At 63.7% G+C, this 112,063-nt stretch carries 109 protein-coding genes and 1 tRNA gene (2 of these 110 running past the window's edge); 54 read left to right on the forward strand and 56 right to left on the reverse strand.

What is annotated here, in order from left to right; all coding sequences use genetic code 11:
* The 4 genes in view from ACUJ47_RS05270 to ACUJ47_RS05285 are tightly spaced (at most 47 nt apart) and all read right to left on the reverse strand, a layout consistent with a single transcriptional unit that may run on beyond the window.
* Positions 1-1,773, reverse strand: partial view of a type I secretion system permease/ATPase gene (locus ACUJ47_RS05270; RefSeq protein WP_445537376.1) — the 5' portion only. It extends 384 nt beyond the left edge of the window; only the first 1,773 of its 2,157 coding nucleotides appear in the window; the start codon lies at positions 1,771-1,773; its stop codon lies off the left edge, out of view.
* Between the two features lie 28 nt (positions 1,774-1,801).
* Complete coding sequence (locus tag ACUJ47_RS05275; protein WP_445537377.1) at positions 1,802-3,205, reverse strand: TolC family protein; 1,404 nt, start codon at positions 3,203-3,205, stop codon at positions 1,802-1,804.
* Between the two features lie 12 nt (positions 3,206-3,217).
* A complete protein-coding gene (locus tag ACUJ47_RS05280; protein ID WP_445537378.1) occupies positions 3,218-3,913 on the reverse strand; it encodes an OmpA family protein in 696 nt (231 codons plus the stop codon).
* A gap of 47 nt (positions 3,914-3,960) precedes the next feature.
* A complete protein-coding gene (locus tag ACUJ47_RS05285; RefSeq protein ID WP_445537379.1) occupies positions 3,961-13,227 on the reverse strand; it encodes a DUF5801 repeats-in-toxin domain-containing protein in 9,267 nt (3,088 codons plus the stop codon).
* 978 nt (positions 13,228-14,205) lie between these two features.
* Between ACUJ47_RS05285 and ACUJ47_RS05290 the strand changes: the two genes are divergently transcribed.
* From ACUJ47_RS05290 to ACUJ47_RS05365, 16 genes are all read left to right on the forward strand, one after another.
* Entirely contained in the window at positions 14,206-14,397 is a 192-nt protein-coding gene (locus ACUJ47_RS05290) for a Flp family type IVb pilin (RefSeq protein ID WP_445537380.1), read from the forward strand.
* Between the two features lie 105 nt (positions 14,398-14,502).
* Complete coding sequence (gene cpaB / locus ACUJ47_RS05295; RefSeq protein ID WP_445537381.1) at positions 14,503-15,402, forward strand: Flp pilus assembly protein CpaB; 900 nt, start codon at positions 14,503-14,505, stop codon at positions 15,400-15,402.
* 4 nt (positions 15,403-15,406) lie between these two features.
* Entirely contained in the window at positions 15,407-16,858 is a 1,452-nt protein-coding gene (locus tag ACUJ47_RS05300) for a type II and III secretion system protein family protein (protein ID WP_445537382.1), read from the forward strand.
* Positions 16,848-17,132, forward strand: coding sequence for a hypothetical protein (locus tag ACUJ47_RS05305; RefSeq protein WP_445537383.1), 285 nt, complete (start codon positions 16,848-16,850; stop codon positions 17,130-17,132). Before ACUJ47_RS05300 ends, ACUJ47_RS05305 begins: the two co-directional genes overlap by 11 nt.
* 18 nt (positions 17,133-17,150) lie before the next feature.
* Positions 17,151-18,863, forward strand: a complete 1,713-nt coding sequence (locus ACUJ47_RS05310; RefSeq protein WP_445537384.1) for a pilus assembly protein TadG-related protein — start codon at positions 17,151-17,153, stop codon at positions 18,861-18,863.
* Between the two features lie 2 nt (positions 18,864-18,865).
* Positions 18,866-19,372 (forward strand): TadE/TadG family type IV pilus assembly protein, encoded by a 507-nt coding sequence (locus tag ACUJ47_RS05315; RefSeq protein ID WP_445537385.1) that lies wholly within the window; start codon positions 18,866-18,868, stop codon positions 19,370-19,372.
* Positions 19,373-19,374: 2 nt separating this feature from the next.
* Positions 19,375-19,995, forward strand: a complete 621-nt coding sequence (locus ACUJ47_RS05320) for a TadE/TadG family type IV pilus assembly protein (RefSeq protein WP_445537386.1) — start codon at positions 19,375-19,377, stop codon at positions 19,993-19,995.
* A gap of 9 nt (positions 19,996-20,004) precedes the next feature.
* Positions 20,005-21,189: an AAA family ATPase gene (locus ACUJ47_RS05325; protein WP_445537387.1), complete on the forward strand. Its 1,185-nt coding sequence runs from the start codon at positions 20,005-20,007 to the stop codon at positions 21,187-21,189.
* 1 nt (position 21,190) lies between these two features.
* A complete protein-coding gene (locus tag ACUJ47_RS05330; RefSeq protein WP_445537388.1) occupies positions 21,191-22,588 on the forward strand; it encodes a CpaF family protein in 1,398 nt (465 codons plus the stop codon).
* A gap of 3 nt (positions 22,589-22,591) precedes the next feature.
* A complete protein-coding gene (locus ACUJ47_RS05335) occupies positions 22,592-23,593 on the forward strand; it encodes a type II secretion system F family protein (RefSeq protein ID WP_445537389.1) in 1,002 nt (333 codons plus the stop codon).
* Position 23,594: 1 nt separating this feature from the next.
* Positions 23,595-24,557 (forward strand): type II secretion system F family protein, encoded by a 963-nt coding sequence (locus ACUJ47_RS05340; protein WP_445537390.1) that lies wholly within the window; start codon positions 23,595-23,597, stop codon positions 24,555-24,557.
* Between the two features lie 11 nt (positions 24,558-24,568).
* On the forward strand, positions 24,569-25,387 hold the full coding sequence (locus ACUJ47_RS05345) for a tetratricopeptide repeat protein (protein WP_445537391.1): 819 nt from the start codon (positions 24,569-24,571) through the stop codon (positions 25,385-25,387).
* Positions 25,388-25,432: 45 nt separating this feature from the next.
* Positions 25,433-25,873: an A24 family peptidase gene (locus ACUJ47_RS05350; RefSeq protein WP_445537392.1), complete on the forward strand. Its 441-nt coding sequence runs from the start codon at positions 25,433-25,435 to the stop codon at positions 25,871-25,873.
* Between the two features lie 43 nt (positions 25,874-25,916).
* Positions 25,917-26,726: a hypothetical protein gene (locus ACUJ47_RS05355; RefSeq protein WP_445537393.1), complete on the forward strand. Its 810-nt coding sequence runs from the start codon at positions 25,917-25,919 to the stop codon at positions 26,724-26,726.
* A 57-nt stretch (positions 26,727-26,783) separates the two neighbouring features.
* The gene (locus ACUJ47_RS05360) at positions 26,784-27,827 is read left to right on the forward strand and encodes a helix-turn-helix domain-containing protein (protein WP_445537394.1); all 1,044 of its coding nucleotides are present in this window, start codon (positions 26,784-26,786) and stop codon (positions 27,825-27,827) included.
* Positions 27,828-27,940: 113 nt separating this feature from the next.
* A complete protein-coding gene (locus ACUJ47_RS05365; protein ID WP_445537395.1) occupies positions 27,941-28,840 on the forward strand; it encodes a sterol desaturase family protein in 900 nt (299 codons plus the stop codon).
* Between the two features lie 49 nt (positions 28,841-28,889).
* Here the strand turns inward: ACUJ47_RS05365 and ACUJ47_RS05370 are convergent, their stop codons facing one another.
* Positions 28,890-29,678, reverse strand: coding sequence for a LysR family transcriptional regulator (locus tag ACUJ47_RS05370; RefSeq protein WP_445537396.1), 789 nt, complete (start codon positions 29,676-29,678; stop codon positions 28,890-28,892).
* A 64-nt stretch (positions 29,679-29,742) separates the two neighbouring features.
* Entirely contained in the window at positions 29,743-30,141 is a 399-nt protein-coding gene (apaG, locus tag ACUJ47_RS05375) for a Co2+/Mg2+ efflux protein ApaG (protein ID WP_445537397.1), read from the reverse strand.
* A 174-nt stretch (positions 30,142-30,315) separates the two neighbouring features.
* On the opposite strand from apaG, the gene ACUJ47_RS05380 reads away from it, so the two are divergent.
* Complete coding sequence (locus ACUJ47_RS05380; protein WP_445537398.1) at positions 30,316-32,109, forward strand: hypothetical protein; 1,794 nt, start codon at positions 30,316-30,318, stop codon at positions 32,107-32,109.
* Positions 32,110-32,185: 76 nt separating this feature from the next.
* Here ACUJ47_RS05380 and ACUJ47_RS05385 read toward each other — a convergent pair whose 3' ends face one another.
* Entirely contained in the window at positions 32,186-34,192 is a 2,007-nt protein-coding gene (locus tag ACUJ47_RS05385) for an alpha/beta hydrolase family protein (protein ID WP_445537399.1), read from the reverse strand.
* A 79-nt stretch (positions 34,193-34,271) separates the two neighbouring features.
* The gene (locus ACUJ47_RS05390; RefSeq protein ID WP_445537400.1) at positions 34,272-34,877 is read right to left on the reverse strand and encodes a 2-hydroxychromene-2-carboxylate isomerase; all 606 of its coding nucleotides are present in this window, start codon (positions 34,875-34,877) and stop codon (positions 34,272-34,274) included.
* 174 nt (positions 34,878-35,051) lie between these two features.
* On the opposite strand from ACUJ47_RS05390, the gene ACUJ47_RS05395 reads away from it, so the two are divergent.
* The 3 genes from ACUJ47_RS05395 to ACUJ47_RS05405 are packed head-to-tail and all read left to right on the forward strand — an operon-like array spanning position 35,052 to position 37,203.
* Complete coding sequence (locus ACUJ47_RS05395) at positions 35,052-36,311, forward strand: pilus assembly protein TadG-related protein (protein WP_445537401.1); 1,260 nt, start codon at positions 35,052-35,054, stop codon at positions 36,309-36,311.
* 5 nt (positions 36,312-36,316) lie between these two features.
* Positions 36,317-36,802: a TadE/TadG family type IV pilus assembly protein gene (locus tag ACUJ47_RS05400; RefSeq protein ID WP_445537402.1), complete on the forward strand. Its 486-nt coding sequence runs from the start codon at positions 36,317-36,319 to the stop codon at positions 36,800-36,802.
* Positions 36,799-37,203 (forward strand): TadE/TadG family type IV pilus assembly protein, encoded by a 405-nt coding sequence (locus ACUJ47_RS05405; protein ID WP_445537403.1) that lies wholly within the window; start codon positions 36,799-36,801, stop codon positions 37,201-37,203. Before ACUJ47_RS05400 ends, ACUJ47_RS05405 begins: the two co-directional genes overlap by 4 nt.
* A 33-nt stretch (positions 37,204-37,236) precedes the next feature.
* On the opposite strand, the gene ACUJ47_RS05410 is transcribed toward ACUJ47_RS05405, so the two are convergent.
* The gene (locus ACUJ47_RS05410; RefSeq protein ID WP_445537404.1) at positions 37,237-38,442 is read right to left on the reverse strand and encodes a trans-sulfuration enzyme family protein; all 1,206 of its coding nucleotides are present in this window, start codon (positions 38,440-38,442) and stop codon (positions 37,237-37,239) included.
* 92 nt (positions 38,443-38,534) lie between these two features.
* A complete protein-coding gene (locus tag ACUJ47_RS05415) occupies positions 38,535-38,741 on the reverse strand; it encodes a hypothetical protein (protein WP_445537405.1) in 207 nt (68 codons plus the stop codon).
* A gap of 235 nt (positions 38,742-38,976) precedes the next feature.
* Between ACUJ47_RS05415 and ACUJ47_RS05420 the strand changes: the two genes are divergently transcribed.
* Positions 38,977-40,251 (forward strand): phospholipid carrier-dependent glycosyltransferase, encoded by a 1,275-nt coding sequence (locus tag ACUJ47_RS05420; RefSeq protein ID WP_445537406.1) that lies wholly within the window; start codon positions 38,977-38,979, stop codon positions 40,249-40,251.
* A 7-nt stretch (positions 40,252-40,258) separates the two neighbouring features.
* Here the strand turns inward: ACUJ47_RS05420 and ACUJ47_RS05425 are convergent, their stop codons facing one another.
* From ACUJ47_RS05425 to ACUJ47_RS05450, 6 genes are all read right to left on the reverse strand, one after another.
* A complete protein-coding gene (locus ACUJ47_RS05425; protein ID WP_445537407.1) occupies positions 40,259-41,362 on the reverse strand; it encodes a glycosyltransferase family 2 protein in 1,104 nt (367 codons plus the stop codon).
* A 1-nt stretch (position 41,363) separates the two neighbouring features.
* Positions 41,364-42,422: a 3-isopropylmalate dehydrogenase gene (gene leuB, locus ACUJ47_RS05430; protein WP_445537408.1), complete on the reverse strand. Its 1,059-nt coding sequence runs from the start codon at positions 42,420-42,422 to the stop codon at positions 41,364-41,366.
* Positions 42,423-42,432: 10 nt separating this feature from the next.
* Positions 42,433-43,035, reverse strand: coding sequence for a DNA repair protein RecO (gene recO / locus ACUJ47_RS05435; RefSeq protein WP_354144357.1), 603 nt, complete (start codon positions 43,033-43,035; stop codon positions 42,433-42,435).
* Between the two features lie 12 nt (positions 43,036-43,047).
* Positions 43,048-43,299: an accessory factor UbiK family protein gene (locus ACUJ47_RS05440; protein WP_445537409.1), complete on the reverse strand. Its 252-nt coding sequence runs from the start codon at positions 43,297-43,299 to the stop codon at positions 43,048-43,050.
* A 42-nt stretch (positions 43,300-43,341) separates the two neighbouring features.
* A complete protein-coding gene (locus tag ACUJ47_RS05445) occupies positions 43,342-43,890 on the reverse strand; it encodes a TspO/MBR family protein (RefSeq protein ID WP_445537410.1) in 549 nt (182 codons plus the stop codon).
* A gap of 108 nt (positions 43,891-43,998) precedes the next feature.
* On the reverse strand, positions 43,999-44,736 hold the full coding sequence (locus ACUJ47_RS05450) for a TlyA family RNA methyltransferase (RefSeq protein WP_445537411.1): 738 nt from the start codon (positions 44,734-44,736) through the stop codon (positions 43,999-44,001).
* Between the two features lie 51 nt (positions 44,737-44,787).
* Here ACUJ47_RS05450 and ACUJ47_RS05455 point away from each other — a divergent pair, with 51 nt between their 5' ends.
* From ACUJ47_RS05455 to ACUJ47_RS05470, 4 genes are all read left to right on the forward strand, one after another.
* The gene (locus tag ACUJ47_RS05455) at positions 44,788-45,273 is read left to right on the forward strand and encodes a hypothetical protein (protein ID WP_445537412.1); all 486 of its coding nucleotides are present in this window, start codon (positions 44,788-44,790) and stop codon (positions 45,271-45,273) included.
* A gap of 370 nt (positions 45,274-45,643) precedes the next feature.
* Positions 45,644-46,723 carry a branched-chain amino acid aminotransferase gene (locus ACUJ47_RS05460; protein WP_445537413.1) on the forward strand — a complete coding sequence of 360 codons (1,080 nt, stop codon included), beginning with the start codon at positions 45,644-45,646 and terminating at the stop codon, positions 46,721-46,723.
* A 352-nt stretch (positions 46,724-47,075) separates the two neighbouring features.
* Entirely contained in the window at positions 47,076-48,014 is a 939-nt protein-coding gene (trhO, locus tag ACUJ47_RS05465; protein ID WP_445537414.1) for an oxygen-dependent tRNA uridine(34) hydroxylase TrhO, read from the forward strand.
* Entirely contained in the window at positions 48,011-48,643 is a 633-nt protein-coding gene (locus ACUJ47_RS05470) for a glutathione S-transferase (RefSeq protein WP_445537415.1), read from the forward strand. Before trhO ends, ACUJ47_RS05470 begins: the two co-directional genes overlap by 4 nt.
* Here the strand turns inward: ACUJ47_RS05470 and ACUJ47_RS05475 are convergent.
* A complete protein-coding gene (locus tag ACUJ47_RS05475; RefSeq protein ID WP_445537416.1) occupies positions 48,640-49,545 on the reverse strand; it encodes a LysR family transcriptional regulator in 906 nt (301 codons plus the stop codon). The two genes, ACUJ47_RS05470 and ACUJ47_RS05475, sit on opposite strands and share 4 nt — an antisense overlap.
* 104 nt (positions 49,546-49,649) lie before the next feature.
* Here ACUJ47_RS05475 and ACUJ47_RS05480 point away from each other — a divergent pair, with 104 nt between their 5' ends.
* The 3 genes from ACUJ47_RS05480 to ACUJ47_RS05490 all read left to right on the forward strand — a co-directional run bounded on the left by ACUJ47_RS05480 (position 49,650) and on the right by ACUJ47_RS05490 (position 51,479).
* Positions 49,650-50,363 carry a pirin family protein gene (locus ACUJ47_RS05480; RefSeq protein ID WP_445537417.1) on the forward strand — a complete coding sequence of 238 codons (714 nt, stop codon included), beginning with the start codon at positions 49,650-49,652 and terminating at the stop codon, positions 50,361-50,363.
* Positions 50,364-50,448: 85 nt separating this feature from the next.
* Positions 50,449-51,042, forward strand: a complete 594-nt coding sequence (locus tag ACUJ47_RS05485; RefSeq protein ID WP_445537418.1) for an FMN-dependent NADH-azoreductase — start codon at positions 50,449-50,451, stop codon at positions 51,040-51,042.
* Between the two features lie 29 nt (positions 51,043-51,071).
* On the forward strand, positions 51,072-51,479 hold the full coding sequence (locus tag ACUJ47_RS05490) for a DoxX family protein (protein ID WP_445537419.1): 408 nt from the start codon (positions 51,072-51,074) through the stop codon (positions 51,477-51,479).
* Between the two features lie 62 nt (positions 51,480-51,541).
* Here ACUJ47_RS05490 and ACUJ47_RS05495 read toward each other — a convergent pair whose 3' ends face one another.
* The 3 genes from ACUJ47_RS05495 to ACUJ47_RS05505 form a co-directional block, all read right to left on the reverse strand.
* Entirely contained in the window at positions 51,542-52,903 is a 1,362-nt protein-coding gene (locus ACUJ47_RS05495) for an MFS transporter (protein WP_445537420.1), read from the reverse strand.
* A 97-nt stretch (positions 52,904-53,000) separates the two neighbouring features.
* Positions 53,001-53,888: a DMT family transporter gene (locus ACUJ47_RS05500; protein WP_445537421.1), complete on the reverse strand. Its 888-nt coding sequence runs from the start codon at positions 53,886-53,888 to the stop codon at positions 53,001-53,003.
* A gap of 9 nt (positions 53,889-53,897) precedes the next feature.
* On the reverse strand, positions 53,898-56,228 hold the full coding sequence (locus tag ACUJ47_RS05505; RefSeq protein ID WP_445537422.1) for an NAD(+) synthase: 2,331 nt from the start codon (positions 56,226-56,228) through the stop codon (positions 53,898-53,900).
* Positions 56,229-56,384: 156 nt separating this feature from the next.
* On the opposite strand from ACUJ47_RS05505, the gene yghU reads away from it, so the two are divergent.
* The 3 genes from yghU (at position 56,385) to ACUJ47_RS05520 (ending at position 58,809) form a co-directional block, all read left to right on the forward strand.
* Entirely contained in the window at positions 56,385-57,236 is an 852-nt protein-coding gene (gene yghU / locus ACUJ47_RS05510) for a glutathione-dependent disulfide-bond oxidoreductase (protein ID WP_445537423.1), read from the forward strand.
* 72 nt (positions 57,237-57,308) lie between these two features.
* Positions 57,309-58,688 (forward strand): MFS transporter, encoded by a 1,380-nt coding sequence (locus ACUJ47_RS05515; protein ID WP_445537424.1) that lies wholly within the window; start codon positions 57,309-57,311, stop codon positions 58,686-58,688.
* Positions 58,689-58,734: 46 nt separating this feature from the next.
* Positions 58,735-58,809: transfer RNA gene (locus ACUJ47_RS05520), tRNA-Gln, on the forward strand.
* A gap of 20 nt (positions 58,810-58,829) precedes the next feature.
* Here ACUJ47_RS05520 and ACUJ47_RS05525 read toward each other — a convergent pair.
* The 6 genes from ACUJ47_RS05525 to ACUJ47_RS05550 all read right to left on the reverse strand — a co-directional run bounded on the left by ACUJ47_RS05525 (position 58,830) and on the right by ACUJ47_RS05550 (position 67,535).
* A complete protein-coding gene (locus ACUJ47_RS05525; RefSeq protein WP_354144343.1) occupies positions 58,830-59,501 on the reverse strand; it encodes a retropepsin-like aspartic protease family protein in 672 nt (223 codons plus the stop codon).
* Between the two features lie 35 nt (positions 59,502-59,536).
* A complete protein-coding gene (egtD, locus tag ACUJ47_RS05530; protein ID WP_445537425.1) occupies positions 59,537-60,523 on the reverse strand; it encodes an L-histidine N(alpha)-methyltransferase in 987 nt (328 codons plus the stop codon).
* On the reverse strand, positions 60,520-61,764 hold the full coding sequence (gene egtB, locus ACUJ47_RS05535; RefSeq protein ID WP_445538864.1) for an ergothioneine biosynthesis protein EgtB: 1,245 nt from the start codon (positions 61,762-61,764) through the stop codon (positions 60,520-60,522). The genes egtD and egtB overlap by 4 nt, the downstream gene beginning before the upstream one ends.
* A gap of 94 nt (positions 61,765-61,858) precedes the next feature.
* A complete protein-coding gene (locus tag ACUJ47_RS05540; RefSeq protein ID WP_445537426.1) occupies positions 61,859-62,929 on the reverse strand; it encodes a diguanylate cyclase in 1,071 nt (356 codons plus the stop codon).
* Between the two features lie 122 nt (positions 62,930-63,051).
* Entirely contained in the window at positions 63,052-64,425 is a 1,374-nt protein-coding gene (locus tag ACUJ47_RS05545; protein ID WP_445537427.1) for a class II 3-deoxy-7-phosphoheptulonate synthase, read from the reverse strand.
* 119 nt (positions 64,426-64,544) lie between these two features.
* Entirely contained in the window at positions 64,545-67,535 is a 2,991-nt protein-coding gene (locus ACUJ47_RS05550) for a M16 family metallopeptidase (protein ID WP_445537428.1), read from the reverse strand.
* A 96-nt stretch (positions 67,536-67,631) separates the two neighbouring features.
* Here ACUJ47_RS05550 and ACUJ47_RS05555 point away from each other — a divergent pair, with 96 nt between their 5' ends.
* From ACUJ47_RS05555 to ACUJ47_RS05585, 7 genes are all read left to right on the forward strand, one after another.
* Positions 67,632-68,216: a NifU family protein gene (locus ACUJ47_RS05555; RefSeq protein ID WP_445537429.1), complete on the forward strand. Its 585-nt coding sequence runs from the start codon at positions 67,632-67,634 to the stop codon at positions 68,214-68,216.
* A gap of 24 nt (positions 68,217-68,240) precedes the next feature.
* Positions 68,241-68,849, forward strand: coding sequence for a malonic semialdehyde reductase (locus tag ACUJ47_RS05560; RefSeq protein ID WP_445537430.1), 609 nt, complete (start codon positions 68,241-68,243; stop codon positions 68,847-68,849).
* Positions 68,850-68,894: 45 nt separating this feature from the next.
* Complete coding sequence (tsaB, locus tag ACUJ47_RS05565; RefSeq protein WP_445537431.1) at positions 68,895-69,521, forward strand: tRNA (adenosine(37)-N6)-threonylcarbamoyltransferase complex dimerization subunit type 1 TsaB; 627 nt, start codon at positions 68,895-68,897, stop codon at positions 69,519-69,521.
* On the forward strand, positions 69,518-70,006 hold the full coding sequence (locus ACUJ47_RS05570; RefSeq protein WP_445537432.1) for a GNAT family N-acetyltransferase: 489 nt from the start codon (positions 69,518-69,520) through the stop codon (positions 70,004-70,006). The genes tsaB and ACUJ47_RS05570 overlap by 4 nt, the downstream gene beginning before the upstream one ends.
* A gap of 124 nt (positions 70,007-70,130) precedes the next feature.
* A complete protein-coding gene (locus tag ACUJ47_RS05575) occupies positions 70,131-70,571 on the forward strand; it encodes a MucR family transcriptional regulator (protein ID WP_445537433.1) in 441 nt (146 codons plus the stop codon).
* Between the two features lie 89 nt (positions 70,572-70,660).
* Complete coding sequence (locus ACUJ47_RS05580; RefSeq protein WP_445537434.1) at positions 70,661-71,083, forward strand: Fur family transcriptional regulator; 423 nt, start codon at positions 70,661-70,663, stop codon at positions 71,081-71,083.
* Entirely contained in the window at positions 71,055-71,942 is an 888-nt protein-coding gene (locus tag ACUJ47_RS05585; protein WP_445537435.1) for a lysophospholipid acyltransferase family protein, read from the forward strand. The genes ACUJ47_RS05580 and ACUJ47_RS05585 overlap by 29 nt, the downstream gene beginning before the upstream one ends.
* Positions 71,943-71,945: 3 nt before the next feature.
* Here the strand turns inward: ACUJ47_RS05585 and ACUJ47_RS05590 are convergent, their stop codons facing one another.
* The 3 genes from ACUJ47_RS05590 to ybeY form a co-directional block, all read right to left on the reverse strand.
* Positions 71,946-72,830: a LysR substrate-binding domain-containing protein gene (locus ACUJ47_RS05590; RefSeq protein ID WP_445538865.1), complete on the reverse strand. Its 885-nt coding sequence runs from the start codon at positions 72,828-72,830 to the stop codon at positions 71,946-71,948.
* 78 nt (positions 72,831-72,908) lie between these two features.
* The gene (locus ACUJ47_RS05595; RefSeq protein ID WP_445537436.1) at positions 72,909-73,832 is read right to left on the reverse strand and encodes a hemolysin family protein; all 924 of its coding nucleotides are present in this window, start codon (positions 73,830-73,832) and stop codon (positions 72,909-72,911) included.
* Between the two features lie 20 nt (positions 73,833-73,852).
* Positions 73,853-74,341 (reverse strand): rRNA maturation RNase YbeY, encoded by a 489-nt coding sequence (gene ybeY / locus ACUJ47_RS05600; RefSeq protein WP_445537437.1) that lies wholly within the window; start codon positions 74,339-74,341, stop codon positions 73,853-73,855.
* Positions 74,342-74,592: 251 nt separating this feature from the next.
* Between ybeY and ACUJ47_RS05605 the strand changes: the two genes are divergently transcribed.
* Complete coding sequence (locus tag ACUJ47_RS05605) at positions 74,593-74,898, forward strand: hypothetical protein (protein ID WP_445537438.1); 306 nt, start codon at positions 74,593-74,595, stop codon at positions 74,896-74,898.
* A gap of 38 nt (positions 74,899-74,936) precedes the next feature.
* Here ACUJ47_RS05605 and ACUJ47_RS05610 read toward each other — a convergent pair whose 3' ends face one another.
* Positions 74,937-75,881, reverse strand: a complete 945-nt coding sequence (locus tag ACUJ47_RS05610; protein ID WP_354144392.1) for a PhoH family protein — start codon at positions 75,879-75,881, stop codon at positions 74,937-74,939.
* 264 nt (positions 75,882-76,145) lie between these two features.
* Here ACUJ47_RS05610 and ACUJ47_RS05615 point away from each other — a divergent pair, with 264 nt between their 5' ends.
* Positions 76,146-76,718 (forward strand): hypothetical protein, encoded by a 573-nt coding sequence (locus tag ACUJ47_RS05615; protein ID WP_445537439.1) that lies wholly within the window; start codon positions 76,146-76,148, stop codon positions 76,716-76,718.
* Here the strand turns inward: ACUJ47_RS05615 and miaB are convergent.
* Positions 76,707-78,059: a tRNA (N6-isopentenyl adenosine(37)-C2)-methylthiotransferase MiaB gene (gene miaB, locus ACUJ47_RS05620; RefSeq protein WP_445537440.1), complete on the reverse strand. Its 1,353-nt coding sequence runs from the start codon at positions 78,057-78,059 to the stop codon at positions 76,707-76,709. The two genes, ACUJ47_RS05615 and miaB, sit on opposite strands and share 12 nt — an antisense overlap.
* Positions 78,060-78,147: 88 nt before the next feature.
* The gene (locus tag ACUJ47_RS05625) at positions 78,148-78,609 is read right to left on the reverse strand and encodes a peptidylprolyl isomerase (RefSeq protein ID WP_445537441.1); all 462 of its coding nucleotides are present in this window, start codon (positions 78,607-78,609) and stop codon (positions 78,148-78,150) included.
* A 96-nt stretch (positions 78,610-78,705) separates the two neighbouring features.
* Here ACUJ47_RS05625 and mgtE point away from each other — a divergent pair, with 96 nt between their 5' ends.
* Both mgtE and ACUJ47_RS05635 read left to right on the forward strand, forming a co-directional pair.
* Positions 78,706-80,157, forward strand: coding sequence for a magnesium transporter (gene mgtE, locus ACUJ47_RS05630; protein ID WP_445537442.1), 1,452 nt, complete (start codon positions 78,706-78,708; stop codon positions 80,155-80,157).
* Positions 80,158-80,180: 23 nt separating this feature from the next.
* Positions 80,181-80,573, forward strand: coding sequence for a DUF1489 family protein (locus ACUJ47_RS05635; RefSeq protein WP_445538866.1), 393 nt, complete (start codon positions 80,181-80,183; stop codon positions 80,571-80,573).
* A gap of 193 nt (positions 80,574-80,766) precedes the next feature.
* Here ACUJ47_RS05635 and ACUJ47_RS05640 read toward each other — a convergent pair whose 3' ends face one another.
* The 6 genes from ACUJ47_RS05640 to ACUJ47_RS05665 all read right to left on the reverse strand — a co-directional run bounded on the left by ACUJ47_RS05640 (position 80,767) and on the right by ACUJ47_RS05665 (position 86,500).
* Positions 80,767-81,831, reverse strand: a complete 1,065-nt coding sequence (locus ACUJ47_RS05640) for a lysostaphin resistance A-like protein (protein ID WP_445537443.1) — start codon at positions 81,829-81,831, stop codon at positions 80,767-80,769.
* The gene (locus ACUJ47_RS05645) at positions 81,719-82,543 is read right to left on the reverse strand and encodes an AraC family transcriptional regulator (RefSeq protein WP_445537444.1); all 825 of its coding nucleotides are present in this window, start codon (positions 82,541-82,543) and stop codon (positions 81,719-81,721) included. Before ACUJ47_RS05645 ends, ACUJ47_RS05640 begins: the two co-directional genes overlap by 113 nt.
* Before the next feature lie 268 nt (positions 82,544-82,811).
* Positions 82,812-83,627 (reverse strand): SDR family NAD(P)-dependent oxidoreductase, encoded by an 816-nt coding sequence (locus ACUJ47_RS05650; RefSeq protein WP_445537445.1) that lies wholly within the window; start codon positions 83,625-83,627, stop codon positions 82,812-82,814.
* Positions 83,624-84,307 (reverse strand): DsbA family oxidoreductase, encoded by a 684-nt coding sequence (locus ACUJ47_RS05655; RefSeq protein ID WP_445537446.1) that lies wholly within the window; start codon positions 84,305-84,307, stop codon positions 83,624-83,626. The genes ACUJ47_RS05650 and ACUJ47_RS05655 overlap by 4 nt, the downstream gene beginning before the upstream one ends.
* Positions 84,304-85,188: an NAD(+) diphosphatase gene (nudC, locus tag ACUJ47_RS05660; RefSeq protein WP_445537447.1), complete on the reverse strand. Its 885-nt coding sequence runs from the start codon at positions 85,186-85,188 to the stop codon at positions 84,304-84,306. The genes ACUJ47_RS05655 and nudC overlap by 4 nt, the downstream gene beginning before the upstream one ends.
* Positions 85,181-86,500: a serine hydrolase domain-containing protein gene (locus ACUJ47_RS05665; RefSeq protein ID WP_445537448.1), complete on the reverse strand. Its 1,320-nt coding sequence runs from the start codon at positions 86,498-86,500 to the stop codon at positions 85,181-85,183. Before ACUJ47_RS05665 ends, nudC begins: the two co-directional genes overlap by 8 nt.
* Before the next feature lie 104 nt (positions 86,501-86,604).
* Here ACUJ47_RS05665 and ACUJ47_RS05670 point away from each other — a divergent pair, with 104 nt between their 5' ends.
* The gene (locus tag ACUJ47_RS05670) at positions 86,605-86,826 is read left to right on the forward strand and encodes a hypothetical protein (protein WP_445537449.1); all 222 of its coding nucleotides are present in this window, start codon (positions 86,605-86,607) and stop codon (positions 86,824-86,826) included.
* Here the strand turns inward: ACUJ47_RS05670 and ACUJ47_RS05675 are convergent.
* On the reverse strand, positions 86,823-87,866 hold the full coding sequence (locus ACUJ47_RS05675; RefSeq protein WP_445537450.1) for an A/G-specific adenine glycosylase: 1,044 nt from the start codon (positions 87,864-87,866) through the stop codon (positions 86,823-86,825). The two genes, ACUJ47_RS05670 and ACUJ47_RS05675, sit on opposite strands and share 4 nt — an antisense overlap.
* A 29-nt stretch (positions 87,867-87,895) precedes the next feature.
* Here ACUJ47_RS05675 and ACUJ47_RS05680 point away from each other — a divergent pair, with 29 nt between their 5' ends.
* From ACUJ47_RS05680 to ACUJ47_RS05695, 4 genes are all read left to right on the forward strand, one after another.
* The gene (locus tag ACUJ47_RS05680; RefSeq protein WP_445537451.1) at positions 87,896-88,447 is read left to right on the forward strand and encodes a DUF721 domain-containing protein; all 552 of its coding nucleotides are present in this window, start codon (positions 87,896-87,898) and stop codon (positions 88,445-88,447) included.
* Entirely contained in the window at positions 88,444-89,130 is a 687-nt protein-coding gene (locus ACUJ47_RS05685; protein ID WP_445537452.1) for a DsbA family protein, read from the forward strand. The genes ACUJ47_RS05680 and ACUJ47_RS05685 overlap by 4 nt, the downstream gene beginning before the upstream one ends.
* Before the next feature lie 124 nt (positions 89,131-89,254).
* Positions 89,255-90,004, forward strand: a complete 750-nt coding sequence (locus tag ACUJ47_RS05690) for a DsbA family protein (protein WP_445537453.1) — start codon at positions 89,255-89,257, stop codon at positions 90,002-90,004.
* A gap of 30 nt (positions 90,005-90,034) precedes the next feature.
* A complete protein-coding gene (locus ACUJ47_RS05695) occupies positions 90,035-93,457 on the forward strand; it encodes an AAA family ATPase (protein ID WP_445537454.1) in 3,423 nt (1,140 codons plus the stop codon).
* Between the two features lie 14 nt (positions 93,458-93,471).
* Here ACUJ47_RS05695 and ACUJ47_RS05700 read toward each other — a convergent pair whose 3' ends face one another.
* The 5 genes from ACUJ47_RS05700 to rpmF form a co-directional block, all read right to left on the reverse strand.
* On the reverse strand, positions 93,472-93,861 hold the full coding sequence (locus tag ACUJ47_RS05700; RefSeq protein WP_445537455.1) for a MerR family transcriptional regulator: 390 nt from the start codon (positions 93,859-93,861) through the stop codon (positions 93,472-93,474).
* Between the two features lie 4 nt (positions 93,862-93,865).
* Positions 93,866-94,168, reverse strand: coding sequence for an integration host factor subunit alpha (locus ACUJ47_RS05705; protein WP_354144307.1), 303 nt, complete (start codon positions 94,166-94,168; stop codon positions 93,866-93,868).
* 95 nt (positions 94,169-94,263) lie between these two features.
* A complete protein-coding gene (locus ACUJ47_RS05710) occupies positions 94,264-95,232 on the reverse strand; it encodes a beta-ketoacyl-ACP synthase III (RefSeq protein WP_445537456.1) in 969 nt (322 codons plus the stop codon).
* Positions 95,229-96,302 (reverse strand): phosphate acyltransferase PlsX, encoded by a 1,074-nt coding sequence (gene plsX / locus ACUJ47_RS05715; RefSeq protein WP_445537457.1) that lies wholly within the window; start codon positions 96,300-96,302, stop codon positions 95,229-95,231. The genes ACUJ47_RS05710 and plsX overlap by 4 nt, the downstream gene beginning before the upstream one ends.
* A gap of 25 nt (positions 96,303-96,327) precedes the next feature.
* Entirely contained in the window at positions 96,328-96,507 is a 180-nt protein-coding gene (gene rpmF, locus ACUJ47_RS05720; protein WP_165197281.1) for a 50S ribosomal protein L32, read from the reverse strand.
* A 203-nt stretch (positions 96,508-96,710) separates the two neighbouring features.
* On the opposite strand from rpmF, the gene ACUJ47_RS05725 reads away from it, so the two are divergent.
* Positions 96,711-97,103, forward strand: coding sequence for an MAPEG family protein (locus ACUJ47_RS05725; RefSeq protein WP_445538867.1), 393 nt, complete (start codon positions 96,711-96,713; stop codon positions 97,101-97,103).
* 125 nt (positions 97,104-97,228) lie between these two features.
* Here the strand turns inward: ACUJ47_RS05725 and ACUJ47_RS05730 are convergent, their stop codons facing one another.
* The 4 genes from ACUJ47_RS05730 to ACUJ47_RS05745 form a co-directional block, all read right to left on the reverse strand.
* Positions 97,229-97,870, reverse strand: a complete 642-nt coding sequence (locus ACUJ47_RS05730) for an MBL fold metallo-hydrolase (protein ID WP_445538868.1) — start codon at positions 97,868-97,870, stop codon at positions 97,229-97,231.
* Positions 97,871-97,951: 81 nt separating this feature from the next.
* Positions 97,952-98,386, reverse strand: coding sequence for a hypothetical protein (locus tag ACUJ47_RS05735; RefSeq protein ID WP_445537458.1), 435 nt, complete (start codon positions 98,384-98,386; stop codon positions 97,952-97,954).
* Between the two features lie 409 nt (positions 98,387-98,795).
* A complete protein-coding gene (locus ACUJ47_RS05740) occupies positions 98,796-99,056 on the reverse strand; it encodes a hypothetical protein (RefSeq protein ID WP_354144302.1) in 261 nt (86 codons plus the stop codon).
* Positions 99,057-99,202: 146 nt separating this feature from the next.
* Complete coding sequence (locus ACUJ47_RS05745; protein ID WP_445537459.1) at positions 99,203-99,871, reverse strand: S24 family peptidase; 669 nt, start codon at positions 99,869-99,871, stop codon at positions 99,203-99,205.
* Between the two features lie 131 nt (positions 99,872-100,002).
* Here ACUJ47_RS05745 and ACUJ47_RS05750 point away from each other — a divergent pair, with 131 nt between their 5' ends.
* Both ACUJ47_RS05750 and ACUJ47_RS05755 read left to right on the forward strand, forming a co-directional pair.
* Positions 100,003-100,203 (forward strand): hypothetical protein, encoded by a 201-nt coding sequence (locus tag ACUJ47_RS05750; protein ID WP_445537460.1) that lies wholly within the window; start codon positions 100,003-100,005, stop codon positions 100,201-100,203.
* Complete coding sequence (locus ACUJ47_RS05755; RefSeq protein WP_445537461.1) at positions 100,193-100,552, forward strand: hypothetical protein; 360 nt, start codon at positions 100,193-100,195, stop codon at positions 100,550-100,552. The genes ACUJ47_RS05750 and ACUJ47_RS05755 overlap by 11 nt, the downstream gene beginning before the upstream one ends.
* Before the next feature lie 4 nt (positions 100,553-100,556).
* Here ACUJ47_RS05755 and ACUJ47_RS05760 read toward each other — a convergent pair whose 3' ends face one another.
* From ACUJ47_RS05760 to fsa, 6 genes are read right to left on the reverse strand one after another with little or no spacing between them, the layout of a single operon-like run.
* Positions 100,557-101,495 (reverse strand): D-2-hydroxyacid dehydrogenase, encoded by a 939-nt coding sequence (locus tag ACUJ47_RS05760; RefSeq protein WP_445537462.1) that lies wholly within the window; start codon positions 101,493-101,495, stop codon positions 100,557-100,559.
* Positions 101,492-101,950 (reverse strand): RES family NAD+ phosphorylase, encoded by a 459-nt coding sequence (locus tag ACUJ47_RS05765; RefSeq protein ID WP_445537463.1) that lies wholly within the window; start codon positions 101,948-101,950, stop codon positions 101,492-101,494. Before ACUJ47_RS05765 ends, ACUJ47_RS05760 begins: the two co-directional genes overlap by 4 nt.
* Positions 101,950-103,473, reverse strand: a complete 1,524-nt coding sequence (cysS, locus tag ACUJ47_RS05770; protein ID WP_445537464.1) for a cysteine--tRNA ligase — start codon at positions 103,471-103,473, stop codon at positions 101,950-101,952. The genes ACUJ47_RS05765 and cysS overlap by 1 nt, the downstream gene beginning before the upstream one ends.
* 34 nt (positions 103,474-103,507) lie before the next feature.
* Entirely contained in the window at positions 103,508-104,182 is a 675-nt protein-coding gene (locus ACUJ47_RS05775; RefSeq protein ID WP_445537465.1) for a nitroreductase, read from the reverse strand.
* Positions 104,179-106,005 carry a cobaltochelatase subunit CobT gene (gene cobT / locus ACUJ47_RS05780; protein ID WP_445537466.1) on the reverse strand — a complete coding sequence of 609 codons (1,827 nt, stop codon included), beginning with the start codon at positions 106,003-106,005 and terminating at the stop codon, positions 104,179-104,181. The genes ACUJ47_RS05775 and cobT overlap by 4 nt, the downstream gene beginning before the upstream one ends.
* 18 nt (positions 106,006-106,023) lie before the next feature.
* Complete coding sequence (gene fsa, locus ACUJ47_RS05785; RefSeq protein WP_445537467.1) at positions 106,024-106,680, reverse strand: fructose-6-phosphate aldolase; 657 nt, start codon at positions 106,678-106,680, stop codon at positions 106,024-106,026.
* A 54-nt stretch (positions 106,681-106,734) separates the two neighbouring features.
* Here fsa and ACUJ47_RS05790 point away from each other — a divergent pair, with 54 nt between their 5' ends.
* The 3 genes from ACUJ47_RS05790 (at position 106,735) to ACUJ47_RS05800 (ending at position 110,389) form a co-directional block, all read left to right on the forward strand.
* Positions 106,735-107,388, forward strand: coding sequence for a DUF2490 domain-containing protein (locus ACUJ47_RS05790; RefSeq protein WP_445537468.1), 654 nt, complete (start codon positions 106,735-106,737; stop codon positions 107,386-107,388).
* 107 nt (positions 107,389-107,495) lie between these two features.
* On the forward strand, positions 107,496-109,661 hold the full coding sequence (locus ACUJ47_RS05795) for a primosomal protein N' (protein ID WP_445537469.1): 2,166 nt from the start codon (positions 107,496-107,498) through the stop codon (positions 109,659-109,661).
* 98 nt (positions 109,662-109,759) lie between these two features.
* Positions 109,760-110,389 carry a glutathione S-transferase family protein gene (locus tag ACUJ47_RS05800; RefSeq protein ID WP_445537470.1) on the forward strand — a complete coding sequence of 210 codons (630 nt, stop codon included), beginning with the start codon at positions 109,760-109,762 and terminating at the stop codon, positions 110,387-110,389.
* 67 nt (positions 110,390-110,456) lie between these two features.
* Here the strand turns inward: ACUJ47_RS05800 and ACUJ47_RS05805 are convergent, their stop codons facing one another.
* Positions 110,457-111,476: a bifunctional transcriptional activator/DNA repair enzyme AdaA gene (locus tag ACUJ47_RS05805; RefSeq protein WP_445537471.1), complete on the reverse strand. Its 1,020-nt coding sequence runs from the start codon at positions 111,474-111,476 to the stop codon at positions 110,457-110,459.
* Positions 111,476-111,943 (reverse strand): DUF1203 domain-containing protein, encoded by a 468-nt coding sequence (locus ACUJ47_RS05810; protein WP_445537472.1) that lies wholly within the window; start codon positions 111,941-111,943, stop codon positions 111,476-111,478. The genes ACUJ47_RS05805 and ACUJ47_RS05810 overlap by 1 nt, the downstream gene beginning before the upstream one ends.
* 101 nt (positions 111,944-112,044) lie before the next feature.
* On the opposite strand from ACUJ47_RS05810, the gene ACUJ47_RS05815 reads away from it, so the two are divergent.
* On the forward strand, positions 112,045-112,063 hold the beginning of the coding sequence (locus ACUJ47_RS05815) for a S1 family peptidase (RefSeq protein WP_445537473.1). 1,556 nt of this gene lie beyond the right edge of the window; 19 of the gene's 1,575 nt are visible here — the first part of the coding sequence; the start codon lies at positions 112,045-112,047; the stop codon falls past the right edge of the window.

Raw genomic sequence — 112,063 nt, forward strand, 5'->3', positions numbered from 1 at the left:
CATGCGCATGGCGTCGAACAGGCGCTCGTCCTCGACCTCGGGCGCGCCGAGCGAGAGATTGTCCTTGATCGAACCGGTAAACAAGGTGGCGTCCTGCCCAACAAAGCGGAATTGCGAGCGCAAGTCCTGCGGCCGGAATTGGCGCGAGTCGATTCCATTTACCAAGAAAGCGCCGTCTGTGGGCTGATAAAGTCCGCAAATTAACCTTCCGAGCGTGGACTTTCCCGAAGCGACACGCCCGATCAGGCAAATCCTTTCACCATGCTTGATGGTGAGGTTGAGCCGGTCGAGCGCGGGCACCGGAGCCTCAGGGTAGCCGAAGCTCACATCCTCGAGCTTGAGCGTGGCCTTGGTCAGCGTGGCGGGCAGCATCGAAGCGCCCTGCTTGCGCTCGTCTGGCACGTCGAACAGCCGCTCGATCGAAGCCAGCGTCTCGCGTGCCTGGCGCGCGCGGGTAAGCAGGAAAGCAACCTGGCCTGCGGGCGCGAGCGAACGCGAGGCAAGCATCACGATGGCGATGATCGCGCCCATGGTGATCACGCCCGCATCGAACAGGTAATAGCCGCCGACGATCAGCGAGATCGAGGAAACCTGCTGGCAGGTCTGCGCGAGGCCCACCGCGACCGAATTGATCTTCTTGAGCCGCTGCTGCGAAAGGCTGCCGATATCGGCAAGATTGTACCAGCGGCCCATCATGGCGCGCTCGCCGGTCATCGACTTGAGCGTTTCCATGCCCGCGACCGATTCCACCAGCAGCGTCTGCTGCAAGCCATGATCGGCCTGCGCGTCGCGCGCGGCGTCGGTCACCTTGCGTTGCAGGAAGAAGCCCGCGGTCGCCATCAGCGCCATCGCCACCAACGGGACCAGCGCCAGCCAGCCGGCGATATAGGCGATCACCCCCACGAACACGACGAGGAAGGCGATGTCGACGATCAGCACGATCGTGGTCGAGGCGAAGAAATCGCGAACCACGGCATATTCGCTGACGCGCGCGGCAAGCGCCCCGGTGTTGCCCTGGCGCGCCGCAAGCGGCAGGCCGAGCACGCGCCCGAAGATCTTCTGCGACAGCTTGATATCGAGCCGCCGCCCGATCTCGTCGATCACATTGGTGCGCGCGGTGCGCAGCGCGAATTCCATCGCGAAGGCGAGCAACACGCCGATGCCGAGCACCCACAGCGTCGAAACCGCGCGGTTGGGGATCACCCGGTCATAGACGTTCATCGAGAATAGCGGCAGCGACAGCGCCAGCAAATTGATGATCAGCGAAGCGACCAGCACCGAACGGAACGCCTTGCGTTCCTTGCGCAGCTCGCCCCAGAACCAGTGGTGGCGCGCCTTCTGGTGCCACGGCGCTTCCTGCGTCCGCAGGCTGTCCGGATCGCCGTAAACAGTCAGGAAACGGCCGGCATATTCGGCTTCGACTTCCTCGCGCGGTAACCATGTGGCTTCACCGCTTTCGGGCGACCACAGCAGCAATTGGCCGTCGCGCCCTTCCTGGATCACTGCCGCGCCGCCCTCATTGGTGGCAATCAGCGCGGGATAGACCCCGTCACGCGGCGGAAGCTTGCGGAAATCGTGCTGTTCGAAATCGAGCCCGGCCAGCTCGATCGCCGCCGGCGCCTGGTGGAAGGGCAAGCGCCCCTTCGCATCGCGCGCCAGCGAGTTAAACAGTAACGGGGAAAAGGCCACGCCATAACGGCGGGCCAGTTCCCCGATACATTTTATCAGCGGGTCATTCGCCTGCAGCGATTCCAAGTTCCTGTTCTGCAGCACGAAAACCTCGCATTTGTTTCAACCAAGCTCAGTTGGCGTAACGGCGATAATCGGTTTCCGCGTCCTTCGAAGGACCGTAATCGAACCGCTCACGCTCGTTCTTGCCCGCACCCGCGCCCGGCGCGATGTTCATCGCGGTCAGGAAACGGTTGGTGGCCGCCAGAACCTGGTATTGCGCAAAAAGCTGAGAAAAGCGTGAAGTTTCCAGCCGGACTTGCGTGTTGTAGCGCGTGTTCTGCGCATCCAGCACGTCAAGCAGCGAACGCCGCCCCACATTGAACTGGCTGCGATAGCTCAGCAGCAGGTCATCGGTGACTTCGGACTGGCGAGCCAGTGCCTTACCGATGTTCTGCTGGGCTTCGAGCGCGGTCCATGCATTGGCTGCATCTTCCTCTGCCCGGCGGGTCATTTCATGCAGGCGATAGCGCGCCTGCGAAGCACGGTGCACCATTTCCTGGTAATTGCCGCGCTTGCGGCCGCCGTCGAAGATGTTCCAGCGCATGTAGACGCGCGCCTGCACATCGTTGGTTTCGCCAGCGAAGCCATCGATATCCTCACCGATGCGGCCGCGCACGTCCACGCCGACCGTGGGGAAGAATTCGCCCTTGGCCGCCATCACCAGCCCATGCGCCGCATCGACGTCAGCCTGAGCTTCGCGCACCAGCGGGTTGTCGGTGCGGGCCATGCCGATCGCCATTTCGCGCGACGCGGGCATCGAGGTTATCAGGTCAGGCGGAAGGCCCGGCTGGTAGATCGTGATGCCTGCAAGGCGGCGAAGCGAGTTCTGCGCCACTTCGAGCGCTTCCTTGGCTTCTTCCTCGCGCACGATCGACGACTGCAGCCGCTCTTCAGCCTGCTGCAAATCGGCAACCGAGATCGATTCCTGCTCTACGCCCTGCCCCAGGTCGCGCACCAGCGCCTGGTGGAAGGCACGATTGTCTTCGCTCGCCGCGACGATGCGCTGTTGCAGCAGCACGTCGAGATACTGGCGGGCTACCTGCAGCGCGATGAACTCCGAACGTTCGACCACGCGCAGCGACGCGCCATCTACACGCGAAGCCTGTCGCAGCAATTCGCCCCGGCGACGGCCGAAGTCGAACAGCGTCCAGTCGATCGTGCCCTGCGCTTCGAGCGGGTAGAGCTCGTTATCGGCAATGCCCAGATTGCGGCGTGTGTTGTTCTCAAGCCGGCGGATACCGGCCGAGGCTTCCACGTCGATCCGCGGGTAGTACAGCGATTGCGCCTGTTCGCGTTCGAACTGGATCGCTTCGGTGTTGTACTGCGCCTGCATGATTTCCGGGTTGGACATGATGGCGGTTTCGATCGCTTCCTGCATCGAAACCGTGCCATCGCCCGACTGCGCAATGGCGCCCGGCGAAGCGGTGGCCAGCAGAGCGGCGGCGGCGAAGCTAGTGATTGTTGCTTTTTTCATTTCGCCCTCCCCTTAGCGGACCTGGATTTCGACGCGGCGGTTCTGCAGCTCGCGAACGCCGTCCTCGGTCGGCACGCGCGGCTCTTCCTCGCCCTTGAACTCGACCGTCACGGTCGCATTCGGCACGGCCGGGCGCAGCATGTCAGCCACGTTGTTGGCGCGCGCTTCGGACAGGCGCATGTTGTAGGCGTTCGAGCCCGACTTGTCCGCGTGGCCGATCACATTGTAGCTGGTCCAGTTGCAGGCCCCGGCATTGGCGGCGATGAAATCGACCACCTGCTGCGCTTCGGTTGCCGGCGGAACCGCATCGTCCCATTCGAAGAAGATCAGCGCCGGATTGTCGCACACGGCCGGCGCCGGAGGCGGCGGCGGGGGTGGCGGAGGCGGCGGCGGAGCGGGCACGTAGCTCATCATATCGTAAGCGCGCACGCACTTGCCAATCGAAACCGGATCCTTCGTGCCCGACTTGAGATAGCCGAGCGCGATGCCGCACTGCGCCTTGGCTTCGTTAGCCCAGACATGGCGCGCATCGTCAGCGTTGATGATCGCCGGGTTCTTCGTGGCGGCAAGCGCCGCGTCGAACCGCATCTGGATCTCACCGCGCAGGCTGTCCTTGTCCATCGCCATCAGCGCTTCGGCATCGCTGCCTTGCGCCAGCGCGGCCTGGTGAGCGGCCATGGCCACCACCAGCGAAGCCGCTGTCGCCATCACCCTAGTCAAACGCATAGTATTCCCCCTGGTCAAAGGATCTCATTTCAAGCGTGCATCGTCGCGAGAGCTGCTGCCTCTTCGGTCATGTCAGCTGCGATGCCATTATCGAATGCGAATGCGCCCGTCTCGATCATTGCCGCCAAAGCGTCATGACCAAGATAACCGTTTTCGTTAGCCAAACCAACGAATTCGTTCGTCGAGCCGGCAAAATGGTCGATTACGCTGTCCACGGCCTGGCCGGCCATGATGTCATCCATGATGTCGACCACCTTCACTGCAACGCCGCTTTCGCCAAGCCCGGCGACCTGCGCAAGGCTGACATCGTCGGTGGTTTCCGGAGCCAGCGAAAGCAGTGCTTCCATGGTTCCGTCCACGTCGCTGCCGAGCGCGAAGGACGCGTCATAGGCGGTGCCTTCGGTGCCGTCGTCCATGGTGAAGGCTACGGTGTTGTGGACATAGACGTCACCGCCCACTTCGCTTCCGCCGACGCCATTGGTGTTCAAATCGATCGACTTGATGCCCGCCTGTTCGAGCGTCTGGAACTCGCCAGCTTCGAACACGGCGTCGCCATCGTCGATCCAAACTCCAAATTTACCATAAGCGGCGTCATTGGCGTCGAGTACGTTATCGCCATTTTCATCATATTTGGCCGCGATCGCCTCGAGGTCGGTCATGCCATTGCCGCCGAAGACGAATTCCGAGGCCCCGTCGACAATCCCGTTGGAATTGCCGTCATGGACCAGGATTGCGCTGCCAGCAGCGATCCACGCGGTCTGCGTCTTCACGCCGTCGCCGTTGTAGTCATAGGCCAGGCCCGCATCGAGCCCGACGAAGACTTCGGCATCGCCTTCGAGGTTGAGGACGACCGGCGGGACCACAGAAGGCGGATTTCCGTCCGCCAAGTTGATCGTGAAGCTGTCCGTATCGGTATCGCCATCGCCGTCTGGAATGGTGACGGTGAAATTGAGGTCGGTATCCACATCCTCTGAGCGCACCCCGACTTCGATCAAGTTGAGCTTGATCGACCCGATCGCCATGTAAGTATCAACCCACTCAATTTGCGCGCCCAGCGGTGATGTGATCGTAAAGATCAGATCATTGCCAACTGCCGTAAGCCGTGGATCGGTCGCACTCGTAAACACAAAGGTTTCGGTAGTTCCATCGGTATAATGCGCAACAAACTCGATTTTTTCGCCTGTAGTAAAGCCGAAGAACGAGAACGTCGCGTATTCAGCCGCGACAATCGTCTGATCCGGCGGAGGGTTATAGGAACCGTCAGGGCCGACATCTCCATATTCCGCTGGATCGTCGTAATCATCGAGCGTTCCAAAATCGAAACGCAGGAATTCGCCCGCATCAAAATTGTTGTTCGCGAGACCCCAGCCTTGAGTCGAACCATTGACGTTGAATTGTTGAGTCATGGTCGGCATGTCGCCGGACAGCCAGTCGCTCTCTTCAGTCCCCGTCCAACCGCTTGTCGGAACCCAGCCGGTCACAAACACAAGATCAGTGCTTGTAACATCATCGGTAACAACAACGCTACCGCTCGGCCCGACACCGAAGGAACTGCCGGAACCAATCTCGATCGGTGTGATCTCGCCATCAAGTGGAGCGATCAGATCAAAATCCCATTGATCAGTCGCGGTGTCTACCTCCAGCGTAAAGACCAGTCCGGTCGTCGGAACACCGTCAACAAACGTTCCGGTTCCGGTATAAGCATAAAGTACTCCATTGACCGTTACCTGGTTAATGGTTGCACCGCCGGAAGTGATGCCCGTCAAGTCGACGGAAATGGCAATATCCGCATCATCGCCTGCACCATCAGCTCCCGACAGGAAGTTCAGGCTACCAAAGCTATGCAATGCTGAAGGATCGTTGCTGGCCGTTCCGTCCTGCACATTGTCAAGGCTCGGCGCATCGTCCTTGAACACCAGGTTCTGGCCGATGTCCGCCGTCGCCGTGCTGGTGTCGCCGTCCGCGTCGGTCACCGTCGCAGTCAGCGTAATCAAATTGTCCGCCGACAGGCCGGTCGACTGATCCGGGCCCGTGTCAGGGCTGTGAACGACTGCGCGTTGCTGGTCGAGCGTCACAGTGCCGCCCGCATCCACGCTCACCACGAACACCACCGGTCCACCGACGCCTGCCGTACCGACCACCTGGCCACCGACCAGGTTGAGCACAACATTGAGGCCGGTCGCCGTGTCGACAAGGCCGCTCACGGCATTGGCGCCGGATACACCCAGCACAAAGCCGCTAACACTGCCTGCACCGTCCGCGCCGTAAGTCGGCGTGAACACGCTTGCAAAGCTTGCGCTCGCATCGGTGCCCAGCACCGTCTCGTCAACAGTGAGCACCGGCTGAGTCGTCGAGGCCACAAGGCTCGGCGCATCGTCCTTGAATACCAGGTTCTGGCCGATGTCCGCCGTCGCCGTGCTGGTGTCGCCGTCCGCGTCGGTCACCGTCGCAGTCAGCGTAATCAAATTGTCCGCCGACAGGCCGGTCGACTGATCCGGGCCCGTGTCAGGGCTGTGAACAACCGCGCGCTGCTGGTCGAGCGTCACAGTGCCGCCCGCATCCACGCTCACCACAAACACCACCGGTCCACCAACGCCCGCCGTGCCGACCACCTGGCCACCGACCAGGTTGAGCACAACATTGAGGCCGGTCGCCGTGTCGACAAGGCCGCTCACGGCATTGGCGCCGGATACACCCAGCACAAAACCGCTAACACTGCCTGCACCGTCCGCGCCGTAAGTCGGCGTGAACACGCCGGCAAAGCTTGCGCTCGCATCGGTGCCCAGCACCGTCTCGTCAACAGTGAGCACCGGCTGAGTCGTCGAGGCCACAAGGCTCGGCGCATCGTCAGCAAAGTTGATGTTGGCCGAGATGTCCGCCGTCGACTGGGCCGTATCGCCGTCGCCATCGGTCAGCGTGACGACCACGCCAAGCGAACCGTCGGCAAGGTCGACCACGTCGTTGGGGTCGGCATCGTCCGAGTGATAGAGCGACATGTACTGCTCGACCGTGACGAAGCCATTGGCCGGATTGATTTCGATCGCGAAGGCGGCGGTAGTGGTGCCGCTAATGACGCCCACGACCACGGTCGGGCTCACTTCGACCAGGACGATGGCAACGCCGCCGGTGGTGAACAGGCCCGAAGTACCGTCATTGGTCACGTCGAGTGCAAAGCTGACGCTGCCGAGCTTTCCGTCCGCGCCGGGCTGCTCGACCCAACTGACCATCGACTGGTCGCTGGTGTCCTTGGCGATATAGCCGGTGCCCGGAACGTCAGTATCGTCGCCCTTGGTATAGATGCCGGTGCTGATGAGCGCGGCGACGCTGGAGGTAGCCGATTCATCGAGATCCACGGTCGCACCGTTCGGGTTCGCGGTCACGCTCGGGCCATCGTCCTGGAACGAGACCAGATTGCCGATCGCGACATTTGCAGTGTCGGAGTCACCTTCCTCGTCGGTGACAGTCACCACGCCGAGCAGCGCACCGTTGGCGATCGAGACGGATTCGTCATGCGAAGCGCCGCCGGTCGGGTGGCTGATCGAAAGGTACTGCGCGACGCTGATTTCGCCGCTGTCCGCATCGACTGCGATGGCGAAGGCAGCCTCGCCATTGGCGTCGCCCACACGGCCGACGATCAGATCGCCTTCCTTGTAGAGGTAGATGCTCGCCCCTTCGGTGGTATCGAGGCCCGAGTCCACGCCCACGCTTGAAACGTCGAGCGAGAACACGGTCGTGCCTTCGCCGTCCGCGCCATAGTCGCTGCCGGTCGAGGACAGGCCGTTTTCGGAAACGGCATAGCCGATCGCGCCGGTTCCAGCCACGTTAGCGTCGTCGCCAGGGTTGAAGACGCCAGCGAAGAGCGCAGCGATTGCGGCATCCGAAGTGTCGTCCGCATCGCCGTCATTGCCCGGGGTTTCGTCATGCGAAACGCTGACGCCAGCCGCGCTGATCGAAGCATTCGGACCATCGTCGGCGAAGTTCACATAATCGCCCAGATCGATCGAAGCCTTGTCGGTCACCACATCCAGGTCGGCGTCGGTGATCGTCGCAGTCGCTTCGATCGAGACGAGACCGGCGGGCAGCGGAATGGTGTCGCCATCATAGGCAGGCGCCGTATCGCTGTCGCTGTGGTCGAGCTCGGCATACTGCGTCAGCGTGACGACGCCGGTGTTCGCAACCACGGAGATCGTGAACACGGTGTTGGCATCGACAGCGACAGGCGCGACGTTCGAGGTCGAGCCGATGATCGTGCCGTTGGCGAGCTGGTAGAGATAGACCGGGTTGCCGTCGCTCGACAGCGTGGTCACGCCGCCGGTGTTGAGCACCAGAGCATAGGTCGTCACCAGCGTTCCGGCACCGTCGGCGCCATACTGGAAGCTGGCGTAATCGAACGCATTCGAGAAATCGGCCGTGTCGGTGCTGGTGCCACCGACGGTATCGGCGTCATAGGTCAGCATCGGGTCAGGGACCTGGCCCGTGGTGGCGATATCGACTTCAGGGATATCGTCGGTGATGTTCACCTCGATCGTGCCGGTGCCGATCTCGTTGCCGAGCGAATCTTCGACGCGATAGTCGAAGTTCTCCGCGTCGAGCGCGACATTGCGGTCGGCGGCAGGATCGTGATCGAAGCGCGTGTCGAGCGTGTAGGTGTACTCACCGGTCGAGGCGTTGAGCACGATCGTGCCGTAGGTGCCGTCGATCGTGTAGGTATCGTCGCTCGTGTCGCCGACCGTGCCGCCGTCGTCGAAGACGCCACCGACCAGGATGAACTTGAACGTGCCCGAAGCGCCGTTGACGGTGATCTTGCCGTCAGCGTCGATTTCGCTCTGGTCGCTTTCTGGCGCAGGATCCGCCAGTTCGCCCGTGCCGTTCGAAAGGCCCTTTTCGTCGACATCCACGTCATCGTCGGACACGCTGCCCGCGACATTGGTGAGGTCGATCGTCAGGTTCGCGGTCGACTGGTCGCCGTCGCCGTCTTCGATGGTGTAGCTGAACACGATCTCGGCATTCGCGTTGATCGAGTTGGCATCGGCGGCGAAGGTGTAGCTGCCGTCGGGATCCAGCGTCAGCGTACCGGCCGAAGTCACGATCGTGATCGTGCCGTCAGGCGCAACGGTCTTGCTGGTGAAGGTCACGCCCTGGTCGGCGCTGACGAAGTCGGCATCGACCACCGGGCCGTCGGCAGCATAGCCGTCCGCGCCGGGAGTGTCCGTACCGTAGCCATTGTTATCGAGGATGACGTCGCCCGAAACCGAAGCGCCTTCAGTGACGGTCTTCGCATTGTCGGTCGCGGCGGCGGTGTCGTCTTCGAAAGTGAAGGAATCGCCGATGTCGATCGTCTGTTCGGCCTGGTCGCCGTCGCCATCGGTGATGGTCGCGGTCAGGCTGATCAGGTCGGCCGCCATCCCTTCGGCTTCAACGCCGGTTTCGATCGGGTCGTTCGGGTTGTCATGCTCGATCGCGCGGAGCTGTTCCTGCGTGATCTCGCCCGTTTCCGGGTTGAGTGTGAGGGTGAAGGCGATCGTCGAAGGCGAACCTTCGAGATAGGCTTCGACCACGTCGCCATTGAGCCGCAACAGGATGCGGGCGTCGGTCTGGGCATCGGTCAGGCCCGAATCCGTGCCGTCGCCATCCTTCAGGCTAAGGGCATAGGTGATCGGATCGGTCGATGCCGCGCCGTCTGCGCCGAAGAGCGGCGCGAACAGGCCGGCAAAGCTGCCGCTGTCGCTGTCCGTGCCGCCGACGGTGTTGGTGTCGTCGGTCACGAGAGTCGGGGCCGAGCCCTCGGCCTCGCCAAATTCCGGCGTATCGTCATTCAGATTGATCGTCAGCGTGCCGGTGGCGGCGTCGGTATCGCCATCGGTGACCGTATAGGTCAGCACGAAGCTGGCGTCGGTTTCGACATCGTCACCGTTAACGTGATGGTTGAGCGGAGCCAGCTGGGTAACCGTGTATTCGCCCGTGGTCGCATTCACCTGGACGGTGAACACGTCGTTGGCGCCGTCATTCGCGGTCAGAGTGTCGCCCGACCAGCTGAAGGTTACAGTCACGCCGTTGATGTCGACCGTTTCGCCGTCCATCGAAGCGAAAGTGATGCTGCCCGCGCCGTCGGCGCCGAACTGGTGCGCCAGCGTGCCGGTGAGGTTGGCGGAATCCGGGCTTGCATCGCCGTCACCGCCGGGGTTGCCGCCCAGCGCGTCGTCGTCGAGCGCAACCGGTTCGTTGTCGCCGGCCAGCGGTTCGTCATCGACGATGTCGATGCGCAGCGTATCCTGGCTGAAGTCGTCGTCCTGGTCTTCGACCCGGACCACGAATTCGTCGAAAGTGGTGTCGCCGCTGGTATTGGTGGTCAGCTCGTAGCTGTAGCTGATCGAACCGGGATTGATCGCGGTGATCGTCAGCGTGCCGAAGGTTCCGGTGAAGGTCTGGCCGACCGAAGTCACTTCGACCCCGTCGATCAACACCGTGGCCGGGCCGTCGGGCGCGGTATAGGTAAAGGTTCCCGCGGTGGTTTCGCTGTCCGAACCCGCATCGGTGCCGACATCGGCGCCGTTCGGCGGGCCGTCGAGGCCAGCTTCATCGACCAGCGTACCGTCTTCGCCTTCGGTGGGAAGGTCGAGCGTGGTGGTCGAATCGCCGATCGTGATGACCAGCTGCGCATTGGCCGGATCGCCGTCGCCATCGGTGATGGTGTAGGTGAAGGTGTCGATCTGACCGCCCGGGGTGCCCGGATCGCGGGTGTAGGTGTAGCTGCCGTCGGGGTTGATGGTCAGCTTGCCCCACGCGCCCTGGATCTCGTCACCGGCATCGCCGCTGCCACCGGCACCGGTGTAGGAGGTAACGACCGCGCCGTCGGCGCCCTGCGTGTCATTGTCCAGCACATTGCCGCCGATCGGGCCGTATTCGCCCGATGCGATCGAATTCGAATCGTCATCGGCACTCGGCGAGTCGTCGAGGATAGCGATCACGATCGAGGTGTTGGCAGTGTCGCCGTCGCTGTCGGTGACAACCAGCGAGAAGGTGTCGCTGTCCGGATCCGAGAGCGTGTTGTCGGTCAGCTCATAGGTGTAGCTGTACTGGCCGTTGTCGAGCACGACGGTGAGCACGCCCTTGGACGTGGTGACCGTGCCGCCTTCGGTGACGTCGACGCCGTTGATCACCAGCGATGCGACAGTGTCGTTGCCGGTGAAGATGAAGATGCCGCCCTGGGTGAATTCGCTGTCGCTCGGCTCGTCCGAACCGGCGGGCTCGTCGCCGCGCGCAGCCAGGCCGGCTTCGTCGACCACGTTAGCGCCTTCGGCACCGATTTCGGGCACCGAGTCCGGCAGCAGCGTGATTTCGACGGTCGCGATGTCGGTGTCGCCGTCGCCATCGGTGATGCTGTACTGGAAGTAGACCTTGCCATCGGCGTCACCCTCTTCGCCCGGAGCCGGGGTGTAGGTGAAGGTGCCGTCGCCATTGTTGACCAGCGTACCCGCTCCGGTGAGCGAATCCGCCACATAAGCGATCTTGTCGAACGCCACATCGTCCGCGCCGGGTACGTCGTTCCCGAAGACGTCGACGGTAACCGGATCGTTCTCGTTCTCCTGGGTCGCGAAATCGTCGATCGCGTCCGGCACGTCGTCGATGATCGTGATGACAAGATCGTCAGCAGCAACATCGCCGTCAAGGTCGGTTACTACGACCTCGAACGTAGCGTTCGTATCGTCACCCGACGTATTGTCGTTGAGCGTGTAGGCATAGGTAATCGAACCGTCGCCGGTTACCGGGTCGTAAGCATAGCCGGTGATCACGAGAGTGCCGGTCGCGTCCGCGAAAATAGCCTGCGGCAGGTTGTTCGGATCGATCGCAACGCCTTCGATCGTGACGCTTTGGACACCATCGGGCGAGTGGAACGTGATCGTGCCCGTGGTGGTTTCGCTGTTTCCGTCAAAGGCGGAACCAGGCGCTTCGTCGTCACGCGTATCGGTCGTCGGAGGCAGGTGCGCTTCGCGCACTTCCGTGCCTTCGCCGATTTCGGGGCCGATCGAATCGGGCGAATCTTCGATGTTGATCACCAGCGTGGCAGTGTCGGTGCTGCCGTCCTGGTCGATGATGGTGTAGGTGAAGCTTTCGCTCACACCGCCCGGCGTGTTGTAGGCACGGACATAGGTGTAGGTGCCGTCTGGATTGATCGTGAGCGTGCCGTACTGGCCAACGACCTGTCCGCCCGCATCGGCCGAATCGCCAGTGCTGACGCTGGAGAACACGGTTACCGCGTCGAGTTCGCCCTCTTCGCCTTCGCGATAGTCGTCGGCGCCCGATTCGTCGTTGAGCAGCACGTCGCCGGTGATCGGCGCATGAGTGCCAGCCGGCACGATGCCGATATCGTCCGCCGCAATCGGCGAATCGTCTTCGACGATGATCTTGAGCGTCGCGTCGGCCGTGTCGCCATCGGTGTCGACTACAGTGACGAAGAAATTGCCGTCTTCGGTTTCGCCCAGCAGGTTATCGGCCAGCGTGTAGCTGAAGCCGATCTCGCCCGAGGCGAGGTTGATGCTGGTGATGGTCAGCGTGCCGAAAGGCGTGACGTACTGTTGCCCGACCGTGGTGATCGGCACGCCGTTGAGGATGATTGCCGAAAGCCCGTCGGGCGCGCTGAAGATGATCGTGCCGGTGGTGGTCTCGGCATTGGTTTCGTCCGCAGTACCGGCCGGTTCGGACGGCTCGCCGCGTTCGGGCAGGCCGCGCTCGGCCACCTTGGCGATCGCATTCTCGACGCCGATCGGATTGTCAGGCGTTTCGATCACGATGTCGGGATCGCTGTCCTGGGCGGGAATGATTTCCTCTTCCTCGACCACACCCAGCGGCAGCTCGGTGTAAGGCAGCAGGTCGCCAAGGTCGAAAGCGTCCTGCAGGAAGGCTTCTCCATCGTCGAATTCGCCGCCCGAGCTGGGCAGCTGGCCCGGTTCGCCCGCAGGGGTCAGCGCGTCGTTAAGCAGCGCAGCGACGTTGAGCGGCGGAACCGCCACGCCGTCGATCACCAGCTGGGGCACGATGATCGCGCCGTCCGGAATGATGATGCGCGAGCCATCCTCAAGCGTGATGACCAGGTCGCGGCCCTGCACGCTCAGATCGTCGAGCGACACACCGGCCGGAAGAACCACAACGCCATTGGCATCGGGAACGACAGTCCGCGTGCCGGCAGAGGCACTTGCGGGCGCATCCTGATAATTGTTCGAACCCAGGCCGAGGCTTTCTTCTGCCCCGCCGTCGCGCTCGAAACCACCGCGCTTGCCGCCATCGAAATCAACCATGGTAAAGACCCCTCTGCGTTGGACCGGACCACCCGATCCAGCTTGCAAGACCGAACATGCGGAAGCAGGCGTGGGCGCTGCCATGCAGCACCCCGAAAACTCCAGCACATTCAGTGCTTGCGGCCCGTTTCATTCCCCCCGCTTCAATCCGAACGACTCGGAATCGGGGCATTTCGTTAGATGGAGGAAAACAGTGAATCGGCTTGGTTGCAAGGCTGGTAACCATATTTCACTTCGATTGCATCGGGCGAAAGAGCAAAAAAATTCAGGACTTAAGGAAAGCCGCGCAGCCCTGTCCCGCGCTGGCACAATCCGTTAGCGGCCGTTTAACAAACCGGGCCTGGCGGGGTCTTGAGGCAAGTCAAAATCGGGCCGGATATGCATTGCAGCCCCTCCCCCCGAACGATCCTGGCCTTGAGATCGGGGGATGCGATCGGCAATGGATCGGAGGCCCGCAACCAGCTGCAGGATGGCGGCGCGCGGCGACCGGTTTTCAGTGGCTGTTATATATAGGGCCTGCCAGAAGTGGTGCCCAAGGGCCACAGTCGCTCCGCCTCGTCCGGTGCGACTTCGAGCAAGCAATGCACCATATGATTCGTTCCCGAATCAATAGTTTACGATTCGAACGACGAATCACGGCTGGCCGTGAATGATTCGACTGCCGCAATGCAGCATCGGTGCCGCGCGTTAACTTTGTCTGCTAACGGAACGGCTGTATACATGCCTGTTTTTCGGTGTTAATTTGTTTTGGATCATTGTTCGTTGACCCCAGCGGGTTAACCGATGAACATTGTTGACAGTTCCGAGGGGAACCAAGCGCGAAGATCCGGCGCGAAGCCGGAAAAACACAAACGGGTCGCGCCGGTTCCAAACGCAATTACCCCCCTCGGGGCCTGGTAAACCGGAAATAGAAGCCGGAACCAAAACTTGGACTGCATAGGCAACCACTTTTTGGGGCCGTGCGATTTAAATGGGGTAATGACTATGACCTTCGTGAAAACCTTCCTTCGTGATGAATCGGGTGCTTCGGCGGCCGAATACGCTCTGATCCTCGCCATCATCGGCGCTGCGATCGTGACCGGCGCACTCGCGCTGGGCGGTGCCATCGGCAACGAACTGACCGACAAGGCAACTTGCGTCGAAACGCCGACTGTAACTAACTGCGCCTAAGCGCTAACCGATCGATAAAGATCGGATCTAGCCAAGAGAATTCCCGTAGCCCCAATGTGGGCTACGGGTTTTCCCACCGAAGAAACAAGGCAGTGGGGGGAAACCATGCGGGGACGTAATCTCCTGATCGTCGGGCTGGCCATAGTGCTCGGCCTTATCGCGGTCTATCTGGCAAATTCCTATTTCAGCGGCGTCGAGCAACGCCAGGCGCGCGAGGCCGAGGAAGGCCAGATGGCGCGCATCGTCGTTGCGTCGCAGGATTTCCAGTTCGGCACCCCACTTGCCACCACCAATTTGCGGCTGGCCAATTGGCCAGCCAATTCCGTGCCGCAAGGCGCGTTCCAGTCGGTCGAGGAAGCGACACGCGGTGGCCGCGTGGCGCTGCGCCCGATCGTGATTGGCGAACCCATCCTGGCCAGCAAGGTCAGCGGCGAAGGCGGCAGGGCCGTGCTTTCGGCAATCCTGCCCGAGGAACTCCGGGCGGTCTCGATCCCGGTCAACCAGGTCTCGGGTGTCGGCGGCTTCGTGCGTGCCGGCGATGTCGTCGACGTCCTGCTGACGCGGCAGATCCCCGGCGATGGAGCCGATGCACAAGACCAGATGACTTCGGTCGTCCTGGAAAACGTGCTGGTGCTTGCGATCGACCAGGTCGCCGACGAGAACCAGACCAACCCGCAGATCGGCCAGACTGCCACGGTGCAGACCGATATCCTTGGTGCACAGAAACTCACGCTCGCCCGCCAGGTCGGCTCGCTCAGCCTCGCGCTGCGCAATGTCGAGAACCAGGCCGTGGGCGGAACGCGAACCGTTACACCGGCTGATCTGGGCGGTGCCGGATTCTATATCGCGTCGAAATCTTCAGCTCCGGCCGAAACCCAGGCTGCGCCCGCCACAGGCCGCAGCTCATCGGGAGCGGCACCGCGCCGCCCGAGCGGCCCGACCATGTCGATCGTCCGCGGGGTCGAAGCAACGACCTATGAAGTCAAGCGCAACGGGGGGATGTAAGATCATGCGCAAGAACCTCAAACTGCTTGGCGCCGCCGCACTGGTGGCATTGACCAGCGGAGCCGCTCCAACACTTGTCCAGCCGCTGATGGCGCAGGACGGGGACATGTCGATCCACGCCGGATCGGTCGAGGTCCCGGTGAACAAGAGCCAGGTGATCACCGCCGACCGGGCGATCGCCCGTGCGATGATCGGCAATGACGAGATCGCGGACATCTTCCCGATCTCGGACCGTTCGGTCTATGTGCTGGGCAAGAAGCTCGGCACGACCAGCCTGACGCTTTACGATCGCGCGAACAATGTGCTCGCGATTATGGATGTAGCTGTTGGCCCCGACGTGATCGGGCTACGCGAACAGCTGGCAGACTTGATGCCGAACGAACCGATCGATGCGCGTATTTCCAACGAATCGATCGTACTGAGCGGCACTGTTTCGAGCGCAGGCGCTGCGGACCGGGCAACCCAGCTGGCCAAAGCCTATGCCGGCGACAAGGTGGTGAACCTTATGGCGCTCGGTGGCAGCCAACAGGTTATGCTTGAAGTGCGATTCGCCGAAGTCAGCCGCAGCGTCGGCAAGGATCTGGGCGTGCGCAGCTTCTTCAGCTCGCGCGGTGGCCGCCTCAACGGCGTGACCGGACCGGGCGCAGGATTGCGGCCGGGTGAGGACCCGACCGGCGTGTTCGGCAACGGAGTTCTCAGCACTGCGCCGGTGACCGACTCCTTTGGCGTCGTGACGCGTGCCTTCAGCGACGTGCTGGGGCTCGATATCGACGTTGCTCTCGATGCTCTCGAAGAAAAGGGTCTGTCGAAGACGTTGGCCGAACCTACGCTGGTTTCGCTTTCGGGCGAACGGGCAAGCTTCCTTGCCGGCGGCGAATTTCCGATCCCGGTGATCCAGGGGAACGGCGGGCAGAGCGCGGCTGGCAGCAATGGCAGCACCGGCATCACGATCGAGTTCAAGCCGTTCGGGGTCAGCCTGGGCTTCACGCCAACGGTGCTGAGCGACAATACGATCAATTTGCTGGTCGAGCCCGAAGTCAGCTCTATCGACTCTTCAGCTTCGATCACAGTGGGCGGGCTCGAGATCCCCGGCCTGCAGACCCGCCGGGCCAGCACCGTGCTGGAACTGCGCGACGGCGAGAGCTTCGCTATCGCAGGCCTGATCCAGAAGGATTTCCAGACAACGGTGCAACAGGTTCCGCTGCTCGGCTCGCTGCCGATTATCGGATCGCTGTTCCGCTCTTCGAGCTTCCAGAAGGGCGAAACCGAACTGCTGATCGTGGTCACTCCGCGCCTCGTCCAGCCGATCCGGCCCGACCAGGTGCGCCTGCCGACCGATCGCGTGCCTGACCCGGTGCAGGCCGATGTGATGTTGAACGGCACGATGTACCGCCCAAAGGAAGTGGCGCCAAATGATGCCGCGGCTGCCAGCAAGGAGAGCGATTATGAACTCTAAGTCCAGCACCATCGCCATCCTGTCGCTCGGCCTCGCCCTTGGAGGCTGCGCCACGGTGGCCGACCAGGAATTCCTGGGCTATCAGGACCCGGGCTTCGGCGAAGCCAATCGCGCGACTTTTGCGGCGATGGTGGTCAATCCCGATCCAAAATACGACACACCGATCCCCGCCACCAGCGCGGCGCATGCCGCAGCGGCGATCGAGCGGTACCGCAACGACCAGGTCAAGAAGCCCGAAAGGGTGAGCACGACCGAATCCATCGGTAACAATTGAGCAGAACGGGCATGACCCATGACGACGCAGGCGAACTATAGGAAAATCCTCAGGGACCAGGAGGGCGCTGTTGCGGCCACCTATGCCCTGTCGCTCGTCGCGTTGATTGCCATCCTCGGCCTGGCCTTCGACTATGCGCGCATGGTCAGCATGGATACCGAACTGCAGAATGCGGCCGACCAGGCGGCGCTGGCAGGGGCGACGCAGCTTGACCGGTCTTCCGGGTCGATGGAGCGCGCGATCGCCGCGGCCCAGGGTGGGCTGGTTGCCAATTCTACGCTTATCTCCGACGATGGCGAAGGCACGACGATCGACGTCACCGACGCGACGCAGGTCGTTTTCTACTCGAACAGGGCTGATGCGGAAGCTGGCACCAATTCCTTCACCGACACCTCGCGCTTTGCCGAGGCGGGGTTCGTGCAGGTCACCGTAGACACACGTGATGTCAACTATGCATTCACGCCGATCGTCGGCCTGTTCAGCGAAGATATGTCGGCTTCTGCAGTGGCGGGCATGGGTTCTGCGCTCTGCCGTATCCCGCCGCTGATGATCTGCAACCCTGATGAGGGGTCGTCATCCAGCACTCCTCCCAAGCTCAACGTCGCTGCCCGGCGCGGCCACGGACTGTTAGCCAAGCCTGGTGGCGGCAGCGGCGGCTGGTCTCCCGGAAACTATGGCTATCTCGATATCGGTCCAAACGGCGCGACCGGGGTCCGCCAGGCGTTGGGCTGGGATGGCCCACCAGGCAATTGTGTCGACGTTTCCGGCACCGATGCGCTCGAGCCCGTCGAAGTGGACACACAGACCGGCAACATCGCCAGCGGGCCGCAAGCGATCAACACGCGCTTCGACGTCTATTCAAGCCAGGGATGCGTGGGTAGCGGTACATGTTCGCCGGCTTACAATGTGCGCAAGGACTTGATGCGGGCAGTCGATGCCACACCAAGCTCGGGCAACAGTTGCGACATCCACAACAGCGGCTGGAAAGAGCCTGCAAACGCCTATCATCCGACGGATGGCGCCGCTGATTTTCTGGGCGCGATCCAGTCGATGGGGCACCCGCGAGACAAGTGCCATGCTGTTGAAGACGGTGCTCCCAACAATTGCCGCACTTCTGCCTTCGGCAACGGCAATTGGGACCGCAACGCCTATTTCCGCACGCATTATGTCCGCAGCGCCGCCACGGGTAACGGCGGGATCGGCTCGAGCTGGTCGGAAACCGACTGGAAGCGCGAAATGACCGACGCGCTGCTTGATACGGACAATGACGGCGTGATCGATCATGGTGTCGCGCAACTGACCCGCTACGAGGTGTATATGTGGGAAACCACAAAGGCCGCGGCCAATGCCGTGGTCGATGGCGTACAGATCCTCGCCGATACACCTGCCGGAGCGAGCGGCAGTGCGCTCACGACGCGAAACCGGGCCGTGTGCGGCCCCGTAATCTACCCGCCCCCGACTGCGGCTCCCCCTGATCGCCGGGTAATGTCGGTAGCGGTGGTGAATTGCCAGGCTCAGGCGGACAATCTGAACGGCAAGGGCAAGGACGTTCTTATCGCGCATTTTATCGATGCCTTTGTCGTCCAGCCATCTTACGATCGCGGCCAGGCGGGCAAGGTTACCAAGAAGGATGAGATCTACCTCGAAATCATCCGTGAGACCGACATTATCGGTACCGGCGCGATCTCCGGACCTACGCTCCGCCGCGACGTGCCCTATCTGGTGCGATGACGATGCGCGCGCGCTTCCTCTCCTGCACCCGGGGCGCAGCAGCCGCCGAAATGGCGCTGATCGTGCCGCTGGCCGTGCTGATAATGTTCTCTGCGCTCGAATCGGGGCATTTCATCTACCAGGAGCACCAGGTGGTGAAAGGACTGCGCGACGGCGGTCGTTTCGCCGCACGGCAAAGCTTCGATGTGATCAACTGCCGTGGAGGCAGCGCAAGCACAATACCCGGCAGCCTCCAGACGGAGATCAAAAATCTCGTTCGGACAGGTAGGCTTTCGGGCGGCACACCGCGTGTATTGGGCTGGGGAGACGATCCGGCCGACGTTACCATCACCGTGACCTGCCCGTCTTCCGCAGAGGCGCAAACCGGACTTTACTCCAGCGGCGAGCCGGCGCCGCAGGTCACCATTTCGACCACATTCGGCTATGATTCCTTGTTTAACGGCCTCGGTGTACTGACCGACAGCGTTTCGCTCAACGGTTCGCACCAGGCGACTGTGATGGGAATCTGACGATGCGGGCGCCATTTCCTTTCCGCCAATTTGTCCGTGACGAGCGAGGTCTTGCGGCAGAGTTCGCGCTGGTATTGCCGCTCTTGCTGCTGTTCATCCTCGGCACGATCGATGTCGGTTTCTATGCCTGGCGCATCAACCAGGCGGAAAAAGCGACCCAGATGGGAGCGCGCTTCGCAGCGGTGACCAATCCGGTCGCCAGCGAAATCGCTTCCGCTACCTACGTCAATGCCAATGTCGGCGGAACGTTGATCACCCAGGGCGACCGTGTCCCGGCCGCTGCGTTGGGACTGCTTACCTGCAATAACTCGTCCTGCACCTGCACTACGACTCCTTGTCCGGGAACCACTTTCGACAACACCGCTTTTTCAAATTTGAGCACGCGGATCAAACAGATGATGCCGACCGTTACAGACAGCAACATCGTCGTCGAATACTCGGGCTCCGGCCTTGGTTTCGCCGGCGACCCGAACGGTCCAGACATCGCTCCCATCATCACCATCAGGCTCATCAACATGACGCACACGCCGATTGCATTCTCCCCCTTCGGAGCGACCGTCGATTTGCCGGATTTCGCCTATTCAATCACCGCTGAAGATGCGAGCGGTACTGCATCCAATTGAGAAGAAAAAATGAGCAAGATGGACCACCTCTCTCCAACGACCGGCGATCAGGCATTTGACCTGCCAAAAGGCGTGCATGTCGTTGCGCAGCCCACCATGCTGGCCGAACTCGACGCGCTGGCCGATCACCTGACGGCGGTCGCCTGCAGCGTGGATGACCCGCTGCCGATCGCCGATCTTGCCGGCGCGTCGATCGTGGTGATCGAAGTGGACCCCGCATCGCGCAATTCGCTCCAGCGGATCGACCGTTTGCGCACCGACTTCCCGCAGATGCCGGTAATCGCAGGCCTCGCCAAGGTCGACATTGCCACGTCGCGCCAGCTGCTGCGCCGCGGTGTGACCGACATCGTCGCCCTGCCATTCTCGGTCGACGAACTCGTCACTTCGATCGTCGATGCCGGGCAACAGCTCGAAGCGAAAGGCGGAACGCAAGCCGCGCTCGCGCCCTTCATCGCCGTGCTCAAGACCATCGGCGGTTCGGGTTCGACGACGGTCGCCACTCACCTCGCCGCGCAGATGATGCACGACAAGGGCGAAGGCCATCGTGCCTGCGTGATCGACCTCGACCTGCAGGCCGGCGACGTCGCTTCATACCTGGGCTGCAGCCCGCGGCTCACGCTGGCCGATTTGATCGAAGCCGGCGACCGGCTCGACGAGGAGCTGGTGCTGTCGGTTGCGGCGCAAGGCCACGATCTGGTCGATGTGATCGCTCCTCCGGCCGACATCGTGCCGATCGAGTCGATCGATTTCGAACAGCTGATGCGCGTGATTAATATCGCGCGGCGGCATTACGACCTCGTGCTGGTCGACCTGCCCGGCTCCTTCACCAACTGGTCGCTTTCGACCGTCTATGCGGCCGATCTCACGCTCGCCGTGGGCACGCTCACTATCCCGAGCCTGCGCCACGCCAAGCGCCAGATCGATTTCATGGTCTCGATGGGCATCCCGCGGGATTCGATCCAATTCGTTCTTAACCAGGTCGAGAAGGGCCTTTTCAAGACGATCAATGCCAATGATGCTGCCGAAGCGATCAAGCATCCGGTGCTCGCCACGGTGAGCGAAGAGGCTTCCGCGCTGCGCGAAGCGCAGGACCAGGGCGAACTGGTCTATTCAGTCAGCAAGCGCGGGCGCTTCAGCAAGGACATCATGCGGCTGAGCGAACTGATCACCGGCCGCCTGGCGGAGGCGCGGTAAGATGTGGAAGATCAAGCGGGCGGGCGAAGAAGGCCACGAAGAGATGCATTTCGAGGCACCGGCTGCTGCCGGCCATGCCGCTGATGCAGCGGCTGTCTCGCTCCACCCGCAGATCTCCGAGCGCCAGGAAGCGCGGCTGCGCATGCGCATGGCGATCCACCAGGGCCTGCTCGACCGCATCAATTTGTCGATGCTCGACAAGCTGCCCGAGGAACAGATCAAGTCGGAAATCGCGCAGATCATCCCCGAATTGCTGGTTTCCTTCGACCAGCCGCTCAACCGCGACGAGCGTGCCAATCTCGTCGACGAGGTCATGGACGAGCTGCTCGGCCTCGGCCCGCTCGAGCCCCTCCTCAAGGACGAGAGCATCACCGACATTCTCGTCAACGGCTTCGAGACGGTGTTCGTCGAACGCGGCGGCGTTCTGGAACGCGTCAGCACCCGCTTCCAGGACGAAAAGCACCTGATGCGGATCATCCAGAAGATCGTGAGCGGCGTCGGCCGCCGTATTGACGAGAGCTCGCCCTTCGTCGATGCACGCCTGAAGGACGGCAGCCGCGTCAACGCGATTATTTCGCCGCTGGCGCTTGACGGTTCGCTGCTTTCGATCCGCAAATTCGCCAAGGTCCCGATCAGCATGCAGAAGCTGGTCGACCTCGGCTCAGTGCCGCAGGCCATGGCCGAAGTGCTCCGCGCTATCGTTCAGTCGCGCCGCAATGTGCTGATCTCGGGCGGTACCGGCTCGGGCAAAACGACCCTGCTGAACGCGCTTTCGTCCTTCATCGACGAGCGCGAGCGGATCGTGACGATCGAAGACTCGGCCGAACTCCAGCTGCAGCAGACCCATGTCGCGCGGCTCGAAACCCGCCCGCCCAATATTGAAGGACGCGGCGAAGTGAGCCAGCGCGACCTCGTGAAGAACGCGCTGCGCATGCGCCCCGACCGCATCATCGTGGGCGAAGTCCGCGCCGGTGAAGCCTTTGACATGCTGCAGGCGATGAACACCGGCCACGATGGCTCGATGACGACGGTTCACGCCAATAACCCGCGCGATTCGCTGAGCCGCGTCGAACAGATGATCGGGATGAGCGGGATCGACATGCCCCCGCGCGCAGCTCGCGCGCAGATCGCTTCGGCGATCAATGTGGTAATCCAGGTCTCGCGCCTCAGCGACGGCAAGCGCAAAGTCACCAGCCTGTCGGAAATCACCGGCATGGAAGGCGATACGATCACCATGCAGGAAATCTTCCGCTACAAGAAGGAAGGTGTTGACGAGAATCAGAACGTGATCGGCCATTTCGAAGCGACCGGCATCCGGCCCAAATTCCTGATCGAAGCCGAGGCGCAGGGTATCAAACTGCCAGCCGAACTGTTCCGACCCGAGCTGAAGATTGGCTGACCCATGACTGCCGAGATCATCCGCATCACCATCCTGCTCCTGATCTTCGCGGCAGTGTTCATCGCCACGCAGGTGACGGCGAGCAGTTTCGCCCGCGGCCGCAGCCACCGCGGCGCGATCAACAAGCGCCTGCAGATGATCAGCGCGGGCCAGGATCGCGAGCATATCATTGGCCAACTGATCAAGAACCGGCCGACCGGCGCCCCCAACTTGCCAGAAATGTTCGATGGCATGGTGATGGGCCTGCAGCGGATCGTGTTCATGTCGGGCATCTCGCTGACCGTGGGGCAGGTCCTGCTTTTCATGGGTCTGGGCCTCGTCGGGGTCTTCCTGATCGCTGTGTTCGGCCTTGCGCTGGTCGGTTCGCCCGTAACGGTCGGAACCGTACTGATCTGCGGCGTTTTCAGCTTGGGGCTGGCTGTCGCGATACCGGTAATGATAATTTCGCGGATTGCGGAATCGCGCCGCAAGAAGATGGAGCACCAGTTCCCGATCGCGCTCGACATTTTTGTCCGCGCGCTGCGTTCCGGCCACCCGATTGCGTCGGCGATCGACCTCCTGACGCAGGAAATGGACGACCCGATCGGAAGCGAGTTCGGCCTGATCAGCGACGAAGTGGCCTATGGCGCTGACTTGATCGGCGCGCTTGAGCATATGGCCGAGCGCTGGGACCTCGACGACATGAAGATGTTCGTCGTCTCGCTTTCGGTGCAGAGCCAGACCGGCGGCAATCTGGCCGAGATCCTCGACAATATCTCAAGGGTCATTCGCGAGCGCCACCAGATGTACCTGAAAGTGCGCGCGCTGAGTTCCGAAGGCCGGATGACGGCCTGGATGCTGACCGTATTGCCGGTCTTTGCGTTCGTGACGATCTTCCTGATGGCTCCGGAATTCTATCTCGACAGTGCTGAAGACCCGATCTTCATCTACGGCTTCATCATCCTGATCGCGATGTACATAACCGGGGTCATGATCATCCGGCGGCTTGTGGACCTGAAGGTGTGAGATGATCGAATTTGCCACCAACAACTGGATTTTGCGGGCGCTGATCCTGCTCGTGATCTTCGGCATTGTTGCCGCCGTGGTCCTGTTTATCTCCAGCGCGACCTCGCGGCGGATGCGTGTTTCACGCGAACTTGCCGCGCTCGGCGGCGAAGGTGGAGCGACCTCGAGCGAAACGCTCACCCGCCAGCGTACCGAAGGTGCCTGGGCGCGTATCGTCAATAGGGTTGAGAGCGCTGGCCTCAATTTGAGTGATACGGCCGAAACCGAAATCACCAAGCAGCTGCGAGCGGCGGGCTTCATCTCGCCTTCGGCACCGCGCATCTACACGCTGGTGCGATTGATCATGCTGTTCGTGCTTCCGGGGCTTTTCGTGGGATTGTCGCTGCTCAAGGCAGAGCCCCCCTCATTGCTCACGCTTTACCTTGGCGCGATGACCCTTGCAGCTCTGGGGATTTACCTGCCGAACATCTTTATCCGCGCAAAGGCGGAAGGCCGACGCAAGGAAATTCTCAACGGCTTCCCTGACTGCCTAGACTTGATGCTGGTCTGCATCGAAGCAGGGCTCGGGCTCGAAGCGACGCTCGACCGTGTCGGGCGCGAAATGGCCAATACCCACCCGCTCATCTCGCAAATGCTCAGCGAAACCACGCTGCTGATGCGCGCTGGCGCCAGCCGCGAGGACTCGCTTCGAAAGCTCGGCGAGAATGCCAGCGTGGATGAGATCCGCTCATTCGCGACCTTGCTGATCCAGTCAGACAAGCTGGGCACCAGCCTTTCGACCACCTTGCGCGTCTATTCCGCAGAAATGCGTGAATCGCGCCGGTTGCGGGCCGAGGAGAAAGCGCACCGCCTGCCAGTGCTCCTCTCGATCCCGCTGGTGGCGTTCATGCTGCCGACGATGATCGGCGTGATCATTCTTCCGGCTGTCGTTTCAATCATCCGCGAACTTCTTCCGGCTTTGTAGGGGGTTAGACCATGAAGCACACAATCCGCACCGCAAGCTGCATCGCCGCCGCGCTGGCGCTGGGTGGCTGCCAGAGCTTCATCAGCTCGCTCGGCTTCGGGCCAAAGGATTCGGCGCAGACCGAACGCCGCGCCGAGATCTTCGGCGGCGACGAGCTCGAGAAGGGCCAGTTGGCGCTCAGGCAGGGCAATACCACGGTCGCCATCCAGCAGTTCCGGCTGGCCGCTCTGAACGAGGAATATGCAGCCGATGCTTTCAACGGCCTCGGCATCGCCTACGCCCGGCTTGGCCGCGCCGACCTGGCCGAGCGCTATTTCCGTACCGCGGTCGAGCTCGACACGGGCAACCCCAAATATGCCGCCAATCTGGCGCGCTTCTATGAATCGCCGCTCGGCAATTCGCCCGCCGCGCTCGCCATGCGCGAACGCGAGGCCGAAGCGGTGCTGGCGCAGGCCGAGCAGGCAGCGGCGGCCCAGGGCCTCACCGGAGTGCCCGCAGATGCCAACGTCGCGGCCAACAGCGCAGTGACAGTCATGCAACCGCATGCGGAAGTGACCCGCACCAGCCCCCGCGAACTGCACATAGCTACCGCTGCTGCGACCGCACAGCCCGTTCCTGCCGCCGAGGCGCCCGTTCAGGCCGTCGCAGCACGCGGAGGCACCGCGCAAAGCCGCATCACTCTGGTCGGCCGGGCCAACCAGTCGCAACCCCAAGCAGAGAAGCCCAAGGGGCCGGTGCGCATCGTTGTCTCGCGCGGCGGCGGGCGCTGGGCGAGCCGTCCGCGTGCGGCGAGCTATCCGGTTCGCGTGGCGCTCAAGCGCGACGACTAAGCCTTGGACACAGCCTTGGATACAGGCCTGCTCTGGCCTGCAGGCTTGAGCCTGCTGCTCGTGATTGGCGCCATCACGGACATCCGTGAACGTCGCCTTGCCAATTGGCTTTCGCTTGCCCTGCTGCTGTTCGGCCTCGCGCACGGCTTCGCTCTCGGCGGACTGTCGGCGCTGGGCTGGCATGGCGCGCATGCGGCGATTGCGCTGCTGGTCGGCATGGCGCTGTTCGCGGTCGGCGTGATCGGCGGCGGCGACGCGAAATTCTACGCCGGTGCGGCGGCCTATTTTCCAATCTCCGCCGGTCTCGACTTGCTGCTATGGGTCGCGCTTTCGGGCGGAGCCGCGGTCATCGCCTGGTTCGGCCTGAGGAGGGTACTCAGGCGCGAGAAACCCTCGCCCGAGAGCCTTCAAGCCAAGTTTCCCTATGGTGTGGCAATCGCCGCCGGTGCGATGCTGGTCGGATGGCAGGTCGTCGGCAACGCGTGACAGCGCCCTGCCGTACAGGCATAACGGCGGCATGAGTTCGGCAATGTCCCTCAACTTCCCAGACGCATGGGCAGACCGGCTGGTCGAGCGCGCGCCGCGCCTCGCGCTGCTCGCAGTTGTGGCGATGGCCTGGGCGATGACGCTGGCCTGGCCCCCGCCGCCGGCAGGCTCGCGGACGCTGGTCGCCGGACAACCCAATGCCACGCCGCTGGCGGGCTACCCGCTGCGGCTGGACCTGCCAGATACGCATCCCGTTACCATGGAAGAGTTGATTGCAGTCGTCGGCCGACACGAATCGATTGCAGAAGCCAGCAAGGACATTTCCGCTCGCAGCGCGGGTACCGTGAAGTCCAGCGCCTCTTCGCTTCGCACCGGTTTCGCTGCTGCCTTCTCGGCTTTCCTCGATCCGGCTCCAGCCGGGCGCAGCGGAAACGGCGCCGCCACGCTGCAAGCACCCGCAACGCAGAAGCTCGGAAGCAGCGAGTTGCTGTCCGTCGATTACGATTTGGCCAAGCTCAACCCGAGCCAGCCCTCCGCCGCAAGCGAAACACCCGGTTACAAAGCGACGTTCAATTCCGAAGACGGCAGCCTGACAGTCACCAAGCAGCTGCTGGTCGACGGCAAGAGCCGCGGCAGCGCCACGATCCGGATCGAGGAAGGTGCGCAAATCCTGATCGCCACCGCTTCGGTGGCCGATGCGCTGGGCCCGCAGGTCGACAACCTGCCCCGCCGCATCTCCGGCGCAATCGCCACCCGCACCGGCTTCATCCCCTTCCACGAGTTGCGCGGCGCGGGCATCGCGGTCGAATACGATCCCGTGACCGACCGGGTTTCGCTTTCTACCAACTCGTGATCCGCATCGACGGCAAGCAGTGACGCTGCCCTTTCACCAGCCTATGCTGGCGCACGAATGATCGAAACGCTCGACACATCGGTGCGGCTGGTCGCAGTCGGCGCCACGCTGCTCCTGCTGGTGTTGCTGCTCGCCGGCGAGGTGCGTCGCCCGATAAAGATCGCGCTCGCAGGCCTGCTGCTGGGCGCGGTCGCCTATCTCTTCAATTCGGCGGAGGGATTGCGCCCTTCGCCTGCCCTCAGGCCGCTGATCGACCTCGGCTCGGTCTTTGCGCCGTTCTGGATATGGTTGTTCGCGAGACATTTGTTCGAGCGCGAACCTCCTCCGTTGCTCATATGGACGCTCGCCGCCGCCCTCATCGCTGGCTGGCTTTCCGGCCATTACCTACCCGGCACCCACCCTGCCGGTTTCTACCTGATCCACGCCATCGGCCTGGCGCTGGTGGCAGACCTGTTCCGTGTCGCGCTGGCTGGCCGCGATGACGACCTCGTCGAGCGCCGCCGCCCCATTCGCCTCTGGCTGCCGATCCTCGTCGCGGCGCAATCGGGCGGCATCCTGCTTTACGAAGTCGTGGCGGGCACTTCGGCGGCACCGCCGCCGGTGCAATTGGTCAATGCGTCGCTGATATTGGCGATCGTGCTGTTCGCAGGCCTGGCGCTGTTGCGCACCGACCCCGACCTGCTGGTCGAGACCGAGACCGGCCGCAGCCACACCACGGACCGCGCCGCGCTGTCTCCCAGCGAACAGGTCCTGCACGACAAGCTGCGCGAAAGCATGGATGCGGGCTATTATCGCACGCCGGGCCTTACGATCACCGGATTGGCCGAACATCTCGGCGTGCCCGAACATCGCCTTCGTGCCCTGGTCAACCAGCGGCTGGGGCATCGCAATTTTTCGGCTTTCCTCAATCGCCACCGGATCGGCGAAGCCTGCGCAATCCTGGCGGATCGCGACCGCGTCGACCTGCCGGTGCTGACGATTGCGATGGACCTCGGCTACAATTCGCTGGCGACCTTCAACCGCGCCTTCCGCACGGAAACCGGAACGACTCCAACCGATTACCGGCGTGAGCGGCTGGGCGGCACGACCGGTCAAAACTGAAAAAACGCGGGCAATTCCGAAAACGACCGGTATTTTCCGGAAGCGCGGAGCATTCCGCGCGGCCCTTCGCCATCTCGTGTCCGGGACATTCCTCTCAATACGAGTGACGACACATGGACAATGCCACTATCCAATACTGGGTCGACCGGATCGAGACGCACTTCATCAACGTCTATACCTTCGATCTCGGCCGCTATTTGATCGCCGCCAGCCTCCTGACACTGCTGCTTTGGCTGGCCAAGAGCTGGAGCGACGCACGCCGCATCCAGCGCCGCCGGGCGAAACGCGAAGATTACATCCGCGAAATCGCCTCTTCCTTCCGCACGGTGTTCTTCTTCGCAATCACCGGCCTTTCGACCCTGCTGATGATCGAAGGCGGGATCGTAAAGATGCACCAGGGGCCCTATGGCGTGGGGCTCTTCCTCGTCCAGCTGGTCGCGATCACGTTGGCGCATGACGCCTATTTCTACTGGATGCACCGCGCGCTGCACCACCGGCGGCTGTTCCGCGCCACGCATTTGCATCACCACAAATCGCGCACCCCCACTCCGTGGGCGGCCTACAGCTTTTCAATCTGGGAAGGGATTACCGAGAGCACCTTTATCCCGCTCTACCTGTTCCTGCTCTCACTGGTCGGGATCGCCTATATCGACTTTGCGATCTTCATCTTCCTCGCGTGGATGATCCTTCGCAATGTGATTGGCCATTCAGGGGTCGAGCTGCACCCGGCGGGCTGGGTCGACCGCAAATGGCTGGACTGGCTCACCACCACCACGCATCACGACCTGCACCACAGCGAAGGCAACCACAATTTCGGGCTCTATTTCACTTGGTGGGACCGCTGGATGGGCACCGAACACCCGCAGTACAAGGAACGCTTCCGGGCGGTGGCCAAGCCGCTGGTGATGTCCCCTCGCCTCGCCGAAAAGCTGAGCGTGGCGGTGATGGCGCTATTCGCCAGCGCGATGACGCTCTCTGCCGGGGCGGCATCGATGGGCGCGATCGGGGTTTGACGCTATCGGGCTTGTTCGTGCCATTCGCGCGCGAGCAAGCCCCTTGCAGTTATGCGGTCAGATGCGCGACGAGCGCTTTCACCTTTTTCTGGCGCCACTGCGGCAAGGGCGCGACCAGCCAATAGCCTCGGCGCGATTCATCGGGGCCCTCGAGAATTTCGAGCCTGCCTGCCGCAATCGCTTCTTCGACCAGTGGCAATGGCAGTTCAGCCTTGCCCAGCCCCGCGATGGCAGAGCTCAGCGCTTGCCCCGGATTGCCCGTCGTCACGCAGGACTTGGCATTGTCGGGCAGGCTCGATCCGGGCCAGCTGATCCAGCTGTCCTGCCCGCCGGGCGCGGCCACGACCACGCGCTGCGCAGCCGCCAGTTCAACGCCCTCAAGTTCGCCCGGCCCGTCGATCAGCCGCACTGCAAGGTCGAGGTTCGCTTCGGTGAAGTCGGCGTTCTCGTCAGCCACGATGTGGTACTGGATATCGGGATTGGCCGCCTTGAAGCTCGCCAGCCGCGCGCCCAGCCATTGCGCGTAGAATTCGCGCGGCACCGCGATGGTGTAGCGGTCCGAAGCCTGCCCGGCCTGCATCGCCTGCACGCTTTCCTCGAACTTGAGGAAGCCTTCGCGCAATGCATCGAGCCCCGCGCAGCCTTCCTCGGTCAGTTCGAGCCCCTTGCTGGTGCGGCGGAACAGCACCACGCCAAGGTGATCCTCAAGTGCACGGATCTGCTGCCCGACCGCCGCCGGCGTCACCGCCAGCTCGTCCGCGGCGCGCGTGAACGAAAGGTGCCGCGCGGCGGCGTCATAGACGCGCAAGGCGTTGAGAGGCAGGTGGGTCCGCTTCATGGAACATGGGAATTAGGCGCACAGGCCCCCGCGCTCAAGTAGCGAAGCGCAAAAGCAAAAAGAATTAGTCTGCCGTGGCGGGCGCCGCGAGAGGGAAGAAGGGAATGCGCACTTCCAGCGGCCCACCTTCATCCCGCACGAAGGTGTAGAAGCCTTCCATCGAGCCATGCGGCGTCGCCAGCGGGCATCCCGAGACATAATCATGGCTTTCACCGGGCCGCAAAACGGGCTGCTCGCCCACCACGCCTTCGCCATCGACATGGTTGACCATGCCGCGCCCGTCGGTGATCCGCCAATGCCGTGTGCGGAGCTGCAGCGTCTCGTGGCTGCCGTTCTCGATACGGATATGGTACACCCAGAACCACTTGCCCGCATCGGGCTGCGATTGTTCGGGCAGGAAGTTGACCGCGACCCGCACGGTAACCCCTTCGGTGGTTGCAGCGTGTTGGAACAACTCTTTCATGACGCCTTGAAGTTAGCGATTGGATCGCGCGCGGCAAGATGCCTGACGCGGTAATCCACCTCCTTCGCATACCCACTGCGCTTGGGGTTACCACGCAATAGTGCTAAGCTAAGGCATTCAGAAAAGCTGGAACAATGCCGGGTCGCCTCGCGGAACACTGACGGGAGGTCAAAAATGTTCAAGGTCATTGGCTTGCTGGCTGCCCTGCTGACCAGCACCGGAATCGGTAATTTCACGTTTCAGAGCGAATCGGATTCGGCCGAAGCGACCCGCCTGGCGGCGCTCGATCCGACATTGCCCGGGCGCAAGGGATGCAGGGGCATCGACGCGCGCGGGCAGGCGCTCGACCAGCGGCTGCAACTGGCCGCCGGCATGTCGCTGCCGCTCTCGGTGCAGGCGGGTGCACGTTCGCTCCCGCTCTATTCCTCGATTCCGACGTCAGACATAACCGCCACCGGCATTGGCGGCGAAGGGCGCGCCTATTTCGACCAGGGCGTCGCCCTGCTCTACGGCTTCAACCATGCCGCCGCAGTTCGATCCTTCCGCAAGGCACGCGCCTTCGAACCCGAATGCGCCATGTGCTGGTGGGGCGAGGCCTATGCCAATGGCCTCAACATCAATGCGGGCATGAGCGAAGAACAGAATCGCATGGCGATCTTCGCGGCAAAGCAGGCTGAACGGCTTTCGGCCAATGCCAGCGACATGGAAAAGGCGCTGATCGCAGCGCAATTGGCGCGTTTCCCTGATGACCTCGCCGCCGACCGCGCGGCGCTTGAGCGCAATTACTCGGCGATGATGATGAAAGTGGCGGAGCGCTTCCCGCAGAGCAACGACATCGCCGTGCTGGCAGCCGAATCCGCAATGAATACCACTCCGTGGGACTATTGGGTGCCCGGAAGCAGCCAGCCCCGCGCCCAGATCGGCCCCGCCATCGCGCTGATCGAACGGGTCATGGCCGATAATCCCAAACACCCGCAGGCATCGCACCTCTACATCCATCTGATGGAGAACAGCCCCGATCCCAAACTGGCGGAAGCCGCCGCAGATCGCCTCGTCGCCAATGCGCCGCCCGCGCTGGGCCATCTGGTCCACATGCCCGGGCACATCTTCTACCGTATCGGGCGCTATCTCGATTCGGTTGACGCCAACATCAAGGCCGCGCGCGCAGACGAAGCCTATCTTTCGGTCGCAGGCGACGACGGGCTCTATCGCTACGGATATTACCCGCACAACGTCCATTTCCTGCTCACTTCCGCACAGATGGTGGGGGACATGCACCGGGTCGTCCACGAGACCGAACGGCTCAAGCGCATCCTCGACGTCGACATCGCGCGCCAGTTGCCGTGGGTCCAGGCGATCCATGCTGCACCGCTGTTCGCGATGACCCAATATTCCTCGCCTGAAGCGGTTCTCGCGCTGACGAGCACGCCGAGCAAGCTGGGTTATGTCGAAGCCATGCGGCATTACGCGCGGGCCGTCGCCGATGCGCGCAGCGGGAATGCGGAAGGCTATGCAGCCGAAATCGCGGCGATGGAGCGGCTCAAGTCGGACCCGCAGGTCACGGCGATGGTCGATGCAGGCTTCCCCGCCCCCGATATCGTGCAATTGGCGATCCATGTCGCCAAGGGGCGCAAGGCGCATGCGGACCGCAATTTCGGCGAAGCGATCAAGCAATACCGGCTCGCGCAGGAAATCGAGAAGACAATCCCCTATAACGAGCCGCCTTATTGGTATTACCCGATCGCGCAATCGTTGGGCGCATCGCTCTATGAAGCGGGCCAGTATCGCGAGGCTTCGGCCGCCTTCCGCGAAGCGCTGTTCAAAGCGCCCAATAATGGCTGGGCGCTCTATGGGCTGGCGCAAGCCGAACGCAAGCTTGGCAACAGGCTTGAGGCCAAGGCGGCGGAAGCGGCGCTGGCCAAGGCCTGGGCAGGCGAGCGCGACTGGCTGAGGATGGACCGGCTCTAGCCTTTCAGCGCGCCAGTTCTTCTTCGATCTGCGCCAGCCGCTCCTTGCCGAAGAACATCCGGTCGCCAGCCACTCCTCATTCGGCCGGGTTATGCTCGGCCAGGAAGGCCTCGAGCGCGTCGTACCATTTCTGCTCGTTCTCGGGCTTGCTGAAGGAATGGCCTTCATCCTCGATCACGAGCGTGGTCAGGGGCACTCCGGTCCCCTGCGCAGCCTTTTCGAATTTCTGGAACTGGCTGAAGGGCACGCGGCTATCGTCCTTGCCATGCGCCAGCAGAACAGGCCGGGAGAGCGCGGCCGCCTGGCGGTAGGGGGAAACCAGATCGAGATCGAATGTCTCGTCGCCTTCAACACGGGCACGCCATTTCTTGCTGCTTTCGCGCGTGAAGAAACGCCGGTCATATTTGAGCATCAGGTCCCAGTCCGTTACCCCCGCCCAACTTGCCGCACAGCGATAGCGCTCGGGATTGCGGATCACGGCCCAGAGCGCCGCGTAGCCGCCATATGATCCACCTACGACACAGACGCGGCTCGGATCGGCAATTCCCTCTGCGACGGCCCAGTCCATGGCATCGTCGAGATCGTCCTGCATCGCGCGCCCGATCTGGCCGGTCCCGAGTTCGAAGAAGGCATCGCCATAGCCTCCCGAACCGCGGTAGTTGGGCTGGAGCACTGCATAGCCGCGGTTTGCGAGGAACTGGACCTCGTCGTCATATCTAAGCTTGTCGCGCACGCCGTAGGGCCCGCCATGCGGAAGGATGACAAGTGGCAGTGATTTGGGATCACGGCCGACCGGAAGCGTGAGATAGGCCGCGATGCGCGTACCGTCGCGCGCGGTGTAATTGACAGGCTTCGGTCGCGCCAGAAGCCGGAAGTCGATCTTCGGACGGTATTCGGCAAGCTGGTCGAGCCTCTTCGTCGCAGGCGTATAGACATAGAGCACGCCGGGGTCGGCTTCGCTGCCGGCCCAAACCAGCATTCGCTCGCCATTCTTCGAGCGCGACGTAACCCACACGCTCTCCTGCCCCAATGCCTGGCGCAGTTGGCGATAGAGCTTGTCGTACTCTTCATCGAACCAAACGACCTGATCGCGATCATCGGTGTAGAGCGCGGCAAGCGGCTCGCCATCGCGCAAGAGGACGTCTTCGATGTCCCATTCGGGATGTTCGTAAACAGTCTCTACGACCTCTCGGGTCGCATAGTTGAAGCGCCGCAGGCCCACGCGCCCGCTTTCGGCTTCGTCTAGCACGTAGCCTGTATCGGATCCGCTTACGATCTGGGCAACATCCCAGAACCGGTCTGTCTCGTCTTGCTTGATCTTGCCGATCAGCTTGAACTTCGAGTTGCCGTCCGGCCTGTAATGAATGCGCAATCGCTTGGATCGCCAGCCGGTTCCCATGCGGACAACACCGGCATCATCGGCATGCCAGCTCCAAACCCCCTCGATCGGCTTCTGCACCTCGATGACGGAACCTTTGGATTCCAATTCGTAGCGATAAACCGAAGGATAGTCGTAAATCGTCTTCTGGACCGCCACGAGAGCATATGAGCCGTCTTCAGCGACAAAGATGACGTCATCCCCCTCAACCGCCTTGTTCTTGGGGAACAGGATCTCGCTGGTCTTCGTCTCGGGAAACATCAACAGCAGCCGCGTATACGGAACATCGGCCCCGAAGAACTTTCCCATTGTCGAGATCGAGATCAGCAAACGATCCGGCCCGGCCCAGCGATACCATTGCAGTTCGCTCTTTTCAGGAACCGCCGCAGTCGACACGACGCGGTTCGTATCTATTTCGACTGCGCGAATTGCCGTCTGGTCCCCGACCTTCATGAGCAAGGCGAGCTTCGTTCCATCGGGAGAGAGTGCCGCGTCCCAGAAACTGCTCCTCGCGGCCAGATGCTCGGTCGCGATCAATTCCGGGCGTGCGCTATCCTCCGCTGCGGGAGCCGATTCGGCTGTAGCCTCCGCGAATGCAGCGATCTCTGGCGTACCGGAACTGGCCGCAAGTGCTGCTCCATTTGCGACAGGAAGCGACCAAGCCCATGCGAACAGCATGGAACCGAACACCGTATTGCGACCCATTTACCTGCCCCGATTTCATTCCATTCAGGAAGGAATAGAGCAGCCTTTTGCAAGGGCAAGTCGCTTTAAATATACAGGTTCAAATTTTGTTTAGTTCTTCTTCGATCTGCGCCAGCCGCTCCTTGCCGAAGAACATTTCACCACCCACGAACATGGTGGGAATGCCGAAAGTGCCGCGATCGACCGCCTTCTGGGTATTGTCGACAAGGCCCTGCTTCACCTCATCGCTATGCGCCCGGTCGAACAGGTCGCGCGCATCGAAGCCGGCTTCGGTAACCGCCGCGGCGACCGCTTCGGGATCGCTCACGTCGAGATCCTGCTCCCAGATCGGCGGCAGCATCGCTTCGACGAATTGAACCCCGCGCCCGTCCTGGTCCGCCGCATAGAGCATGCGTTGCAGCACGACCGAGTTGAACGGGAATTTCGAGTTCATGCGGAACCTGTCCAGCCCGTGCTTCGCGATGAAGCGCTGCATCTCAAGCGCGGCATAGGCGTTCTTGCCCTTCACCTCCGCGTCGCGGATCATCGGCGGGGCATTGCCGGTGAGCTTGTGCATCCCGCCTAGGAACACGGGCACGACATCGAGCCCGGCATCCCGCTCGCGCAACAGGTCGCGCAGCGGCCACCACACGAGATAGGCGTTGGGGCTGACGAAATCGAAGATCAGTTCGACACGCTTGTTCATGATGGACGCGCCTCCTTCAGCGATGATGGAGCTTCGCATGACCATGGTCGCGAGGGCAAGCGGCCGAAATCCGCGAACATGGTTAATTTCGCATAAACCCTGATTGGTCGGCAAATCTTAGCCCCCCAAAGGGCATGTGCGGCATGGACCGAAAACCGTCAGGGGACAGGCACGATGCTTGAAATGCTCGGAAGGCTGGCCGCAAGGCTGCGCCGCGACCTTCGCGGCAACGTCCTGATCGTGACCGCGATCGGCGCGGCCACGACTGTGGGCGCGGCCGGGCTTGGCGTGGACACGATCCAGTGGTTCCTGGCCAAGCGCCAGCTGCAGCAAGCGGCAGACTCGGGCGCGCTCGCCGGGGCGATGAGCCATTATCGCGGCTATTCGATTACCAACCCGGTCAGCAATACGATCGATCGCAACTTTCCCGATGCGGTAACGCTCGAACGTGTCGTCTCCCCGCCGGCAGTGGGCGCCTATGCGGGCGACCCGCGCGCGGTGGAAGTGCTGATCAGCGTCAACCGCAAGCTGCCCTTCTCCAGCATCTTCATGGAGAACACCCCCGTGATCCGCACCCGCGCTGTCGCCACCGCAATGGCGGTGGGTGAGCCATGCGTGATCGCGACCGCGACCGACGGCATCGGGATCGACGTGTTCGGTAATGCCGACGTCAATCTCGACTGCCCCGTCGCGTCGAATTCGCCCGAGGGCGTGTCGGTCGACGTCGGCGGTACCGGCTATCTCGACACCAACCTGATTATGAGCGTGGGCGGGATCGACTATGGCGTCGGCAACATCCCGAGCACGACGGCGGTCGTGTCCTATGGTCTGCCGGTGGACGATCCGCTCGCCTCGCGCGGGCTGACGACGCCGACGACGCCAGCGGGCTGCACCTTCAACAGCTACAGCGTGACCCCTAGTGAGAACGTCACCATGACACCTGGGCGCTATTGCAACGGTGCAAGGCTCCAAGGCACCGTCACCATGTCTCCGGGCGTCTACATCATGGATCGCGGCGAATTCAGGGTGAACTCGACCGCGCGGGTGACCGGCCATGGCGTGACGATCATCCTGACCGGCAATACGTCGAGCAATGTCGCAACGCTGAACATCAACGGTAGCGCCTACATGGACTTGCGTGCGCCAACATCAGCAGAGAATGCGACCTGGGCCGGCATCCTGTTCTTCCAGGACCCGATCGGCGACGAGCCGGCGCATATTATCAATGGCGGTGCGGATATCGATCTAGAAGGCATCATCTACATGCCTACCGGCAACCTCACCTATAATGGTGGCGCCACGCAGGACGCGCAATGCCTGCTGATCGTTACCGAACGAGTGAGCTTCGGCGGGACCAACCGGATCGACAACAATTGCAATGACGAGATCGACGCAAACCTCGGCACGGCCCGCGTTATCCGGGTGGTGGAGTGATGGCTATGCCGGGCCAGATAAACCGCATCGCCCGCAAGCTGCGCGGCGATAGCCGCGGCTTCGGCGCGATGGAGCTGGCGCTTTCGCTGCCCTTCGTGCTGTTTCTGTGCCTGGGCATGATCGAGGCCTTCGGACTGGTCGCAACCAAGATCGACTATGAGCGCGCGGCCCAGCGCACGACCGACTATGCCTTTGCAAAGCGCCCCAACACTGCCGACGGCACCTATCTGGTCACGGTCGCGAGGGCGGCTGCAGGCGTGCCTGCAGGAAGCGTCAACGTGCAGATTTTCCTCGAATGCAACGGCACGCGCCAATCGGTGTTCACCGGCAATTGCGCAAGCGGCCAGGTGCCCGCACGCTTTGTAAGCGTCGAGATCCGCCAGGCGCAGCCGACCCGCTTCGATTGGGCGGCGCTGGCCGGAATATTCGGCGTGCGCGGTTTCAGCAGTTCGGTGCTTGTCACCGGGGATAGCCTAGTGAGGATCCAATGACCTTCTTGCGCCGCATCCTGCGCTCATCGAGCGCCTCGTCGACAGTCGACTTCGCCTTTGCATTGCCTGTGCTGGTCACGATCATGCTCGGTACGCTGCAATTGGGGCAGTATTTCCAGGTGTCGGGCACGCTGCGCCATGCGCTGGGCGAAGGCATTCGCTACGCCAAGGTCTATCCCAGTGCGACACAATCGCAAGTGACCGACGAAATCCGGGATTCGCTGCCTGCGGTCGACCAGTCCAAGATCAGCTCCGTCGTTTTCGTGCGCGGCACGTCGGGCGGAATCGACTGGGCTGCGGCCGCGATCCGCTATCGGCTAGAACCGTTCATCCCGTTCATTCCGGTTCCGCCGATCACGATCCAGGAAACCAGCGTCGCCTATATTCCCGCTGGCGTCTGAGCCCGCTTCGACCGATGCTGTCGGTCGAAATGGCTAGAACCCTACCGATTTGAGCGCTTGCTCGAGGTCTTCCATCAGATCCTGCGGATCTTCCAGGCCGACATTGATCCGCAGCAGACCCTCGGTCACGCCCATTTCCGCGCGCGCCTCTTCGCTCATCCCTGCATGGGTGGTTGACGCCGGGTGGCACATCAGGCTGCGGGAATCGCCGATATTGTTCGAGATATCGACCAGTTCCAGCGCGTCGAGGATCGCAAAGGCCTTGGCACGACTGCCCACATCGAAAGCGAAGATCGAGCCGGTTGCATCCATTTGCTTGAGCGCCAGTTCGTGCCGGGGGTGACTCGACAGGCCGGGATGGAGGATGCGCGGAACGCGCGGCTCGATGAAGCGACCGAGTTCGAGCGCGTTTTCGCTCTGCTTGTGCGCCCGCAGACTCAGCGTTTCGAGCCCCTTGTGCACCACCCAGGCATTGAAGGGCGAAATATTGGGCCCGGTATTGCGCTGGAATGGCAGGAGCACTTCGTTGATGAATTCCGCGCTGCCGCAAACGGCGCCGGCAAGAACCCTGCCCTGCCCGTCCATCAGCTTGGTGGCGGAATAGGCCACAACGTCCGCGCCGAATTCGAGCGGGCGCTGCAATGCGCTGGTGGCGAAGGCATTGTCGACCACCGTGACGATGCCATGCGCCCGCGCAAGGGCGCACACGAAAGCGAGATCGACCACGTCAAGCGTGGGGTTGGCCGGCGTTTCGAAGAAGAAGACCTTGGTGTTGGGGCGGATCGCAGCTTCCCATGCGGCGTTGTCGGTGCTGTCGATCACGCTCACTTCAATGCCAAAGCGCGGGCAAAGGTGGTCGAGTAGCCAGCGACACGAACCGAAGGCGGCGCGCGCGCCGACCACATGGTCGCCGACGGAAAGCTGGCACAATAGCGCTGCGGTCATTGCCGCCATGCCGCTGGCCTGGGCGCGGCAGGCCTCTGCACCTTCCAGCAGCGCAATGCGTTCTTCCAGCATGGCGACGGTAGGGTTCTGCAGGCGCGAATAGGTCATCCCTTCCGCCTCGCCCGCAAAGCGGTCTGCCACTGTCTGCGCATCGTCGTAAGTATAGCCCGAGCTGAGGAACAGCGCCTCGCTCGTCTCGCCATGTTCGCTGCGCCAGGTGCCGCCACGCACTGCGCGGGTGGCGGGGCGCCATTTGCGGGTCACGGCCCGATCCATGCCGGTGGTTTTCTTCATGACTGGCGGGTTAGTCGCCGCAACCGCCATCGCGCAATAAAAAAGCGGGGCACAAAGGCCCCGCTTTCGAATTCGTCTCTGCGACTGTCAGCTCAGGGGCTGACCGGCTTGTCATCGCCGTCGAGCAGGATGATGCCCAGGGTAATACCGGCGATGGCGCCCAGAACTCCCAGGAGCGTCCCTCCACCAAATTCCTGCTCGCCCGAAACCGGAGCACGCTCCGAAACCTGCGCCTGCAGGGCAATCGGGGCAGCGATCAATGCGACCGCGCTTGCAGCAAGACCAATCTTCTTCAACATAAACCGCGTCCTTTTGATTTCCGACGGGAGTTTCCCGCCGATTCCAATCGACAATTCAAACATCTGCCACAACGTTTCTTAGCAGAGCCGCCTTGCCCACGAATAGCGAAGGCACGGACTAGTACAATTTGCGACACATCCAGATACGGCGATAACGAACAGGCCGAAACATAAGAATGTGTGAGCCATAGCCTCGCCTTGCGGGCGCCAATGCAAGTCGGTAATCGCTGGATCGATGAACCAGGCCCCTGCACAGCCCCGCGACCCGCTCGGCCTGACCATACTCGTCGCCGTGGCCTTCGCCGCGCTCTGCTCGATCCGGCTGACGACGCTCGCCATGCCCTATTTCGACGAGGTGCACTACCTCCCAGCTGCGCGCGAAATGCTGGCCGGCGGCGAATACATCAACCGCGAACACCCGCTGCTGGGCAAGACGATCCTGGCGGCCGGGATTGCTTTGTTCGGCGATGCGCCGTTCGGCTGGCGCATATTCCCCTTGCTGGCAGGCGTGCTGACGCTGTTCGCGAGCATGCGCGCCATGTGGCACGCCAGCCAGTCGCGTTTTGCGACACTGGCCTTCGGCATCCTGCTGGCGAGCGGCTTCATGCTGCTGGTGCAGGCGAGGATCGCCATGCTCGACATCTTCATGGCCTGCTTCCTTGCGCTCGCCGCGTGGCAATTCACTGCCGCGATGCGCAAACCCGAACAAGGCCGCATGCGGCTCGCCGCGACCGGCCTGTTCCTCGGTGCTGCGATGGCCGCCAAATGGAACGCGATCCCGCTTGCCATGCTACCCGGCATCGCCTTCTTCCTCGCGCGGCTATCGGCTGGGAGGCGGCGTCTGTTCACCAGCCGCCGCGGAATCCCGGTGCCGGGCGTTTCGCTGCTGGAAGCGGCACTGTGGCTCGGCGCGGTACCGCTGGCGACCTATGCGCTCAGCTTCTGGCCTGCCATGTTCATGCAGGAAAACCCGCTCACCAGCGGAGGTTTTTTCGCGCTCCATCGCGAAATGCTGGCGCTGCAAACCCAGGTTCTCGCACCGCACAGCTACCAGTCGAACTGGCCCGACTGGGTGCTCAACGCGCGCGCGATCTGGTATTATTATGAGGCCGTCGACGGCATCCAGCGCGGCGTACTCCTGCTTGGAAATCCTCTCACCATGCTTCTCGGAATTCCCGCGCTTTTCTGGTGCCTTGCCAGCGGTATTTCAGAGAGAAACTGGGCCCGGATCGGCATGGTAGCGGGCTATCTCGCCAGCCTTGGCCTGTGGTTCGTCGCCGACAAATCGGTGCAATTCTATTACCATTATTTCGTGCCGCATTTCTTCCTGCTCGGGGCGCTTGCGCTGGCGCTCGACGCGCTGTGGCAAGCAGGGAACCGGCGCGTTCCGATGCTGGTGCTGGGGGGCAGCCTGGCCATATTCGCGTGGTTCTATCCGATCCTCACCGCTGCAAGGTTGGCAAGCCCGCAAAGCTTCCTCGACTATGCGTGGATCCCCGGGTGGAGGTGAAGCTGGATCAATACCGGCCCCAGACGAAGCGGCTCGATAGCGCGTAGTTCCAGACCGAGCCGACCAAAATTCCCGCCAGCGCCGCGAGGAACCACACCAGCCCCTGCATCTGCAGCAATGTCGCCACCGCCACATTGGCAAACCCGCCCACCGCACAGGTAAGGCAGAAGCCGATCCACCCCTTGAACAGGGCTGGTCCGCCCTTCAGCCGCTGGTCGCGATAGGTCAGCCAGTTGTTGAGGAAGAAGTTGAAGCTCATTGCGCTGAGCACGGCGAGCGCCTGCCCGACGGCAAAACCCTTGCCGAAGGCGAACAGCAATAGGCTCAGGACGGCCATATGCACCACTACGCCCAGCGCACCCACAGTGCCGAACAGCGCGAAGCGGGTAGGAATCACCTTGCCGAACACCTTGTCATACATCCCGGCGAGGAAATCGAAGGCGATGGCGCGGTCGAGCTTGCTTTCGCCTTCGCGCCGCGCCGCAAAGTGTAGCGGGAACTCGCGCACCTGCAGCGGGCGATCCGAACTCGCCAGCAGGTCGAGCAATATCTTGAAGCCGATGCCCGACAGGTGCGGCACGAGCGAACGCGCCAGATCGCTCGACAGCAGGAAATAGCCGCTCATCGGGTCGCTCAGTTCGACGCCCGTAAGTTTGCGCGCCAACGCGTTGGCGGCGTGGGACAGCCGTTCGCGTTCGGGATTGTCCCAGCTGGCAGTGCTCGCACCGTCTGCGAATCGCGAAGCAACCGCAACGTCGGCTTCGCCCGCACGCACCGACGCCAGCATCTGCGGCAGAAGCGCGGGGTCATGCTGGTGGTCGGCGTCCATCACCGCGACATAGGGTGCGGCGGTCGCACAAAAACCCTCGATCGCGGCGCTGGCAAGCCCCTTGCGCCCGATCCGCTGGATCACGCGGACCCGCAGGTCATCGCGCGCTAGCGCGCGCGCTTCGTCGGCGGTGCCGTCGGCCGAATTGTCATCGACAACGAGCACTTCCCAACCGGTTGCGCCCAGCGCCGCGGAAACGCGTTCGATCAGCGGGGCCAGGTTGCCCCGCTCGTTCAGAGTGGGCAGGATGATCGCGAGTTCGAGTTGTCCCGCGCGCGTCACGTCAAAGCCGCTCGCAGACGGCCTCGCCGATCGCCGCGCAGCCGAGCGTGCCGCCCAGATCCCCTCCGCGCACACCGTCCTTCAGTGCGCTGGCCACTGCATTCTCGATCCGCGCCGCTTCGGCTTCGAGCCCGAAGCTGTGGCGCAGCATCATCGCCGCCGAAAGGATCGTCGCCATCGGATTGGCCTTGCCCTGCCCGGCAATATCGGGCGCGCTGCCATGGATCGGCTCGTACAGCCCGAATGTTCCATATGCCGTCTGCCGCTCGCCCAGCGAGGCGCTGGCGAGCAGCCCGATCGAGCCGACACACATGCTCGCCTGGTCCGACAATATGTCACCGAAGAGATTGCCGGTCAGCACCACGTCGAAAGCGCCGGGCGCCTTCACCAGCTGCATCGCGGCATTGTCGACATACATGTGCTCGAGCGCGACATCAGGATATTCGGCAGCGACTTCCTCAACCACTTCGCGCCACAAGCGGCTGGTTTCGAGCACATTGGCCTTGTCGACACTGGTGACGCGATTGCCGCGCGTCTGCGCAGTGCGGAAGGCGACATGCGCGATCCGGCGCACTTCGTCCTCGGCATAGGCCATGCGGTCCCAGCCCTCGCGTCGCCCGTCGGGCAGCACATGGCGCGCCTTGTCTCCAAAATAGACGTCACCGGTCAGCTCGCGCACGATCACCAAATCGATCTCGCGCGCGATCTCGGGGCGCAGCGCGCTCAGTTCCTCAAGCCCGTTGAAGCCCTTCGCCGGGCGCAAATTGGCAAACAGGTCCAATTCCTTGCGCAGCCCCAGCACCGCCTGTTCGGGGCGCAAGTGCCGATCCAGATTGTCGCAAGCGGGGTCGCCCACCGCGCCGAACAGCACCGCATCGGCTTCGCGCGCCATCGCCAGGGTCTCGGGCGGAAGAGGGTGGCCGTGCTTGCGGTATCCCGCCGCGCCGACATCGCCTTCGAGCAGCGTCAGCCCCGGCAATTGCAGCGCATCGAGCACGCGCAGCGCCTCTTGCGTCACTTCGGGGCCGATCCCGTCACCGGGCAGGACTGCAATCTTCATCGGGGCGCCTTCATGTCAGCATCCGCGCGAGCCGTTCGCGCAGCAGGTGCCGGGCCGCCATAACATCGCCGCGCCGGTCGGCAAGCAGGTAGCGTGCAAGAGGTCCTTCCAGCCGGTCAAACGCAGCTAACAGCCCGGCGAGTTCGTCTCCCGTCTCCGGCCGTTCGCCGCCATAGCCGAGCTCGCGCAGGAGCAGAGTCTCATAAGCGATCATCGCGGGCAGCCAGCCGCGCGCCGAAGGGGCCTGGCACACAGCGGAAAGCAAGGCATCGAGTGCCGAGAACAGCGAGGGATATGGGTTGCGTTCAGGCAGAGCGGTGGCAGTGAGCGCGCAGGCCCAGCCGATCGCTGCCGCCGGAAGCGGCTCGGTCAGCCACGGCCCACGGCTTTCGGTGAGTTCTAGCTTGGCGAAGGGTAGCTGGCTGTCCGACTTGCTGCGCAGTTCGGCCTCGATGCGGTTTCCGGGGATCATCACCGGCCGCAGCTGCCGCCCGCGCCCGCCCGCGATATAGGCCGCAACGACGCCGAATTCCTCGGTCAGCAGACGCGCAATCGCAGCGGTTTCGCCATGGTGGCGCGAAGCGATAAGGATGGCGGGCGCGCGCAGGTTCATTGCGCGGCCGGATTACTTGCCCGCGAGCTTGGCTTCCAGCGCTTCGATCCGCGCCTTGAGCGCTTCGTTTTCCTCGCGGGCCTTCTGCGCCATCAGCTTGACGGTGTCGAATTCCTCGCGCGAGACGAAGTCCATGCCGCCGAACGCTTCTTTCAGTCGCTCGCGCGCGCTTTCGCGCGCTTCGCGCGTCATCCCGGCGAATGTGCCCGCGGCACTGTTCGCAAGCTTCACGAAATCGGCGATCATGGGGTTCTGGCTTTGCATGGCCGCTATCTGGCCCCGAAGGCTAAGGAACGCAAGAGCCAGCTAAAGCTGGTAGCGCTGGGTCGAAGCCGAGGGCACATCCTGCCCGCCATCGGGATTGAGCCTTTGGAACTCGTAATTGAGCACAGTCGCGAAACCCACCCATGCAAGATAGGGCAGCAGCAGCAGCGCCGCCGAACGGCGCACTCGCCAGAATGCCGCAATCAGCAGCAGCAGGGTGAAATCGACCAGCCCCAGCACCATCAGCCCGCCTTCGATGTTCTGGTTACCGAAAAACACCGGCGTCCAGGCAAGGTTGCAAAGGAAATGCACGACGAACAGCCCGATCGCGAGGCCACGCCCGCGCGCGCCCCAAGAGCTGCACACAAGCGCCAGCGAAAAGCCGATGATCGCGTAAAGCACCGTCCACACGATCCCGAATGTGGCCGGCGGCGGATAGATCGATGGCTTTACGAGGCTCTGGAACCACAGCGTATTGGGGCTGCCCGCCTGCCCGGCGATAAAGCCCAGCAGCATCACCAACGGCACGGTGAACAGCGCCCAGCGGATCAGGCTGGCGCGCAGCTGGCTGCGTGACGCGATGACGTTCATGCTTACCCCCGATTGATTCGCTGGCAGTTCATGGATGTGCGATACACGCTGCGCAACCGGAGGCAAAATCGCTGTACCACAGCGGGATGGGTCGCATTTGTCATGCGATCAGCCGCGCCGGGCGCAAATCAGGAACTCGACATTGCCCTGCGGCCCGGTGATCGGGCTTTCGACGATCCCTTCGACCGCCCAGCCCGCGCCTTCGAGCCAGCCGCGCACTTCGCCGCACACGCGCTCATGCAGCGCCGGATCGCGCACGACCCCGCCCTTGCCCACTTCCTCGCGCCCCACTTCGAACTGAGGCTTGATCAGCGCCACCAGCGTGCACGGGGTCGCGGCCAGCTCCAGCGGACGCTCGAGCACTTTGGCGAGACTGATGAAGCTGGCGTCGCACACCACCCAATTGCATGGCCGGTCGATCAGCTCCGGCGTAAGCACCCGCGCGCTGGTCTGTTCGAGCACGGTGACGCGCGGATCCTGCCGCAGCTTCCAGGCGAGCTGGTTGGTGCCGCTGTCGACCGCGTAGACATGCTCAGCCCCGCCTTGCAGCAGCACATCGGTGAAGCCGCCGGTGGAGCTGCCGATGTCCATCGCCACCCCGCCCGCCGGATCGAGCCCGAAATGCTCGATCGCATGCGCCAGTTTAATCCCGCCACGGCTGACCCACGGATGGTCGCGCCCGCGCACCTCCAGCGGCGTGTCCGCTGCGACCTGCTGCCCCGGCTTGGCGATCTTGGTCTCGCCACTGAACACCAACCCCGCCATCACCAGCGCCTGCGCACGCGCACGGCTTTCGGCGAGCCCGCGCTCGACAAGCAACTGATCGATCCGGCGTTTTCCGCTCATGGTGCAGCCTTGGTCATGGACGCGAAAGGCGTTAGCGCGCATTGTGGCGACATGAAACCGATCTATTTCCTGATGGCCGCGGCAATCGCGGCGAATTGTGCCTTGGCGGCGGGCATGGCGAGCGCGCAGCAGCCCGCCGATGACGACGCGAACTGGCTCGACGCTCCGCAAACGCCGGGCGACTGGAGCTATCGCGCCATTTCCGGCGGCACGCAGGCGATTTTTGCCGCGGGCACCGCGAACGAGTTCACCATGCAATGCCAGTTGCAGCCGCGCGCGATAGTGCTGGCGCGGCCCGGCCATTCGGATACCGACCTGCTGGTGCGGGTGCGCACCGAAACGCAGGACCGCATCCTGCAGGCGAAGCCCTCGACAGCGGGCGCGCCGCAAGTGACGGTGCAATTGCCGGTAAGGGATTCGCTGCTCGATGCCATGGCGATCACCAAAGGCCGCTTCGCGATCGAAGTCGAAGGGATGGCACCGCTCTATATCCCGGCCTGGGCCGAAGTAACCCGCGTGATCGAGGATTGTAGGTGAAAAAACGGCGCCTCACGGGCGCCACGCAACAGCGCATTATTCTGACGTGGGAAAACTTTTTTACAAGCCTTGTTTTCATGATTCGCATGACTCAAATTGTACCTCGAGGCCAGCGGCGAACGCGGTCCTCGGCCCCCGGTGAAACGGTGCGGGTCTTGGCTCAAAAGCGCGAAAGGAGGTGATCCGATGTCTCATGGTTCAGCAGAGAGGTCGGCAAGTTTCCGCGCGAGGCACTATCGGTAAGCTATTATCGCTAGAGGCTTCGTGAGCGGCACTTCCCGCCGCTGACCATGAAAGGGCGATCCTCCGACGGGCTGGATCGCCCTTTTCATATCTTGCCCTCGTCCATTGCTGGCATTACCCGCGAACTATGGACTTTACGCGCATCCTGCACCCCGCCCCCATGCCCGCCGCCGAGCGCGACGCGGCACTCGCCAATCCCGGCTTCGGCACGCTGTTTTCCGATCACATGGTCACGATCGACTATGACGAGGCGAAAGGCGGCTGGCACAATGCCGTCGTGGGCCCGCGCGGACCGCTCAGCCTCGATCCTTCGGCAGCGGTGCTGCACTATGCGCAGGAAATCTTCGAAGGCCTGAAGGCCTACAAGCAGGTCGATGGATCAACCGCGCTGTTCCGGCCCGATGCCAATGCGCGCCGCTTCAACGCCTCGGCTGACCGGCTCGCCATGCCGCACCTGCCCGAGGAAACCTTCCTCGAATCGATCCGCCAGCTGGTTGCGGCGGACCGCGACTGGTTCCCCAGCGTCGAAGGCGGATCGCTTTACCTGCGCCCCTTCATGATCGCGACCGAGGCATTCCTGGGCGTGCGCCCCGCCAGGCAATACAAGTTCATCGTGATCGCGAGCCCTGCAGGCAGCTATTTCAAGGGCGGCCCCAAGCCGGTCAGCATCTGGATTTCGGACTATACCCGCGCCGCCCCCGGCGGCACGGGTGCGGCCAAGTGCGGCGGCAATTATGCCGCCAGTCTCGTGCCCACAGGCGAAGCATTTGCGAGAGGCCATGACCAGGTGCTGTTCCTCGATGCGGTCGAACGCAAATGGGTCGAGGAACTGGGCGGGATGAACCTGTTCTTCGTGTTCAATGACGGGCGGGTGATCACCCCGCCGCTGACCGGCACGATCCTGCCCGGCATCACGCGCGACAGCCTGATCCAGTTGCTGCGCGAAGAAGGCTTGAGCGTCGAAGAAGGCATGTACTCGATCGACCAGTGGCGCGAGGACGCCGCCAGCGGCAAATTGCTCGAAACGCTTGCCTGCGGCACCGCGGCGGTCGTCACTCCGGTCGGCAAGGTCGCCGGGCCCGATGGCGAGTTCGAGATCGGCAGCGGCGGCCCCGGCCAGATCACGATGAAGATCCGCGAGAAGCTGGTCGGCATCCAGAAGGGCGAGGTTCCGGACACCCATGGCTGGGTGATGAAGTTGGATTGATGGTCAGGCAGAAGGAGCTGCGGAGACCTGTTTCTGATAGGTTGAAGGACGCGTGGCCTCTTACCTTGGCAATGCTTGGACTTGCCTTGCTCGTCGGCTGGTACCTGATCGGAGAGTTCAAGGCCTTTGGGATACCGCCGTCGTACGAACGCGCCGAAATTGTTCAGTTCGGGAGTGATGGCCGAATGGGACCTGCAGTTTGGGTCAAGACAGACGACGGAGCCACTCACAGGCTCAACGTCGCCAGAAGAAACATTTCCGGGTGTCGCCAAGGCGGGCAGATCCTTCTTGAGAGGCGCGGCGACAAGCTCGATATAGCCCATCAAGGTTGCGATCCTGTCGGACGTTCCGAATGACCAACCACTCCATCACCGTCGCCGCGCTCTACCAGTTCACCCGGTTCGACGATCCGGCTGCGCTGCGCGGTCCCCTGCTCGCGCTGTGCGAGGAGGTCGGCATCAAGGGCACGCTGCTGCTCGCCAAAGAGGGCATCAACGGCACAGTCGCGGGCAGCGAGAACGCAATCCAGCAGGTGTTGGCCCACATTCGCACCCTGCCCGGCTGCGCCAATCTCGACGTGAAGTTCTCGCATGCCGCCGACATGCCGTTCCACCGCATGAAAGTTCGGCTGAAGCGCGAAATCGTGACCATGGGCGAGCCCGATATCGATCCCACCTTGAGCGTCGGCCATTATGTCGATCCGCAGGACTGGAACGCGCTGATATCCGACCCCGACACGATCGTGATCGACACCCGCAACGACTATGAGGTCGCTTGCGGCACATTTCGCGGCGCAATCGACCCGCACACCGCCAGCTTCCGCGAATTTCCCGAATGGTTCCGCCAGCACCGTGACGAACTGCTGGAAGGCGGCAAGAAGGTCGCCATGTTCTGCACCGGCGGAATCCGCTGCGAGAAATCGACCAGCTTCCTGCGCGCCGAGGGGATCGACGAAGTCTATCACCTCAAGGGAGGCATTCTCAAATATCTCGAGCAAGTCCCTGAAGAAACCTCGCTTTGGGACGGTGAGTGCTTCGTGTTTGACGAGCGCGTGACGGTGAAACACGGGCTGGAAGTGGGCGCATACGGCCTTTGCCGCGCGTGTCGTCGCCCGGTCTGCGAAGCCGACCAGCAATCGCCGCACTATGTCGAAGGCGTCAGCTGCCCGCACTGCGTGGACGAACGCGACGAGGGACAGCGCGCCCGCTACGCTGAGCGCCAGCGGCAGGAAGAGCTCGCCCGCAAGCGCGGCTTGAGCCATGTCGGGGCCGAGTTCCCGCACGAGGAATGAGCCAGCACCCGGTCCTCTATTCCTTCCGCCGCTGCCCCTATGCGATGCGCGCGCGCATGGCCTTGTGGATCGCGGGCGTTACCGTCGAGCTGCGCGAAGTGAAGCTCTCCAGCAAGCCGCCCGAACTGGTCGAAGCCTCTCTCAAAGCGACCGTGCCGGTGCTGGCTCTGCCAGATGGGACCGTTCTGGACGAAAGCATCGAGATCATGCGCTGGGCATTGGCGCAGAACGATCCCGAAAGCTGGCTGACGGGCGATGATCGAGATACGCTCGCCACGATCGAAGAGCCGTTCAAGCACCACCTCGACCGCTACAAATATCCCACGCGTTACGAAGATTGCGATCCCGCGCCACATCGCGCGGCGGGATATGAAATCCTTCAGGCACTTGATGCCCGGCTGGCCGACCAGCCCCAGCTATGCGGCGATACCCGCACCCTCGCCGATATTGCCAGCTTCCCGTTCGTTCGCCAGTTCGCCAATCACGATCGCGAATGGTTCGACGCGCAGCCGATCCCGCATTTGCGGCGCTGGCTGCAGGGGCACCTCGCCTCCAACCTTTTCGCCAGCGTGATGCCCAAATTCGCGCCATGGAAGGCAGGCGACGAAGAGTTGATCTTCGGTCCTTAGTTGCCGGGACAACGCGCGAGCCGATCGCGCAGCGCGTCGATCAGCCAGCTGGTCGCCGGGCCCGGGCGGGCATCGCGGCGCCAGGTCGCGCTGAGCGTGTAGGATGCGCCCGGTTTCTCGGGCAGATCGAGTTCGACCAACCGGCCCGCCGCAATATCCTCGCGCACAAGATGGCGCGGCATATTGCCCCAGCCGATCCCTTCTTTGAGCAGCGAGTGCTTCGCGCCAAGGTCCGCCAGCCGCCAGGTCTGCGGGCTGAGAACAGAAAATTCGCGCCCTTCGGTCAGCGGCGAGCGATCCGACAGCACCAGTTGCAGGTGATGGCGGGAATCGCCCGGAGCGATGGTGCCTGCTGCCAGCGGATGGTCGGGCGCGGCGACCGGCACCAGCTCGATCTCGCCGATCGCCTGCTGTTCAAGCGCGGGATGCGCGACCACGACCGGTCCCGCCACCGCCAGATGCGCCTCTCCTTCGAGCAGGCAGGCGGTGACCGCGCCCAGCGCCTCGATGTTGAGCCGCAGCGCGACAGTCGGGAACATGCGGCGGAATTCGCGCAGCACCGGCGCAGTGACGTCGCCCGGCACCATTACGTCGAGCACAAGCGAAACGTCGCTCTCCAGCCCGGCGTGCAGGCTGCGCGTCTTGGCCAGCATGGCGTCGGACGCTTCGGCGATCGCGCGCGCCTCCGCCAGCAGCCCCCGCCCCGCTTCGGTCAGCACCGGCTTGCGCGACCCCTCGCGCGCGAACAGCGTGACGCCCAACTGCGCTTCCATCTGCTGGATGCCATAGCTGATCGCCGAAACGGCGCGCCCCATGCGCCGCGCGGCGCCGCCGAAACTGCCTTCCTCCTCCACGCTGAGGAAGATGCGCAACTGGTCGAGGCTCGGCTCTCCAAGTTTCATTGTTCAATTTTTCCGAACATTTCGATGTGTTTTATCGCTGTTTTCAGGAAAGGCAGCAAGAACTATCTCGGCTCCACAACGTTACTCCAACGAGGAGATGTCACATGATCGAACTTCGACCCTATGAAACGCTCGGCGCAGCGAACCACGGCTGGCTCGATGCGCGGCATCACTTTTCCTTCGCCGGCTATCACGATCCCGCGCGGGTCCACTGGGGCGCCCTGCGTGTGTGGAACGATGACAGGATCGCTCCCAAGAGCGGTTTCCCCACTCATCCGCATAACGACATGGAAATCATCACCTACGTCCGCACCGGCGCGATCACCCATCGCGACAGCATGGGCAATGAAGGGCGCACCGAAGCGGGCGACGTGCAGGTGATGAGCGCAGGCCGCGGCGTGCAGCATTCCGAATTCAACCTCGAGGATGAGGAAACCACGCTGTTCCAGATCTGGATCATCCCCGACGAGCGCGGCGGCAATCCCGGCTGGGGCGCACGCAAGTTCCCCAAGGGCGACCGCGCCGGGGCCTTCGTCCCGCTCGCCAGCAGCGCATCGAATGATGACGATGCCGCGGCGGGTGCTCTGCCAATCCGCACCGACGCCCGCGTGCTCGGAGCGACGGTGAAAGCAGGCGAGAGCGTGACCTATGTCCCGCGCGATCCCTCGCGGCACCTTTATCTCGTTCCCGCAACCGGCCGAGTGAAGGTCGAGGATGTCGAAGCCAAGGCGCGCGACGGCATCGCCATCACCCGGCAGGACAGCATTACCATCACCGCGCTCGAAGATACCGAGCTGGTGCTCGTCGACGCGGCCTAACCAACACTACCCCTCGCCGCTCCCCTCCAACCCCTCCCCCCTCGGGAGGGGAGCGGCACCCGATTGCCAAAAAAGGAGACCACCAATGTCCACTATCCTCCACATCACCGCTTCGATCCGCAGCGGAGAATCTCTCTCGCGTGACCTGAGCAGCCGCCTTGTCCGCTCGATTGCCGAGCGCGACGGGGCCGATGTGATCAGCCGCGACCTTTCCGCCAACGATTTGCCTTTCATTTCGGCGGATCGGTTCGGCGCGAACCTGACCCCCGCCGATGCTCGCACCCCCGAACAGCGGGAACTGGCCGAGATCGCAGACACGCTGATCGCCGAATTGCAGGCGGCCGATACGATCGTGATCGGCGTTCCGATCTACAATTTCGGCGCTCCCTCCACCCTCAAGGCATGGGCCGATCTGGTGGCGCGTGCGGGCACGACCTTCCAATACACCCCCAACGGCCCTGAAGGCCTGCTCAAGGGCAAGAAGGCCTATCTCGCCATCGCTTCGGGCGGCACGCCGGTGGGCAGCGATTTCGACTTCATGACGCCGTGGCTGAAGTTCTTCCTCGGCTTCCTCGGCATCGAAGTGGTCGCGCATGTCGCGGCTGACGGAATCATGGGCGAAGGCGGCGAAGAGAAGATCGAAGCGGCCAAGTCACAGGCCTTGAAACTGGCGGCCTGACAGCGCGGCCCAATCGAAAGGAATTTCTGATGGCAAACTCGACTGAAAGCTCGACTACCGCCCAACAGGACTGGATGGCGCTGGTCGCGCGCATTCTGCTGGTGGCGCTGTTCCTGATAACCGGGATTGGAAAGCTGGCCGATCCCACCGGCACGATCGGCTACATTTCCTCGGTCGGCCTGCCTTTGCCAACGCTCGCTTTTGTTGGCGCGGTTGCGGTCGAGGTGCTTGGCGGGCTGGCCGTGCTGGTCGGTTTCAAGACGCGCCTTGCAGCGCTCGCGATTGCGGCGTTCAGCGTGGTCGCCGCAGCTGCCTTCCACAACCAACTGTCCGACCAGATGCAGATGATCATGTTCCTGAAGAACTTTTCGATCGCTGGCGGTTTCCTGTTGCTCGCCGCCTTCGGGCCGGGCCGCTATTCGCTCGACCGCCGGTAAAAGAAGGCAACCGCACACACAGCTTGGCACCGGGAGGTGATCCGCCTCCCGGCGCCTGCGTGTCAGTCGATGCGCGGCTTCAGCCCGTCGTCATGCGGCAGTTGCTCGGCCTTGGCTGCCAGTGCGGCATAGAACTCCGGGCGGCGCGGGTATCTGGCGAACAGCAGCAGTGTAAGCGCCGCGGCCATCCCCGCGCCCACGACCAGGAAAATCGAAGGCAGGCCGCCAAAGCTGTCGACCCGGCTCAACGCGAAGGCGCCAATGCTGATCCCTGAATTGGCAATCGCCATGTAGATGGTGAACTGGGTGGCCGCCACGCGCGGATCGCACAGCCGCATCGAAATCGGCAGGCAGGAAACCGTCAGCAGCATGTCGAGCGAAATCCAGGCGTAGACGAAGGCCATGAAAAGCAGCTCGTTGCTCCATTCGGAGACTGAGAAATACATGGTGGTGCACATCGCCAGCTGGACGATCAGCCAGCCAATCGAGGTGCGCTTTGCCCCATACCTGTCGCCCAGCCAGCCCCCCAGTGTCAGGCACAAAATGCCCGCCACCAGCCCGGCCGCCGCAGTCAGCGAGGAAATCTCGGCTTCGTTCCAGCCGAGGTAATTCGAGCCGATCAGCGGAGTCGCCCCGGTCAGCCCGCCATAGAGCAACCCGCGCCCCATCAGCACCGGCGCCCACAGCACGCTGGGCATCTTGAACAGCGAGCTGAGCGTGCTTTTGAGGATTGGCCACCAGGCGCCAACCTGCATTTCGAGATTGCGCGGGTGCGCCGTGCCTTGCTGCCACGGCAGCTTGCGCTCTCCCTCGCGCTCGTTGAAGGCGAGGATGTAGAGGCACAGCAACAGGATCAGACCCGCCACGATGGCATAGGCCGCCGGCGCGCCATATGCGCCGATCACCGCGCCGGTGAGCGCAGTAGCGACGGCAATGCCGATCGATTGCCCGCCGAACATCATTCCGCTGCCGCGCGCGCGTTCGTCTTCCTCCATGATGTCGACCGCCAGCCCGTCGACCGCCACGTCCTGGAAAGTGGTCGCCATATTGACCACGAAGCCGATCGCACCGAGCACTGCGACGTCGCCAACTTCCGGATTGAGAACGATTGCGGCGCAGAGCGCGGCGATCATCACCGATTGCGCCCCAAGCAGCCAGATCCGCCGCCGCCCCATTGGCAGGAAGGTGTAGCGGTCCATGAAGAAGCCGTTGACGAATTTGAGCGACCAGGGGAGCGCGGTGAGCGCCACCACTGAGCCGACATCCTTCGCCGAAGCGCCATTGGCGGCCATCCATGCGGGTATGGCGAACCAGAACAGCCCTATCGGCAGGCCTTGCCCGACATAGAGAATGAACAGCGTGAACAGGCGCAGCCGCCTGCTTTGCGAGAGGATAAGCCCGTTCTGCGGTGAAATGGTCGCCATCAGTCCCCCTGGCCCGACAGTGTCGGGCATGCGAGCGACCGCTTGCACGCCAAGCTAACGGCTCGCGCCGGAAGCGCAAGACTGCTCCTGTGGAGAGCTAGAAGCGGGCCTTCACCAGCAAAGGCTTGAAAATATTCCGGCTCGGGCGGAGCACGATGATCGCCACGCCGACGATCGCCAGCGCGCATCCGCCGATCAACCGCCAGCCGATTTCATCGTCGGTGATCAGCGCGCCGAACACGATCGTCAGCAGCGGGGTCATCAACGTGAGCGGCACCACGAGGTTGGCGTCGTTCTGTTGCAGCATCCGATAGTAAGCCGTGTGCGCCCCGACCGAGACGACGATGCTGGCAAAGAACAGCGCCCCGGCGAATTCGAGCGGTTGCGCCGCCACTGAAGCGAACTGCCCGCTCTCTGTCGCAAATGACAGGGGCGCCAGCACCACCACCGAAGCAAGGCCGGACCACGCCTGCATTGCGCGCGCATCGATCTCGATCCGCTTGAAGAATACCGAGCCCAGCGCGCCGATCACCGCCGCTGCAAACAGCAGCATTGCCCCCTCGCCGCCGCTTATCCCGGAAGGCGATCCCATCGCGATCAGCACTCCGCCCAGCGTCAGCAATATTCCCAATCCGCGACGCCAGCGCACCCTTTCGCCCAGGAAAATCATCGCGAACACCACCGTCATCGGTGCGCCCGACAGGCTGATGATGCCTGCCACAGAGGGCGAAGCAGTCTCCAGTCCCATGAACAGCAGCGCGAAGGAGCCGCCGCCGATCGCCAGCCCGATCAGCAGCACCTTGCCAAGTTCCTTGGGCAGCGGGCGCAGCAGATAGGCCAGCGCCACCACCACCAGCAACGCTCGGGCGGAAGCGTAGAACAGTGGCGGCACGCCCAGATCGTCAACCACCAGCTTGCTCACCACCACGTTGAGCGACCACACGAGGTTGCACAGCATCAGGACGAGGATCGTGCGCAGGCTCATCGGGCGTACCTAACCATCCGCAGGCGGCAGCGCATCGCGCAGCTCGGCCAGCCAGACATCCGCCACCGCATCCGACGGCGCGCGCCAGTCGCCGCGCGGCGACAGCGCCCCGCCCGCGCTCACCTTGGGCCCATTGGGGATCGCGCTGCGCTTGAACTGGCTGAAGCCGAAGAAGCGCCGCAGGAAATTCTCCAGCCAGTGGCGGATGGTGGCGAGGTCATACTCGTTCTTCTCCGCCTCCGGGAAACCGGCAGGCCACAAGCCGGCGCGCGCATCCCGCCAGGCATGCCATGCGAGGAATGCGATCTTGCTGGGCCGCTGGCCCCAACGAATGGTGTGGTGCAGGAAGAAATCGTTGAGCTCGTAAGGCCCGATGATGCTCTCGGTGCTCTGGATCTCGCCGCTTTCGCCCGGGGGCACGAGTTCGGGCGAAATCTCGGTATCGAGGATCGACAGCAGCACTTCATCGGTCGCGGAATCGAATTGTTCGGTGCTCACCGCCCAGCGGATCAGATACTGGATCAGGGTCTTGGGAACGCCCGAATTCACCGCGTAATGGCTCATCTGGTCGCCCACACCGTAGGTGCACCAGCCGAGCGCGAGTTCGCTGAGGTCGCCGGTGCCGATCACGAAGCCCGAATGATGGCCCGCAAGGCGAAACAGATAGTCGGTGCGCAGCCCTGCCTGCACATTCTCGAAAGTCACGTCATGTACCGGCTCGCCCGCCGCGAAAGGGTGCCTCATGTCTTCGAGCATGCGGGTTGCCGCGGGGCGGATGTCGATCTCTTCTGCGGTAATGCCCAGCGCCTTCATCAGCTTCCACGCGTTCGATTTGGTGTGATCGGACGTGGCAAAGCCGGGCATGGTGTAGCCGCGAATGGTGGTTCGCGGCAGGCCCAGCCGGTCGCAGCATTTCGCCGCCACAATCAGCGCATGGGTCGAATCGAGCCCGCCCGAAACGCCGATTACCATCGATTTGGCATGGGTCGATTCAAGCCGCCGCATCAGCCCGTCGACCTGGATGTTGAAAGCTTCGTAGCAATCCTCGTCCAGCCGGTGCTGGCGATTGGGCACGAAGGGGAAGCGCCGGGTCGGGCGCACCAGCCCGCGATCGCCCCCGGTCGGCGCGAGTTCGAAGGTGACGGTGCGAAAGCTGTCTTCGGGTCGCCCGGCCGCCTCGGCCGCGTCGTTGAAGGTCTGCATCCGCGCGCGCTCGGCCAGGATGCGCTCGCAATCGACATCGGCGATGCACAATTCGGCATGAAGGCTGAAGCGCTCGCTCTCAGCCAGCAAATCGCCCAGTTCGTAGATCATGCCCTGCCCGTCCCACGCGAGGTCGGTGGTGCTCTCCCCATGCCCGCTGGCGCAGTAGAGATAGGCCGCGACTGCGCGCGAACTCTGCGCGCGGGCGAGCAGGTGCCGCTCGTCGGACTTGCCGATAGTGATGTTGCTGGCCGAAAGGTTCGCCAGCACGCTCGCCCCGGCCAGCGCGCCGCGTGTAGAAGGCGGCGTGGGCGACCAGTAATCCTCGCAAATCTCGACGAACAGGCGGAAGCCCGGCAGGTTCTCCGCCGCGAAGACCAGGTCGGTGCCGAAAGGCACACGGCTCCCAGCTACCGCGATTTCCATCCCCCTGATCTCTCGGCCATGCGCGAACCAGCGCTTCTCGTAATATTCGCGATAGTTGGGCAGGAAGCTCTTGGGGATGACGCCGAGCAGCCTGCCGCGCGCCACCACTGCGGCGCAATTGTAGATCCGCCCGTTGTGCCTCAGCGGCGCGCCGACCAGCAGCACCGGATCGAACTTGCCGCTCGCCGCCACGATTTCGCCCAGCCCCGCCTCCACCGCATCGAGCAGGGCCGATTGCAGGTGCAGATCGTCGATCGCGTAGGAGGAAATGCACAGCTCGGGAAAGACCACCAGGTCCACCCCGGCATCATGCGCGCGCTCGGCCTCGGCGAGTATCCCGGCGACGTTATAGGCGACGTCCGCCGTGCGCGATTTCGGCGTGCTGGTCGCTACGCGGACGAAGCCGTGGCGGCGCATGTCGTAAAAGGGATGGGCGCGGCTTTCCTCTTCAATGCTATCCTTATGGGATACTTCGTATCCTGCGGATAAATCCAGCGCGGGCGAAGGCTCCAGCCAGTCGTCAGGCGCGCAAATGCCCAGTTCGGCCAACCGCTTCTGCACCGGCGCGCGAGCGATTTTCCCTTTGGCTTCCCAGCCATAGACGGTGCGGCTGGGCCAGGGATCGCCATAGCGCGCGCCGAACTCCTCCGCTGAAAGCGGCGGTTCGTGCGCTTCGCGCCATTGGCGAATCTTGTGTCCGGCAAGGTGCATATCCCACAAAGTATCCCTTTGGGATACCAATGGCAAGTGCTGCTTGCAGGGGTGAAAGCATTTGCCGCCATCCTAGGTGCAGCCATTCCTTGCGCATGGCGCCGCGATGCGTAACTTCGCATTTCGACGCTCAAACCAGCGACAAGGAACTCGCGCATGGCCGATGCCTACATCCCGCCCAAGGTCTGGACCTATGACAAGGAAAGCGGCGGTCGCTTTGCCAGCATCAACCGCCCGACTGCCGGGGCGCAAGTCGAGAAGGCATTGCCGGTGGGCGAGAACCCCTTCCAGCTCTATTCGCTAGCCACTCCCAATGGGGTCAAGGTCACCGTGATGCTCGAGGAATTGCTCGAGCTGGGCCACAAGGGTGCCGAATACGATGCCTGGCTGGTCAACATCGGCGCCGGCGACCAGTTCACCTCGGGCTTCGTCGGGCTCAATCCCAATTCCAAGATACCCGCGCTTGAGGATCGCAGCGGCGAGGTGCCGTTCCGAGTGTTCGAATCCGGCGCGATCCTGGTCCATCTGGCGGAGAAATTCGGCGAGTTCCTGCCGACCGAGCCCGCCGCGCGCGCCGAAACGATGAGCTGGCTGTTCTGGCAGGTTGCCTCCGCCCCTTTCATCGGTGGCGGCTTCGGCCATTTCTATGCCTATGCGCCGGAGAAGTTCGAATATGCGATCAACCGCTATTCGATGGAAACCAAGCGCATATTCGACGTTGCCGACCAGCGGCTCGCCGCAAGCCGCTTCCTCGCAGGCGACGAATATACCATCGCCGACATCGCCAATTATCCGTGGTTCGCGATCTTCGTGGCGGGCGTGGCCTATAACGACGCCAAGACCTTCCTCTCGATCGACGAATACAAACATGTCGCGCGCTGGGTGCAGGAGATCTCTGCACGCCCGGCGGTGCGCCGCGGGCGGATCGTCAACAAGGCAACGGGTGACGACAACAAGAAGCTGCCCGAGCGCCATTCAGCGGCCGATTTCGAAGGCAAGGATATTTGAGCACTCTTGTGCGTTTGGCTGTCGGGGCGAACATGATAACCCACGCCCTACCAGTCTAGCAGGGAGACGCGATTGGCTCGAACCCCGCCTGAGCGCATCGGACTGAAGGAGAAGCTGGGCTATGGCGTGGGCGACCTCGCCTCGGGCCTCTATCTCAACTTCTTCGGCTTCTTCCTGCTCTATTTCTATGTCGACTTGCATGGCCTCGCACCCGCGGCAATCGGCCTGATGCTGCTGCTGACCAAGCTGGTCGATGCAGTGACGGACCCGATGATGGGGATGATCGCAGACCGCACGCGCAGCCGTTGGGGCAGATACCGCCCCTACCTCCTGTTCGGGGCAGTGCCGTTTGGCCTGTTCGGCGTGCTGGTGTTCGCAGTGCCCGATTTGAGCCAGGGCGGGATGCTGGTCTGGGCCTATGTCACTTACACCATGGCGATGGTGGTCTATACGGTGGCGAACGTGCCCTATGGCGGGCTGCTCGGCGTGATTTCCCCCAGCGCGACGCAACGTGCGAGCGTTACTGCCTGGCGTATGTTCTTTTCAGCCACTGCGGGCATTATGATCGGCGTGCTCGCGACCACGCTGGTGCGCGAGTTGGGCGGCGGCGACGAAGCGCGCGGCATTATGCTGACCATGGCCTGCATCGCGGTGGTCTCGGTCTTCTGCCTGCTGACGACCTTCGCCACTACGAAAGAGCGCATTCCCCCCGCTGCGCAGAATGGATCGATCGGCGGCGACATCAGGGAACTTTTCCGAACGGGCCCATGGATCGCAGTGGCGGTCGCAGCGATCATGGGGGTGATCGCGATCGCTTCGCGCGCGGGCAGCGCGCTGTTCTATTTCAAATATGTCGTGGGGGATGACGGCACGCCGGTGTTCCTCTTCCTCGACCGCGTTGCGCTGTTCTACACTGCATTGGCTTTGGGCCAGGTGAGCGGCGTTATCCTAGGCAACTTCCTCCAGCGACGCTTCGAGAAGGCGCATCTGATCATCGCCGCCGGCGCGCTCAAGGCGAGCGCAATCGTGCTGTTCTACATGTTGCCGCTCGATGCGGTGTGGCCGCAAACCCTCGTGCAATATTTCGTCGGGGTCGGCTTCGGCATACTGATGGTGCTCGCCTTCGCGATGTTCACCGACATTGCCGAATTTGTCGACTGGCGTTCAGGCAAGCAGATGACCGGGCTGGTCGTGTCCGCTTCAATCTTCGCAGTGAAGGCGGGGGTAGCATTGGGCGCGGCCGTTCCCGGCTTCGTGATGGGACTGACAGGCTTTGTCGCGGGCGAGAGCCAGTCCGAGCAGGCGATCACGGGAATCAACCTCGCATTCGCGTTGATTCCTGCCGTTGCGCTGATACCCGGCGGGATTGCAATGATGTTCTACCGGCTCGACCGGCGGCTGATCGCCACTGTGGAAAGCGAGCTTGCGACGCGCCGCGAATTACCCGCCTGAGGGGCCTTCACATTGCTTTCGAAGCCGCTATAGAGCGCCCCTCTGCTGGGGTGTAGCCAAGCGGTAAGGCAGCGGTTTTTGGTACCGCCATGCGCAGGTTCGAATCCTGCCACCCCAGCCAGATCTCTGATCTTGAAGCGCCTACTGCCAATCACCCTCAGGCTCCGGCACCCGCGGCACCAATATCATCGTGGTGCCCTCCACCCGCCATGACGCAAGCCGCGAAAGCAGGTTCATACCCACCACATTGGTATCGCCCAGCGTGGGGGCAATCACCACGTCGAGCCCGCGCGCCGCGACATTGCCGAAGCGGATCTCACCCGCGGTCGCAAGATGCGCGCCGACCGGTCCATTGGCGGTGTTGATGGTGACCGGCAGCCCGCCGCGGCGCGGCTCAAGCCCGGCGCGATCGGCCAGCCCCTTCGACACGGCGGTGAGCGTGGCTCCGGTATCGATCAGGAAATTGGCAGGCACGCCATTGAGCTGTGCCTGCAGCCAGTAATGCCCATCCGGCGCCATCGCGATGCGCGTTTCGCCGCCTTCGACCACCTGTTCGGGCAGGCCAATCTGCGGCACCGCCACTTCGAGCCGCGAATCGAAGCGCGACAGCTGCAGCACCACCAGCACCAGCACACCCGCGAGCACTATTGTGCTGCCCCGGCGCACGAGTTGGCCCAGCGGCAACTGGCGCCGAACCATCAGGCTGCCGATCCAGCTCAGCCCGATTGCCGCGACAACCAGCAGCAGCAGGCCCGAGCGCGGGACCGCAGCGAGCGTCATCGCGAGATATTGCCAGGCGGATTCGATCGTCATTCAGCGGATATAGGAAGCGCGGCCATATTGGTCCATCACGGCGCGCTGCGCGGGAGCGTGGCGTCGGCCAGCAGCAATGCGAAGCGCCCTTCGCTATCCGTCCAGCGGCGGATCGGCGTCCACCCGCCCGCCAGCAGCAGCATGTTGCCCGTGCGCCGGTCGAACTTGTGGCTGTTCTCGGTGTGGATGCTCTCGCCCGCGCGCATCGCGAAACTGCGCCCCGAAACGCTGAAACCAATGTCGCGCATGGCCACAAGATGCATCTCGATCCGCGCGATATCGTCATTCCAGCGCGCTTCGTGCCGCAAGGCGTTGAGCGGGATATCGCCATCGAGTTCGCGGTTGATCCGGCGGACGAGGTTGAAATTGAACTCGGCCGTCACGCCTGCCGCATCGTCATAGGCCGCAACCAGCACGGCCGGAGCCTTGATCTGGTCCATCCCGATCAGCAGCTTGGCGCCCTCGCTCAGTGTTTCGCGCATGGTGCGCAGCAGATCGACCGCCGTGCGCGCGACCATGTTTCCAATGGTCGATCCGGGGAAGAAGCCCAGCTTCGGCAGTTCCGCGACTTCACCCGGCAGTTCCACCCGCCGCATGAAATCCGCCTCCACCGGATAGACCGGCAGGCCCGGGAATTTGGCGGCGAGATCGGCCGCCGAGGCGCGCAGGAAATCGCCGGAAATATCGAGCGGCACATAAGCCGCAGGCGCAATCGCGGAAAGCAGCAGCGGGGTCTTGACCGAACTGCCCGATCCGAATTCCACCACCGCGCGGCCCGGCCCGACCAGCTCGGCAAATTCCTTGCTGCGATCGGTCAGTATCTCGGTCTCGGCCCGGGTCAGGTAATATTCGGGCAGCTGCGTGATCTCCTCGAACAGGCGCGACCCGGCATCGTCATAGAACCAGCGCGCAGGCACCGCCTTCTGCGGCTCCGACAGGCCCTGCAGCACGTCGGCGCGGAACGCGCGGTCGACGCCGTCATCGTCCAGATTGACCAGCGCAATGCCCTTGCACGCGCTCACGCGAGATCCTTCGCCAGCCTCAGGCCGGTGAACTGCCAGCGCTGGTGCGGGTAGAAGAAATTGCGATAGGAAGCGCGCGAATGGCCGCGCACCGTGGCGCAGCTGGCGCCCTTGAGCACGAACTGGCCGCTCATGAACTTGCCATTGTATTCGCCCACCGCGCCTGCGGCCGGCTTGAAGCGCGGATAGGGGAGATAGGCGGAGCGGGTCCACTGCCAGCCATCGCCGAACATGCCTTCGCTGCCGCCGGGCAATACCGGCCCGGCGCGATCGAGCTGGTTGCCGCTTGCGGGATCGCCCAGCTGGCCGATCGCTTCCCATTCGAACTCGGTCGGCAGCCTCAAACCCGCCCAGCTGGCGAAGGCGTCAGCCTCGAAATAGGAGATGTGCGTGACCGGCGCGTTCGGATCGCGCGCCTGCCAGCCCTGATGGGTGAAATACTCCTCATCGCGCCAATAGAGCGGCGCTGCGATCGCTTCGCGCTGGACCCTTGCCCAACCGTCGGACAGCCACAGCGAAGGCGTGCGATAGCCGCCCTCTGCGATGAACTCGCTCCACTCGGCATTGGTGACGAGCCGGTTCGACAGCGCGAAGGGCTCAAGCAGCACACGATGGCGCGGCCCTTCATTGTCGAAAGCGAAACCGAAGCCGTCATGGCCGATCAGTGCGATGCCGCCCGGATGCTCATGCCAGCCCGCCGCGACGCGTTCCTCCGCCGGCTTCGGCGCCCCCTCCCACATGGCGGGGCCAAGCGGATTGCGGAACAGCGCGTGCTTGATATCGGTCAGCAGCAATTCGATGTGCTGCTGCTCATGCGCGATGCCCAGTTCGATGAGCGAGGAAAGCTCCTCACGCCCGAGCAGCGCATCCATCGCAGCCGTTACATGCGCGCGCCAGGCCAACACTTCCTCAAGCGACGGCCGCGACAGCATCCCGCGCGAGAAGCGTGCGATCCGCGCGCCTTCGGCCTCGTAATAGGAATTGAACAGGAAGGGCCAGCGCTCGTCGAACAGGCGATATCCCGCTGCATGATCGCGCAACAGGAACGTCTCCCAGAACCATGTGGTATGCGCCAGATGCCACTTGGCAGGCGATGCGTCTTCCATCGACTGGATCGTCGCGTCGGCATCGCTGAGCGGCGCAACAAGGGCTTCCATCAGCGCGCGCGTCGCGCGGAAGCGATCCGCCAGCGGCGCATTCGCTTCGACCTGTGAACGGGCGAAGGGTTCGGGCACGGACATCTCCTGCGGCAACCGATCCATAGTCAGGATCATGCCCCATAGAGCTTGCAAATGAAAGACATGCCGCGCTGCGCCATGCAGTGCGGATTGCGCGTCAGGCCGCCATCCGCACGGTGTTCCTGCCTTGATCCTTGGCCTGGTAGAGCGCCTGGTCCGCCCGGGCGAACAGCCCCAACCCGCTGTCGTCGTCGCGCATGGTGGCAAGTCCCACGCTCACCGTCACCGGCGGCGCCCCGATCCCCGCGCCGCGTTCAGCCACGGCCTGCCGCAATCGTTCGGCCAGCGCGCGCGCGACGGTCACATCCGCTTCGCGTGCGATCCACACGAATTCCTCACCGCCGATGCGCCCTGCGACATCGCCCGCACGCGCCTGCTGGCGCAGTATCTGCCCGATGCTCCGCAGCACATCGTCACCCGCGGGGTGCCCGTGCGTGTCATTGACCTGCTTGAAATAGTCGATGTCGAGCATGATCACCGCCAGCGGCGCGCCGCTCTGGCGCGAACTGACGATCAGCCGATCGAGCTCCGCCATCACCCTTCGGCGATTGGCAAGGCCTGTAAGCGGGTCCGTATTGGCCAGCTCGCGCGCCTTGCGGGCTTCGCGCAGAGCGATGTCGCGCGACTGGGCAAGGCCTTTCTCGCGCCGGGACTGTTCAGTGATGTCAGTCACTACGCCCAGCACGCGCCGCGAACACTTGGCACTCGCGCCCAAATGCTGCGCGCGGATCGCCAGTACGCGCATCGATCCGTCGAGCCGCATGATCGCGAACCGCAGGGAGAACGGCTTCTCCTCCGCCTGCCGGGCCATCACCAGCGAAACGAGGTCGACGCCGTTCGCCGCCAGCAGCGTTTCGGCATCGCCGGGAAGGAATATCTCGTCCTGCCCCAGCCCAAAGATGTCCCGAAGCCCGGGCGACCATTCGTGCCGCCCTTCATCCAGGAAATACTGCCACAGGCCGATCGCGGCGATCTCCTCAGCCGATGCGGCAAGGCGTTTCGCTTCGTCCAACAGCCCATTGATCCGTTCCGCATCGCTGGACGCGGCTAAACTCTCACGCTTCAGCCGTGAACAGCGCGCCCACAGCCAGCCGCATAGCAACAGCATGGCGCCATCCAGCCCTGCCAGGGCCAGCAAGGCCTCGCTCGATTCTCCCAAAAACCGCACCCTCTGGCGCCTCCTCGCTAACGAGAAGGCTAACTAGAGCGTCGAGGCTCAAGAAAGGCGCGCGCCTGCCTCCGCAATAGCGCGTAGGTCAGTGAAAGATTTCCGGCAGCGCCGAGCGTGGTTCAGGCGGCGTCCGCCTGCCGCTCGCCCACCTGCTGGTTGAGCATTTCGGCGAGCAGGAAAGCCAGTTCCAGCGATTGCGCCGCATTGAGCCGCGGATCGCAATGCGTGTGATAGCGATCGCCCAGCGCATCGTCGGTGATCGCCACCGCACCGCCCACGCATTCGGTCACGTCCTGCCCGGTCATCTCGATATGGATGCCGCCCGGATGGGTGCCTTCGGCGCGGTGAACCGCGAAGAAGCCCTTCACTTCGGAAAGGATGCGATCGAACGGGCGCGTCTTGTAGCCGCTGTCGGACTTGATGACGTTGCCGTGCATCGGGTCGCAGCTCCACACTACCGGATGGCCTTCGCGCTTCACGGCACGCACCAGCCGCGGCAGGCCTTCCTCGACCTTGTCGTGGCCGAAGCGGCTGATCAGGGTGATCCGCCCGGCTTCGCGCGCGGGGTTGAGAGTGTCGAGCAGGCGCAACAGCGCATCCGATTCAAGGCTGGGCCCGCACTTCATGCCGATCGGATTGCCGACGCCGCGCAGGAACTCGACATGCGCCGATCCCTCGAAGCGGGTGCGGTCGCCGATCCAGAGCATGTGTGCCGAACAATCGTACCAGTCGCCAGTCAGCGAATCGCGCCGGGTCAGGGCCTGCTCGTATGGCAGCAACAGCGCTTCGTGGCTGGTGTAGAAGCTGGTGCCCTGCAATTGCGGCACGGTCGCCGGATCGATCCCGCAGGCTTCCATGAAGTCGAGCGCTTCGCCGATCCGGTCGGCGACGTCACTGAAGCGGTCGGCCCACGGCGTGCGGCCCATGAAATCGAGCGTCCATTGGTGCACCTGGCGCAGGTTTGCGTAACCGCCGCCGGCAAAGGCGCGCAGCAAATTGAGCGTGGCCGCAGCCTGCGAATAGGCCTTCACCATGCGCGCAGGATCGTTGCGGCGCGCTTCGGGATCGAACTCGATGCCGTTGATATTGTCGCCAAGATAGCTCGGCAGGGTCACGTCGCCCTGCGTTTCCGTGGGCGAACTGCGCGGCTTGGCGAACTGCCCCGCCATGCGCCCCACCTTCACCACGGGGCGCTTGCTGGCGAATGTCATCACCACCGCCATCTGCAGCAGCACGCGGAAGGTGTCGCGAATATTGTTCGGATGGAACTCGGCGAAGCTTTCGGCGCAGTCGCCGCCTTGCAGCAGGAAGCCGTGGCCCTGCGCCACATCGGCCAGCTCCGCCTTCAGCGCGCGCGCTTCACCCGCGAAGACGAGCGGCGGATAGGTCGCGAGCGTGGCTTCCGCCGCGGCCAGTTCGGCTGCATCTTCATATTGCGGCAAGTGCCGCGCTTCATGGGCCTTCCAGCCCTCGGGTATCCAGTTCTGCGCCACGTTCACTGTCTCTGTAAGGTCAATCGAGCAGGCGCGGTTACACGCGCCGTCTCAGAAATGCAAAGTCGAAGAGCCCAAATCGATAACAAAATTTCGCGTGGATACCCAAGCTCGACTTGTCAGCGCCCCGAGACGGCGGGCACCTGCAGGTGCTTCGCCTCGGCACGCTCGTTGTCGTTTGCTGCCCGCGCCAGCTCCTGCCCTTCGGGAATGACCGCCAGTCGCCAGCCCGTCCGTCCGCCGAAATAGCGCCGCGCAAGCAGCTGCATGATCTCGCCCCGCGTCGCCGAATGGTCGGCCACAAGGCTGCGGATCAGCTCGACCCGGCCCGGATCGCTGGTCGCGCCTTCAAGCTGGAGCAGGATGAACATGTTGCTGGTCATCGCGCGGTTGTAGAGCTGGCCCAGCGGTTGCGCGGCGCGCTGCATTTCGTCTTCGCTGGGCGGGTTTTCGACCAAATCCTGCGCGATCCGGTCGGCCTCGGCGAAGAATACCGGCACGTCCTTGGGCCGCAGTTGCGCAAGCGCGCGGATCGTGCCGCCGCCGGAAAGGTCGGTGGGCCAGTCGGAGATCGCCGCCGGGGCATAGCTCGCACCCAGCCGCTCGCGCAGCGCATCCATCAGCCGGTTGTTGAACAGATCGACCAGGATCGACAGCTGGCGGGATTCGCGCAGGCGCGCAGTGCCGCCGCCGCTGGGCCAGGCGATCACCGCTGCGGCCTGGTCGGCATCGCCGCGGTGCTTCAGCACCACCGGCGCGTCATTGTCGGCTTCAGGGAATGCGGGCACGCGCGCCGCGACCTCGGGGCTGAGCGGCACTCGCGACGGCAAGGCGCCGAAGGTGCGGCGCAAGGTTTCGACCACAGCCTCGCGGTCGAACTCGCCGATCACGAGCACTTCGAGCGGGCCTTCGGCCATGCGCGCTTCCCAGAACTCGCGGAAACCCTCTGGCGAGGTTCCCTTCATCATCGCGGGATCGGGCGTGACGAAGCGCGCATCCTTGTCGCGCACGAGATATTCGAGATCGCGCGCCAGCACCCCGGCGGGGCTGGTCGCGTAGGAAGTGTAGCCGATTTCCGCCGCCGCCTTGGCGCGCAGCACCGGGTTGCGGTCCCAGCGCGGCATGCCGAGCTTGGCGGCGAAGAGGTAAAGCTGGTCGGCGACGTCGGCCGAGCGAGTCTGTGCGCCGAAGCTGAACACGGCATCGCCGATTTCAAAATCGAACGCCATCTTGCGGCCGGTCACGAGCCGGTCGAGATCGTCCTCGTCGAGCTCTCCGATGCCCGAAGATACCAGCGCCATTTCGCCCAGCGTGGCATAGGGCGCGGTTGCCTCGGTGAAGCTGCGATAGCCGCCGCCGAACCGGACCTTGACCGAGACGCGGCCCGGCTCGTCATTGTTCGACCACACGATCGCTTTCACTCCATTGGCGAAATCGACCTGCTCGATATCGAGCAGGCCCAGCGGCTTGCGTTCGACGAACTCACCCGGCTTGCCGACCGGTGGCAGCTTGTCGAACGAGATGGTGCGATTGGCCAGCCGCGAGGCGCCATCGGGGTCGGCGTCCCGCGCCAGCGCCAGCCGCAGCTGCGCCGCACTCGCTTCGTCGCCCTGCGGAGTGACGTAGATGCCGCGCACCACATCGCCTTCGAACAGCTTGCGCGTATGCTCGAACACATTGGCAGGGTTGAACCGCGCCCGCATCCCGCGGAAGATCGCCAGCGCGGTTTCGGGCGACGCGACCGTTTCGCGGATATCGAGCGCGCGCACGATATTGTCGGCCAGCTTGGCCCCGGCGAGCACTTTGCGCTGTTCGACCTCACTCGCGAAGGCGGTGTCGAACTGCGCCACTTCGCGGTCGATCTCTTCCTGCGTGGGCGGGTGCGACAGCGCATCGGCAATCACGCCGCGCACGTCGGCCAGCGCCGCCTGCCAATCGCCGTCGAGCGGCGCGAAGCTGACGAAAGTGGCGTCGGCGGAGCGCGAGATGTCGTCCTGCTGGACTTCTGCGTAGAGGTAGCTGCCGCCGCTGCGCGCGCGCGATTCCAGCCTGCGGTTGATGATCGCCTGCGACACCGCATCGAGCATCAGCCCTTCATTATAGACCACCGTGTCCTGCACCTGACGCCATGGCCGCATGACGGCATAGGTCATGTTGCGCGGCATGTCGGCTTCCACAGCCACCGCCACTTCGCCGATCGGATTGCTTCCGTCCGCACCGGGAGGCGCCAGAGGATCGCCGAAATCGGGCGCGGGCACTGCCGGGCCTTGCCCGTGCCAATCGCCGAAATAACGTTCGATCAATCGGGCGAACTGGACCGGGTCGACATCGCCCACAACCACGATCACGGTGTTCTCCGGACGGTACCACCGCTGGTGGAATGCCTCTAGGCTGGCCTGGTCGGTCGCGCGCAATGTCGCTTCAGTCCCGATCGGGCGGCGATTGGCGAGCCGTTGCCCGGCGAACAGCGTCGCCAGCGTCTGCTCGCTCACGCGCTGCCCCGCCCCGCTCTGCTCGCGCATTTCGGCGAGCACGATCGGCACTTCGGCGGCGATATTGGCCTTGTTCAGCACTGGCTCGCGCACCATGCCTGACAGCAGCTTGAAGCTCTCTTCCAGCCCATCGGGCGTGATCGCTGGCAAGTCGATCTTGTAGACGGTGTGGGTCGGCGTCGTTTCGGCATTGGTGTCATGCCCCAGCGTCGCGCCGAGGCGCTGCCAGGTCGGGATCGCTTCGCCCGAACCGAGATATTTGCTCTCGCGGAACAGCATATGCTCAAGCAGGTGGGCATAGCCCTGTTCCTTGTCGGTCTCGTGCAGCGAACCCGCGTCGATCCGGATCCGGATCGAAACCTGCCCCGGCGGCACGCCATTCTCGCGCACGGCATAGCGCAGCCCGTTCTTCATTTCGCCGAACAGCCACTCGCGATCGACCGGTATGTCGCTGCCCTGATAGAGCCACGGCACCTCGTCGCCGCTTTGCAGCGAAGCTGGCGGCGCCTGCGGAGCGGGCGCAGCGGCGGGCGCCTCTTGCGCAGCAAGCGGAAGCGGGGCGGCCAGCGGGGAAACCAGTAGGGCGAACGCGCCGATGGCGCGGAACAACGCAGTCATGGGCGCGACTATAAGGGTTCAACAGGTGAAGGGATAGTGAATGGAGCGCGGCTTTGCCCGCTTGCCGCGGGGCTGCACCGCACCTACATGGGCGGCATGTTCATCGAGACCGAAACCACGCCGAACCCCGCCAGCCTGAAGTTCCTGCCCGGGCGGCAGGTGATGGCCAGCGGGACACGCGAATTCGCCACGCCCGAAGCCGCAGAAGCCAGCCCGCTGGCGCAAGCCATCTTCGATACCGGCGAAGTCACCAATGTGTTCTTCGGCAGTGATTTCATCAGCGTGACGGCGGCACCCGGCACCAGCTGGACAGCGCTCAAGCCGCAGGTGGTGGCAATCCTGCTCGACCATTTCGTTTCCGAAGCCCCGCTTTTCGCAGGCGGCGATGCCTCGGGGATCAGCGTTCCGCCCGAAGCCGAGGAAGTGCTGCTGGTCGAGGAAGACCCGGCCGATGCCGATATCGTCGCGCAGATCAACGAGCTGCTCGAAACCCGCGTCCGCCCTGCAGTTGCGGGCGACGGCGGCGACATCGCCTATCGCGGCTTCAAGGACGGAGTCGTCTACCTCACGCTGCAGGGCGCCTGTTCGGGCTGCCCGTCCAGCACCGCCACGCTCAAGCACGGGATCGAGGGGCTGCTCAAGCACTACGTGCCCGAAGTAATCGAAGTTCGCGCCGCCTGAAGCGCGCCTACCGGGGGGCTAGCAATGACCAAGCAATTCCACGACCATGTGCTGTCGAGCGACGCTCTCGACCAGCTATTCAACGAAGCGCGCACCTATAATGGCTGGCTCGACAAGCCGGTGAGCGACGCGCAGCTCCACGCGATCTACGATTTGATGAAGATGGCACCGACATCGGCCAACATGCAGCCGGCGCGTATCGTGTGGGCCAAGTCGCATGCCGCCAAGCAGAAGCTGGCCGATTGCGCGTCCGAAGGGAACAAGGCCAAGATCCTGGCCGCGCCCGTCACGGCGATCTTGGCCTATGACATCGACTTCCATGAACAACTGCCCTGGCTGTTTCCGCACACCGATGCAAAGAGCTGGTTCGAAGGCAATGAGGAAGGCCGCAAGGAAGGCGCTTTCCGCAATTCCTCGCTTCAGGGCGCCTATCTGATTCTGGCCGCGCGCGCGCTCGGGCTCGACTGCGGGCCGATGTCGGGCTTCAGCCCTGACGCGGTCAACGCCGCCTTCTTCGGCGACGAACCGCGCCACCGGGTGAACTTCATCTGCTCGATCGGCTATGGCGACCCTGCCAGCATTTTCGACCGCAGCCCGCGGCCTGCATTCGACAAGTTCAACCGCATACTGTGATTTCACACGCTTGAACCGCGCGCAGGCTTGAGGCATCGCGCGGGGATGCGCACGCTAGCGATAGAGACCGCCACTGAAGCCTGTTCCGTCGCTCTGTTCGATGGGGCGGAGCTTGTCGCCCGCGACCACCGCGTGCTCGGGCGCGGCCATGCCGAACAGCTCGTGCCGATGATCGCCGCCCTGCCAGGCAAGGGACAGGCCGGGCGCATTCTCGTGTCGCGCGGCCCGGGCAGCTTCACAGGGGTGCGGATCGGGATAGCGACTGCGCGGGCACTGGGCTTCGCCTGGAAAGCCGAAGTGCTGGGCTATCCCACGCTGGCGCTCGTGGCCGCAATGGCGCGCGCAGACCATCCGGGCCAGCCTGTTACCGTCTGCATGAACGGCGGGCACGGCGAATGGTTCGTGCAGGGCTTCGACGAGGCCGGACCGCAAGGGGATGTGCTCTCGCTTGCGCCGGGTGGAGCCGCCGCCTCATGCCGCTCCAAGCTCGTCGCCGGCAATCGCGCAAAGGAACTGGCCGAGCTTTTGGGCGGCGGAGCGACCGCGCTCGACATATTGCCGAATGCAAGCGCGGTCCGGCTCCTGCCCCAAAGCACCCTCGGTCACGACCTCACTCCGATCTACGGGCGCGGCCCCGATGCCAAGCTGCCCGGCGAGGCCAAGGCGCGATGAGCGGCCCGGCCTGCCCCGCCCTTTGCCCGGTCGACCAGATCATGGAGATCATGCAGGCGGCCTTCGATCCGGCATGGGGCGAGGCCTGGAACCGCCGACAGATCGAAGACTCGCTGGCCATGCCCAATGTCTTCGCGCTGCTTGTCGACTCGACCGGAAGTCTGGTTAACGCCGAGGCCGAAATGTCCGGATCGGCGGCCGGATTCGTGCTCACGCGGCATGCACCGGGCGAAGAAGAATTGCTGCTGATTGCGGTGCGGCCGGAGTTCCGGCGGCAGGGCATCGGCGAAGCGTTGATCCGCCTGCTGGCGCAGGACGCACGGGACCGGGGCGTAGAGCGCATCTTTCTGGAAATGCGCGAAAATAATCCGGCATCCGCTCTCTATCGCAAGGTCGGATTCGAGCCGATCGGACGGCGCAAGGCCTATTACTTGTTCGCTGATGGCACGCGCATGGATGCGATTACTTTCGGCCTCTCGATTTGATCGTCACAATTACTAGTTAAGGTAAATTTATCCACCTTCTCTGGTTGCAAATTCATAGGTTCGGGTTCATGTATTTTTGATCGGAGGAAAAATCCGAGCAAAAAAATGAAATACGAGGAACTCTATGGATACGACTGATGCAGAAATGAAGGAGACGCTGATCACGCTCACCTCCGATATTGTTGCGGCCCATGTCAGCAACAATAACGTGGGCGTTGAAGACGTGCCGTCCCTGATCACCAATGTATTCGCAGCGCTATCGTCGCTCGGCGGCGGCATGCCAGCACAGGAAGAGCGGCCCGAGCCTGCTGTTTCGGTGCGTTCGTCGGTGAAGAAGGATCACATCGTCTGCCTCGACTGCGGCAAGAAGATGAAGATGCTCAAGCGCCACCTGTCGACCGAACACGGCATGACGCCGGAACAGTACAAGGCACGCTGGGAGTTGGGGCCGGATTATCCGCTCGTTGCTCCCGACTATGCCGACACTCGGCGCAAGCTGGCCAAGCAGATCGGGCTCGGCAAGATGCCGGGCCAGAAGCGCGGGCGGCGCAAGAAAGCCGCCTGATCCGGCTTGTCTGCAGCTTGAGGTGAGCGCCATGTGCCGATACAGGGTATCGGGTCACTGAGCGCTCACCTTACCCGGCGGAGGGATATTTGCCGCAGAAAATCGATCTTGAACAATTGTGTGCCGACAAGGGGCTGCGCATTACCGAACAGCGCCGTGTCATTGCGCGCGTCCTGTCCGAAAGCGTGGATCATCCCGACGTCGAATTGCTGCACCAGCGCGCTTCGGCAATCGATCCCAAGATCTCGATCGCGACGGTCTATCGCACGGTGCGCCTGTTCGAAGAGGCCGGAATTCTAGACCGTCACGATTTCGGAGACGGGCGCGCGCGCTATGAAGCTGCCCCCGAAGCGCACCATGACCATCTGATCGACGTCGAAACGGGCAAGGTTGTGGAATTCGTCGATCCCGAGCTTGAAGCGCTCCAGCGCGTCATTGCCGAGCGGCTCGGCTATCGCCTGGTCGACCACCGAATGGAGCTTTATGGCGTCCGCCTCTCGCGCGACGACTGACGCCGAATTGCGCGCCGCCGCGGCGCGCGGCGAACCAACCCCGATCAGCCCGATGGGATGGGTGCGGCTGTGCTGGCGCGGGCTGCTGCTGGTGCTGGCGCTGCTGGTGCTGACACCGCTGCATTACCTTTTCCGTACCCTCGCCTATGGCTCCCCCTTCCCGATGTATTTCCTGCGCTTTGCCGCATGGGTGGCGGGAGCGCGGGTGAAAGTGGTGGGCACGCCGCTGAGGCGCGACGTGTTCTTCATCGCCAACCATATCTCCTGGATCGACATACTCGCGCTTGCCGGGGCGAGCGGCACCGCTTTCGTTTCCAAGGCAGAGCTGGGCGAAGTGCCGGTGGTGGGCTGGCTTGCACGCCTCAACCGCACGGTCTTCGTCAAGCGCGAGAACCGCATGGGTGTGGCGGCGCAGATCAACGACCTGCGCGAAGCGCTGAGCGACAATTGGTCGGTCACTGTCTTTCCCGAAGGCACCGTTACCGACGGGCAATCGCTGTTGCCGTTCAAGACCAGCATGCTGCGCGTGCTCGAGCCGCCGCCCGCGAACGTCCTCGTCCAGCCGGTGATGCTCCACTACGGCGAGGTCGCCGAATGGATCGGCTGGGTGGGCGATGAAAGCGGGGTCAACAATGCCAAGCGCGTGCTCGCGCGACGCGGCTCCTACCCGCTCGAACTCCACTTCCTCGAGCCGTTCAGCCCCGAAGACCACCACGGGCGCAAGGCGATCGCCGCAGAGGCGCGCGACCGCATCGAGGAAGCTCTCGTGAACGCGCTGGGCAAGCCGCTGCGCGATTTCGAATTCTCGGTCGGCCCGGTCCGTTACACGGCGCCCGAACGCAACATCCCGATCGAATAGGGCTCAAAGCCCGGCGCTGATCAGCCAGTCGTGGAACAGCCGCACCGGGCGCGATTCAAGCGCGGTCGGCTTGCACACGAACCAGTAGCTATAGGGGCTTTCGACCTCGACCCCGTAAAGGTTGGTCAGGCGGTTGTCCCCTGCGCGGCGAAAGTGATCGTCATGCATGATCGCAATGCCCAGCCCCTGTCCGGCGGCGGCAAGCATCAGCTGGCCCGAATCGTAATGGTCGATCGCGGCCGGATCGAAATCGACTAGGCCCAGTTCGGTCTTCCACGCCTCGAAACTGGCGGGAAGCTCGTTGTGGATCAGGAAGGTCTGCTTGGCGAGTTTGGCCGGATCGACCTCGGTGCCGAGCGCTTCCGCCATTTCCTTGCTGCAGATCGCATGCACCATGTTGTGATCGAGCCGCACCGCATGCAGTCCGCGTTCGGGCCCGCGCGACAGGATGATCGCAGCGTCGAGCGTGTCGCCCACGCGGTCTTCCAGATGCGGCCCGGTATCGATGTCGATATGTAGCAGCGGGTGCCGCTTGCGTAGTTCCCCCAGATGCGGGAACAGCCGCTGGCTGCCGAACAGCGGGAGCACACCCAGCCTGAGCCGCAGCAGCGAGATATTGTCCGACTGGCTTTCCACCGCCCGCGCCAGCGCTTCCATGTGCGGGTTGACCGCTTCGTAAAATGCCTGCCCTTCGTCGGTCAGCTGCATCGACTGCCGCGCGCGGGTGAACAGCTTCTTGCCGACGAAATCCTCGAGATTGCTGATCCGCCGCGACAGCGCCGAAGGGCTCAGGCCGATCTCTTCCGCCGCCGCGCGCGCCGAGCCAAGGCGCACAGTGCGCATGAAAGCCTCCAGGGCGCGGAGGGGCGGAAGGCGGCGGGTCGGCATCATCTTACTCTTAATCCTGCTGCAGATACGCGCCACCCATCAAAAAGGGTGCAAAAAATCGAACCTGATGCGTGAAATTTATTCGTCGCTTGCCGTTTCTGCATCAGCGGGCGCGTGCAGCCGCAGCCGGGTGACATGCGTTTCGTCACCCGCAGTCACTTCGATCCGCCACCCGCTGGGATGCTGGACCACAGCACCCACCGGAGGCACCTGCTCGGCCAGCACATAGGCCAGCCCGCCCAGAGTATCGACCGATTCCTCGACTTCGGCGAGGCGCGGATCGACCATTTCGGCGACATCGTCGAGCTCAGCCCGCGCGTCGCAATCCCACATGCCTTCGCCGATCGGCACAATCAGCGCTTCGGGCGCGTCGTCGTGCTCGTCCTCAATCTCGCCGACGATTTCCTCGACGAGGTCCTCGATGGTGATGAGCCCGTCAGTGCCCGAAAATTCGTCTACCACGATCGCGAGGTGCGTACGCTTGGCGCGCATGTCCGCCAGCACATCCAGCGCGCCGCGCACCTGCGGCACATAGAGCGGCTGGCGCATCAGCGTGGTCCAGTCCTTCGGCGGCGGAATTCGGTCAGCCAGATAGGGGAACACATCCTTGATGTGGATCATCCCGATCACATGGTCGAGCGTGTCGCGATAGACGGGCATGCGCGAATGGCCGTGCTCGCTGAAGGCCGCAACAAGGTCGTCCCAGCTGATCGCCGCGTCGACCGCGATGATCTCGCTGCGCGGCACGGCGACATCGTCGGCATCGTGTTCGCTGAAATGCAGCAAATTGCGGAACATCTGGCGCTCGACCGACGAAAGATCGCCGCTGGCGCTTTCGGGCGCGGTTTCGGAACCCTGTTCGTCTTCGTGTTCGTCGATCGCCTCTTCGAGCTGCGCGCGCAGCGAACGATCGCCCTCGCCGATCTTCAGGAATTTCTTCAGGGCGGGCAACAGCCCGCCGCTACTGTCCGCGTCTCCGGCGGGGGATGGGGAATCGGGCATGGCCCTGCAAAGCGTCCTTCTCAAGTTTCGCGGTCACCATATGGGTCAGCGATACCCAGTTTTGCAAGTATCGCTATCTCCAGTGCTTCCATCTTGTCCGCATCTTCATCGCCGGTCTCATGGTCGAAGCCGGCAAGGTGGAGCAATCCGTGGACGATCAGATGCGTTGCGTGATGTTCGAGCGGGACGCCCTTGTCCTCCGCCTCGCGCGCGCAAGTCTCATATGCCAGCGCCAGATCGCCCAACATTTCGGGCGGGCCGTCGTGGGCGAGCGCAAGCAATTCCTCGCGCTCGAGCATCGGAAAGCTCAGCACATTGGTGGGCTTGTCGCGCTGGCGCCATTCGCGGTTGAGCGTGTGGACTTCGGCATCGGTGGTGAACAGCAGGCTGGTGCAGAGGCGCGGATTGGCGAGTTCGGGCACGATCGCGCCGCAAGCCTGCGCCGCGCGTTCGACCAGTTCTTCCCACTCGCCTGCCGGCCATTCCTCGATGTCGATATCGAGCTGCATCAGGCCGCCCCCAACGCCGGATCGCAGCCAGCGATGCGACTCATGCGACACTGTCCTAAAGCAAAAAAGCCTGTGCCCCGCGCAGGCCCGCGGAAACCGGCGAAAAGAGGGACTGGCGAAGCGTTGCTCATCGCCGCCACCTAGCGCGGTCAGCGCGAGTAGGAAAGGAGATGGAAGCTCGCGATGTCTGCTCGTGGGTGGGAAGCGGACATTCACTTGTAGGCTGAAATCGCCCATGTCATATCGCCCGCATGGTTTGGGACCTTGGCAAGGCCATGCGAAAAAAGGAGGAGTTCGAGTCAGCTCGGCTCATGGACTTCGATTTTCGTCAGCGTGCCCGCGCTACGAAACTTCTGGCTCACGCGTACAAACTTGATGAGGAAACTGTCGTTCGCGAAATTGCCATCTTAACTTCAAATGGCATCCTTGATCTCGTCGCCGCAAGCACAGGCAGGAGTCTGGAGGAAGTGTCGGCAGAATATGACCGTTGCCTCTCGGAGGCGCGAAAGCAACTCATTGTCGAACGGGGAGACCCGACGCCAAATCGCCTTGGGTAAATGTCCCCAGTTGGGTCGTTAGCGGACCTTCGACGCCCCTACTCCGCCTTGCCTTCATAGGCTTCGACGATCCGGCCCACGATCGGGTGGCGCACCACGTCCGCCGCGGTGAAGCGCGTCACCGCGATGCCGTCGACGCCTTCAAGCCGCCCTACCGCATCGGCAAGGCCGCTCATCCGGTCGCCGCCGGGGATATCGACCTGCTTCGGGTCGCCGCACACCACCATCCGGCTGTTCTGGCCGAAGCGGGTAAGGAACATCTTCATCTGCTCGCGCGTGGTGTTCTGCGCCTCGTCGAGGATGATGAAGCTGTCGGCCAGCGTGCGGCCGCGCATGAAGGCGATCGGGGCGATCTCGATTTCGCCGCTGGCCAGCCGCCGCTCGACCTGTTCGGGCGGCATGCAGTCATACAGCGCGTCGTAAAGCGGGCGCAGGTAAGGATCGACCTTTTCCTTCATGTCGCCGGGCAGGAAGCCGAGCCGCTCGCCCGCTTCCACCGCCGGGCGCGAAAGGATCAGCCGCTGCACGCTGCCGCTGATCAGCTGCGCCACTGCCTGCGCCACCGCGAGGTAGGTCTTGCCGGTGCCCGCCGGGCCCAGCGCGAAGATGATGTCGTCGCGCGCGAGCTGGCGCATATAGGGGATCTGGTTGGCGCTGCGCGGAACGATCGTCTTGCGGCGCGTGCGGATCATGATCGGCGGCGCGTCGAGCTCGCCGCTGATGATCCCTTCCAGCGTCGGTTCGTTCGACATGGCGATCAGCGATTCGATCGCCCCGGCATCGAGATCCTCGCCCCGCGCCAGCCGGTCATACATGGTCTGGAGCACATCGCGGGCGCGCGCCACGCTGTCTTCGGGCCCTTCGATCACCACCCGGTCGCCGCGCGCCGAGATGAAAGTGCCGAGCCGGTTCTCCACCTGCACCAGGTTGGCATCGAACTGTCCGAACAACGGGCCGAGCAGCGACTGGTCTTCGAAGCTCATCTCGGTCCGGGCGCGGCGCGGTTCGCGCGCGACTTCGGGAAAGGCGGATACGGTGTTTCCGGGTCCGCGGGCGGGCTTGCTGGCAGGTTTGCGGGCCATATCGGCGGGGGCTAGCTCCTTTCGACTTAAGCGAGTCGGAATCTAGGCACGAATGCGCGGGAAGCAAGCAAGCCCCCCCTACGCGACGGTGGAAAGTAACCGGCTTGCAAGAATCGCGGCGCCCCGCCATCCTCCCCGCCTTGCTCATTTGCCAGGGAGAATTCCATGCTCCGCCTGCTCGCCGCACCCGCAATCCTGCTGGCAATCGCCGCCTGCTCGCAGCCCGAGGAGGCCGCACCGCCGCCGGACGAAACCGCGGCGGAGGATGTGTCGCCCGCGCCTGCGGGCCGCGACGAGGACATCCGGCATTTCCTGGCGCAGGAATTCCCGGATGCGACCCCGTTGAAATATGCGCTGGCATGGCATGATCTCGATGGCGACGGGGCCGACGAAGCGATCGTCTACCTCGTGACCCCCTATTTCTGTGGCACCGGCGGATGCAACACGCTGGTGCTCACGAGCGCGGGGCCGATGTGGCGCAAGGTGGGCGATATCAGCGTGTCGCGCACGCCGATCACGGTAATGGATACGAGCAGCAATGGCTGGAAGGACATTGCCGTGGCGATCGCCGGTGGCGGCGGGCCATCGGGCAATGCGCTGCTCAAGTTCGACGGCACGAAATATCCTTCGAACCCCACGGTTCCGCCGGCCGAAATGACCGAGGCCACAGGAACGCAAATCTTGGCCGAGGAGCCCGAACTGATCGAGCTCAAGCCCGAGACGGAATCAGCCGACTGACGACAACGCGGCGACTTTCGGGATACCGCGCAGTGAGTTCGGGCCCGCTTCTGCGAGCTCGACCGTCACGAGGTCGCCGATCGCGCAATCCTCTTCGAACCACACGCTTTGCAGCCATGGCGACTTGCCCAGCCATTGGCCGGGGTGCTTGCCCTTGCGTTCGACCAGCACTTCGCAGGTCTTGCCCACGCTCGCCTGGTTGAACGCCAGCTGGTCGCGATTGAGCGCGGCCTGCAGCCGCTGGAGCCGCTCGTCCATCACTTCGCGTGCGATCTGGCCGTCCATCGTCGCGGCGGGGGTGCCGGGGCGAGCCGAATATTTGAAGCTGAAAGCCTGCGCGTATTTGACTTCGTCGACGAGGCTCAGCGTGTCGGCGAATTCGGCCTCGGTCTCGCCGGGGAAGCCGACGATGAAATCGCCCGACAGCGCGATATCGGGCCGCGCGGCGCGGAAGCGTTCGAGGAGCCGCAAATAGCCTTCCGCGGTGTGGCTGCGGTTCATCGCCTTGAGCACGCGGTCATTGCCGCTCTGCACCGGCAAGTGGAGATAGGGCATCAGCTTGGCGACTTCGCCATGCGCCTCGATCAATGCCTCATCCATGTCCATCGGGTGGCTGGTGGTGTAGCGGATCCGCTCCAGCCCATCGATCGCGGCGAGTGCGTGGATCAGGCCCGCTAGGCCTTGCCGCATGCCCTTGTCGTCTTCGCCGGACCAGGCGTTGACGTTCTGGCCCAGCAGCGTGATTTCGCGCGCACCGGCTTCAACCAGTTTCTGCGCTTCGCTCACCAGATCGCTGTAAGGGCGCGAGATTTCGGCCCCGCGCGTATAGGGCACCACGCAATAGGTGCAGAATTTGTCGCAGCCTTCCTGCACCGTCAGGAATGCATTCGGGCCGATCTTCCTGCGTTGCGGCAGGGCATCGAATTTGGCGATCGCGGGCATGTCCGTATCGGTCGCGCGTTCGCCCGCCACCGCCTTGTCGAGCATTTCGGGCAAGCGGTGATAGGCCTGCGGGCCGACCACCATGCTGACTGCCGGAGCGCGCGCCATGATCTCTTCGCCTTCGGCCTGCGCGACGCAGCCCGCGACCGCAATCAGCGGCTTCTTGCCCGCTTCCTCGCCTGCCTTCACCAGCCGGCCGATGTCCGAATAGACCTTCTCCGCCGCCTTCTCGCGGATGTGGCAGGTGTTGAGCACCACCAGGTCCGCATCCTCGCCCTCGGGCGCAGGCGTGATCCCGCGCGCAGCCAGCAGTTCGGCCATGCGATCGCCATCATAGACGTTCATCTGGCAGCCGAAGCTTTTGACCCTGTAGGTCTTGGGTGTGTCGGTCGGTTTCATCGGAGGCGCGCCCTTAGGCTATTCGTGCGCTGCGTTCAATGAAAAGGGCGGCACATGGCCGCCCTCTCCTTCAGCGATGCAGGACCGGTCAGGCAACCGTTGCCTTCACGATCTTGCCCGGCGCGCGCGGCGGTTCGCCCTTGGGCAGCGCGTCGATATGTTCCATCCCGCTCTCGACCTGGCCCCACACCGTGTACTGGTTATCGAGGAAGCGCGCATCGTCGAAGCAGATGAAGAACTGCGAATTGGCGCTGTGCGGATAGTTGGTCCGCGCCATCGAACAGGTGCCGCGCACATGCGGCTGTGCATTGAATTCGGCCTGCAGGTCAGGCTTGTCGCTGCCGCCCATGCCGGTGCCGGTCGGGTCGCCGCCCTGCGCCATGAAGCCGGGGATCACGCGGTGGAACACCACGCCGTCATAAAAGCCTTCATTGGCGAGTTCGGTGATGCGTTCGACATGGCCCGGCGCGAGATCGGGGCGCAGCTTGATGACGACATCCTTGGGCTCGCCGTCGCCGGTGTCGAGCGTGAAAGTGAGCGTATCGGCCATCTTTGAATCTCCTTCGGTTGCGCTGGCCTATAATGAGTTGTGAGCCGGAGTCACCCTCCTGCTTGCCTTTTCGCCCTGCCCGCCTAGACCGTGCGCATGTCCGACGATGCGCGCCTCGACGAAGACGACATCCTGCTGGCGGAAGCCCCGCCGGAGGAAGGCGCGCGCCCGGATGACCGGATCGACGACGAGCGCCACGACGAGGAAAACCGGCTCAAGCCCGAATATCTTCGCGCGGTGCGTGAAGCGCTGGAAGAAGGCGACAAAGGCGCGGTCTACGAACTGGTCGAGCCACTACACCCGGCCGACATCGCCGACCTGTTCGAGCTGATCGACCGCGACGAGCGTGGCGCGCTGGCCGCCGCGATTACCGATTTGATGAGCTCGGACGTGATCGCCGAGCTCAACGATTACGTCCGCGAAGACATGATGGAGGCGCTGCCCGCAGAAGCGGTTGCCACCATCGCCGAACAGCTCGAGACCGATGATGCGGTCCAGCTGATCGAAGACCTCGACGAGGAAGACCAGCAGGCGGTGCTGGCCGAACTCGATGCGGAAGACCGCGCGGCGATCGAAAGCGCGCTGGCCTATCCTGAAGAGACCGCCGGCCGCCTGATGAGCCGCGATTTCGTGGCCGTGCCCGAGCACATGACGGTGGGCGATGTGATCGACTACCTTCGCGGGCGGCTCGACATCTCGAGCGATTTCTTCGAAATCTTCGTGGTCGACGAGCGGCATCACCCGGTCGGCACCTGCGCGCTCAGCTGGATCCTCACCACGCCGCGCCACATCGCCCTGTCGGACGTAATGAAACGCGACCAGACGCTGATCCCGGTCACTATGGACCAGGAAGAGCTAGGCCTGATGTTCCAGAAATACGGGCTGATCTCGGCCGCCGTGGTGGACGAGAACGGGCGGCTGGTGGGCCAGATGACGGTGGACGACGTGATCCACATCATCTCCGAAGAGGCAGGCGAAGACGTGCTGCTGCTGTCCGGCGCGGGCGACGGCGACATCAACGAGCCGATCCGCGAAGCCTATGGCGCGCGCGTGCGCTGGCTGATCGCGAACCTCGGCACCGCGCTGGTCGGCAGCGCGATCATCGCCATGTTCGGTGCCGCGATCGAGAAACTGGTCGCGCTGGCGGTGCTGATGCCGATCGTCGCCAGCATCGGCGGCAATGCCGGCACGCAGACCATGGCGGTGGCGGTACGCGCAATCGCCACCAACCAACTCACTCGTGCCAATACATGGCGCATCGTTGAGCGCGAATTGCGCGTGGCGCTGCTCAACGGCGCGACCATCGCGGTGCTGATCGGGATCGGCACGGCTGCGATCTTCACGCCACAGCTGGGTGCAGTGATCGCTGCGGCGATGATCATCAATATCATCGTTTCGGGAATGGCGGGCGTGCTGGTGCCGGTGATCTTCGAGCGGTTGAACCAGGACCCGGCAGTGGCATCAAGCGTGTTCGTGACGATGATCACCGACAGCATGGGCTTCTTCGCTTTCCTGGGGCTGGCTGTGGCAACCGGGTTGGCGGGATAGCCTCAAGCCCCTATGTGGCGCGCATGCCGCTCCACATGACCAAGATCGCCTATCGTTCTGGCAGCGTTGAGAACCTGCGCCGCTGGGTCGAAGCCGGCGAGCGTGCGGAAATGACGACGCGCTACCTGCCCAAGCGGCATGAGGAGATGATCGGCGGGTCGCTTTTCTGGATCATCGACCACACCATCGTCGCGCGCAGCCCGATCATGGAATTCGAGCAGCGGCCCGACGGGCGCTGGACGATCTGGCTCGCGCCGCAACTGGTGCAGGTCCACCCCCGCCCCAAGCGCGCACACCAGGGCTGGCGCTATCTCGCCGATGCCGACGCCCCGCGCGACCTTGAGGAAGGCGAGGATGTGAGCGACGCCATGCCCGGGCGGCTTGCGGGCAGGCTGGAGAAGCTGGGGTTGATTTAGCTCTTTTGCGGAAATGTCCGCTTGTTGGTGGAAGGCAGACAGCCAAGTTTTGGCGAGGACGCGACTTGAGGTACCGATCGCAGAATTCGGCAAAGCCTCAGCGGGCCGATTCCGTCAGGACACTGCCGCTTTGCTGCCGCTTCACGCTCGTTTTGCTGGCCGGCTGCTCCCCGGGATTTGTGGAGCAAAACGGCTAGGGTTGGTGTCCTGAACGTTGCGGATCGTTTCCGTTCCCTTCGCGCGGCCTTTTAAACAATAGAAGGCCAAGGCCGGCAACAGTCAGCACGGCAACCGTGAACACGCTTCCTTCCGGCCCCTCGCCCGCGCCCGTGAGCCAGGCCGGTCCGACCGGCACCAGTTTCACCACCAGCGCGGGCAGACCGCTGTCCAGGCCCGTAATCGGCACATCGAAGCCGGTTCCGCCAAACCAGTTCCAGCCGGTGTGCCAGCCCATCACTCCCCAGACCGAATTCGAACGCTGCACCCAGGCGCAGGCGAAAATCGAAAAGACGAACGTCATGGCCAGCGGCAATAGCGGCTTTCCGGGCGAGAAGTGAAGAAAGGTGAAGGCCGCGGCCGTCAATATGTAGGCGGCAGGCGCATTCCAGCGCCGCATGATGGCGGAGAACAACCAGCCGCGAAATGCGATTTCCTCGATGCTCGCCTGCAGGATGAAGCCGGCAAGCAAGAGGGCGATCCAGCCGAGCGCGGCCGGGCTGGCGAAAGCCGGGAACAGGTCAGCCACACGGTATCCGCCAGCGAGCGCGATCGCAGCCACGATCCCGCCCATGAAGGCAATGCCCAGTGCGAGCCCGACCAGGAACTTCCTGAACGGCTGCTCTCCGCGAAGGCCGATGCTTGCGAGGCTTCTCTTTTCAACCCAGCGCACCCAGGCAAATATCGCCAGCCCCATGGCGATGAACGACGCCAGGATAAGGAACAGCCCCATTGTCCCCTTCGGCGAACCCTTCGCGTCGGTGAAGCCGAGGCCTTCAAGCAGGAAATCGGTCGGCAAGAGGCTGAAGGCCACCAGGAAAATGCAGATAAAGGGGGCGGCGATACTCGGCGGAATCCAGCCCTTGCCCGGCTCATCGGAAAAGATCATCTGTGTCATGTCCGCTCGGCTAACCTCCCGCCGTACATTGTTATAGAATGATCGTGCGGAACAAGTCCGAGCGAAGCCACTCCTTCGGTGTAAGACCAACGGCCATGCGGAATGTGCGACCAAAATGGCTCTGATCGGCAAAACCGGCGCCATGAGCAGTATCGGCCAGCGTCGCGCCTTCGCGCAAGAGTTGCTTGGCAAGATCGACCCGTCGGTGCTGCAGATAACGATAGGGGCTGGTGCCAAGCAATGCGCGAAAATCACGCGAAAGCTGCCAACGGTCGCAACCAGTAGCCTGTTCAAGTTCATCAAGTCGCGCGCCGCCGACGACGGCGGTTTCGAGAAATTCGCGCGCCCGCATCACGGCTGTTCGGTTGGCGATCCTCACCTTTGCCACTTTGCCAGCCGCATTGTTCATGGCTTGCGCCAGATCGTAGAGAGCGTCTTCATAGGCACCGGGATCCTCGACGCCCGCGCAGTCGATAACCATGCTGCAGGCCGCCGCGATCAATGCGGGATCCGTCGAGACGCCATCAGCGACAAACGGCAGTTCCGCGCCTCCAAGCGCTTCCTGGACATGAGTTGGCGGAACATAGGCCGCCCGATAGCTGAATCCGGCCTCATCATGGCAGTGACCATCATGCAATTCGTCGGGATGAAGGATCAGCACCTGACCCGGCAGCGAATGTCGCATCGCCCCGCGATAGTTGAACGCTTGCACCCCCGCCATCGTCAAAGCGACCGTGTAGGTATCGTGCCGATGCGGTGAAAACGCCGCCCTGACCATCCGGTTTGAAACTCGTTCGATCGGCCCGAACGAGTCGGCCGAATGCGATAGGTTCCAGGAATGCGCTGCAAAATTCATCGGTAGTATATTGTGCGTATGGGGCCGGAACGCAATCAGTGCGAATTCAAATGGGGTGTTCAGAATGCTTGCATGATCTTCAGGCCTCGAATTTCGCTCCCCGAAAGGCCACCTGGCTTGAACCTTGGAAGTCCATCGGCTGTGACGCTTCCGGTTCCGCAAGTCACAACAAACCATCCATTGGCGCTTCACCTGAACAAATGGCAACGTACAACAACAACCTTGGCGTTCGCGCCGACCCTCCGCAACCGGGGTCGCTAGCAGGCATTCATTCTAAACGCTCCCGTCCCTGCCTGAACCGCTCCATCACCAGCCGCACGTCATATTGCGCGTCCTGTTCGGGCGGCAGGGCGAATTCGGCATAGCTCGCCGCAAGTTCGTCCATCCGCTCGGCGATCCGCACCATGTTGTAGCCATGACTCACCACGAAACGGCGGCGCTGGAGGATCTGCGGCACCACGATCCGCGCAAACTGGTCGGCCGGCATGCCGGGCTTCATGAACTGCTCGGGGCCGATCGCAGTGAACACCCAGCCCGGCACGATCAGCCCTGCATGGACATGTTCGGGCAAGTCTTCGCGCAAATTCTCCGTCAGCCCCAACACGGCGTGCTTGGCCGCGATATAGGCCGCCGATTGCGGCATGGCGCAGAAAAAGCTGTTCTCGCTGCCGGTGTTGTAGAGCGCGCTGGGCGCCTCCTGTGCGACGAGGCGCGGCGCGAAGGCGCGGCAGCAATTCCACACGCCCCAGAAGTTGATATCGAAATGCGCGCGCGCAACCGCCGGGTCGACTTCCCACATCTTGCCGCGAGGGCCGCCCACCCCGGCATTGCTGAGCACCAGATGCACTTCACCCAGCTGCGCGAACGCCGCCTCGGCCAGCGCTTCGACCTGCTCGGGATCGCTCACATCGCACGGATGCGCCATTGCACCGGGGATCGAGCCCGCCGCCTTGTCGAGCTTCTCGCCCGGCAGGTCGGCCAGCATCACGCTGATGCCCTGCCCCGCGAGTTCGCGCGCGATGGCAAGGCCGATCCCGCTCGCCCCGCCGGTAATCACCGCGTTGCGAGGCGAGAAAGAGCTCATGCCGCGCTTTTCTCAGCGACGCGGCGCAGCACATTGACGTAAGTTTCGGGGCTTTGCGCGCCCGGCACCATGAAACGTCCGTTGACGATCATCGCCGGGACGCCAGAGATATTCAAATCCCACGCCTGCTGCTCCTCGGCGATCACGCGCGCTTCGAGTTCCTCATCTTCCAGCGCCGCCTTGGCCGCTTCGCGATGAAGGCCGACCGATGCGGCAATGTCGAGCAGAGTCGCCGGATCGGAGACATTGCGGCGTTCGTTGAAATGCGCGCGGAACAGCGCAAGCTTGAGCTCGGTCTGCACCTTCGGCCCGGCCTCTTCCAGCGCAAAGGCGAGCAGCTTGTGCGCCGCGCGGGTGTTCCACATCATCGGCGGCGGCGCTTCGCTCTCGCCTTCATATGCCAGCGAAACCCCGGCGCTGTCGGCAATCGACTTCATCTGGCCGCGGATCGCCGCGCCTTCCTCCGTGCTGCGGCGATATTTGCGCTGGAGGTGCGATTCCTGGTCTTCGCCATCGGGCGGCATGTCGGGATTGAGCTCGAACGGGCGCCAGCGCAGCTGCGCCTCGATCTCGCCGTCCAGTTCCTCCAGCGCCTTGGTCAGCTGCCCATAGCCGATCAGGCACCAGGGGCACATCACATCCGAATAGATGTCGATCGTAAGGCGTTGAGGCTGGGTCATCGGTCGAGCCACGATGTTACAAGGTGATGCGCAATCGCAAAACTGCGCGGAAAGATCAGGTCGTCAGTGCCGCGATCGCCCGCCGCGCGCGCCGCTTCCAGCTCCTCGCGAGTGAACCAGCGGGCATCGTCAAGCTCGGTGGTGTCGATCGTGAGTTCGGGATCGTCGGTCACCGAATAGCAGCCGATCATCAGCTGGCTGGGGAATGGCCAGGGCTGGCTGGCGACATATTGCACGTCGCGCGCGCGCACGCCCGCCTCTTCCCAGATTTCACGCGCAACCGCTTCCTCGATCGTCTCGCCCGGCTCGACGAAACCGGCCAAGGCCGAATACATGCGCGGGGGGAAGCGCGGCTGGCGACCGAGCAGCAAGCGCCCCTCATGTTCGACCAGCATGATCGTGACCGGGTCGGTGCGCGGAAAATGCTGTGCATCGCAGTTGCCGCAATTGCGCTGCCAGCCGCCCTTGGCCAGCTTGGTAGGGCCGCCGCAGCGCGCACAGAAGCGGTGCCGCGCGTGCCAGTCGACCAGGCTGCGCGCGCCGCCATAGGTCGCCAGCTCGCCCGGCTGGAGCGCCTGCATCGCGCTCCATATCTGCGGATTGGCATAGGCCGGGCCGGTCGCGCCTTCATCGGGCACAGGGGCAAAACAGGCCTTTCCGTCGAGCAGGCCGAGGAAGCACAGCTCTGCCGTTTCGGGCACATCGGCCAGCGTGCCCCATTCGAGCGCGCCGGAATCGTCGAACACGGGATTGAGCCCATCGAGCCTGAGTACGCGCGCGCGCCAGTTCATCTGTGCTGCCAGCGCATCGTCATCGACGCGGATATGGTCGGCACGCTCGATCGGCGAGCCCGAGAAGGCGATATTTGCGCGGTCAGCCAAGGGAGAAGGCCTTTTCGTTCACGCCGAGATCCTTGGCGAGCGCAGCAAGGAACTCGTCACGGATGGGATAGGATTCGGACGGCATGTACTGAACGAACAGCCCCGCCCGCAGGCCCGAACCGAAATCGACCGAAGCCAGCGTACCAGCCGCGCCGCCCCAGCCATAGGTCTGCCCGACCACGCGACCACCCGCGCCAAATTGTTGCCCGGCCACCCATGTGCCTTCCATCGTCGCGGTTTCCGGCAGCAGGTTTGACGTCCCGATGCGCACGGCGGCCTCGCCCATCACGCGCTTGCCGTCGATCTTGCCGAAACCCAGCAGCATCTTGAGGAAGCGGTCGTAATCGCGCGGGCTGCTGACAAGCCCCGACCCGCCCCACGCCAGCGGCGGCCGGTCGAGGAAGATCGAACTTCCCGCCGGGTCCATCGGCAGCGGCATTCCGGCAAGGATGCCGTAATTGTCGGTCAGCCGCCCCACTTCGCTTTCGGGGACCTGCCAATAGGTGCTGTCCATCCCGCAGGGGTCGAACATGCGTTCCTGCATGAACTGGGCAAAGTCCTGCCCCGAAGCCGCCTCGATCACGCGGCCAAGCAGGTCGATACTGGCGGAATAGCTCCACTTGGTGCCCGGCTGCAGAAGCAGCGGCAGCGCGGCGAGCCGGTCCGCCCAGGCCTCAAGCGACGGGGCCGAAGGCACTTGCGCGATCCCCGGGATCGGCAAGCGGCTGACCTGCCCCGAAGTGATGCCATTCCTGCGATAGGCATCGAGCAGCGGCCCCTTGTTGACGATGTCATAGCCCAGCCCCGAAGTGTGAGTGAGCAGCTGGCGGATCGTGATCGGGCGCTCGGCGGGCACAGTGTCATCGAGCGGGCCATCGGCGCGCTTGAGCACGCGCATTTCGGCAAAGGCGGGGAGAATTTCGGCCAGCGGCTGGTCGATGCCGATCTTGCCGTCTTCCACCAGCATCATCGTGGCCATGCCGGTGATCGGCTTGGTCATCGAATAGATGCGATAGAGCGAATCGATCCCGGCCGAAGCCGCTCCCCCGAATTTGAGCGTGCCGCGTGCAACGGCATGCGGATCGTCATGGCCCCAGCCGAAGCTTGCGACCATATTGGGGACTTTCCCGCCATTCACATAATGCCCGATGCGCTCGGCAACATTGGGCCATGCGGCGCCGACATCATGCGCCCGCAGCAGGTCGCGGCCCAGCGGCATGCCGGCCAGCACGCCACCGGCAGCGAGATAGGCGCTGCCCCGCAGCAGGCCCCGGCGCGACAATTGCGGAGTTTGGAATTCGCGGAAAGCCATCAGAGGGTCCTCTTTTGCAACCGAGCGGTTCGCTGTTTGGGCGATTGGCGGCGACGGGTCAATTGGCCCTTGCATCGCAGCGGTGTCTTACTAATATAAGACACATGCTGAACCTCATCTCTATCCTGATCGGTATCGTCGCGCTGGTGATCGTGGTCCCCGCGCAAATCCCCTTGCTTGGCGCGCTCAACTGGATCGCCCTGCCGCTGGTCGCGGTCGGCGTGGGGCTGGGCCAGCTCTCTTCCAGCCGCGGCGGGCGCAATTTCTGCCTGATCGTCGGCCTGATCGCCGTGGTCCGCCTGAGCCTGGGCGGCGGGATCATCTAAACCCTGCCAGCCAGCGCCAGCCGCGCGGCCTTGGCGAAGAGCGTCGGCAGCCCCGCCTCCTCGATCCGTTCGAGCGGCCACCATTCGCCTTCGCCATCGGGCTCGCCTTCGATCCTGACCAGCTCCAGCGTCAGCGAAGCGTGAGTGAAGACATGCCGAACCGCGCCCAGCGACCGCTGTGCGCCGGGCAGCGGAGGCCTTGCCGAACCGTCTGCCTGCGCGCTCCAGCCGTCATCCGGAAGCGCCCGCATCCCGCCCAGCATGCCATTGCCGGGCCTCGTGACCAGCCACACCGCGCCACCCCGCTCGATCCAATAGGCGCGCCCTTGCCGCTCAGGCTTGGGCTTTCGGGGAGACTTGACGGGCAAAAGTGCGGGATCGCCCTGGGCGCGCGCGGCGCAATCGCTTGCCAGCGGGCACAACAGGCACTTCGGATCGCGCGCAGTGCAGATCTGCGCGCCGAGATCCATCATCGCTTGCGCGAAATCTCCGGCGCGATCCTCTGGAGTGATTTCGGCAGCGCGTTCGCGGATCGCCTTGCGCGCGCCGGGCAGCGGCGCGGTGATCGCGAACAGCCGCGCGACCACCCGCTCGACATTGGCATCGACCACCACTGCGCGCTCGCCAAAGGCGATCGCCGCCACTGCTGCTGCCGTGTAGGGCCCGAGCCCCGGCAATCCGAGCAATTCCTCCTCACTCTCGGGAAATCCGCCGCGCGCCGCCACAGCCCGCGCGCATTTGAGCAAATTGCGGGCGCGCGAATAATAGCCGAGCCCGGCCCACGCGGCCATCACCTCGGCCTCTTCCGCTGCGGCCAGCGCTTCGACCGTGGGCCAGCTTGCAATGAATTTCGCGAAATAGGGCTTCACCGCTGCGACCGTGGTCTGCTGCAGCATCACTTCCGAGAGCCACACGCGATAGGGCCAGGCCGGATCGCTTGGCCGCGCCGTGCCGGGCGAATTGCGCCATGGCAGGTCGCGCGCATGGGCATCGTACCAGTGGAGCAATGCGTCGGAGATGGTCTTGGCGCTGGCAGTCACGCCGGGCCTATGGCATTGGCGGCACCCTGATGGAAAGCGATAAGCCACCCAAGCCGGCAGGAAAGCAGGGCGCGCGCAAACCAGCGCAGCCCTATTCCCGCCCGCGCGGCGGCTCTCCCAAGCCGATTGGCGAACTGATGCCGCAGATCGGGCGCACCGCCTTCCGCCGCTTCGGCTTCGTGCAAAGCTCGGTCGTGACCCGCTGGCCCGAGATCGTCGGGCCGGTCCACGCTCGCGTCTGCGCGCCTGAAGCGATCCGCTTCCCGCCCGGCGAGAAGACTGATGGCATACTGCAGCTGGTGGTGGTTCCGGCGCATGCCCCGCTGATCCAGCAGGTGACGCCTGAGATCATGGATCGCGTGAACCGCTTTTTCGGCTACAAGGCGGTCGCGCGGGTCAAGCTGCGGCAAGGTGAGGTTAAGCCGGCGCGTGCTGAAACGCCCGCCAAACCGCCACCTTCGCTCAAGCCGATCCCGATGGAATTGGGTGACAGCCTGCGAGATATCGGCGATCCCGAATTGCGCGCCGTGCTGGAATCGCTCGCCCGCAGCCTGGGCGACAAGGAGGACAAGACCAAGTGAAAGCGTTCAAGACTGCTCTTCTGGCCGGCACGCTGGTGATGGCCACCGGCTTCGCGCCCGACTGGACTATCACTGTCGCCAAGACCGATGCCGGCCACCTGGTCGGCAATCCGGATGCCGCCACCAAGGTCGCCGAATATATCAGCTACACCTGCTCGCATTGCGCCGACTTCGCGCGCAATGGCGATCCCGCGCTCAAGATCGCCTATGTCCGCACGGGCAAGGTCTCGGTCGAAGTGCGCCACTTGCTGCGCGACCCGATCGACCTCACCGCAGCGATGCTCACCCATTGCGGCGCGGCGGACAAATTCGCGCTCAACCACGCTGCCATCATGCTCAGCCAGGACAAGTGGCTGCAAGTAGCCGCGAGTTCCACGCAGGCGCAGCGCAATCGCTGGTCGAACCCCGATCGCGCCGCTGCGCGCCGTGCGATTGCGGCCGACCTCGATTTCTACCAGCTGATGGAAGGCCGCGGCTATCGCACCACCGATATCGACCGCTGCCTGGCGGACAGCGCGATGGAGACCAAGCTGATCCAGGCCTCGCGCGACGATACGGTCCGGCTTGGCCTGCAGGGAACGCCGAGCTTCACGATCAACGGCAAGCTGCTCGATCATGTCCATAACTGGCCCGCACTGCAGCAGGCGATCGACGCTCATCTGGCCTCGACCGCGGCCAAATAGCAGCGATAAGCACATTGAGGATGGACATGTGCGGGGATGGACTTGTGGAAAGCTGCCCCGCGCGCTTCACCCCCCTTCCCGCATAGTATAGCCTCCCCCGTTCAGACGTAAGGATTCAAAACAGATGACGATTTCGCGCCGTTTCCTAGCCTCTTCGGTTGCCGCCGGCCTCGCGCTGGCGCTGGCCGCATGCAGCGGAACCGAAGAGACTGCAGACACGCCCGCCGGTGAACCGATTGCAGCGATCCCCGCGCCTGACGGGCAAGCCTGGACCGATGTGGTCGCAGTCACCCCAGAAGACGGTTATCTGGTGGGCAACCCCAATGCGCCGATCAAGCTGATCGAATATGCCAGCCACACTTGCGGGCATTGCGCCCAGTTTGCAGCGGACGGTTCGCCGCAACTGAAGAAGCAATATGTTTCGACCGGTGTCGTCAGCCTCGAGCTGCGTAACCTCGTGCGCGACCCGCTGGACCTGACCATCGCGGCGCTGGTGCGTTGCGGCCAGCCGCAGAACATGATGCCGCTGGCCGACCAGGCCTGGGCGTCGATCGACGCCATTTTCGACAATGCGAACCGGAACGGCGCGGCTCTCGAGGCCGCAGCGCAATTGCCGCCGCAGCAGCGCTTTGTCGGTATCGCGCAGGCTACCGGGCTGATCGACTTCTTCGCCGCACGCGGGCTGAGCAGCGAGCAGGCGCGCACCTGCCTTTCCGACAACGCCAAGATCGAAGCGATCGCCGCACGTTCGCAACAGCAGGGCACCGAACTGAACGTCACCGGCACGCCGACCTTCTTCCTCAATGGCAAGAAGCTCGAAGTGAACACGTGGCAAGCGCTCGAACCGATCCTGCAGACTGCCGGCGCACGGTAAGTCGGCCAAGAAGGGGGGTACCATAGCGTAATGGAGATCCACCGGCTCAAGCTCAGCGGTTTCAAGAGCTTCGTCGAGCCGGCGGAATTGCGCGTGGAACCCGGGCTGACCGGGGTGGTCGGCCCCAATGGCTGCGGCAAGTCGAACCTGCTCGAAGCGATCCGCTGGGTGATGGGCGAGAATTCGCCCAAATCCATGCGCTCGGGCGGGATGGAAGACGTGATCTTTGCCGGCACCCAATCGCGCCCGCCGCGCGATTTCGCCGAAGTGGTGCTGCACGGGCGCGATGCCGAAGGCGAAGAGCTTTCAGTGACCCGCCGGATCGAGCGCGGCGCGGGCAGCGCCTATCGCGTCAACGGGCGTGACGTGCGCGCGAAGGACGTGGCGCTGACCTTTGCCGATGCCGCCACGGGCGCGCATTCTCCCGCGCTCGTCAGCCAGGGCAAGATCGCGCAAGTGATCGCCGCCAAGCCGACCGAGCGACGTGCCATGCTGGAAGAGGCGGCAGGCATCGCGGGCCTGCACGTGCGGCGCAAGGATGCCGAAGGCAAGCTGCGGCAGACAGAAGCCAACCTCGCGCGGCTCGAAGATTTGATGGCGGGGCTCGAAGCGCAGATTTCCTCGCTGCGTCGCCAGGCCAAGCAGGCCGAGCGCTACACCAAGCTTTCCGAGCAGATCAAGCTCGCCGAAGCGCGCCTGCTCTATGCCCGCTGGCGCGATGCCGCACGCATGGCCGAAGAGGCGTGCAAGGCGGCGCAGGCGGCGGAAATCCGCGTCACCGAAGCGAAATCGGCCGCAGACGAAGCGCAGAAGGCACAGGCGCAAGCCGCGCATGCCGTCAGCGAGGCGCGTGACGAACTGGCCGACCGGCGCGATGACGCCAGCGCGCACGGCCACCGCATGGCTGCGCTCACCAGCCAGCTCGAAGCCGCCGAACAGCGGCTGGCCGATCTTGAGCGGCAGAAGACGCGGCTCGAGGAAGATCGCGGCGATGCCGGGCGCGTGACCCACGACGCCGCGGAAGCACTGGCCCGGCTCGAACGCGACCTTGCAGCCAGCGCGGCTGCGCTCGCTGCCGACGAAGAGCGCCGCCCCGAAATACTACGCCGTACCGACGATGCCGACCGCGCTTCCCGCGCGGCCGAGCTGGCGCTGGCTCGCGCAACTGCCGATCACGCCGGGGTCGAGGCCGAATGGCGCGTCGCCGAAGCCGAAATCGTGCAAGCGCAAGCGCGGCTCGAGCGGCTCGATGCCGAACGTGCACGGCAGGACCGGCAATTGCAGGAGCTTGCCGCAGGCGGCGACCCGGCAGCCGCGGTGGAACAGGCTCGCAGCGAAGCCGAAACCGCTGCAAAGGCGCTCGAGCAATTGCGCGAGGCATTGGCTCACGGGCAGGCACGCAAGGCCGAACTCCAGGCGCAGCGCGACGAGGCTGGTGCCGCATCGGCTTCGGCCCGGGCGGAGCTGGCCGGGGTCGAACGCGAATACCAGGCATTGGTGCGCGACCGCGAAGCGCGTGAACGGCAGGCGAAGGGCCGTGCAGGCCTGCCCGCTGCGCTCGACAAGGTTGCGGTAGCACCCGGCTATGAACGCGCATTGGCCGCTGTGCTCGGCCGCGATGGCAAGTCGCCGCTGGGCCGCCCCGAAGGCGACAGCGACGGCAGGTTCTGGACCGGCGGGAATGCGCCCGCGCCGCTCGCCGACAGCCTGCTGGCGCATATCACCGCCTGCCCGGACGAGCTCAAACCACGCCTTGCGCTGGTGCATGTTGCGGACAGCGACGACGGGCGCACGCTGAAGCCGGGCGAATGGCTCGTCACCCGCGCAGGCCATTTGCGCCGTTGGGACGGGTTCGTGGCGCGCGGCGAAGGCGCGGCGGAAGCGGCGCGGCTCGAAGCCGCGAACCGGCTCGCGGAACTGGAACAGCAGCTCCCCGGCCTGCGCGAGGCACTTGCCGCAAGCGAGCAGGCAGAGGCTTCCGTGCGCGAAGAACTCACCGCGCTGCAGACTGACCTCGTCGCGCGCGAGCGGGCACTGGCGCAGGCAGCAGATGCCGAACGACAGGCATTGCGCGCACTCGACCAGGCCGAGGCGGCGCGCGAACGCTATGCGGTGCGAAGCCGCGAGATCGAGGAAGCGCTGGGGCAGCTCGCCGAAGAGATCGCGGCAGCTGGCAAGGATGTTTCCGCTGCCGAAGCCAAGCGTGCAGGGCTGCCCTCACCCGACAGCGGCAGGGCCACGCTCGAAGCGGCGCAGGCGCGCAATGAGGCCGCGCGCAGTGCAGTACAGGCGACCGCCGCCGAACTGGCCGCGCATGACCAGGCGCTGGCTGTCGCGCGCGAGCGCCTCGCCGCGCAACGCAGCGACAAGGCCAATTGGGAAGCCCGCTCAGGCGAAGCGGCGCGGCGCATGGCCGAAGTCGCGCGGCGGCTGGAAGAGATCGAGGAAGAACGCGCCGTGGTCGCGGCCAAGCCCGCCGGGCTGATGGCGGAGATCGAACAAGGCGACACGATGCGCGCACGACTCGCCACCGAACTGGCCCAAGCCGAGCGGGTCGTGGCCGAAGCGCAAGGCTCACTCGATGCCGCCGATCGCGCCTTCGCCGAAGCCAACGAGACACTCGCGACGCAGCGCGAAGCGCGCGCCGGGCTCACCGCAAGAGCGGAGAATGAAGAAGCGCGGCGCGGCGAGATGGCACGCATATCGGGCGAGCGCTTCCAGTGCCCGCCTCCGCTGCTGGCCGAACGTTTCGAGTTCGACCCCGAGCAGGTGGCCGATGCTTCCGCCGAATCCGAAGCGATGGAGCAGCTCACCGCCAGCCGCGAGCGGATCGGGCCGGTGAACCTTGTGGCTGCGGAAGAACTCAAGCGGATCGAGGAAGAGCACGGCGCGAATGCAGGCGAACAGGCCGAACTTGCGGAAGCCGTCAACCGGCTGCGCGGCTCGATCGGCAATCTCAACCGCGAGGGCCGTGAACGGCTGCGTGCCGCCTTCGAAGAGGTCGACGGACATTTCCGTACGCTCTTCACGCGGCTGTTCGAAGGCGGGCAGGCGCATCTGGCACTGGTGGACAGCGACGATCCGCTCGAAGCCGGGCTGGAAATCTATGCCCAGCCGCCGGGCAAGCGGCTGCAGAGCCTCAGCCTGCTGTCAGGCGGCGAGCAGGCGCTGACCGCGACCGCGCTGATCTTTGCACTGTTCCTGACCAATCCTGCGCCGATCTGCGTGCTCGACGAAGTCGACGCGCCGCTTGACGATGCCAATATCGAGCGTTTCTGCGACCTGCTCGATGCCATGGTGCGCGATACCAGCACACGCTACCTCATCGTCACCCACAATGCGGTGACCATGAGCCGGATGCACCGCCTGTTCGGCGTGACGATGGCGGAAAAGGGCGTGAGCCGCCTGGTCAGCGTGGATTTGGGCGAAGCGGAGCTGCTGGCAGCCGAATAGGGCTGCGTCAGAGGTCAAGCCTCGAGCGCGGCCGCCAGCCGGTTCCGGATCGATTTGAGCTGCCGCCGGATGTCATCTCCGCCGCTCGCTTGTTCGACTGAAATCGCCACACCCGCTTGCACAGCCAGTGGCGGCCTGCCCTGCGGCTTGCCTTCGCGGATCGCTGCCTTGGCGCCTTTCAGCGTATAGCCTTCGCTGTTGACCAGCCGGTCGATCGTTTCGACCAGCGTGACGTCTTCGGGCCGGTAGTAACGCCGCCCGCCGCTGCGTTTGAGCGGCTTGAGCATGGGGAATTGCTGTTCCCAGTATCGCAGGACATGCTGCTTGATGCCGAGCGCATCGCTCACTTCGCCGATGGTCCTCAGCGCACTCGCGTCCTTGCCATCGTCGAAGGAAGCCGACATCGGATCAATCGGCCTTGGCGATCCGCTCCTTGAGGAGCTGGCTGGCGCGGAAGGTCATCACCCGGCGCGGGGTAATGGGAACTTCGATGCCGGTCTTGGGATTGCGCCCGACGCGCTCGCGCTTGTCGCGCAATACAAAGGTACCAAAACCCGAAATCTTGACGTTTTCGCCCGCTTCGAGCGCTTTCGACATCTTTTCCAGGATTGCTTCAACCAGATCCAGAGATTCCGCCCGCGAGAAACCCATCTTGCGGTTGATTGTCTCAGCCAGGTCTGAGCGTGTTAGCGTGCCCACCGAACGCATCATGCGCTGCCTCCCTTATATCCCGACGACCCTCGCCGCACAGTGTATGGCGAACAAGTAAGCTTGGCAAATCACATGTTTGAGAGGGGGGCGATTGTTCACAGCCGGGCGAGGCAGGCGCCCCAGGTGAAGCCGCCACCCATGGCCTCGAACATCACCAGATCGCCGGGTTTGATGCGCCCGTCCTTGCGCGCCACATCGAACGCAAGCGGGACCGACGCCGCCGATGTGTTGGCGTGCTGGTCGACCGTCACGATGACCTTTTCATCGGCAATTCCAAGCTTCCGGGCAGTCGCATCGAGGATGCGCTTGTTCGCCTGGTGCGGCACGACCCAGTCGATATCAGCCGCAGAAAGCCCTGTATGTTCAAGGACTTCGTTGAGAACATCGGCCAGGTTCACCACCGCGTGGCGGAACACTTCGCGCCCCTTCATCCGCACATGGCCGACGGTCTGCGTGGTTGAGGGCCCGCCATCGGTATAGAGCAATTCGTGCTGCGCGCCGTCCGCATGAAGGCGTGTCGAGATGATGCCCGGCGCATCCTCCGAAGTGCATTCGGTCGCTTCCAGGATCACCGCTCCGGCCCCGTCGCCGAACAAAACGCAAGTGGTGCGATCTTCCCAATCGAGGATGCGGCTGAAGGTTTCCGCGCCGATCACAAGCGCGCGACTCGCAAGGCCCGTGCGCAGCATCGAGTCGGCAGTGGCGAGCGCATAGAGGAAGCCCGAACATACTGCCGCAACGTCGAAAGCGATCCCGCCATTGCAGCCAAGCGCATCCTGCACCTTGGTCGCGGTGGCCGGGAAAGTGTTGTCCGGAGTGGCGGTGGCGAGCACGATCAAATCGATCGACGCGCCGTCCATCCCGGCATCGGCCAGCGCCGCACGCGCAGCATCGATCGCCAGCGTCGCCGTGGTTTCGCCCTCGCCCGCGATATATCGCTGGCGGATCCCGCTGCGCTCGACGATCCATTCGTCGCTGGTATCGACGCGCTCAGCCAGTTCGGCATTGGTGACCACTTTGGCCGGAAGCGCCGACCCGCTGCCGCGAATGACCGAGCGGATCACTGTGACCCCTCGTCGGTCGCGCCACCATTGCCGGGCGCAACGCGCAGGCCGTCCTCGCCAAGTTCGGCAAGGTCATGCGTAATCCGCTGAGTCAGATTGTCCTCCAGGAGTCGGGCTGCGACCGCCACGGCATTTGCCACGCCCTTGGCGCTGGCGCTGCCATGGCTCTTCACCACAACGCCGTTCAGGCCGAGGAAGACCGCGCCATTGTGGTTGTTGGGGTCGAGGTGATGCCGCAGCAATTCGGTGGCCGGGCGCGAGACCAGGAAGCCGATCTTCGAACGCAGCGAGCTGGTGAAGGCATTGCGCAGCAGGTCAGTAACGAAGCGCGCAGTGCCTTCGATCGCCTTCAGCGCGATATTGCCCGAGAAACCGTCGGTCACCACCACGTCGACTTCGCCGCGGTTGATCTTGTCCGATTCGACATATCCGTCGAACTGCATTTCAAGGCCGGTGGCCTGCTGCAGCTGGGTCGCGGCTTCGCGCAACCGGTCGAACCCCTTGATTTCCTCGGTCCCGATATTGAGCAGGCGCACGCGCGGGCGCTCGCGCCCGGTCACGATGCGCGAATAGGCCGCGCCCATGATCGCGAATTGCACGAGGTTGCGGGCGTCGGCTTCGGTATTGGCGCCAAGGTCGAGCATGATCACGTCATTCTCGCCCAGCGTCGGCATCAACGCCGCGAGCGCCGGGCGGTCGATGCCGGGCATGGTGCGCAGTGCAAGCTTGCTCATCGCCATCAGCGCGCCGGTGTTGCCCGCGCTGACGGCAGCGCCCGCCTTGCCTTCCTTCACCGCATTGACCGCGAGGCCCATGCTGGTCGTCTTGGCGCGGCGCAAAGCGCGGCTGGGCAGCTCGTCGCCGGCCACCACGTCTTCGCAATGCAGGATTTCGGAGGCACCACGCATGTTCGGATGCGTTTCGAGTGCGCGGGCGATGCGCGCTTCGTCGCCTACCAGCAGGAACTGGAACTTGTCGTGCTGGCGACGGGCGAGCGCAGCGCCCTCGACCATCACGCGCACGCCTTCATCGCCGCCCATCGCATCAATAGCGATACGCGGCAGACTCATTCCTCGTCCTCCAGCTCAGCGGTGCTTAAAGGCCGACCGCGACAACCTCGCGACCATTATAATAGCCGCAGTGCGGGCACAGATTGTGCGGCCGCTTCAATTCGCCGCAGTTCGAGCATTCGTGGAATGCTTCGACCTTGAGCGAATCATGAGCGCGGCGATTGCCGCGACGATGGGGCGATACTTTCCTCTTGGGGACAGCCATGGCGGCACCTGTTCCTCAAACAAAACAACAAAATCGTGGGTCGCCCTAGGGCAGGCACGGCGGGCGCACAAGTCACTCGTGCGCGGCGTCGAACCCGGCCATGGCGGGAAGTCGCGCGCTATAGCGCAATTTTCCCCCGTTGCAACCCACATGGCAACTCGGTAGCAAATCACCACCCAAGGAGGAGAGGATCCCGCATGTACATGCTGCTACCCGTAACGCTATCCGCCGCAGCCGCGGCCGCAATCATCAATATCTGGCTCGGCATTCGCGTGGGGCAGATGCGCGGCAAGCTGAAAGTGATCCACGGCGACGATGCGGGCGGGCCGCTGACCCGCCGGATGCGCGCGCAGCTCAACTTCGTCGAGAACACGCCGTTCGTCCTGATTCTCGTGGCCGCGATCGAACTGAGCGGAAAAGGCGGCCAGTGGCTGGCCTATGTCGCCGGCCTTTATATGCTCGGCCGCATCGCGCATGGCATCGGCATGGATGGCGAAGGCCCGACCAAGCCGCGCATGATCGGCACGCTGATCACCATGCTGACCCTGCTCGGCCTGGCTATCGTGGCGGTGCTTGTCCTCACGGGGGTGATGTGATTCCGCTTCCTTTGTCGAGGCAATCGGCGAGCGACTAGCGAGCCGCAAGTCCGGCTGGGCGTCCGCAGCGACGCGACCTTCAGGTCGTGTGAGCGAGGAAATCGCACGACGGATGTCGTGCGGAACTAAGAAAGCGCGTAATCGCTGACGAAGGCGTTGGTCTTGCGTTCGTGGCCGAAGGTGCTGACCGGGCCATGGCCGGGAATGAAAGTGACGTCTTCGCCCAGCGGCCATAGCCGCTGCGTGATCGAATCGATCAATTGCTGGTGATTGCCGCGCGGGAAGTCGGTCCGTCCGATGCTGCCCTGGAACAGCACGTCGCCTACGATCGCGAAGCGGCTGGGGCCGTGGTAGAATACGACATGGCCGGGCGTGTGGCCGGGGCAATGGATCACGTCGAGCGTCAGTTCGCCCACGGTCACCGTGTCGCCATGCTTGAGCCAACGCGTCGGTTCAAAGCTCTTGGCGAACATGCCCCAGCGTGCGCCGTCATCATCGAGCTGCTCGATCCAGAAACGGTCATCCTCGTGCGGACCTTCGATCGGCAGGCCGAGCTCTTCGGCCAGCATGCCGGTCTGCCCGCAATGGTCGAGATGGCCATGCGTGACGAGCAGCTTTTCCAGCGTTACGCCAGCCTGGGCCACCCCGGCCTTGAGCTTGTCGAGATCGCCGCCGGGATCGACCAGCGCGCCTTTCATCGTCTTCGTGCACCAGATCAGTGAGCAATTCTGCTGCAGCGGCGTAACGGGTATGATCGCGGCCTTCATCGGCGGCACGGGCTTGGGCGTCGCATCGTTCATGCCGGTGGAAATGGCCAGTCGGCCGCAGCAATGCAAGGCGCATATTCGCTAGAACGGCAGTGGCGCCTTGTCCGGCGCCACCCATCCACGCCGAGCCTCGACGCTGAAAAGCCGGTCAGGCGTCCAATACTCGAGGATCCAGTCCGACTTGCCATAGGGGCCAGACAAGAGAGCCGCGAGCACCGTGGGGAGCGGTTCGCCGCCATCATGCGCATCATGCACCGCCCGCGCCGCTGCCAACGAAGCGATGGTGATGGTGTGATGATAGCCCGAACTGTCGGTGTTCGCCGTGCCATGCGCATCGTTGAGGCGCAGGATCACTTCGCGGAGCCCGTCCGGTTCGGCGAGATCCGCGCGGTGCCGGATGCACCACAGCGCCATCGCGAAATGCGCCGCATGGCTCCATTCGGCATAAGGCAGGCTGGTGTCGAGCACGCTCGCGGCGAGGCGTTCGATCGCTTCGTCTGAAGAAAATTCGGTCATTGGCTTGGTCCTTTATCGGAAAGGCCCGACCGGCACGAAAAACCCCGCCGGCCGGGCGGGGTTTCGGTTGGCTTGGTCTTGAAGGAAATTCGCTTCAGATGACAGGCACACCGATCGCCGCCGCAGGTATTTGGCGGCGCGTTTGGATGCCGGTCGTGGCTGAACGAAATTCCATGCAGGCGAGATGCCGTGTGCACGAGGAGAGGTCAAGCCGAAGAAAATGGCGTGAGGCTCGATCTGCGCGGCAGCGGTGTTCGCCGCCGCCTATGCCGTCGAAGCGCGCTGCGTGTGCTCGGCTGGCTGTAGCCCCGTCGAAATGAAAGACCCCGCCGACATGGCGGGGTCTCCATGGCTCACGCGCCAGGCCGGGGTAATATCAGCCCTGTACGCGAACCTTGCTGCATCAGGGTCAGCCTCGGCAAGCAACGCCGGGGTGGTGGAATTCGCCGGGTGCAAACCCGCCGAAGGCCTTCACCAGCATCCCATATGCCTGAACTTGCCCAAAGCCGTCCTCGCCAGGCGTGTCGTTATAGCCGCTGAAGCTGCAGATCGAGCTGGCGACATAGTCGTGGACTGGCGTGAATTTGCCATTGCCAGTGATTTCGCCAGCCAGAGCAGGCGTGGCGATCGCAAGAACCGCGATTGCTGCAACGAATTTGGATCTGGTCATTGTGGTCTCCCCAATAAGGACGATGCACGACCCAACGACCCGCTCTTATTCGCGCGAATCTATTCAGCATTGTGGCAGAAAAACGCCATCGCATTTCCGATTGGCGCAGGGCGATGTCGGACTGGCGCAAATCGCCGGTCGAGGCGCTAAATCCGTCCACCCTTCCAGACCACGCGACCGACTATCTCGACCTCATCCGCCGCCACTTCGACCGGCGGATAGGCGAGATTCTGGCTGAGCAGCGCCAGCCTTCCCGCGCCGGTCGAGGCCACACGCTTGACCATCAGCGTATCGCCCAGGCGGACGACATGCACTCCGTCACGGAAAGGGCGCGGAGTGCGGTCGACCAATATCTCATCGCCATCGCGCAGCAGCGGCTCCATGCTGTCACCCTCGACCGTGATGGCTGAAAGCTGCGCGCCCGCCAGCCCCTGCTCGCTGAGCCAACGGCGCGAAAAGCGGAAAGCGTCGAACGGCATCTCCGATAGCGGCATTGTACCCGGCCCGGCGGAGGCGCCGATATCGAGCCGCGGCACTTCGACCCAATCGGGGCGCAACAGCGCCGCGCCCGGCTTTGCGTAGGATTTTTCCTGCACCACCGCAGCGAAACCGCCCAGCTCCGCTTCATCCACGCCGAAGAAGCTCGCCAGCGTGCGGCGGTCCTGCTCCTCCAGCTTGCGGGGCGAACCCTTGCGAATAAATTGCTGCAAATAGCTGGGGTTGCGCCCGATCATGTCGGATAGCGCCGCAAGGCTGACCCCCGCCCCCTGCGCCAGTTCGAGCAGCCGTTCCCGCTCATTCTCGCCCTTGTCCATGGCTTCATTCCTCAACTCATCGGAAAATTCCTATATCATAGGATTTTTCCTAGACAAGTAGGAATTCGGATGGAACGAATAGGGAACGCAATCAATGATTCGCCAGCAATTCCAGACCAATGAGGGCCGCCATGCTGATAAGAACCGTCGAGAAATTCCTGCGCGAGCACGATATGGCCGCGACAAAGTTCGGTCGCCTAGCCGCGCATGATCCGCGCTTCGTGCTCGACCTGCGCATGGGAAGGACTCCCCGTCCGCACACCGAGGCGCGCGTCCGCCAATGGATGGCGGGCTATGCCCCCGAAATGAAGGGATATGTCCATGCGCGCTGAATTCATGGGGAAGAAGCGCCGCAACTATCGCTCGCGCCGCACGACGGGCGACCGCGTTCGCGAAGCGCTGCTGATGCTGGGCGAAGCCCAAGGATGCCTGCTGAACCACGGCGAGACGCCTTGGGCCAGCATCACCTTTGCCGGCTCGCGCCACGAACTGATGCTCGATTTTGCAGGGCCCGAAGCCGTGGCGGCGGGTGAGCGCTTCATCGCCGCCCTGCCCGATCACGAGTTCGCGATCCCCGGCCAGCTGGTGGCGGATGCGACCATCTCGTCAGTCAATCACATGATGCATCCAGCACCGCGCATGATCGTCACCGCGACCCTGCTGCTGCTGGAGGACGCGTAGCGCCTCAGTAACCCAATCGCGGATCGAACACCGGCGCGACCGGCTCACCCTTGAGATACTTGCCGAGATTTTCGAGGAAGCGATCTGCCGAACGCTGGAACATCTTGTCCTGCGCGCGCCCGGAAAGGTGCATGGTGACATGCGCATTGTCGAGCGTCCACAGCCTGTCTTCGGGCGGCAGCGGCTCGGGCGTCGTCACGTCGAGGAAGGCACCCCCGATCCGCTTGGCTTCGAGCGCTTCCACCAGCGCGGGCTGGTCGATCACAGCGCCGCGCGCGATGTTGACGATCACCGCATCGCTTTTCATCGCGGCGAGCTCTGCTGCGCCGATCATCCCATCCGTCTCCGGCGTTGCGGGCACTGCCAGGATCACCCAGTCGAATTCTCCCAGCTTGCCGCGCCACTGGTCAGGCGTGAGCGCGCCTTCTCCGCCCGACCGGCGCACCACGGTCACTTCGACGTCGAACGCCTCCAGCCGCGGCTTGATCAGCTTGCCGATCGCGCCATAGCCCAGCAGCAGCGCCTTCGAGCCTGCCAGTTCGCGCTTGCCGGGGCTGTCGAGCAGCCATTCGTGCCGTTCCTGCGCGCGCACCACGTCACGATAGCCCTTGGCGATGGTGAGCATCCCCATCACGACATATTCGGCGATGGTGATGGCGTTGATTCCCACGCCATTGGTGACGGTGATGTCGCGTTCGATCAGCACGTCCATCGGCAGGAAATCGAGCCCGGCATAGATCGAATTGAGCCATTTGAGCTTTGTGGCGGCGCGGACAGTGTCAGCCATGGCCTGCTTGTCATAGAGATCGAACCAGCCGATTTCGGCCTTCGGCGCCACTTGCATCGCCTCTTCCTGAGTCGCGAACCAATGCACATCGAGCCCTTCGGGCAAGCGCGGCTCGAGCAGCGGGCGAATCAAGGCGGAAAGGGCGAGCGTGGTCATGATAGGCTCCCGTATTGGCCGAGCATTGGCGGGCGATGGAGGCATTCGGCAAAATCGAACGGCCTGCAAGTCAGCGGCGGAACTTTCGCCGCATCGGGGTGAAGCGGGTTGAGATAGATCACATCGGCTTCGGGCAAGACGCGAGACCGGATGGCGACAGCCAGCGAGCGGCGCTGGTCGAGCCATTCGCTCACGAAAGCACGGATCGAGTCCTCGTCGGCATCGGGCACGCGCTCGGGCACGGAGTCAATCTCGGTCCAGCCCAGAACGAGATCGTCGGGAGCCTGGCTAAGGTCGGCTGGCTGGTAACGCAGCGCCACCAGCACCGCGAGCCCGGCCTCGCTGGCAAGGCTCACCACCGGGCAGCCCGGCGGGGCGTAGCGCGCTCCATGCAATTCGGCGCCCTTCCCGTCGAGCGCCACGAAGGGCGCACGGGTGAGCCGCCAGAGCCGCATCAGTCGAGCTTCCACTCCCAGCCGAGCGGATCGCCGTCCATCGCATCGACACCCTTGGCGGCGAGCTCGTTACGGATGGCATCGCTGGCGGCGAAATCCTTCTCGGCCCGCGCGGACTTGCGGCGGGCAAGGGCTTCCTCGATCTCGGCTCCGGTGATCTGCGCGGATTTGGGGCGGATACGCAGGTCGGCGCGGGTGAGGTTTAGGAGGTCGAGCCCCAGGACGGAATCCATCGCCGCCACGAGCGCCAGCTTCTGCGCAGGATCCACCTTCTTCGTTGCCAGAGCGTCTTCCAGCGCGGTCAGAGCGATGGCCGTATTCAGATCGTCCGATATGGCGACATCAAGCTTGTCGAGCGAAGCCTGGAGCTTCCCCCAATCGTCACCCTGAACTTGTTTCAGGGTCCATCCGTCAGAGCGCACCGACGGCTCGGAATTCGGCATGGATGCTGAAACGAGTTCAGCATGACGCGCCTTGAGTGTTTCTACCGCCATCACCATCCGCTTCAGCCGGGTCAGCGCGGCGCCCAGCCCTTCCCAGCTGAATTCCAGCTCGCTGCGGTAATGCGCCTGAAGGCACATCATGCGGTAGGCGAGCGGGTGGTAGCCCTTGTCGATCAGCAGCTGGAGCCGCAGGAACTCGCCCGCACTCTTGCTCATCTTCCCTGACCGTTCGACCAGGAAATTGTTGTGCATCCAGATGCGCGCGCCGGAATTCTCCGCGACGTCCAAGCCATTCGTGCAGCAAAACGCCTGGTTCTGCGCGATCTCGTTGGGGTGGTGGATTTCGCGGTGGTCGATCCCGCCGGTGTGGATATCGAAGGGGAAGCCCAGCAGCTTGCCGCCCATCACCGAGCATTCGAGGTGCCAGCCCGGCGCGCCCTTGCCCCATGGGCTGTCCCATTCCATCTGGCGCTTTTCGCCCGGCGGGGTCTTGCGCCAGATCGCGAAATCGGCGCCGTTGCGCTTGCCCTCGACCGCATCGATGCGGCCCTCCCCCTCATCGGTCACGGCGCGCGCAAGGCGGCCGTAATCGTCGACAGTCGAGACATCGAAATAGAGCCCACTGTCGAGCTCGTAGCAATGCTTGTCCGCGATCGACTTCGCGAAGTCGATCATCTCTTGGATGTAATCGGTCGCGACGGACCATTTGGCAGGCTCGCGGATATTGAGCGCCTTCACATCGGCCCAATATGCCTCGGTATAGTGCTTCGCGATGTCCCAGATCGACTGCGCCCGCTCGGCAGCCATCTTCTCCATCTTGTCCTCGCCCGCATCGGCATCGTCAGTGAGATGGCCGACATCGGTGATGTTGATGATGTGGGTGAGCTTGTAGCCCTTCCAGCTCAGCGTGCGGCCCAGCACGTCCGCAAAGACATAGGCGCGCATATTGCCGATGTGCGGATAGTTGTAGACCGTCGGCCCGCAGGTATAGACGCGCGCCTCGCCCGGATGGACCGGCTCGAAAGTCTCGAGCTTGCGCGTAAGGCTGTTGAACAGCTTGAGAGGAACGGCGTCTGTCATCGCGTGCGCGCTTTGCGGCGGCGCGCTGGCAAGGTCAATCCCACCCTTCCCAGTCGATCGATTCCGCAATGTCTGCGCGCGGAACGTCGAAGGTGTTCACTGGAGTATCGGGATCGCGATAGCCGATCGCGACGCCGCAGAAGAATGTGTGATCGTCAGGGATTTTGACGACTTCGCGGATCTGCGGGGAATAGACCGCCCACGCCTCCTGGAAGCAGGTGTCGAGCCCTTCCTCGCGCAGCAGCAAACCGACCGTCTGCAGCCACATGCCGATGTCAGACCATTGCGGCGGGCCCATATATTTGGGCGTGTGCACCAGCATCAGCACCGGGGCACCGAAAGCACGGAAATTCTCCGCGAACCACATCAGCCGCTTGGCCCGATCCTCGCGCGGGATGTCGAGCGCGGCATACATCGCCTCGCCCACGCCGAAACGGCGCGCTTCATAGGCGCCTTCGAGTTCGGGCGGGTAGATGTGGTATTCGGGGGCATGCGCTTCGCGCCCCTTGGGGAATTGCTCGGCCACCTTGGCGAACAGCGCCTGCATCGGCGCGCCGGTCAGGATCGTCGCATTCCACGGCTGGGTATTGCCGCCGGATGGCGATCGCTGCGCCTTTTCAAGCACGCGGGTAAGCGTGGCGCGATCGACCGGCTGGCCCGTGAACTTGCGCACAGAGCGGCGGGTGGCAACGGCTTCGGATACGTTCATCTACGCTTCTCATCCTCGAACAATTCGGCCAGCTGCTCGATGATCGTGCCGCCCAGCTGCTCGACATCCATGATCGTCACCGCGCGGCGATAATATCGCGTCACGTCGTGGCCGATCCCGATCGCCACCAGCTGCACCGGCGAGCGGTTTTCGATCCATTCGATCACCTTGCGCAGATGGCTTTCGAGATAGCCCGCGCTGTTGACGCTGAGCGTGCTGTCATCGACCGGCGCACCGTCCGAAATCACCATCAGGATGCGGCGATCCTCGCGCCGGCCGATCAGGCGGTTGTGCGCCCAAAGCAGCGCCTCGCCGTCGATGTTCTCCTTCAGCAGCCCTTCGCGCATCATCAGGCCCAGATTGCGGCGCGCGCGGCGCCACGGCTCATCGGCCTGCTTGTAGATGATATGTCGCAGATCGTTGAGGCGTCCGGGATTGGGCGGCTTTCCGTCTGCCAGCCATTGCTCGCGGCTTTGCCCGCCCTTCCACGCGCGCGTGGTGAAGCCGAGGATCTCGGTCTTGACCCCGCAGCGTTCGAGCGTGCGCGCAAGGATATCGGCGCTGATCGCGGCGATGCTGATCGGCCGCCCGCGCATCGAGCCCGAATTGTCGATCAGCAGCGTGACGATCGTGTCCTTGAACTCTACGTCGCGCTCGGTCTTGTAGGCGAGCGAAGTCCCCGGGGTGATGATCACGCGGGACAGCCGCGCGGCGTCGATCACGCCCTCTTCCTGGTCGAAATCCCAGCTGCGGTTCTGCTGCGCCATCAGGCGGCGCTGCAACCGGTTGGCGAGGCGCGTGACGACGCCCTGCAGGCCGGTGAGCTGGCTGTCGAGATAGGCGCGCAGCCGATCGAGCTCTTCATTGTCGCACAGCTCGCCTGCCGGCACTTCCTCGTCGAACTGGGTGGTGTAGGCGCGGTATTCGAAGCTGGAGGGAATGTCGGTCCACGGCCGGTTGGGCCGCACGGGCATCATGCCCTCCTCGCCCTCGTCGCCCGGCTCGCCTTCCGACATTTCCTGCTCGGACGACATTTCCGTCTGGCTCTCGCCATCGGCATCGCCTTCGGTCACGTCGCCGGCCATCTCGGTCGCCTGCGGGTCGCCCGCGCCCTGTTCCTGCTCGCCTTCGTGCTGTTCGTCCTGCCCGTCCTGGTCGTCGCCTTCCTCGCTGTCGCCTTCGTCGGGCGCGTCGGCGGGATGCGTCAGGTCGAGATGTTCGAGCAGGTCGAGGCTGAGCTCCTGGAAGGCCTTCTGGTCGTCGAGCGAATGCGCCAGCGCTTCAAGGTCGCCGCCCACCTTGCCTTCGATGAAGCCGCGCACCAGCTCCACCCCGGCCTTGGCGCGCTCGGGCACAGCTTCGCCGGTCAGCTTCTCGCGCAACATCAGCGCAAGCGCGGTCTGCAGCGGCACATCGTCCTGGCTCTGCGCGCGCGCGATCGGATCGGTCGCGATCCGCATGTCGAGCGCCGCATCGAGGTTCGAGCGCACTCCGCCGAAATTGTTCGCACCCAGCGCTTCGTAGCGGACTTGCTCGATCGCGTCGTAGCAGGCTCGCGCGACCGCTTCGGGCGGCGCATTGCGGCCATGCAGCGCGGCGTCGTGATGGCGCAGCTTGAGCGCGAAACTGTCGGCAAAGCCGCGCGCTTCGGCGACCTGCTCGGGCGGCAAATTGCGCCCGGGCAGCGGAACGCGGAAGTTCTTGCCCGATGAGGAGGGCGCATCCGCGCTCCACGCCACTTCCACCTCACCCTCGCGCGCCAGCGCCCGGCTTGCGCCGGTCAACGCGTGCTTGAAGCGATCGAGAGGGGTTTCCTGGGACAAATGCGTGCTTCTTGCAGTTTAACGGATGATCGACTGCCCCGTCTTTGCCCAATCGGCAAGGAAGCCTTCAATCCCCTTATCTGTCAGGACATGCTTGAACAGCGCCTTGATCACAGCGGGCGGCGCGGTCATCACGTCGGCGCCGATCCGGGCACTTTCGAGCACATGGGTGACATGGCGCACCGAAGCGACGAGGATTTCGGTTTCGAAATCGTAATTGTCATAGATCAGGCGAATGTCGCTGATCAGCTCCATCCCGTCGAAGCCATTGTCGTCATGCCGGCCGACGAAGGGCGAAACGAAAGTCGCGCCCGCCTTTGCCGCGAGCAGCGCCTGGTTGGCGCTGAAGCACAGGGTGACATTGACCATGGTGCCGTCAACCGTCAGCGCCTTGCAGGTCTTGAGCCCGTCGATCGTCAGCGGCACCTTGATGCAGACATTGTCCGCCAGCTTGCGCAGGATTTCGGCCTCTTTCATCATGGTTTCGTGATCAAGCGCGACCACTTCGGCCGATACCGGCCCGTCGACGATGGCGCAGATTTCCTTCGTTACTTCCATGAAGTCGCGGCCCGACTTGGCGATCAGCGAGGGGTTGGTCGTTACCCCGTCGAGCAGGCCGGTGGCGGCCAGTTCGCGGATGTCGTCGATCTCGGCAGTGTCGGCAAAGAATTTCATGGCTCGTTCCGAATCCTTGTAGGCGAATGTTTCGACCTGCCCTAATGGATCGCGATGCCATCGACCACCCGCTTCGGCGCGACAATCCCGATTCTCGCCGCAGCGCTGGCCGCAGCGCCTGCCTCTGCAGCGGATGAAAGCGCGCAATTCTGGATCTTCGGGGGAGCGACCGCTCCGGTCACGGACGACGTGACTTTCTCTGCGCTCGCTTTCCAGCGTTTTCGCGACGAAAGCCATGGCGGCGACGCGCAGGTCTTGAGAGGATCGATCGACTGGAAGCTCGACCCTGTGCTTACTCTCGGCGGCGGGCTGACCTATGTCCAGACCCCGTCGAGCCACCAGTGGCGCACACACCAGCAGGTATTGCTGACTTTCGATGCCCTCTCGTTCCGCACGCAGCTGGAAGAGGCCTACAAGCCCGATGCTGCGCGCCCGCAATTGCGGCTGCGCGAACGGGTGCAGGCCTCGCTCAAGCTCGACCCGAAGGACAAGCTGTTGCTATCGGGCGAACTGCTGTACCTGCTCCAGTCCGAAACGCCCGGTGAGGATGCCAGGGTCGACAGCTGGCGGGTGGCTGCGCAGGTCCAACGAAAACTGTCGGATCATTGGGATGGCACGCTTGGCTATATGATGATCCTCACCCCGAATAGCGACCGTGAAAACCAGATTGCCCATGCCCCGCAAGTGGGCATGATCTATCGATACTGAGCGCGCGTGCCGCCCATCCGGGTTGGAGGAGTCGCGATCGAGGCGTTAATATCCCTGACCCTCGTCCTTGTGGCACGCACGCCTCTCGGCCCATATGTGCAGCTCCGATGAACCGCATTCGCCTCCTCGTCTTCAACAGCGCGCTCAGCGTGCTCGACTATCGCGTGCCCGATGGCATGCGCGTCGAGCCCGGATCGGTGGTCGTGGCTCCGCTGGGACCGCGCCAGATCACCGGGATCGTGTGGGAAGCGGATCGGCTGCCCGGCGATGAAGTGCCCGCGGCAAAGTTGCGCCCGATCATCGAAGTGCTGCCGGTGCCGCCGCTTGCGGCGCCCTTGCGGCGGCTGATCGAGTGGACTGCCGATTACTATTGCGCGCCGATGAGCTCGGTGGCGCGAATGGTCATATCGAGCGGCGGTGCATTGAACGGCCCGGCCACTATGACCGAATATCGCCTGTCGGGCGGGATGCCCGAGCGAATGACCCTGCAGCGTGAACTGGCGATTGCCGCGCTCGAAGGCGAGCAGGCGACCATTCGCGAACTCGCGGGCATAGCGGGCGTTTCCGAAGGCGTGCTGCGCGGGCTGGCCAATCAAGGCGTGATCGAGCCGGTGACGGTTTCGATCGACCGCCCCTTCGCGCCCGCCGATCCCGATTTCGACGTGCCTGAGCTCTCGCCCGAGCAGCGCGAAGTGGCGGACGAACTTGTCGCTGCAGTGCGGGCGCGGGCTTTCGCGCCCTTCCTGCTCGACGGGGTCACCGGATCGGGCAAGACCGAGACCTATTTCGAGCCGATGGCGGAAGCGGTGCGGATGGGCCGCCAGGTGCTGGTGCTGCTGCCCGAAATCGCGCTTACCGAGAACTTCCTCAAGCGGTTCGAGCAGCGCTTCGGTTCCGCCCCCGTGCAGTGGCATTCCTCGCTCAAATCGACCGAGCGGCGGCGCGCATGGCGTGCAATCAGCGAAGGGACGGCGCAAGTCGTGGTCGGCGCGCGCTCAGCGCTGTTCCTGCCCTATCGCGACCTCGGCCTGATCGTGGTCGACGAAGCGCATGAGGTGAGCTTCAAGCAGGATGACGGCGTGCGCTACAACGCGCGCGATGTTGCCGTGATGCGCGCGCATTTCGAGGGCTTCCCGGTCGTGCTGGCAAGCGCGACCCCGGCGCTCGAAAGCCTGCACATGGCCGAAAGTGGCACCTACAAACGGCTCGAACTGCCCAGCCGTTTCGGCGGGGCCGAGCTGCCGCATATCGACACGATCGACCTGACAGAGGAGCCGCCGGAACGCGGGCACTGGCTTGCTCCCCGGCTGATCGCCGCGATCGAAGACCGGTTGGCGAAGGGCGAGCAATCGCTGCTGTTCCTCAACCGGCGTGGCTATGCCCCGCTGACCCTGTGTCGCAATTGCGGCTTCCGCTTCAAATGCCCCAATTGCAGCGCATGGCTGGTCGAGCATCGCCTTTCTGCGCGGCTCGCCTGCCATCACTGCGGGCATGAGGAGCAGCCGCCCGCAACCTGCCCCGAATGCGGCGAACCCGATTGCCTTGTCGCCTGCGGGCCGGGGGTCGAGCGGATCGCCGACGAAGTCGAGCAGCTGTTCCCCGAAGCGCGGGTCGCCGTGGCAACTTCCGACACGCTCAATTCGCCTGAGCGCGCTGCGGAATTCATCGAAGCGGCGGAAAGCGGCGCGATCGACATCATCATCGGCACGCAGCTCGTCACAAAGGGTTTCCATTTTCCCGAGCTCACACTGGTGGGCGTGATCGACGCGGACCTCGGCCTCGAAGGCGGAGACCTGCGCGCGGCCGAGCGGACTTACCAGCAGGTGGCGCAAGTGGCCGGGCGCGCGGGACGCGGCGCAAAATCGGGCGAAGTGCTGATCCAGACCCGCCATCCCGGCGCGGCGGTGATCGCGGCGCTGGCGGAAGGCAATCGCGACTCCTTCTACGAGGCCGAAACTGAAGCGCGCCGCCATGCGGGCGCACCGCCCTTCGGCCGCTGGGCGGCAATCATTATCTCAAGCGAGGACGACGCCGAAGCCCGCGAAGCCGCGAACCGGCTGGGCGCAACCCGCCCGCAGCACGACGGGCTGATGATCCTCGGCCCGGCCCCCGCCCCGCTGGCTTTGTTGCGCGGTCGCTATCGCTATCGCTTTCTCGTCAATGCGCGGCGCAATGCGCAATTGCAGGCGATCCTGAACGACTGGCTCGGTGGACACAGCTTCGCACCCGGTGTGCGCGTCGGGATCGACATCGACCCCTACAGCTTCGTTTAACCGGGCAGTCTTCGCACAAATATCACTCGACAGCGTGGCTCCCCAAGGCGAGGATCGCTTCCTGCCCGCAGCGCGGCCGAAACAGGGAGAGCCAGAACATGCTGACCGTCCATCACCTGCGCCTGTCGCAGTCCGAACGCATCGTCTGGCTATGCGAGGAATTGGGCATCGATTACGAACTCAAGCTCTATAACCGGCGCGAGGACAATCGGCTGGCGCCCGACGAATACAAGGCGCTGCACCCGATGGGCATTGCCCCGGTGATCACCGATGACGGTTTCGTGCTGGGCGAAAGCGGCGCGATCATCGACTGGATCATCGCCAAATATGGCGATCGGGGGCTCGTCCCCGCGAAGGACCATCCCGATTTCGCCGATCACCTGTTCTACTACCACTGGGCCAACGCCACTTTCATGACCAATGGCATGATGGGCCTCGTCTGCCAGTTCCTCGGCTCTGCGCCGCCGCCGTTCGTGGCCGACCGGATCGAGAAGGGCTGGGCGATCGTCGAACAGCGGCTGGGAGAAGCGGACTATTTCGGCGGAGGAGAGCTTTCCACCGCTGACATCATGATGGGCTTCCAGCTCACCACCAGCCGCGCGATGAGCGGGATGAGCATCGATCACATGCCCAACCTCAAGGCCTATCTGAAGCGGATCGGCGAACGCCCCGCCTACCAGCGCGCCATGGCAAAGGCCGAACCGGGAATGCCGCCCAAGCTCGACTAGGCAAAGAGTCGGCCGATCCCTACCAAGTGGAAGATCGCATAGGCGAGTCCGAAGAAAACTGCTGGAGTCAACCGGCCTTTTCCCGGCTGAGGAGCTCTTCCTTGATCTTCAGGCCATAGGCATAGCCGCCCAGCGTCCCGTCCGACTGGATCACGCGGTGGCACGGGATCAGCACTGCTATGTTGTTCGCACCGTTTGCGCCGCCCACAGCCCGGCTCGCCTTGGGATTGCCCAGCGCAGCAGCAAGCTCGCCATAGCTGCGGGTTTCCCCCGCGGGGATGCGGAGCAGTTCCTGCCACACGCGCTGCTGGAACGCGGTGCCTTTCACGTCGAGCGGGATATCGGCGCCAGTACCGGGTTGCTCGACCGCCTGCGTGACCCGTTCGAACAGCGCACGGAACTCCTCTCCGCCGCGGACAAGATCGGCCTTCGGGAAGCGCGCGCGCAATTCCTCTTCGCCTTCGTTGAAGCTGAGGCAGCACACGCCCTTTTCGGTCGCCGCGACCAGCATCGGCGCGACCGTGGTGTCGATCACACTCCAGTGGATCACCCGGCCCGCACCGCCATTCTTCCAGTCGCTGGGGGTCATGCCCATCTTGCCTTTCATTCCTTCGTAGAAGCGGCTCGGCGCTTCGTAACCGGCATCGTAGATCGCGTCGGTCACCCTTTCGGCCTGCCCCAGCGCATCGCGCGCCCGCTCTTCGCGGAGCGCGCGCGAATAGGCAGCAGGCGACAGGCCAGTCGCGCGCTTGAACACGCGCTGGAAATGCGCAGGGCTGTAACCGGTGATCGCGGCCAGCTCGTCAAGCCGTTCCGCCTCACCCAGCTTGATCGCTTCGATCGCCGCCAGCACGGCCGCTTCGTCGCGCCCCACTTCGTCGGGCCGACAGCGCTTGCATGGCCGGAGACCCGCCGCAAGCGCCTGCGCGCCGCTGGCGAAGAAGCGCACATTCTTGCGATCGGGGTGACGCGCCGCGCATGACGGCCGACAATAAATGCCGGTAGTGAGCACGCCGGTAACGAAGCGCCCGTCGAACGACCGGTCGCGCCGTTTCACGGCGTCCCATGCTTTACTATCGTCGAGCATCACGCCCTCCTCGCACGAGCCAGGAAACAGCCGCGTGCCACATTGTGCGCGTCGACTTCAACGATGCGTGGGTCTTCGAACAGCTTCAGCAGCCCTTCCTCGGCCCCGCCCGGCTCAGTCGTCATGGCATCGGCCATCATGCCCGCCGCATCGAAGCCGCGCAAGGACAGCGCGCGGGTGCGGAGCACCGGCGGAATCTCGTCCTCGAAGCGAGCGGGTGCCACAGCGGTTTCGCGCACGAATATGGCGTGGCTGGCGCGAAAGGGCGTGTCCTCGTCGCGGCTGTAGTGGTTGATCAGGATCGCCGTTTCGCCGGGATCTGCATCTTCCAGCGTAATGCGGCAGGGAAAGCCCGGCTTGTTTGTCACTGTGTACCGCAGGGCATTATATGCAGCCAGTTCGCCATCGGGCATGCCGATGAAACGTTCGAACTGCTGCGGGCTCAACCCTTCGATGATGTAGGCCATTCCTGTTCTCCGTCTGGTGTGACGCCCGGCTTACCTGCGATCATCGCCCGTCACATCCCGAAGCTTGCGGTCAAAGCAAATGCGGGCCAAACAGCGTGGCCATGGGCCGCATTCTCACGC

This window comes from Altererythrobacter sp. Z27, assembly GCF_052683155.1.

Bases quoted from the DNA above. Each gene is read 5' to 3' on its own strand.
- ACUJ47_RS05275 (WP_445537377.1), bottom strand. From the start codon at position 3,205: ATGAAAAAAGCAACAATCACTAGCTTCGCCGCCGCCGCTCTGCTGGCC.
- ACUJ47_RS05280 (WP_445537378.1), bottom strand. From the start codon at position 3,913: ATGGCGACAGCGGCTTCGCTGGTGGTGGCCATGGCCGCTCACCAGGCC.
- ACUJ47_RS05285 (WP_445537379.1), bottom strand. From the start codon at position 13,227: ATGGTTGATTTCGATGGCGGCAAGCGCGGTGGTTTCGAGCGCGACGGC.
- ACUJ47_RS05290 (WP_445537380.1), top strand. From the start codon at position 14,206: ATGACTATGACCTTCGTGAAAACCTTCCTTCGTGATGAATCGGGTGCT.
- cpaB (WP_445537381.1), top strand. From the start codon at position 14,503: ATGCGGGGACGTAATCTCCTGATCGTCGGGCTGGCCATAGTGCTCGGC.
- ACUJ47_RS05300 (WP_445537382.1), top strand. From the start codon at position 15,407: ATGCGCAAGAACCTCAAACTGCTTGGCGCCGCCGCACTGGTGGCATTG.
- ACUJ47_RS05305 (WP_445537383.1), top strand. From the start codon at position 16,848: ATGAACTCTAAGTCCAGCACCATCGCCATCCTGTCGCTCGGCCTCGCC.
- ACUJ47_RS05310 (WP_445537384.1), top strand. From the start codon at position 17,151: ATGACGACGCAGGCGAACTATAGGAAAATCCTCAGGGACCAGGAGGGC.
- ACUJ47_RS05315 (WP_445537385.1), top strand. From the start codon at position 18,866: ATGCGCGCGCGCTTCCTCTCCTGCACCCGGGGCGCAGCAGCCGCCGAA.
- ACUJ47_RS05320 (WP_445537386.1), top strand. From the start codon at position 19,375: ATGCGGGCGCCATTTCCTTTCCGCCAATTTGTCCGTGACGAGCGAGGT.
- ACUJ47_RS05325 (WP_445537387.1), top strand. From the start codon at position 20,005: ATGAGCAAGATGGACCACCTCTCTCCAACGACCGGCGATCAGGCATTT.
- ACUJ47_RS05330 (WP_445537388.1), top strand. From the start codon at position 21,191: ATGTGGAAGATCAAGCGGGCGGGCGAAGAAGGCCACGAAGAGATGCAT.
- ACUJ47_RS05335 (WP_445537389.1), top strand. From the start codon at position 22,592: ATGACTGCCGAGATCATCCGCATCACCATCCTGCTCCTGATCTTCGCG.
- ACUJ47_RS05340 (WP_445537390.1), top strand. From the start codon at position 23,595: ATGATCGAATTTGCCACCAACAACTGGATTTTGCGGGCGCTGATCCTG.
- ACUJ47_RS05345 (WP_445537391.1), top strand. From the start codon at position 24,569: ATGAAGCACACAATCCGCACCGCAAGCTGCATCGCCGCCGCGCTGGCG.
- ACUJ47_RS05355 (WP_445537393.1), top strand. From the start codon at position 25,917: ATGTCCCTCAACTTCCCAGACGCATGGGCAGACCGGCTGGTCGAGCGC.
- ACUJ47_RS05360 (WP_445537394.1), top strand. From the start codon at position 26,784: ATGATCGAAACGCTCGACACATCGGTGCGGCTGGTCGCAGTCGGCGCC.
- ACUJ47_RS05365 (WP_445537395.1), top strand. From the start codon at position 27,941: ATGGACAATGCCACTATCCAATACTGGGTCGACCGGATCGAGACGCAC.
- ACUJ47_RS05370 (WP_445537396.1), bottom strand. From the start codon at position 29,678: ATGAAGCGGACCCACCTGCCTCTCAACGCCTTGCGCGTCTATGACGCC.
- apaG (WP_445537397.1), bottom strand. From the start codon at position 30,141: ATGAAAGAGTTGTTCCAACACGCTGCAACCACCGAAGGGGTTACCGTG.
- ACUJ47_RS05380 (WP_445537398.1), top strand. From the start codon at position 30,316: ATGTTCAAGGTCATTGGCTTGCTGGCTGCCCTGCTGACCAGCACCGGA.
- ACUJ47_RS05385 (WP_445537399.1), bottom strand. From the start codon at position 34,192: ATGGGTCGCAATACGGTGTTCGGTTCCATGCTGTTCGCATGGGCTTGG.
- ACUJ47_RS05390 (WP_445537400.1), bottom strand. From the start codon at position 34,877: ATGAACAAGCGTGTCGAACTGATCTTCGATTTCGTCAGCCCCAACGCC.
- ACUJ47_RS05395 (WP_445537401.1), top strand. From the start codon at position 35,052: ATGCTTGAAATGCTCGGAAGGCTGGCCGCAAGGCTGCGCCGCGACCTT.
- ACUJ47_RS05400 (WP_445537402.1), top strand. From the start codon at position 36,317: ATGCCGGGCCAGATAAACCGCATCGCCCGCAAGCTGCGCGGCGATAGC.
- ACUJ47_RS05405 (WP_445537403.1), top strand. From the start codon at position 36,799: ATGACCTTCTTGCGCCGCATCCTGCGCTCATCGAGCGCCTCGTCGACA.
- ACUJ47_RS05410 (WP_445537404.1), bottom strand. From the start codon at position 38,442: ATGAAGAAAACCACCGGCATGGATCGGGCCGTGACCCGCAAATGGCGC.
- ACUJ47_RS05415 (WP_445537405.1), bottom strand. From the start codon at position 38,741: ATGTTGAAGAAGATTGGTCTTGCTGCAAGCGCGGTCGCATTGATCGCT.
- ACUJ47_RS05420 (WP_445537406.1), top strand. From the start codon at position 38,977: ATGAACCAGGCCCCTGCACAGCCCCGCGACCCGCTCGGCCTGACCATA.
- leuB (WP_445537408.1), bottom strand. From the start codon at position 42,422: ATGAAGATTGCAGTCCTGCCCGGTGACGGGATCGGCCCCGAAGTGACG.
- recO (WP_354144357.1), bottom strand. From the start codon at position 43,035: ATGAACCTGCGCGCGCCCGCCATCCTTATCGCTTCGCGCCACCATGGC.
- ACUJ47_RS05440 (WP_445537409.1), bottom strand. From the start codon at position 43,299: ATGCAAAGCCAGAACCCCATGATCGCCGATTTCGTGAAGCTTGCGAAC.
- ACUJ47_RS05445 (WP_445537410.1), bottom strand. From the start codon at position 43,890: ATGAACGTCATCGCGTCACGCAGCCAGCTGCGCGCCAGCCTGATCCGC.
- ACUJ47_RS05450 (WP_445537411.1), bottom strand. From the start codon at position 44,736: ATGAGCGGAAAACGCCGGATCGATCAGTTGCTTGTCGAGCGCGGGCTC.
- ACUJ47_RS05455 (WP_445537412.1), top strand. From the start codon at position 44,788: ATGAAACCGATCTATTTCCTGATGGCCGCGGCAATCGCGGCGAATTGT.
- ACUJ47_RS05460 (WP_445537413.1), top strand. From the start codon at position 45,644: ATGGACTTTACGCGCATCCTGCACCCCGCCCCCATGCCCGCCGCCGAG.
- trhO (WP_445537414.1), top strand. From the start codon at position 47,076: ATGACCAACCACTCCATCACCGTCGCCGCGCTCTACCAGTTCACCCGG.
- ACUJ47_RS05470 (WP_445537415.1), top strand. From the start codon at position 48,011: ATGAGCCAGCACCCGGTCCTCTATTCCTTCCGCCGCTGCCCCTATGCG.
- ACUJ47_RS05475 (WP_445537416.1), bottom strand. From the start codon at position 49,545: ATGAAACTTGGAGAGCCGAGCCTCGACCAGTTGCGCATCTTCCTCAGC.
- ACUJ47_RS05480 (WP_445537417.1), top strand. From the start codon at position 49,650: ATGATCGAACTTCGACCCTATGAAACGCTCGGCGCAGCGAACCACGGC.
- ACUJ47_RS05485 (WP_445537418.1), top strand. From the start codon at position 50,449: ATGTCCACTATCCTCCACATCACCGCTTCGATCCGCAGCGGAGAATCT.
- ACUJ47_RS05490 (WP_445537419.1), top strand. From the start codon at position 51,072: ATGGCAAACTCGACTGAAAGCTCGACTACCGCCCAACAGGACTGGATG.
- ACUJ47_RS05495 (WP_445537420.1), bottom strand. From the start codon at position 52,903: ATGGCGACCATTTCACCGCAGAACGGGCTTATCCTCTCGCAAAGCAGG.
- ACUJ47_RS05500 (WP_445537421.1), bottom strand. From the start codon at position 53,888: ATGAGCCTGCGCACGATCCTCGTCCTGATGCTGTGCAACCTCGTGTGG.
- ACUJ47_RS05505 (WP_445537422.1), bottom strand. From the start codon at position 56,228: ATGCACCTTGCCGGACACAAGATTCGCCAATGGCGCGAAGCGCACGAA.
- yghU (WP_445537423.1), top strand. From the start codon at position 56,385: ATGGCCGATGCCTACATCCCGCCCAAGGTCTGGACCTATGACAAGGAA.
- ACUJ47_RS05525 (WP_354144343.1), bottom strand. From the start codon at position 59,501: ATGACGATCGAATCCGCCTGGCAATATCTCGCGATGACGCTCGCTGCG.
- egtB (WP_445538864.1), bottom strand. From the start codon at position 61,764: ATGTCCGTGCCCGAACCCTTCGCCCGTTCACAGGTCGAAGCGAATGCG.
- ACUJ47_RS05550 (WP_445537428.1), bottom strand. From the start codon at position 67,535: ATGACTGCGTTGTTCCGCGCCATCGGCGCGTTCGCCCTACTGGTTTCC.
- ACUJ47_RS05555 (WP_445537429.1), top strand. From the start codon at position 67,632: ATGTTCATCGAGACCGAAACCACGCCGAACCCCGCCAGCCTGAAGTTC.
- ACUJ47_RS05560 (WP_445537430.1), top strand. From the start codon at position 68,241: ATGACCAAGCAATTCCACGACCATGTGCTGTCGAGCGACGCTCTCGAC.
- tsaB (WP_445537431.1), top strand. From the start codon at position 68,895: ATGCGCACGCTAGCGATAGAGACCGCCACTGAAGCCTGTTCCGTCGCT.
- ACUJ47_RS05570 (WP_445537432.1), top strand. From the start codon at position 69,518: ATGAGCGGCCCGGCCTGCCCCGCCCTTTGCCCGGTCGACCAGATCATG.
- ACUJ47_RS05575 (WP_445537433.1), top strand. From the start codon at position 70,131: ATGGATACGACTGATGCAGAAATGAAGGAGACGCTGATCACGCTCACC.
- ACUJ47_RS05585 (WP_445537435.1), top strand. From the start codon at position 71,055: ATGGCGTCCGCCTCTCGCGCGACGACTGACGCCGAATTGCGCGCCGCC.
- ACUJ47_RS05590 (WP_445538865.1), bottom strand. From the start codon at position 72,830: ATGCCGACCCGCCGCCTTCCGCCCCTCCGCGCCCTGGAGGCTTTCATG.
- ACUJ47_RS05595 (WP_445537436.1), bottom strand. From the start codon at position 73,832: ATGCCCGATTCCCCATCCCCCGCCGGAGACGCGGACAGTAGCGGCGGG.
- ybeY (WP_445537437.1), bottom strand. From the start codon at position 74,341: ATGCAGCTCGATATCGACATCGAGGAATGGCCGGCAGGCGAGTGGGAA.
- ACUJ47_RS05605 (WP_445537438.1), top strand. From the start codon at position 74,593: ATGGTTTGGGACCTTGGCAAGGCCATGCGAAAAAAGGAGGAGTTCGAG.
- ACUJ47_RS05610 (WP_354144392.1), bottom strand. From the start codon at position 75,881: ATGAGCTTCGAAGACCAGTCGCTGCTCGGCCCGTTGTTCGGACAGTTC.
- ACUJ47_RS05615 (WP_445537439.1), top strand. From the start codon at position 76,146: ATGCTCCGCCTGCTCGCCGCACCCGCAATCCTGCTGGCAATCGCCGCC.
- miaB (WP_445537440.1), bottom strand. From the start codon at position 78,059: ATGAAACCGACCGACACACCCAAGACCTACAGGGTCAAAAGCTTCGGC.
- ACUJ47_RS05625 (WP_445537441.1), bottom strand. From the start codon at position 78,609: ATGGCCGATACGCTCACTTTCACGCTCGACACCGGCGACGGCGAGCCC.
- mgtE (WP_445537442.1), top strand. From the start codon at position 78,706: ATGTCCGACGATGCGCGCCTCGACGAAGACGACATCCTGCTGGCGGAA.
- ACUJ47_RS05635 (WP_445538866.1), top strand. From the start codon at position 80,181: ATGCCGCTCCACATGACCAAGATCGCCTATCGTTCTGGCAGCGTTGAG.
- ACUJ47_RS05640 (WP_445537443.1), bottom strand. From the start codon at position 81,831: ATGGCGCCGGTTTTGCCGATCAGAGCCATTTTGGTCGCACATTCCGCA.
- ACUJ47_RS05645 (WP_445537444.1), bottom strand. From the start codon at position 82,543: ATGAATTTTGCAGCGCATTCCTGGAACCTATCGCATTCGGCCGACTCG.
- ACUJ47_RS05650 (WP_445537445.1), bottom strand. From the start codon at position 83,627: ATGAGCTCTTTCTCGCCTCGCAACGCGGTGATTACCGGCGGGGCGAGC.
- ACUJ47_RS05655 (WP_445537446.1), bottom strand. From the start codon at position 84,307: ATGACCCAGCCTCAACGCCTTACGATCGACATCTATTCGGATGTGATG.
- ACUJ47_RS05665 (WP_445537448.1), bottom strand. From the start codon at position 86,500: ATGGCTTTCCGCGAATTCCAAACTCCGCAATTGTCGCGCCGGGGCCTG.
- ACUJ47_RS05670 (WP_445537449.1), top strand. From the start codon at position 86,605: ATGCTGAACCTCATCTCTATCCTGATCGGTATCGTCGCGCTGGTGATC.
- ACUJ47_RS05680 (WP_445537451.1), top strand. From the start codon at position 87,896: ATGGAAAGCGATAAGCCACCCAAGCCGGCAGGAAAGCAGGGCGCGCGC.
- ACUJ47_RS05690 (WP_445537453.1), top strand. From the start codon at position 89,255: ATGACGATTTCGCGCCGTTTCCTAGCCTCTTCGGTTGCCGCCGGCCTC.
- ACUJ47_RS05695 (WP_445537454.1), top strand. From the start codon at position 90,035: ATGGAGATCCACCGGCTCAAGCTCAGCGGTTTCAAGAGCTTCGTCGAG.
- ACUJ47_RS05700 (WP_445537455.1), bottom strand. From the start codon at position 93,861: ATGTCGGCTTCCTTCGACGATGGCAAGGACGCGAGTGCGCTGAGGACC.
- ACUJ47_RS05705 (WP_354144307.1), bottom strand. From the start codon at position 94,168: ATGATGCGTTCGGTGGGCACGCTAACACGCTCAGACCTGGCTGAGACA.
- plsX (WP_445537457.1), bottom strand. From the start codon at position 96,302: ATGAGTCTGCCGCGTATCGCTATTGATGCGATGGGCGGCGATGAAGGC.
- rpmF (WP_165197281.1), bottom strand. From the start codon at position 96,507: ATGGCTGTCCCCAAGAGGAAAGTATCGCCCCATCGTCGCGGCAATCGC.
- ACUJ47_RS05725 (WP_445538867.1), top strand. From the start codon at position 96,711: ATGCTGCTACCCGTAACGCTATCCGCCGCAGCCGCGGCCGCAATCATC.
- ACUJ47_RS05730 (WP_445538868.1), bottom strand. From the start codon at position 97,870: ATGAAGGCCGCGATCATACCCGTTACGCCGCTGCAGCAGAATTGCTCA.
- ACUJ47_RS05735 (WP_445537458.1), bottom strand. From the start codon at position 98,386: ATGACCGAATTTTCTTCAGACGAAGCGATCGAACGCCTCGCCGCGAGC.
- ACUJ47_RS05740 (WP_354144302.1), bottom strand. From the start codon at position 99,056: ATGACCAGATCCAAATTCGTTGCAGCAATCGCGGTTCTTGCGATCGCC.
- ACUJ47_RS05745 (WP_445537459.1), bottom strand. From the start codon at position 99,871: ATGGACAAGGGCGAGAATGAGCGGGAACGGCTGCTCGAACTGGCGCAG.
- ACUJ47_RS05750 (WP_445537460.1), top strand. From the start codon at position 100,003: ATGCTGATAAGAACCGTCGAGAAATTCCTGCGCGAGCACGATATGGCC.
- ACUJ47_RS05755 (WP_445537461.1), top strand. From the start codon at position 100,193: ATGCGCGCTGAATTCATGGGGAAGAAGCGCCGCAACTATCGCTCGCGC.
- ACUJ47_RS05760 (WP_445537462.1), bottom strand. From the start codon at position 101,495: ATGACCACGCTCGCCCTTTCCGCCTTGATTCGCCCGCTGCTCGAGCCG.
- ACUJ47_RS05765 (WP_445537463.1), bottom strand. From the start codon at position 101,950: ATGCGGCTCTGGCGGCTCACCCGTGCGCCCTTCGTGGCGCTCGACGGG.
- cysS (WP_445537464.1), bottom strand. From the start codon at position 103,473: ATGACAGACGCCGTTCCTCTCAAGCTGTTCAACAGCCTTACGCGCAAG.
- ACUJ47_RS05775 (WP_445537465.1), bottom strand. From the start codon at position 104,182: ATGAACGTATCCGAAGCCGTTGCCACCCGCCGCTCTGTGCGCAAGTTC.
- fsa (WP_445537467.1), bottom strand. From the start codon at position 106,680: ATGAAATTCTTTGCCGACACTGCCGAGATCGACGACATCCGCGAACTG.
- ACUJ47_RS05790 (WP_445537468.1), top strand. From the start codon at position 106,735: ATGCCATCGACCACCCGCTTCGGCGCGACAATCCCGATTCTCGCCGCA.
- ACUJ47_RS05795 (WP_445537469.1), top strand. From the start codon at position 107,496: ATGAACCGCATTCGCCTCCTCGTCTTCAACAGCGCGCTCAGCGTGCTC.
- ACUJ47_RS05800 (WP_445537470.1), top strand. From the start codon at position 109,760: ATGCTGACCGTCCATCACCTGCGCCTGTCGCAGTCCGAACGCATCGTC.
- ACUJ47_RS05805 (WP_445537471.1), bottom strand. From the start codon at position 111,476: ATGCTCGACGATAGTAAAGCATGGGACGCCGTGAAACGGCGCGACCGG.
- ACUJ47_RS05810 (WP_445537472.1), bottom strand. From the start codon at position 111,943: ATGGCCTACATCATCGAAGGGTTGAGCCCGCAGCAGTTCGAACGTTTC.